Here is an 89933-nt window from a genome sequence, read left to right as displayed (position 1 = left end):
GCCCGCCGACGACGTCAGGGCGCACACCCCAGGACGACACCAGCCGGAACAGGGCCACCTCGACGGCGAACAACGCCGCCTGCGTGAACACCGTCGCATCCAACGCCTCACCGTCGGTGAAGACGACATCGCGCAACGGCCGCTCCAGCAGCCCGTCGAACCCGGCACACACCTCGTCGAACGCCTCGGCGAAGACCGGGAAGGCCTCATACAGCTCCCGGCCCATCCCCACACGCTGACTGCCCTGCCCCGAGAACAACACCGCCAGCCGGCCCGGCACCACCACACCACGCACCACACCAGCAGCCGGCTCACCCGACGCAAGCGCAGCCAGCCCGGCCCGGTCACCCGACAGCACCACAGCCCGGTGCTCGAACACCGACCGCGACGTCGCCAACGACCACCCGACATCCACGGGATCAACATCCGAGGCATCACTCAGGAAGGCGGCCAAGCGCTCCGCCTGACCCCGCAGCGCCGCGTCGGACTGTCCCGACACCACCCACGGCACCACCACCGGCACCACCGGCGACTCGGCGTCCGCAACCGGCTCCTCCTCGACAGCCGGAGCCTCCTCCAGGATCACGTGCGCGTTCGTCCCGCTGATACCGAACGACGACACACCCGCCCGACGCGGCTCAGCGCCCTCGAGCCACGGCGTGGCATCCGTCAGCAGCTCGACAGACCCAGCCGTCCAGTCCACGTGCGGGGACGGCTCATCGACATGCAGCGTGCGCGGCAGCACCCCGTGCCGCATGGCGAGGACCATCTTCATCACACCCGCGACACCGGCCGCGGCCTGCGTGTGCCCGATGTTCGACTTGATGGAACCCAGCCACAGCGGCCGGTCCTCCGGCCGGTCCTGGCCATAGGTCGCCAGCAGCGCCTGCGCCTCGATCGGGTCACCCAACTTCGTGCCCGTACCGTGCGCCTCCACCACATCCACCCCGGCAGCCGACACCCCGGCATTCGCCAACGCCGCCCGGATCACCCGCTGCTGCGACGGACCGTTCGGCGCGGACAGACCATTGCTCGCCCCGTCCTGGTTGACCGCCGAGCCACGGACCACGGCCAGCACCCGATGCCCATTGCGCCGCGCATCCGACAACCGCTCCAGCAACAGCATCCCGGCACCCTCGGCCCAGCCGGTGCCGTCCGCCCCCGAGGCGAACGCCTTGCAGCGGCCGTCCGCAGCAACGCCTTGCTGCCGGCTGAACTCCACGAAGATGCCGGGACTCGCCATCACGGTGACGCCGCCCGCCAGCGCAAGCGAGCACTCCCCCTGCCGCAGCGACTGCACCGCCAGATGCAACGCCACCAGCGACGACGAACACGCCGTGTCCACCGTCACCGCAGGGCCCTCGAACCCGAACGTGTAGGAGATCCGACCTGAAGCAGCACTGACGCTGCTTCCGGTGAGCAGGTATCCCTGAAGGCCGGCCGAGGCATCGTGCATACGCGGGCCGTAGTCCTGAGCCATCGCACCGACGAAGACGCCGGTCTCACTCTTCGTCCGACCACCGGGAGCGATACCGGCCCGCTCGAACGCCTCCCAGGAGGTCTCCAGCAGCAACCGCTGCTGCGGATCCATCGCCAGCGCCTCTCGCGGCGAGATACCGAAGAACTCGGGGTCGAAGTCGCCGGCGTCATAGAGGAAGCCGCCCTCGCGGGTGTACGTGCTGCCCGGCTGGCCTCGATCCGGTGAATAGAGGGCGGACAGGTCCCATCCCCGGTCCCGGGGGAACTCGCCGATCGCGTCCCCGTCGGACGCGATCAACTGCCACAGTTCTTCCGGCGATTGCACACCGCCTGGGAATCGGCAGCCCATTCCGACGATCGCTATGGGTTCGTCATGGGACACGGTGGCCCGCGCCGAGACGGTGCTTCCCCGCTCCGCGCCGAGGAGGGTGGTCCTCAGGTGACGCGCGAGGACTGCCGGGGTGGGGTAGTCGAACAGCAGGGTGGTCTGCAGCCGCAGCCCGGTCGTCGCGTTCAGACGGTTACGGAACTCGACTGCTCCCAGCGAGTCGAAGCCCAGTTCCTTGAACGTCCGCCCGGGGTCTACCTCCTCGGAGCCCTCGTATCCCAGTGTCGTGGCGACCTGGGTACGGATCAGTTCCAGGAGCAGGTCCGTCTGCTCGTCCTCACTCAGTCCCGCCAGGCGTCGCCTGAGCGCCGAGGTGCTGTCCCCCACGGGCTCAGGCTCGGCAGTGTGCCCAGCCGTCCGCTCAGTGACGTGCACGGCCCCACGGTCAGCCGCCGCGTCCAGCCAGTAGCGACGGCGTTGAAAGGCGTAGGTGGGCAGGTCGACGCGTCGGGCGCCCGTACCCGTGAACACTCCGACCCAGTCGACGGTCGCGCCGCCGACGAACGCCTCTGCGGCCGAGGTCAGGAAGCGCCCCAGACCGCCCTCGTCGCGGCGCAGCGAACCCACCGCCGTGACGGGCGTGTCGGTGTGCTCTTCAGCCGTCTGCTCGACGCCCATCGTCAGCACCGGATGCGCACTGGACTCGATGAACAGCCGGAAGCCGTCGTCGAGGAGCACACGCAGGGTGTCGGCGAAACGGACCGTCTGGCGCAGATTGCGATACCAGTACCCCGCATCGAGGCCGCTGGTGTCCAGGACACCGCCCGTCACCGTCGAGTAGAACGGCACGCTCGACGCCTGCGGGGCGATGCCCGCCAGGTCCCGCAGGAGAACGTCCTCGATCTCCTCGACATGCGCGCAGTGCGACGCGTAGTCCACCGCGACACGCCGCGCCCGCACACCGTCCGCCTCGCACGCGGCCAGCAGCTCGTCCAGCGCATCCGCATCCCCGGAGACGACCACGACCGACGGACCATTGACCGCCGCCACCGACAACCGGCCGCCCCAGCCGGCGAGACGCTCGCGCACCGCGTCCACACCCAGCGAGACGGACACCATCCCGCCCCGCCCGGACAGCGCACGGATCGCCTTGCTGCGCAGCGCCACCACCTTCGCCGCGTCCCCGAGCGACAGCGCACCCGCCACACACGCGGCAGCGATCTCACCCTGCGAGTGACCGATCACCGCAGCCGGCTCCACACCGTGGGAACGCCACACCTCGGCCAGCGAGACCATGACCGCCCACAGCACCGGCTGCACCACATCGACCTGCTCCAGCCAGGCATCCGCGCTCGTGTCCCGCAGGATGTCGAGCAGCGACCACTCCACGAACGGCACAAGCGCAGCCGCACACTCGGCCATCCGCTCCGCGAACACCGGCGAGTCGTCGAGCAGTTCGGCCGCCATCCCGGCCCACTGCGAACCCTGCCCCGGGAACACGAACACCGCACGGCCGTCCGCACCGCCGGCCCGCCCGCGCACCACGCCCGGGGCCTCACGACCCTCGGCCAGCGCCCGCAGGCCGTTCAACCCGTCCAGAACCACGGCCCGGTGCTCGAACACCGACCGCGTCGCCGCCAACGACCACCCGACATCCACCGGAGCAAGCTCGGAACGCTCGTTCAGGAAGGACGCCAGTCGCTCGGCCTGCCCCCGCAGCGCCGCCTCGGACTTCCCCGACAGCACCCACGGCACCACCACTGGCGGCACAGCACGCGAGGCCTCCGCGACCGGGTTTTCCTCGACAGCCGGAGCCTCCTCCAGCACCACATGGCAGTTCGTGCCGCCCACGCCGATGGCGCTGACGCCCGCGGTGCGGGGGCCGTCCGTGTTCGGGTCGGTGGGCCAGGGCTGTGTCTCGGTCTGGACGCGCAGGTTGAGCGTGTCCAGCGGGATGTCGGGGTTCGGGGTGCGGTAGTTGAGGCTGGGGAAGAGTTCGCCGTGCTTCAGGCCGAGGGCCGTCTTGATGAAGCCGACGATGCCCGCGGCACCCTCGAGGTGGCCGACGTTGGTCTTGGCGGAGCCGACGCGCAGGGGTGTGCCGGTGCTGCGGCGTGCGCTGCCGAGGACGGCGCCGAGGGCCGCGGCCTCGATCGGGTCGCCGGTCCTCGTGCCGGTGCCGTGGAGTTCGACGTACTGGACGCGGGAGGGGTCCACGCCGGCCTGCTGGTAGGCGCGGCGCAGGACGTCTTCCTGCGCGGGCTGGTGCGGGGTGGTGAGATGGGTGCCGCCGCCGTCGTTGTTGACGGCGCTGCCGCGGATGACGCAGTACACGGGGTCGCCGTCGGCGAGGGCGGCGGCAAGGGGCTTGAGGACGACGGCGCCGCCGCCCTCGCCGCGTACGTAGCCGTTGGCGCGGGCGTCGAAGGTGTAGGTGACGCCGTCGGGGGACAGGCCGCCGAACTTGGCGACGCTGACGCTGCTCTCGGGGGCGAGAATGAGGTTGACGCCGCCGGCGACGGCGATGGTGCTCTCGCCGCGGCGCAGGCTCTCGCAGGCCAGGTGGACGGCGACAAGGGAGGAAGCCTGGCCGGCGTCGAGGGTCAGGCTGGGGCCGCGCAGTCCGAGGTGGTAGGAGACGCGGTTGGCGATGAGGCTGCGGTGCAGGCCGGTGAAGCTGTGGCGGTCGATGGCCTCGACGCCGCGTCGGCGTTGCAGCGTGGCGTAGTCGTCGGCGATCACGCCCAGGTAGACGCCGGTGTCGGTGTCGCGGAGCCGGTCGGGGACGATGCCCGCGTCTTCGAGGGCTTCCCAGGTCAGTTCCAGGACGAGGCGCTGCTGCGGGTCCATCGCGGCGGCTTCGCGGGGCGATATGCCGAAGAAGGCGGCGTCGAAGTGGTCGACGTCGGTCTGGTTGAGGAAGCCGCCGCGTCGGGTGTTGACCGTGCCGGGCCGGTCGGTGTCCTCGTCGTACAGCTCGTCCGCGTCCCAGCGTTCCCGGGGTACGTCCGTGATGGCGTCCGCGCCGGCTCGCAGCAGGTTCCGGAAGGCGGTGGGGTCGGGTGCTCCGGGGAGGCGGCAAGAGACTCCGACGACGGCGATCGGAGTGTCCGCCGGGTGTGCGACGGCGGCCTCAGAACGCTTCATGAGCATGACTCCCTGGACCAGGACGTGGGGTGTCGGGCGCGACGGGTCGTCGTTCCCGGCTCCGGCGGCTGACGGTGGTCGGATGGTGGTCGGGGGGCGCCGTGGGCCGTCCGGGGCCGTCCGGCGGGGGCGGGTCGGCGTCCGTGGGAACGTGGAGGCCGGACACGGCGGTGGCAGCCACTGCGTCCCGGCGGACGTGGACCGGTGGCGCGTGCCCGGCGCACCTGGCCGGGCCGCCCCGCGGCGGTGCCCGCGCGCACGGGCACCGGCGCCCGCCCGGGGCGTGTCGGGTGTGTCGCGGCGTGGCCGTGCGCACCCCGGCGTGGGTCTAGTAGATCCCCTCCGGTGCCGAGCGGACGACCTGCAGGGGTCGTACGTTGGCGACGCCGTCGCAGGGCCAGGCGTCGCCGGTGTCGTAGCGGACGGCCAGGTCGCGCTCGAGGATGTTGGGCAGGAAGAGGTCGTCGTGCAGGACGGTCAGACGGACCTGGCCCTGTTCGCCGTAGGGGACGACCTTCGACCAGTCGTCCTTGTCGACGACCGCCATCGTCACCTGCGGATAGTTGGGCAGGTAGGGCATGAGCGTGCCGTCGTTCTCCACGGGGAGGGCGACGGTGTTGCCGAAGGTGTTGGCGTAGGTGACGACGACGAGTCCGCCGCCGAGCGCCTCGTGGAAGGAGCGGCGCATCGCCGGGGTGGCGTGGGTGCCGCTGAGCCGTACGCCGCTGAGCCGGGCGACGAGTTCGGGCCGGGCCTTGATGAAGGCCTGGAGGAGTGCCGGGGTGGTGACGAGGTAGTCGACGGGCTGGCTCTCCAGCACGGCGGCCATCTGGTCGACGATGTGGGCGGTGTACTCCTGGGCGTCCTTGAGCCGGCCGCCGCGCAGCAGCCGCTTGACCCAGCGGGGGTCGAAGTCGATGCCGTACACGCGGCCGTCGTAGAGCTCGGCGAGGTCCACGGCCCCCTGGCCGATGAGGTGCGGGCCGGTGGGGGTCGCCTGGAGCCAGCCGCGGCCGGGCTCGAAGCCCTCGCGTTCGATGACCCAGCGGCGCCAGGCGGCGCGGTGCACGAGCATCGGTTCGGTGTAGAAGACGCGGCAGGGGCTGCCCGTGGTGCCGCCGGAGTCCCAGATGCGTCCGCCCAGGGGGCGGGGGACGGCCTGGGGCACGAGGTCGGCCGGGTCGAGCGTGCGCAGTTCGCCGAGCGGCATCGGGCCGAAGGCGGTGAGGTCGTCGTACGTCGTGATGTCCGCGGGATCGACGGCGAGTTCGGCGGCGCGCTTGAGCCAGTAGGGGCTGCCGGTGTCGGGGTCGAAGTGGCGGCGGACGACGCGGCGGGTCCAGGCGTCGATGTCCTGGTCCAGCCACTGGGCGACGAGCGCGTTCATGTCGGTCATCGGGGGCTCCCCATCGTTGCGTCGTCCACGGGGGGCAGTTCGATGCCGAAGTCGTAGACCGCGGTCATCGCCTCGAAGACGTGGTCCGGGGACTCGACGTGGACCACGGGGAATTGGGCGTTCTGGAAGGTGCCGAAGGCGGCGGGGCCGAGGACCAGGCCGAGTTCGGTGCCGGCGTCCTCGAGGCCGCCGATCATGTGCGGCACGCTCACCGGGTCGGTCGGGTTGCGGTGGAACAGGTCACGGATCTCCTCGCCCGTGGTGAGCGCCTTGCGCTCCATGCACGAGTGGACGGGGACGCGTGGGTCGCGGAAGGTCATGGACTCCAGCGTGGGTTCGATGAACTCCGTGACGTGCCGCTGCAGGGGTGAGTGGAAGGCGGCCCCGTGGTCGTCGGAGACGTGCAGGGCGCCGGGCGGCAGGGTCGCGCCGAAGCCTTCGAGTGCGGCCCGGTAGCCGCCCAGCAGCACCATCCGTTCGTTGCCGGTGCCGACGCGGCCGAGGTCTGCGGAGAGATGGACGTCGGGAGCGTCCGCCACGAACGCGGCGGGGTCCTCCTCGAGAGGAATGCGGAGCATGGCGACGGCTTGTCGCCGGGATTCCGACGCGGTGGGCGGCGGGACTTCCCGGAATCGCATCAGCAGGGTGAACAGGTCGCGCCTTTCCACCGCTCCGGCGAGAGTCGCGGCGACGAGTGCGCCGAAACTGAGCCCGCATACCGCGGTGGGGGTGATGGCGTATTCCTCGGCGAGCACGTCGGCTATCCCGAGAATGGCCGCCGCCTGTCTGATGGCGCCGACTCCTTGACGATGCTCCTGTCCCGGTTCTCTTTGTTCATGAAAAATTCGCTGAACATCGATGCCGGTCCAGTCCGCTATCTGCGCATAGGTCCGCTGCACGCTCGGAAAGAGTTCGTACAGTTCGGTGCCGGCTCCCGGCCGGTCGTTCATGCCACCATCGAGGACATACGCGAGCGTCACCCAGAACCCCCGTTCCCACCCTTCTCCGTCAGAGAAGGGCATACCGCGAAGCGGCACTTTGCGGCCGGCTCACGCGCGGGAGCCACCACTGCCTTGCAAGCTACTTCTACCAACAGGTCGTTTAGCCGTTCGATAATCTCATCCAACCCCCGCCAGCGATCTCATGTCAAGCAACGCCTGCTCGACGTGATGTGCCTGACAATCGATCAGATACGCGCCGCCGACGGGGGGTTGGGCATGCGGGATCAGCTACGGTCCGGGGCGGCCGACAGGCGGTCGGCGCCCAGTTCCGTCCACACCTGGTCCAGTGCGTCGACGAAGCCCCGGACCTCGTCGGCCGTGTGCACGGCGCCGGGGGCGACCCGCAGGATCTCCTCGCCGAGCCGCACGCTGGGCGCGTTGATGGCCTGGACGTAGATCCCGTGCCGGTCCAGCAGCTGCGTGGACATGCGCTTGCACAGGGCCTCGTCGCGCACCAGGACGGACACGATGTGCGTCTGGTCCGAGATGAACGGGATGCGGCGTTCATCCAGCAGACGGTGCATCAACTGTGCGTTGGACCACAGTTGTTCCCGCTCGGTCTCGGAGGAACGCAGGTGGCGTACGGCGGCCAGGGCGCCGGCGGCCACGGCGGGCGGCAGCGCGGTGGTGAAGATGAAGGAGCGGGAGAACATGCGTACCGCTTCGATCACTTCGGCGGGGCCGGCGATGTAGCCACCGGTGGTGCCGAAGCCCTTGGCCAGGGTGCCCATGATGACGGTGAAGTCGTCGGCGATGCCCTCCCGGGCGGCGATTCCGGCGCCCTGTGGGCCGTACATGCCGACGGCGTGCACCTCGTCGATGTAGGTCATCGCCCCGTAGCGCTTGGCGATGTCGGCGATCTCCGCCAGCGGAGCGATGTCGCCGTTCATCGAGTACACGGACTCGGCGACGATGAGCTTGGGCGCGTCCGGGTCGGCCGCCGATATGAGTTCTTCCAGGTGCGCGGTGTCGTTGTGCCGGAAGATCTGCTTCTGGGCGCGGCTGTGGCGCAGGCCGTCGATGACGGAGGCGTGGTTGAGCGCGTCGGAGAACACGACGCAGCCGTCCAGGCGGCCGGCGATCACGGACAGGGCGCCGTCGTTGGCGGTGTAGCCGGAGGTGAACAGCAGGGCGTCGTCCTTGCCGTGGAGCGCGGCGAGCTCCTCCTCCAGCTGCACGTGGTAGTGGTTGGTGCCGCCGATGTTGCGCGAACCTCCGGCGCCCGCACCGTACTTGTCGACCGCCTCCTTCATGGCCGCCAGCACCGCGGGGTGCTGGCCCATGCCGAGGTAGTCGTTGCTGCACCAGACGTTGATGCTGTCCGCATCCCCGCCGTCGCGCACACTGGCCGCAGGGAACTTCCCGGCGAGCCGTCCGATCTCCAGGAACTCTCTCTTTCCCCCGTCAGCGCCGTCGATGAGGCGTGAAAAGAGGTCCAGGTATGGGGTCACGTCTACTCGCTTCGTTTTCGGGCCCTCTGAGGCCGCGTACAACTACAGGCGACTGCGTGGAGCTGGCTGATCCCTCGCGCCTACGGCGGTTTCTCGGCTCCCCGGCACGGACGCATCACCGGCGGATTCGTGCGGGCAATTGCAGCTGACCACCCTCGATAAAGGAGGTGCGCGAGAGTAACTCTTGTATATCATCAGCCCACGGTCGGCGTCCAACCTACCCGTGATAGTGCGGAGTTGAAACACATACACACGGCAACCCGGACAAGTCGGCAAAGTCGCCGGTAACTCACGACCCGTTGCCATACCTCTGCGCTCATGCAATCCTGACCGACCAAAACGGGTCGACGGAGTGGAGTTTCGGTGTCCTCGAACGAGAATTACGCCCGCCGGGTACTTGAGGCGCTGGCGTCGGATCCGGACCGGATCGCCCTGTGGCGAGAAGGCGAGGAGTGGACCGCGGAGCAGTTCTCCCGGACGGTTCTCGCGGCGGCGGAACTCCTGCGCCGGGACTTCTCCGAGAACCCGGTCCCGACGGCGAATGGTGCCGCGGCGCCGGTCGTGGCGGTTCTCACGGTCACCAACACCCCGGCGACCGTCATCCTGCGCTACGCGGCCAACCTCGCCGGGGCCACCGTGGTGCACCTGCACTCCACGAACGCCGTGGACCCCTCCGACCAGCTCGCCGCCGCGGCCCGGCTCGAGATCCTCGGCAAGTCCGGGGCGGCGTACCTCGCCGTCGACAAGGAGAACCTCGACGCGGCCCGTGAGCTGGCCGGCCGGCTCACCGCACCGCCGCGGCTCGCCGCACTCGGTGCCCTCGGTCCCGACGTCCTGGACCTGTCCTCGGGCGACCCGGACGCCTTCGACCTGGAAGCCGTCGAGGCCGACCCGGAGCAGCCCGCCGTGGTGCTCTTCACCAGCGGCACCAGCGGCCGGCCCAAGGGCGTGACCCTGCCGTACCGGGTGCGCAGCCTCTACCTCATGGCGGGCCTCCAGTCCCCCGAACCCATCGTGTACCTGTCGACGCTGCCGGTGAGCCACTCCAACGGCTCCGGCGTCGACCTCGCCCTCGCCTCCGGGGGAACGGTCGTCCTGCACGACGGGTTCGAGCCGGGCGCGGTGCTGCGCGCGGTGGAACGGCACCGCGTCTCCGCGCTGACGCTCACCCCGCCGCAGCTGTACATGCTGGTCGACCACCCCGACATCGCCACCACCGACCGGTCGAGCATCAGGATCATCTCCTACGGCGGCTGCGCCGCCTCCCCGGCACGGCTGGCCGAGGCGATCGAGGTGTTCGGCCCGGTGCTCCTCCAGTTCTACGGCACCACGGAGACCAGCGGCATCAGCGTGCTGCTGCCCCCGGACCACTTCGATGCCGAACTCCGCCGGACCGTCGGCAAGCTGACCGCCGAGGTGCGCATCCTCGACCCGGACGACCACCGTGACCTGGCACCCGGCGAGGTCGGCGAGGTGTGTGTGCGCACGCCGTTCACCATGCTCGGCTACTGGGGCGAGCCGGAGCTCACCGCCGAGGCCGTCCGGGACGGCTGGGTGCACACCGGCGACCTCGGCTCCGTCGACCAGGGCGGCTATCTGCGTCTGCACGGCCGGCTGGGCGACGTGATGAAGACCAACGGCATCAAGGTCCAGCCCACGGACGTCGAGAACGCGCTGCTGTCCCACCCGGAGGTGAACCAGGCCGCGGTGTACTGCGTGGTCGACGACGACCGGGTGGAGCACATCCACGCCGCCGTCGTGCTCCGGCCGGACGGCACCGCCGACTCCGCCGCCCTGGTGGGCCATGTCGCCGCCGAGCTGTCCCCGAAGCACGTTCCCGCCGCGGTCACCTTCCACGACGTCCTGCCCCTGACCGGCGCGGGCAAGCCGGACAGGCAGGCGCTGGCCGCCCGGCACACGGGTGCGGCGTGACGCTCTCGGCCGCCTCCGTCCTCGCCGAGTCCGCCGAGCGGCGCCCCGGCCATCCGGCGCTCGTCTTCGGCTCCGAGCGGATCAGCTACGCCGACCTGTGGCGCGCCACCCGCCGCTACGCCGCGGTGCTGCGGGAGCACGGAGTACGACCGGGTGACCGGATCGCCCTGCTGCTGCCCAACACGCCGCACTTCCCGATGGTGTACTACGGCGTGCTGGCGCTCGGTGCCGTGGTGGTCCCGGTGCACGGCCTGCTGCGCGCCGACGAGATCGTCCACGTGCTGCGCGACTCCGAGGCGAGGGCTCTGGTGTGCGCGGGCCCGATGCTGACGGAGGGCGCCAGGGCGGCGGAGACGACCGGGACCGCGCTGCTCACCGTCCTGGCGGGGCACGGCACGGACGACGACGGTCCGCCGCGCCTGGACGTCCTCGCCGAACGGGCCGAGCCCCTGGACCGCCTGGTGCCGCGGGCGCCCGACGACCTGGCGCTGGTGCTGTACACCTCGGGCACCACCGGCCGGCCCAAGGGCGCGATGATCACCCATCTCAATCTGGTGATGAACGTCCACACCACGATGCGCTCGCCGTTCGACCTGACCCCCGACGACGTGCTGCTGGGTTGTCTGCCCCTGTTCCACACCTTCGGGCAGACCTGCGGCATGAGTGCCTGTTTCCTGGCCGGCGGCACCCTGGTCCTGATGAGCCGCTTCGACGGTCCGGGTGCGCTCGACCTCATGGTCACCGAGGGCTGCACGGTGTTCATGGGCGTGCCGACCATGTATCTGGCGCTCCTGGACGCCGCCGCCGAGGACCCCCGCCGTCCCGCGCTGGACCGCGCCTTCTCCGGCGGTTCGGCGTTGCCGGTCAAGATCCTGGAGGACTTCCAGGAGGTCTACGGCTGCCCGATCTACGAGGGGTACGGCCTCACCGAGACGTCACCGGTGGTGGCGTACAACCAGAAGGCGTGGCCGCGCAGGCCCGGCACGGTGGGCCGCACCATCTGGGGCGTCGAGGCGGAGATCGCCGCGGCCGACGTCGAGGACCGCGTCGAGCTGCTGCCGTACGGCGAGGTGGGCGAGATCGTCGTCCGAGGCCACAATGTGATGGCCGGGTACCTCAACCGGCCGGAGGCCACCGCGGCCGTCCTGGTCGACGGATGGTTCCGCACGGGCGACCTGGGGACCAAGGACGCCGACGGTTATCTGACGCTCGTCGACCGCAAGAAGGACATGGTGCTGCGCGGCGGCTACAACGTCTATCCCCGCGAGGTGGAGGACGTGCTGATGCGCCACCCGGCCATCGCCCAGGTCGCCGTCATCGGGGTCCCCGACGACAAGTACGGCGAGGAGGTGTGCGCCGTGGTGCGGACCCGGCCGGGCAGCGAGCCCGGTCCGGAGCTCGCCGCGGACATCGTGTCCTGGAGCAGGGAACGGGTCGCCGCGCACAAGTACCCGCGGCTGGTGGAGTTCGTGACGGACTTCCCGCTGGGGCCCAGCGGGAAGGTGCTGAAGCGGGAGCTCGTCGCCCGGTACTCCGGGAGGAGTTGACCCGCCGTCAGCACGTCGGGTGCGCGCGCCGTCGCTCGCGGCGCGCGCACCCTCTCGTGTCCCCGGCGGTTCAGCCCGCGCCGTGGCTCCGGGCCCTCTTGCGGAAGCCGGCCAGATCCTCCCGCAGGGCGGCGATCACCTGCTCGCTCCGCTCGGCGAGGTAGAAGTGCCCGCCGGTGAAGGTCCGGATCCGGAAGTCGGCGCACGTGTGCTCGGCCCAGCCCTTCGCCTCGTCCTCGCGCACCTGCGGGTCTGCGTCGCCGGTGTACACGTACAGCGGGCAGCTCAGCTCCGGCCCGGGCCGGTACACGTACTGCTCCACCGCGGTGTAGTCGGCGCGGAGGGCGGGCAGGATCATCTGCACCACGTCCTCGTCGTCCAGCAGCGCCGCGTCGGTCCCCTGGAGCCTGCGTATCTGGGCGAGCAGCCCCGCGTCGTCCATGAGGTGCACCTTGTCCTCGCGCACGCTGCCGGGTGACCGGCGTCCCGAGACGACCAGCCCCAGCAACCGCCCCGGGGACTCGGCCTCCAGGCGCCGCGCGGTCTCGTAGGCGAGCGTGCCGCCCATGCTGTGCCCGAAGAACACCAGGGGTCGGTCGGCGTGGTCCCGCAGCGCGTCGGTGATGCCGTCCACCAGCGCGTCGACGCTGGTGAGCGCGGGCTCGGAACGCCGGTCCTGACGCCCCGGGTACTGCAGCGCCAGCACCTCGGCGTGGGGTGCCAGCCGGGCCGACACCGGCAGGAAGTAGCTGGCCGATCCGCCCGCGTGCGGGAAGCAGACCACCGTGACCTCGCTGTCCTGCGAAGGGTGGAACCGCCTGATCCAGCGTTGCCTCAACTCGTGCGAGTCAGCCATGTGCTCCGTCCGTTCTGTGTGCCCTGCGAACGCGTTCCGGGGAGGACGCCTCCGAGGCTCCAGCCTTCCCGACCGGCGTCCCGCACTCAAGGTTTACGCTCTGGGAGGAACCGGGGCGCCGGAGCTGTTTCCGCTGGTCAAGCTCCATCCGAGCCGTGTACCAGCCGATCAGTCCCGGATGCCCGAGTTCAACGGAGCGCAGTCAGCACGGGAGTCGGCACCGCACCGTCGAACCACCCTGAACCACGCGTCCCGGACGGCACCCGTTTCGACCTCCCTCGCCCCCCCTGAATCGCTCTTCCACGAGCCGGCATGGTGGCCGCACGCATAGCTGACCCCCGAACTTTGTTGCCCCACCACATGTGCGCCTGACCTGCGGATTCCTACGGTGTGGCGACACGCAAACGTCCCCGTCACAGCCCAGGAAGTGGTGCCGATGTCGTCGCCCGCAGCCGCTCCACCAGCTCCGAACAACCTCAAGCGCATCGTCGCCGCGTCCCTCATCGGCACCACCATCGAGTGGTACGACAACTCATCCGATCAAAGCTGCGACCTGCGGTTTTGGCGCCATTGGCCCTCCGAATCCAGCACCGAACCAGCACCGGGAAATCTCGTGCTCGGTGGAAGACAGAGCCATGCTCGATCGGCCTGGCTGTGGGGCTTGGTGACAGGTACCGAACATCGTCACTCACCGTAGCGCTTCCCGTGCCGTTAGCCTCGCGCTTTCACGAAGTGGGTTGTCCAGCAGGCGGTCGAGCAGCCTACCGGGTCCTGCCCCCGTGTCCGTGTTCAGAATGACGGCCGAGCCGTGGTCTCCCAGGCCGGATCGGTCCTGCTGGTCGAAACGGTCCGCAAAACCGGTCTGGATCAGGCGATATCGCAGGCGCTGGCGCCATGGCGCAAACCGCGGGCCGTCCACCACCCGGGCAAGGTCCTGCTGGACGTCGCCCTGGCGGTCGCGTTGGGCGGGGACTGCCTCGCGGACGTCGCGATGCTGCGGTGTGAGCCGGCCATCTCCGGCCCGGTCGCCTCCGACCCGGCCGTCTCCGCCTGATCGACACCCTCGCCGCCTCCGGGGAGAAGGCTCTGTAGGCCATCCGGTCCGCACGGTCCGAAGTCCGGGAGCGAGTCTGGTTGTTGGCCGGCGAGAACGCCCCGGACGCCGACGGACAGATCACGGTCGACCTCGACGGCGTCCTGGTGATCGCGCACTCCGAGAAACAGGATGCGGCCGCGACCTGGAAGAAAACCCTACGGCCATCACCCCCTGACGGCCTTCGTCGACCACGACCCGGGCGGAACCGGAGAGCCGGTCGTCGCCCTGCTCAGACCAGGGAACGCAGGCTCCAACACGGCAGCCGACCACATCACCACCGCCCGCCTCGCCCTGACCCAGCTGCCGAGGAAGTACCGGCGCGGGCGGCAGACCCTCATCCGCTGTGATCCCGCCGGCGGCACCCACGACTTCGTGTCCTGGCTCGCCGAGCGAGGACGCTGGTTGTCCTACTCGGTCGGCATGGTGATCACCGAGACCCTCCACAGCCACGTCCTGAAGATCCCGCCAACGTCTTGGACCCCGGCCATCGAAACGGACGGCGAGGTCCGCGACGGCACCTGGGTCGCCGAACTCACCGGTGATGTCCTCACCGGCTGGCCGAAGGGCATGCGGCTCGTCATCCGCAAGGAACGACCGCATCCCGGTGCCCAGTTGAGCGTTTTCAGCGTTTCCCCTCCAGGGTGAGGGACGGCGGCGGCGATGACGCTCATGCGGTTGGGGCTGCAGCGGGCTCGACGGAGGACGCGCCAGGACTTCAGTCCCGCGACGCTTCGTCCGACCGGCGCCCGCGCCGCCGACAGGGCCCGGTTGATCGTCTGCCGAGTCGCGGTGAGGCCCTGGTGCGGGAGCCGTCTGACCGGCGTGGTCACCCAGGAGCCGGCGCCGATGTAGGCGCGGTCGGCGCCCTGGTCGGTCTGGGCGCCGGTCTGGCACGGGAATCGCTCCTGCGCGGCGACGCTGAGGGTGTCGCCAACACGTCCGGACCGCCCCGTTCAGGTCACCGGGCCCGGGGTGGGCGGTGCCGGATCGTAGTCGGCCCTTTCGGTGAGGTCGCGCAGGCGCGTTGCGGCGGTGAGCATGTCCCGGTGGCTGGTGTAGAGGGCGTTGACGCCGAAGCGGAGCAGGTCGGGCGCGCGCATGTCCGCGATGACCCCGACCTCCGCGAGGGCGACGGCCAGACCGCGGGCGTGGGCGTGGCGGAGGGTCACCTGACTGCCGCGGCGGCCGGGTTCGGCCGGGGTGACGGGGGTGAAGCCCAGAGGGGCCAGGAGTTCGTCCGTGCAGCGCAGGAAGAAGCCCGTCAGCGACAGGCTCTTGGTACGGAGCCGGGCCGGGTCGACGCCGTCGAAGGCGGTGAGGGCCGCTTCCAGGGCGAGCAGGGAGAGGATCGGCGGGGTGCCGACGCGGGCGCGGGCGATGCCGGGGGCAGGCGTGTAGGAGTCGGCCAGGGCGAAGGGATCGGCGTGACCGGTCCAGCCCGGCAACGGGGTTTCCAGCGTGGTGTGGTGGCGTCGGGCGACGTAGAGGAAGGCGGGAGCGCCGGGGCCGCCGGAGAGGAACTTGTAGCCGCAGCCGACCGCCAGGTCCACGCCCAGGCCGTCGACGTCCAGGGGCAGGGCGCCGGCGGCGTGGCACAGATCCCACAGCGCCAGGGCCCCGGCGCCGTGCGCGGCCCGGGTCAGCGTCCGCATGTCGTACAGCTCGCCGGTGCGGTAGTCGACGGGCGAGTAGCTGACGACGGCGACCCGTTCGCCCTCGGCGGCGAGGAAGTCCGGAAGGTCCCCCGGGCGCACGTGCCGTACCTCCAGGTCGCGGCGGCGGGCGACCGCGTCGGCGAGGTAGCGGTCGGTCGGGAAGTGCCCGGGGTCGGTGACCAGCAGCGGGCGGTCCGGTCGGAGGGCGGCTGCGGCGTCGAGGGCGGTGAAGAGCTGCACGCTGGTGGAGTCGCCCGCGATCGTCTGCCCCGGCGCCGCCCCGATGAGCCTTCCGACGGCATCGCCGACGCGCAGCGGTGCCTCCCACCAGCCGGCCGCGTTCCAGGAGCCGATGAGTCCGGTCGCCCACTGGCGCCGTACGACGTCGTCCAGGGCCGCCGGCACGGCGGCGGGCAGCGGGCCCAGGGAGTTGCCGTCGAGGTACACGACGTCCGGCGGGAGCAGGAAGCGGGCCCGGAGGTCGGCCAGGGTGTCGTCGGCGTCCAGCCGTGCGGCCTGCTCGTGCAGGGTGGCGGTTGCGGGGAGTGCGGTGGTCATCGGTGTGCGGCCTCCTCGTCCGCGCGGCCGGCGTCCGCCGGGAAGTGGGCGGCCGCCATGTCCCGGAGGGTGTCGGCGACCGCGCGGGCGCCGGGTGCCCCGGGTTCGATGAGGGTGTAGTGGCCGGTGCCGGGCAGGACGACCGTCCTGAGGTCCTGGTGCACGGCCGCGTAATCGCTGAACTGCGTGAGGGGGACCTCCTCGTCCGCGGCGCCGTGCAGGAGCACGGTGGGCACGCCCGTGGCCCCTGTGCCGCGTAGCAGGGTGAGGGGGTCGACCTCGGGCAGGCGGGCCGTGAAGTGCTCCTCACCGCCGAGGAGTTGCAAGGCGGCGTCATCGCTGAGGCGGTCGCGGCGGGTGGCGGTCAGGTCGGTGATCGGGGCGAGGGCGAGCACACTCGTCGGCAGGGTGTGGGTGTACCAGCGGGAGGCGGGCGGCAGCAGGCCCCGGGCGGCGCACCACAGGGCCAGGTGGCCGCCGGAGCAGTGACCTGCCAGGACGTAGGGGCGGCCTTCGGGCAGCGTGTCGACGATGCGGGCGATGTCGTCGAAGGTCTCCGGGTAGCCGCCCGCACCGCCGGACCGCCTGAAGCCCGGGAGCAGCACGTTGAACCCCTGCGTGGACAGCCAGTCGGCGAAGGGGGTCAGATGCATCCGGTCGTAGCGCCAGTAGCCGCCGTGCAGGAGGATCACCAGCGGGGCGTCCGGGTCCTCGGACGGCCAGGCGTCATAGGACTGGTGGGGGTGGTCGCCGTAGCGGCCGTGCACCGGGGCCAGGACCGGCTTCAGGCTCAGGACCCGTCGCTCCTCCTCGGCCGCGAAGGCGGAGATCGGCCTAGACGTCACCGCGCACCTCCCACAGTTCGGGGAAGACCGGCCGGGCCGCGCGCTGTTCGAGCCAGGCGAGCCCGGCGGATCCGGCGCTGCCCGGTTTGGCTCCCATGGCGCGGCGGACCACCAGGACGTGGTCGAACCGCCAGCGGGTGACGAGTTCGGCGATGTCCGTGAGCACCTCGCCCAGGGCGAGGTGGGGATGGTGCTGCGGACCGGCGTAGACGTGCCTCCACGCCTCCACCACGCCGGGGTCTGCCTCGTAGGGGCGGATCACGTCCCGTTCGCGGACATGGGCCGGGACCGGCAGGCCCTGGCGGTGGAGGTAGGCCAGCACGTCGTCGTACAGGGACGGTTCGCGGTAGGTCTCGGCGAGCGCCTCGTGAACGGCCGGGTCGCCGCGGTGGGCGCGCAGCAGCCCGGCGGACTTGTCGCCGAGAAGGAACTCCATATGCCGGTACATCGCCGACTGGAAGCCCGAGGCCCGGCCGAACGCGGCCCTGAAGCCGTTGAACTGGGCAGGCGTCAGGGCGGCGATGGGTTCCCAGGCGCCGCTCAGAGCGGTCAGCGCGCGGCGGCTGCGCACCAGCGCGTCCATGGCGGCGGGCAGGTCGTCCTTGGCGAGGGCGACCTTGGCGGTGCGCCACTCGTGCACGATCAGGGTGAACCACAGCTCCATCACCTGGGTGGTGACGAGGAAGCCCATCTCGTCCGGGGCCTCGGTGAGCGGGTGCTGCAGCGTGTTGAGGACCGAGGCGCGGACATACGTGTCGTAGGGGCTGACGCCGTCGAAGGGGCAGGTCAGGGTGTCGTCGGTGGCCGGTGCGTCGAGGGTGGTCGTGCGGTCGTTCATCACATCTCCCAGGAGTGCGTAGGGGTCACACACCGAGGTGGGCGCCGCCGGAAGCGTCGATCCACTGACCGGTCACCCAGCGGGCATCGTCGCTCGCGAGGAAGGAGACGACGTCCGCGATGTCCACCGGATCGCCGAGCCGGCCGAACGTGGAGGCCTCGGAGTAGCGGCGGCGGATCTCCGGGACGGCGAGGGTGGGGTTGATCTCCGTCTCGGTGTAACCGGGTGCGACGGCGTTGACGGTGATGCCCCGCGGGCCGAGCTCCTGGGCCAGGGAGAGGGTGAGGTAGTCGAGGGCGGCCTTGGTCATGGTGTAGGAGACGATCGCCGGGAAGGCGACGCGGGTCGCGACGGAGGAGATGTTGACGATCCTGCCGCCGTCCCGCAGGCGGTCCAATCCTCGCTGGATGATGAAGAACGGCGCCTTGGCGTTGATGGCGAAGACGCGGTCGTAGTCGGCCTCCGTCACCTGGGCGAGGGGGCGGGGTACGGTGATGCCCGCGTTGTTGACGAGGATGTCCAGGTCCGCCGGGGCGTCCTGCTCCGCCAGGGCGTCGTCGAAGGCGGACCACAGGGTGTCGGCATCGCCGGGGACGCCGAGTTCGGCGTGGACGGGGAAGGCGCGGCCGCCGCGAGCCTGGATCTCCTTGACCGTCCGCTCGGCTGCCGTCGGGTCGTGGCCGTAGTGGACCGCGACGAGGGCGCCCTCGCGGGCGAGGCGGTGACTGATGGCTCTGCCGATGCCCCGGCTGCCTCCGGTGACCAGGGCGGTCTTCCCCGTGTGGCGGGCGGTGGCGGTCATCGTGGGTCTCCTTCGCTGAGGGGTGGCGTGGCGCTGACGGATCAGGCGTCGAAGTCGAGGATGATCTCGGGAGTACGGGGCCTGGCGCGGCAGACGAGCGTGTAGCCGGCGGCGCGGTCGCGTTCGTCCAGGGCGTGCTGGCCGTCCGCCGTCACCTGTCCGGATACGACCTTCGCGCGGCAACTGCCGCAGACGCCCTCCCGGCAGGCGTAGGGCACGTCGGGGTGGCTGCGCAGCAGTGCGTCGAGCAGGACCGGGTCGTCCGGCAGGACGGTGGCGGCACGGCGGCGCCCGTCGAGCAGGGCCGTGACCCGGTACTCCCCCGCCCTCGGCGCCTGCCCGGCCGGCTCCGGCTCCGGCTCCGGCTCCGGCTCCGATGGCTGCCTGTCCTCGGCGGTGAACAGCTCCCAGCGGACGAGCGAGGGATCCGCGCCGAGGCCTGCCAGCACGTGCCGGGCGGTGGCGACGAGGCCGGGCGGTCCGCACAGGGCGAACGTGGTGTCCGGGCCCGGCCGGGCGTCCACGGCGGCCAGCAGTCGGCGCACTCCGGACGCGTCCAGCCGCCGTGCGAGCGGACCGCCCCCGCTCCCCCGGTCCTCCCGCGTCAGCACGTACAGGACGGTGAAACGGTCGACGAACTCGTCCTTGACCTGCGCCAGTTCATCGGCCAGCACGGCGTCGGCGGAGGTGCGCGCCGAGTGGACCAGACTGACGCGGCAGATCGGGTCCCGGCGCAGCGCGTGGGCGGCCATCGGGGCCAGGGGGGTGATTCCGGTGCCGCCCGCGAGGAGCACATGATGGGCGCCCGGCAGCCGCGGCAGGGCGAAGGCGCCGGTGGGCGCGGAGAGTTCCAGTCGCGCGCCCGGTACGAGTCGGGTGGTGGCGTACTCGCCGAAGCCGCCCGGGCCGGAGCGCTTTATCACCAGGCGGAGCGCCGAGGGGGCGTGCGGTGGTGGGCAGAGCGAGTAACTGCGGCGCAGTTCGGTGCCGGAGGCCTGCCGGTGCCGGACCATGACGTGCCGACCGGGGTGGTGGGCGAAGACGTCGCGCAGGTCGGTGGGCACGTGCAGGGTGACGGCGACCGTGTCGGCGCTCAGGTGACGGACCTCGCGGACGTCCAGCGGGTGCCAGCCGAAGCGGCCGGGCGGGCCGGCCGGTGCCTCGTCGAGGAGGGCGGGCGGGGCGGTGTTCACGGTGTGCCTCACAACGCGGTCAGGTGGGGGAAGGGCTCGCGGCACGCGGTGCACCACAGCACCGACTGACAGCGGGCCGGGCCGAAGGCGCTGTGCGGCCGGGTGGCCCTCGAGCCGCAGTGCGGGCAAGGCACGGCGCCCAGCGCGACGGGGACCGGGCTGTCGGGTGCCGGGGTCACGGGGGGCGCGATGCCGTGCGCGGCGAGGGCGCGCCGCCCCTCGGGGGTGATGCGGTCCGTCGTCCAGGGGGGCGTCAGGACGTGCCGGACGCGGCCGTCCGGGTGGCCGCAGGAGGTCAGGACCTCCCGCACGGCGGCGGTGATCTCGGGCAGCGCGGGGCAGCCGAGGTAGGTGGGCGTGATCTCCACCTCCAGCACGCCGTCGGCGCCGGGGGCGACACGGCCCACCACGCCGAGGTCGCCGAGGCCGATCACCGGCAGTTCCGGGTCCGGGAGCGCTGCCACCCGCTCGCGCACCTCCTGGGCGGAGCGGCGGACTGTGACCGGTGCGGGCGTGGGCGCGTTCACCAGGTACCCCCGGGGAACTGACGTCTCACGTACTGCAGTTCGGCGATCAGTGACCCGAACTCCTTGGTGTGCAGGCCCGCGCGGCCGCCGGTGGCCGACCAGGTGGGAGCGGGCACGGCGAGGCCCGCCTCGGTGACGACGCCGGTGACCCGCCCGAGCCACGTGTCACGCAGGGGTGCCGGGGAGGGCACGGTGCCGGACGCGGCCAGGCGGCGCAGGAGGTCGTCCTCCTCGAAGAGTTCGCCGGTGTAGGGCCACACCCGCTCCAGGGCGTGTCGCATGCGGCGCGCGCTCTCGGCGGTGCCGCGTCCCAGGGTCTCCGTCCAGCGGTCGGCGTGCAGCCGGTGGAAGGCGACCTCCTTGGCGGCCCGGACCCCGAACGCGGCGAGCTCGGGGTCGGCGCAGTGCGCGAGGTTCTCGTAGTGGAGGACGGCGTAGTGGGTGTAGACGAGTTGCCGGGCCACCGTCACGGCGAAGTCGCCGTTGGGCAGCTCGGTCAGCAGGGCGTTGGTGAACTCGCGCTCCGAGCGGGTGTAGGCGAAGTCGTCCTCGGTGCGGCCGGTTCCGTCGAGGCGGCCGGCGCGGGTGAGCAGCGCGCGAGCGTGGCCGATCAGGTCGAGGGCGATGTTGGACAGGGCAAGGTCCTCGTCGATGGTCGGCGCACGGGTGATCCACTGGCACAGCCGCTGCCCGAGGATGAGCGCGTCGTCGCCGAGGCGCGTCGCGTACCGGGCCAGATCGGGGTGGGCGGCGGACGGCGGCACGTCCGGCAGGGTGCCGGGGCGCACTGCCACAACGTCACTCGTCGTGCTCACCTTCGGGGCCTTTCTCGGTCAGCGGCGCGTAGTGCTCGGGGTAGCGGTACGGCTTGTGGCGGGCGCCCGCGAAGTACGGGTCGCGTTCGTCCGGGGACACCGTGTGCACGGCGTCGGAGCGGACCACCCACAGCGACAGGGGTTCGCCCCGGCGCGTGTACAGGTCGCGGGCGGCGGCCAGTGCCGCGTCCGGACCGGCGGCACGCACCGACCCCACGTGCTGGTGCGCCAGGCTTCTGCGGGCGCGCAGGAACACCTCCCAGGACGCCGGCGCGCCCTCTCGTGCCGCGCTCATGCGGCCGCTCCCCGCGGCTCGTCCGTCCTCGCGACGTACGCGACGGCTGCCTCCCTGACCCAGGCGCCGTCCTCGTGCGCGGCCAGGCGGCTCGCGATGCGCTGCCGCGCCCAGTGGGTGTCGTCGCCCAGGGCCGTGCGGTAGGTGTCCCAGTCGACGGGCGTGAAGTCGTAGTGCCCGCGCTCCTCGTTCCAGCGGATCGCCGGGTCGGGCAGCGTCAGGCCGAGGCGTTCGGCCTGCGGGACGCAGGTGTCGACGAAACGCTGGCGCAGCTCGTCGTTGGTGTGGCGCTTGATGCCCCAGGCCATCGCACGGCGGGAGACCGCGGCCCCCAGCGCAGCGGTCCGCGCGTCGGCGCCGCCCGCCTCCGTGTCGGGCGGTCCGAACATCAGCGCCACCGCCGGCAGCCACCAGCGGTTCACCGCGTCCTGCGCCATCTCCTTCTGCTCCTGGGTCCCCTCGCACAGGGTGCGCATCAGGTCGTAGCCCTGACGCACGTGGAAGGCCTCCTCCTGGCAGACGCGGCGCATCGCCCGGGCATAGGGCCCGTAGGACGTACGGCACAGGGGAGCCTGGTTGATGACGGCGGCGCCGTCCGTCAGCCAGGCGATGGCGCCGGTGTCCGCCCAGGTCAGCGCGGGATGGTTGAAGGTGGCCGAGGCGCGCTGCCGGCCGTGGTGCAGGGCGTCCAGCAGGTCGGCGCGGTCCACGCCGAGTGTCTCGGCCGCGGAGTACAGGTACAGGCCGTGGCCCGCCTCGTCCTGCACCTTGGCGAGCAGGACCGACTTGCGATGCAGGGACGGGGCCCGGGTGAGCCAGGCGCCCTCGGGCTGCATGCCGATGATCTCGGAGTGGGCGTGCTGGGCGATTTGACGGACCAGCATGCGGCGGTAGCCGTCGGGCATCCAGTCGCGCGGTTCGATCGTCTGGCCGTCGGCGATGAGCGCGTCGAAGTGGGCGAGCAGGTCGGCCTCGTCCGCGGTGGCGGAGGCCGTGGTGGCGGCGGTGGTCGACGCGGTCACCGGACACCGCCCGGACGTGCGGCGACCGTCGCGGCGGTGCCGTGCTCCCGGACATCCGCGGGACGTGCGGCGGCCATCGTCACGGTGCCGTGCTCCCGGTCACCGCCCGGGCGTGCGATGACCGTCGCGGCGGTGTCGTGCTGCGGGCACCGTCGCGGGGACCGGACCCGTACCGGCTGCCTGGGCACGCACATCACTCCTTCGATTCGACGACCGCCCGCGCGGGGCGCCGGGCGGAGCGGGTTGCTTCGTTGCGATAAGAGGCCGGGCGTACGGCCCGGCTATCCCCGGCCCGTGAGGTTCGGGCGCGTGACAAAGGTCACGGTGCGGTCCGGGGAGTGCGGCCGGGCGCGGCGACCTCTTGAGGAGATGACAGTCGTGGACCGCGGCGGCCGGCACGCCGAGGCGAAAGGGGAAACCATGAGCACCATCAGGGAGTTGCTGGTCGAACTCACCGGCACCGTCGAATACGCCGACCGGATCGGCGACGACGCCGACCTGGCCGCCAGCGGCATCGACTCCGGGGACCTGGTGCGCCTGGTCCTGCTGGTCGAGCAGCGGCTCGGGGTCGAGATCACCGCCGAGGACATGGAGGAGCTGCGCACGATCGGTGACTACGAGCGTTTCGTGGCCGAGCGCGCGGGCGCCGGCGCGAGCGGCGGTGCGTGATGTGGCTGACGCAGCTGCTGGAGCGCAACCGCCAGTGCCGGCCCGGCCGGATCGCGCTGGTGGACGACGAACGCAGCGTCACCTGGGCCGAGCTGCACGACCGTACGCGACAACTGGCCCACGGCCTTGCGGAGTCGGGTATCGGGCGGGGTGACCGGGTGGCCGTGCTCTCCAAGGACCGGATCGAGGTCCTGGAGAGCTACTTCGCGCTGGCCCGCCTCGGCGCGCTGTTCGTACCGCTCAATCACAGCCTGGCCGAGCCCGAGGTCGCCGGGATCGTCGAGCGCGTCGGCGCGGTGGCCGTCCTCGGCGAGTCCGAACTGCTCGACCGCCACGCCGATCTGCCGAAGTCGGTGCGTCTCCGGGTCGCCTTCGACAAGCCCGCCTTCGCGGCGCTGGGCACCCTGGCCGAAGAGCGGGAGCTGCCGGACGTCGCCGACAGCGAACCCATCGCCGTACTGCACACCTCGGCGACCACCGGACAGGCCAAGGGGGTGACGGTCGACAGCGCGTCCTTCCGCGCGATCGCCCTCGGCTGGCTGGTGATGGCCCGCCCCACCGACGACATCGTCATGGTCAACTGCTGCCCGCTGTACCACGGCAGCATGGTCGTCTCCCTCACCTACCTGGCGGCCGGAGCGACGGTCGTGCTGATGCCCGGATTCACTCCGCAGCGGGCGCTGTCGGCGGTGGAGCGGCACCGCGCCACGCACATGTGGCTGGTGCCTCAGATGCTGCGCTTCATGCTCCAGGCGAAGGCGTCCGGGCACACCGACCTGTCCTCCCTGCGGGAGGTGCTGTACGGGGCCGCCCCCATGCCGCTCGACGTCTACGCCGACGCGGTCGAACGGCTCGGGTGCGGCTTCCGGCAGGTGTACGGCATGACCGAGGTGGGGGGCCCGTTCGTCACGCTCGGTCCCGACGAGCACCCCGCGCCCGGGGACGTGACCGCCCGCATCCCGTGCGGACGGGTCGTGCCGGGCATGTCCGCCCGCGCTGTCGACGAGGCAGGCCGGGAACTGCCGCCCGGCGAGATCGGCGAGATCGTGGTGCGCGGGCCGGGCGTCATGCAGGGGTACTGGAACGACCCGGAGGCCACCCGCGAGATCACCCGCGACGGCTGGACCAGGACAGGTGACCTCGGCTTCATGGACGACGAGGGCCGCATCAGCCTGGTGGACCGCACCAAGGACGTGATCATCCGCGCGGGTCAGAACGTCTACCCCTCCGAGATCGAGCGCGCCCTGATGACCCACCCGGCGGTCCGGGACGCGGCGGTCGTCGGCGTGCCCGACGAGGACTACGGCGAGGTGCCGCTGGCCTACGTGGCGCTGGAGGCGGGCGCGGAGCCGAGCACCGCGGAGTTGCTCGCACACGTGACGGGGCTGCTCGCGCCGTACAAGCGGCCGCGACGGGTGGAGTTCATCGAACAGGTGCCGCGCAATCCCGCCGGCAAGATCATCAAGAAGCTGCTGCGGGTATGAGGGCGCGCGAGGGCGGACGGCGATGAGCGAACGCCCGGCACGCCCCGGGCCGGCCACGGCACGGACGCCGTGGCCGGCCCGAGCTGGTGCGGAGCTTGTGCCGGCGGTTCGGGGCTGCGGGAGGCCCCTGTGGGGCCGGGCTGACGAGGGGCCGCGCCGCGGCAAGCCGTTGCCGTGGGTGCGCGATGACCTGGCCGCGCTGCGTCCGCTCCTTCTCGCCGCCGGACTCGGGCTCGGTGTCGCGGCCGCCTCCGAACCGGGCGCGGAACCGGCCGGGCCCGCCGAGGCGGCTGCCGCGGCGTCGATGCCGGAGCAGCGGCGGCGGGAGTTCCTGGCCGGCCGACGGGCCGCCCGCCGGGCCCTGTGGGCGGTGGGACTGGACTGCGGTGAGATCCCCCGGTCGGGGCGCCTGCCGGTGTTCCCGCCGGGCCGGGCCGCGTCGATCTCGCACAGTGCGGGGATCGCCGTCGCCGTGACGCGCGGTGCCGGCGGGGAATTGCCTCTCGGCTGTGACCTGGAGCTGCGGTCCCTCCCCCGCGCAGCGGCCCGTCTGGTGCTGCGTGCGGACGAGGAGCCGCTGCTCGTGGTCTGGTCGGTGACCGCTTTGTTCTCCGCCAAGGAATCTGCGTGGAAGGCCCTCGCCGTGGCGAACGGGGGCCTGCGGGACTTGCGGGCCTCGTCCTGCGGGGACGAACTGCGTGTCTGCCTTCGCGTGGATCCCGCGCGCGCCGTGCGGGTGCGGGTCGTACACGTCGGGGCGGCGGGAGTCTTCAGCTACGTGACCGGCTGGGACGCCGTTCCCGGCTGACGGAAGCCGCCCGTCCCCGGGTGCGCCGGGGACGGGCGGGGCGACGGGTCAGCGTTCCGGCGTCGTGCCGCCGTCCCGGTAGGAACGCCGCACCGCGCCGGCCGCCTTGTCGGTCTGGGCGTCGTACTTGTTGCCCGTGCGCTCGTCGACCATGCGCTCGGCGCCCGAGACACCCTTGTCCGCCTGGTCGGGGTGGCCCTTGGCCATCTCCTTGGCCTTGTTCATCATGTCGCCCAGCTTGCCCATGGGGGTACCTCCAGGAGGTGCGCGTGCGTCGTACCCCGCCGCAGGTACCCCTCAGGCCGCGGGCGAATCACCCCGGGTCGCCCACCCGGGCCGCCATGTTGCCCGCCGGGTGCCGGTTGTCGTGGATGAGCTGGTGGGCGAGTCCGATCTCGTCGAAGTCGAAGGTCCGGGACAGGCACGGATCGATGATCCCCTGGTCGATCAGCCGGGTGACCTCACGTGCTTCTCGTGCCGTGGCGACGTGCGAGCCCTGCAGCCGCTTCTGCCGCATCCACAGGAACCGCAGGTCGACGTCTCCGTTGTAGCCGGTGGTGCCGCCGCACAGCACGACCATGCCGCCGTTGTCGCACAGGTACAGGGAGGTGGGGATGGTGTCGGCGCCGGAGTGTTCCAGCACGATGCGCGGGCTGCGGCGCTCGCCCAGCACCTCCCAGAAAGCCCGTCCGAAGGCCCTGGCTCCCGACAGCCAGCGTGCCGTCGCCGCTTCGTCGGAGGTGTCCGGGAGCCTCCCCCAGTGGTCGAACCTCCGCCGGTCGATGAAGCCCTCGGCGCCCAGCTTGAGGCAGAACTCGCCCCGTTCCTCGCTGGAGACGACCGCGACGGGGATGCCGCCGACGTGCCGGACGAGCTGGATGGCGATGCAGCCCAGTCCGCCCGCGCCACCCCAGATCAGTACTGGGTCGCCGGGGCGGACCGTGTGCGGCGGCCAGCCGAAGAGCTGGCGGTAGGCGGTGGCGGCGGTCGCCATGTAGCAGGCGGCTTCCGCCCAGGGCAGCCGTGCGGGCTTGGGGTGGCACATGTAGTCGTCGACGACGGCGAACTGGGCGAACGAGCCGTAGTTCTCCTCGTAGCCCCACACCCGCTGGGTGGCGGACCACGTGGGGTCGCCGCCGAGGCGGATGTCCTCGGCCTTCTCGTCCCAGCGGTTGGCGAGGACGACGACCTCGTCGCCGAGCTCCACCCCGCGTACGTCCTCGCCGACCGCCCACACGATCCCGGACAGGTCGGAGCCGCCGATGTGGAAGTCCTCCGTGGCGCCCGCCTTCCGCCGTGCGGCGATCACGTCGAGCGGCGAGCCGAGCGCCGCCCAGACGTTGTTGTAGTTGATGCCGGCCGCCATCACCTTCACCAGGACCTGGCCGCGCCCCACGGGCGGCACGTCGACCACCTCGGTACGGAAGGCGTCGACGGGCTGCCCGTAGCGCTCACGGCGGATGAGCGAGGCGTACATCTTCTTCGGGACGGTGCCCATCTCGGGGGCGTCACCGAGTTCGTAGAGGTCCTGGGTCGCTTGCACGCTGGTTCTCCTCTTCGCGGGTCTCACGGGGAAGGGGTGTACGGGCGCGGTCGCCGAGGGCGCGCAGTGCCTTCGTCACCGCTTCGCCGATGCGGGCGATGGGTTCGGGTTCGGTCATCTCGTAGTGGCCGCAGGGCACGCGGTGGTCGTGGAGGGTTCCGTCGACGTGCGGCCGCCAGCTGTCGGCCTTGCCGGGCAGCACCGCCAAATCCGCCGGGTGTTCGGTGTGCTGCTCCTCCGCGGCGCTGAAGAACAGGACGTCACCGCGGTAGGTGCCAGGAGTGAATTGGGGCGCTATGCGCAGGTTGTTGCGCATGACGGCGGCGATGGCGGCGGCCTCGGCGCCGCTGACGGGGACGCTCGCCGGGTCGGCCGCGACGCGGGCGTCGATCTGGTCCAGGACCGCCTCCACGGAGGCCTGTGCGTCGACGGGGAGGCCGGCCACCCTGGACAGCAGAGCGGCGACCTGACGTTCTGTGGCGTCGGCATCGTGTGCCGTGCCGTGCGGCTGGGGCGCGTCGAGCATGGCGAGGAGTTCGACCTGCTCGCCGTCGCGTTGCAGGGCGCAGGCCATGGCGTGGGCGACGAATCCGCCGTAGGACCAGCCCAGCAGCCGGTAGGGGCCGCGGGGTTGCACCCGGCGTATCAGCTCGAGGTAGTGGGCGACCATGGCGGCGGCGTCCGGGGCGGGCGGCCGGGTGCCGTCGAGGCCGGCGGCCTGGATGCCGTAGACGGGCTGATCGCCGCCGAGGTGGGGCAGCAGGCCCGTGTAGCGCCAGGCGACGCCCGCGCCGGGGTGGACGCAGAACAGGGGGGCGGCGCTGCCCTCGGCACGCAGCGGCAGCAGCGGGCCGAGGGCGGAAGAGGTGATCTCCGGGGTCGGCCCGTCCGGCCGGTCGGCCGCGGCGAGGACTCCGGCCACGGTGGGCGCGGCCAGCAGGGTCGCCGCCGGGACGTGGAGGACGCCGGTCTGGCGCAGCCGTCCCGCCAGCAGCACGGCGCGCATCGAGTCGCCACCGAGGTCGAAGAAGTTGTCGTGCACCCCGATGCCGCCGATGCCGAGGGTCTCCTCCCAGAGCCGGGTGACCTCCCGTTCGCGGTCGTCGCGGGGCGGTACGTGTTCGGTCGTCAGCCGGGGCCGGGGGGCGAGGCCGGGGCCTGCCGCTGTCGTGGTGTCGTCGGAGGGGGCGGGCTCCGTCCGGGCGCCGGGCGCGTCGATCCAGTGACGGTGGCGCTCGAAGGCGTACGGGGGCAGCGGCACCCGCCGGGGCGCGCCCGGCACCGGGGGCAGCGCGCGGTCCACGCCCGCGCTCCACAGCCGTCCCAGCGCTTCGGCGAGGACGAAACCGTCGGACGCCTCGGCCTTGGCGTGGCGCATGGTGGCCACCGTCACCGGCGTCCGGTCGGTGAGGCGGCCGGCGGCGAGCTTGCTCAGGGTGTCGCCCGGCCCGATCTCCACGAGGACGGGGTGCAGCCGGTCCCACAGGGCGGTGATGCCGTCGGCGAACCGCACGGTGTCGCGGGTGTGGGCGAGCCAGTGCCGGACGGAGGTGGCCTGGGCGTCGGTGACCCAGGTGCCGGTGACGTTGGTGACGTACGGGATGCGCGGCGGGCGCAGGGTGACCTGGCGCAGGTGGATCTCGTAGGCCGGCAGGACCGGGTCCAGGACGTGCGAGTGGGCCGCGACGGGGATGCGCAGGCGGCGGAACGGGATGCCGCGCCGGGTGAGTTCGGCCTCGAAGCGGGTGACGGCGCCGAGGTGACCGGCGACCGTGCAGGCGGTGGGGCCGTTGACAGCGGCGAGGGACAGGTCGGCGTCGAGCAGCGGCCGGATCCGTTCGGCCGGAGCGGCGACGCCGACGGTGGCTCCGCCGGCGGAGCTGATGAGCCGGATGCGTTCGGTGACCAGGGGCAGCATGTCGGCGAGGTCGATGACGCCGGCCAGGCAGGCGGCCGTGTACTCGCCGAGCGAGTGGCCGATCAGCGCGTCGGGGCGCACGCCCGACTCCATGAGCGTACGGGCCAGGGCGTACTCGGTGACGACGAGCCCGAGGAAGGCGGAGGTGTCGTCGGGCCGTTGCTCCTCGAAGAGGGCGGTGCGCAGGTCGGCGTCGAGGACGGGCCGCAGGATGCGGGCGCACTCGTCGACGGTGTCGCGGTAGACGGCCTGGTCGCGGTACAGCTCCTTGCCCATGCCCGGGTACTGGGTGCCGCCGCCGGGCAGCAGGAACGCCACGCGGGCCGGGTCGTCGGCGGGCGGAGGGATGGCCGGGGTCGCGGAGCGCAGTGCGTCCAGGGCCTCCTCGCGGGTGGCCGCCGTGACGGTGAGCCGGTGGCGCAGTGCGGGCCGGTCGGTGCGCAGGGAGTGGGCCACGTCGTCCAGGCGCAGGTCGGGCCGGCGTTCGAGGTGCCGGGCGAGTGCGGTGGCCTGGCCGCGCAGGGCGCCGGCGGTGCGCGCCGACAGCGGCAGCACCAGGCGGCGGCCGTCGTGGGGCGGGCGGGCCGGGGCGGGGGGCGTGCGGGGGGCTTCCTCCAGGATGACGTGGGCGTTGGTGCCGCCGATGCCGAAGGCGCTGACGGCCGCCCGGCGGGGGTGGTCGCCCTCGGGCCACTCCTCCAGCGCGGTCGGCACGCGGAAGGGGCTCGCGTCGAAGTCGATGAGCGGGTTGGGCCGGTCGAAGTGCAGGCTCGGCGGGATCTGCCGGTGCTCCAGGGCCAGGACCGCCTTGATGAGTCCGGCGATGCCGGCGGCGGCTCCGAGGTGGCCGATGTTGGTCTTGACCGAGCCGAGCGCGCAGAACCCGGTGCGATCCGTGCTGTGCCGGAAGGCTTCCGTCAGGGCGGCCACCTCGATGGGGTCGCCGAGTTTGGTGGCGGTGCCGTGCGCCTCGATCAGGCCGATGGTGGCGGCGTCGACCTCGGCCTGGGCCTGCGCGGCGAGGATGACCTCGGTCTGTCCGGCGGCGCTGGGCGCGCTGAAGCCCACCTTGCGCCGGCCGTCGTTGTTGACGGCGCTGCCGCGGATGACGGCGCGGATGCGGTCGCCGTCGGCGAGGGCGTCCTCGAGCCGCTTGAGCACGACGGCGCCCACACCGTCGCCGGAGGAGGTGCCGGCGGCGTCCGCGGCGAAGGCGCGGCAGTGCCCGTCGGGCGAGAAGGGCCCGTCGGGTACGTGGCGGTAGCCCAGTACTGCGGAGGGGTTGAGGGAGACGGCGGCGGCGAGCGCGGTGTCGCAGCGGTGGTCGAGCAGGTCCTGGCAGGCGGTGTGCACGGCGACCAGCGCGGTGGAGCAGGCGGTCTGCAGGGACACGCTGGGCCCGGTGAGGCCCAGTTCGTAGGACACGCGGGTGGCGAGCGTGCCGAGGGAGTTGGCGGTGGCGGCGTGGACGAGCGCCACCGAGCCGGGCTGTCCGGCGTAGCGGGGGTGGACGTGGGCGGGGTAGTAGCGGCTGTCGCCGGCCCCCGCGTACACGCCGAACGCCTCCCCCGCACGGTCGCCGCCGAGGCAGCCGGCGTCCTCCAGGGCGTGGTAGGCCGTCTCCAGCAGCAGCCGCTGCTGGGGGTCGACGACGGCGGCCTCGGCGGGGCTGTAGCCGAAGAAGCCGGAGTCGAAGCGGTCGATGCCCTCGACCACCGACGCCATGCGGATCAGGGCCGGGTCGTCGAGGTCTCGCGCGTCGCCGCCGGCGGCGAGGAACTCCTCGTCGGTGACGGGCCGTACGGACTCCCGGCCGGCCGCGAGGTTGTCCCAGAAGGCGTCGAGGTCGTCGGCGCCGGGGAAGCGGCCCGCCAGGCCGATGACGGCGACGGCGGGCGGGTCGTCGTCGTGGGGTGCGGTGGTGTCGTGCACGGCCTGTGCCTCGTCCTTTCCCGGTTCGGTGGTGTACGCGGTGCGGTCGGTCCGCTCAGACATGGCCGCGGTCCTTGCCCTGGCGGGCGGAGCGGCGGGCGCGGGCCGCGCGTTGCCGGCGGGCCTGTTCCCTGGCGCGGTCCAGGCCGTCGCCGTTCTCCGGCCGGGAGGCCGCTTCGACGTCGGCCACCGGGCCCGCACCGGTGGCCGACAGGTGGCGGGCCAGGTCCCGGACGGTGGGGTGCGCGAAGAGGTCGACGACGGACAGCTCGCTGCCGACGGCGCGGTTGACGGCGCTCTGCGCGGTGACCAGGAGCAGCGAGTTGCCGCCCAGGTCGAAGAAGTTGTCGTCCAGGCCCACCCGGTCGCGGTCCAGGACCTCGCGCCACACCTGGGCCAGCCGGCCCTCCAGGCGCCGCAGGTCTTCTTCCGTCTCGGGCTCGTCCGGGCGGGCGCCGGTGCCCGCCGAGGCAAGCGTCCACGCGTCGTCGGGCAGGCCGGCCGCCTGGGCGCCGGCTGCCGCGGCGCGGTACAGGGCTCCCAGGTCGGTGCCGTCCTCCAGGCCGACGCGGGCGGCCAGGCGCCGGGTCTGGCGCACGGGTGCCACGACGTGGCTGCCCACCCAGGGGGCGGTGCGGTCGGCGCCGATCAGCAGGTGCGGTTCGTCCAGGGTGCGGGCGAAGTCGAACGAGCGCAGCGCGGCGGGCGGGTCGAGCAGCCGGTAGCCCCGGGCCTCGGTGAGGGCGGTGAGACCGTAGCCGCGGCTCAGGCCGCGGTCGCGCCACATGCTCCAGGCCAGCGACTGCGCGGGCAGGTCGAGGCTGCGGCGGTACTCGGCGAGGGCGTCCAGGTAGGCGTTGGCGGCGGCGTAGGCGGCGTTCATGGCGCCGCCGAAGAAGCCGTTGACCGTGGAGAAGGTGACGAACGAGACGTGCGGGTGGTCGGCGGTGAGCCGGTGCAGCGTCCACGCGCCGCGCACCTTCGCCTCCAGCGCCCGGCGCCAGGTGGTGGTGTCCAGGTCGCCCACGGGGCGTTCCACGAGCGTGCCCGCCAGATGCAGCACTGACGTCAAGGGCACGCCCCAGGTCTCGGCGGCGGCCTGGACGGCGGCCCGCACCTGGTGTTCGTCGGTGACGTCGGCGCGGGCGTAGCGGACCTCTCCCCGCTCGCGCAGCCCCGGCAGGGCGCGGGCCTCGTCTTCGGGGGTGCGGCCGAGGACGAGCAGCCGGGTGCCGGGGGTGCGCAGCAGGTGGGCGGCGATCTCGGCCCCGACACCACCGAGGCCGCCGGTGATCAGGGTGAAGCCGCCGTGCGCGGGGGGTTCGGCGCGGGAGGGGGTTTCGGGCAGGGGGACGAGGCGGCGTACGTAGCGGCGCCCGTCGCGGTGGGCGACGTCCGCGCCGTCGCCGGTGTGCGCCGCCTCGGCCACGAGGACGGTCAACGGGTCCGCGGTGTCGTCGGCGGGCAGGTCGAGGTGGCGGACCCGCAGCGCGGCGGACTCCTCGGCCAGCGACTTCAGCAGGGCCGCGGCCATGGCGTGCGCCGGTGAGGGCCGGTCACCGGGGCGCACGGCCTGGGCGCCCGCCGAGACGTACACCAGGTCCAGGGGACGCTGCGGGCCGGGCCGGCCGGCGAGGGCCCGGGCAAACGCCAGCAGCCGCTCCACGCCCGTCGTGTCGTCCGGCGCCACCGGCGGCTCTCCCGTGCCGCGGAGCCCGTCGAGGTACAGGACGGCGTCGACGGCCCGCTCGTCGTCCGCCGACTGGCCCAGCAATGCGGCGTAGTCGGCGGTCTCCAAGGGCCGGACCCGGTAGTGGGCGGCGTCCACCCGCTCGTACGCGGCCGCATCCTCGACCACCGTGCACAGGCCGCCCGCCGAGCGCAGCGCGTCGGCCAGCCGCTTGGCGAGTGCGCCGACCCGAGGGTCGCCGCCCGCCAGGACGAGGGTGTGCCGGCCCGGCGTCACGGCGGGGGCGTCGGGACGTCGCGTCCGCTGCCACACCGGGCGCAGGAACCAGTCGGGGACGGTGGCCGCGCCGCCCAGCAGCACCTGGCTGCGGCGCACCTCGTCGTCGAAGTCGCCCGCCTCGAAGCTCTTGCGCAGCTTGGTGCGCTGGATCTTGCCGATCTCCGTCTTGGGGACGGCGTCCCGCGCCACCGGGATGAGGAAGGCCGGGCTGACGCCGATCTCCCGGGTGACCTTGCCGGCGATCTCACGCAGGGCGCGGGCCGGGTCGGCGCCGGCCTCGGGGGTGAGGTGCAGGAACAGGGCGAGTTCGTCGGTGGGCGAGACGGGGTCGGTGCGTACCGCGACCGCGGCGGTGAAACTCCGCTCCGCGTAAGGGAGTTCCTCTACACAGGCTTCGATCTCGTGGCTGTAGTGGTTGACGCCGTTGACGATGATGACGTCCTTGGCGCGGCCGGTGATGTAGAGCTCGCCGTCACGCAGGAACGCCAGGTCGCCGGTGTCGAACCAGCCGTCGTCGGTGAACGCCTCCGCGTTCGCGGCCGGATTGTCGTGGTAGCCGCCGGTCACCGAGGTGCCGCGGACCTGGAAGCGGCCCGCCTCGCCCTCGGGCAGGACAGTGCCCTGTTCGTCGACGACCCGCATGGCGAAGCCCGGGTAGGGGCGGCCGCAGCTCACGAACGTGCCCTCGCCCGGGACCGGTTCGGCGGGCAGGACGGCGTCGGTGACCACCGAGCAGGTCTCGGACATGCCCCAGCCGGGATGCATCACGTCCTGCGGCAGGCCGAAGGGCCTCAGCGCGTGCAGGAAGCCCCGGGCCGCGGACGCGACGACGACCTCGCCTGCGTTCATCACCAGCCGCATCGGCGACAGGTCCCAGTCACGGCCGGTGAAACGGTGGGACTGTTCGGCCAGGAGCCCGAAGGCGAAGTTGGGCGCCCAGGTGACGGTGACCCCGTGCCGGTCGGCGAGGTCCATCCAGCGCAGCGGGTCCTGCAGGATCCAGGGGGTGGGGGCGTGGATCTGGCGGCAGCCCAGGTACACGTCGCGCAGGTGGAACATGACGACGCCGGTGACGTGGTCGAGCGGGATCCAGTTCAGGGAGACGTCGTCGGCGCCGAGGCCGTTGAGCTGCTCGGTGGCGGCCGAGCGGGTCAGCACGTTGCGGTGGGTGAGCCGTACCGCCTTGGGCAGGCCGGTGCTGCCGGACGTCATCAGCATCAGCATCACGTCGTCGGGCCGGGCGGGGTACCAGTCGTGGTCCTCGGGCGCGGCGCGCAGGGCGTCGGCCGTGGTGATGCGCGGTCCGGGCCAGTCCTGCCGGGCGACGACCGCACGCAGCCCGGCCTCACGCCCGGCGGAGCAGACGATCCAGGGCCGGCCGAGCATCCGCCAGATGCCCTCCAGCTTGGTCAGCGCCGCGGAGGGGGTCTCGTAGGAGGCGGGGACGGTCAGCGGGACGGCGACGAAGCCGCCGAGGACGCAGCCCCACAGCACGGCGAGGAAGTCCTCGGTGGCGTCGCACTGGAGGATGACCCGGTCGCCCGGGCGCAGACCGGCCCGGCGCAGCCCGGCCAGGACGCGGGATGCCTCGGGGATCAGGGATGCGTAGGTGTGCCGGTACTCGCCGCCGTCGTCGTGGACGTGGACGATGTCGCCCTTCTCGAGTGCGGCGGCGCGGCGCAGGGCCTCGGCCCAGCTCGGCACGGACGGTTCGGTCAGGGCGGGGCCCTCGCTGACGGCGGGGACGGCGCGGGCCGGCCCGGGGCGGGTGGTGGGGGCGGCCCGGGCGTGGCGGTCGGGCAGGCCGGTGTGGCGGCGTTCCAGTTCCTCGGGGGCGTTCTCCACCGCCACGTCGACGGCTGTGACGCCGGGCAGCTCGGCCAGCCGCTGCCGCCAGGTCCTGGCCGCGGTCGTGTCGACGGCGGGCAGGGCCCGCAGTGCCGCGCCGTCGACGCCGCCGTCCTCGGTTCGGGGCAGGGTGTTCACCGCCGTGACACGGACCGTGCCGTTGCCCGCGCGGGCCAGGAGTTCCTCGACGCGTTCGGCGGCGTCGGTCCGCCCGGGCACCACGTACAGGCGGGCCGGGGCGTCGCCGTGGCCGGGCAGCGCGTGGGCCTCGCGGATGCCGGGCACGGACCGGGCCGCGTCCGCGAGCTCGGCCGTGTCGATCGTGGCCGGGACGGCGGTGCGCTCGGGAAGCGCGGGCAGCTGCCCGAGGTGGACGGCGGGGTCGGTGCTCACCGTGCGCAGGACGTCGTGCAGGGCGCGGGCGAACGCATCGGCGGTCCGGGCGTCGTAGAGGTCGGTGGCGTACTCGACTTGCAGGGTCAGGCCGTCGGGGGCGCCCGCGGCATCGTGGCGCTGAAGGACGTCGACGAACAGGTCGAACTTGGCGGTGCCGGTGGCGGTGGGCCGCAACCGGGTGCGGGTGCCGTCGAGTTCGAGGACGGCGGGTGCGTTGTTCTGCAGGGCCAGCATCACCTGGAACAGGGGGTGCCGGCCGGGCGTGCGGGGCGGGTTGAGGTCCTCCACCAGCCGGTCGAAGGGCAGGTCCTGGTGGTCCAGGGCGGCCAGATCGGCGGTGCGCAGCCGGGCGAGGAGGTCGAGGAAGGCGGGGTCGCCGGAGGTGTCGGCGCGCAGTACGAGGGTGTTGGTGATCAGGCCGATCAGCGGGTCGAGGCCGGGTTCCGTGCGACCGGCGACGGGGGTGCCGATGACGATGTCCTCGCCGGCGCCGCAGCGGGTGAGCAGGGCGCTGACGGCGGCGTGCAGCACCATGAACAGGCTGGCGCCCTCGCGGTCGGCCAGACGCAGCAGCGCACGGTGCAGGTCGGCGTCGACGGCGACTTCGACGTGCGCGCCCGTGCCCCGCGGTGCGGTGGGCCGGGGCCGGTCGCCGGGCAGGGTGCACTCCTCGGGCAGACCGTCCAGCGCGCCGCGCCAGTGGGTGGTGAGCCGCTCCAGGCGGCCGGGGCCGTCCGGACCGGGCGCGAGCAGGGCGCGCTGCCACAGCGCGTAGTCGGCGTACTGCACCGTCAGCGGGGGCCACTTTGGTGCCCGGCCCGCCCGGCGGGCGGCGTAGGCGGCGGACAGGTCGGCGGCGAAGGGGGCGAGCGACCAGCCATCGGCGGCGCTGTGGTGCAGTACGAACAGCAGGACCCGGTCGCTGCCGGTGCCCAATAGCCAGGCTGTCAGGGGGCTTTCCGCCGTCAGGTCGAAGGGGCGGCGCGAGGCGGCGTGGACGTGGGCGGCGATCTCCGCGGCAGGGCAGTCGACGCGCCGCAGCACCGTGCGCAGCTCTCCGGGCGCCAGGATGCGCTGGAAGGCCGTCCCGTCCTGTTCGGCGATCACCGTGCGCAGGCTCTCGTGCCGGTCGGCCAGGTCCCCGAGCGCGGCCTGGAGCGCCCCGGTGTCCAGGCCGGACCCGACGGGAACCAGGAGCGGGATGTGGTAGGTGGCCGCGCCCTCGTCGAGCCGGTTCAGGAACCACATGCGTTCCTGGGCGAAGGACAGCGGCACCCGCTGCGGGCGAACGACGGCGCCGAGGACGGGCCGGGGCGGGGCGCCCTGCGTGCCCGCGGCGAGCCGTTCGGCGAGCGCCGCCGGGGTCGGCGCCTCGAACAGGGCGGTGATGGGAATCTCCGCACCGGTCCGCTGCCGCAGCCGGGCCAGCAGCCGGGTGGCGAGCAGGGAGTCGCCGCCCAGGTCGAAGAAGCGGGCGTCCACGCCCACGGACTCGCCCGGCAGGTCCAGCACGTCCTCGAACAGGGCGCACACCAGGCGCTGGTGCGCAGTCGCCGGCCGGGTGCCGGACGCGGCGGCGGTGAAGTCGGGATCGGGCAGGGCCTGCACGTCGAGTTTGCCGTTCGCGGTCAGCGGCAGGGCGTCCACGGGGACGCAGGCGGCCGGGACCATGTGCTCGGGCAGGTGCGTGGCCGCGTGGGTGCGCAGGTCGGCGGGGTCCGCAGGGGTGTCACCGGAGGGGACGGTGTAGGCGATGAGGTGCAGGGCGCCGTTGCCGGTGCGACGGGGCACGACGGCGGCGCGGGCGACGCCCGGGTGGGCGGTGAGGACGGCCTCGATCTCGCCGGGCTCGACGCGGAAGCCGCGCAGCTGTATCTGGGCGTCGGCGCGGCCGATGTAGTCGAGGGTGCCGTCGGGGCGGCGCCGGGCCAGGTCGCCCGAGCGGTACATGCGGGTGCCGGGCGGGCCGTAGGGGTCGTCGAGGAAACGTTCCGCGGTCTGCTCGGGGCGGTTGAGGTAGCCGGGGGCGACGCCGGCGCCGGAGACGTACATCTCCCCTGTCGCGCCGGGCGGTACCGGCCGTCCCTCGGGGTCCAGCAGGTGCACCCGCAGGTCGGCGAGCGGTCGGCCGATGACGCTGACGCGGCGCGGGTCGTCCAGGTCGGCTTCGGTGAGGCGGTGGTGGGTGACGTGCACGGTGGTCTCGGTGATGCCGTACATGTTCACCAGCGCCGGTCGGTCGAGGCCGTGCCGGTCGGCCCAGGGGCGCAGCCGCGCCGGGCGCAGGGCCTCCCCGCCGAAGATGACATAGCGCAACGCCCCACTGCCACGACCGTGTTCGAGGTCGGCGTCGATGAGCTGCTCGAACGCGGACGGTGTCTGGTTGAGGACGGTCACGCCCTCGCGGTGCAGCAGGTCGAGGAAGTCGCGCGGCGAGCGGCTGACGGCGTAGGGCACGACGACGATCCGGCCACCGTGCAGCAGGGCGCCCCAGATCTCCCACACGGAGAAGTCGAAGGCGTAGGAGTGGAACAGCGTCCACACGTCGTCGGCCCGGAAGTCGAAGTGCTCGGCCGCGGCGGCGAAGAGGCGTACGACGTTGGCGTGCGGCACGGGCACGCCCTTGGGACGGCCGGTGGAGCCGGAGGTGTGGATGATGTACGCGGTGTCGGACGGGCTGAGCGGGCCGTGCCGTTCGGCGTCGGTCAGGTCGGTGCCGGAGCGGCGGGCGAGATCTGCGGCCACCTGGGGGTCGTCCAGCAGCAGGGTGGGGACGGCGTCCTGGGCGAGGTGGGCGTGGGCGTGCTCGGTGACGAGGACGACGGGGGCCGCGTCCTCGACGACCAGCCGCAGCCGCCCGGCCGGCTGACCCGGGTCCAGGGGCAGGTAGGCGGCGCCGGTCTTCAGGACGGCCAGCAGGGCGGGCAGCAGCCGGATGCCGCGCTCCAGGGCGAGCGCCACGACCCGGCCGGGGCCCGCGCCGTGCTCGGTCAGCAGCCGGGCGATCCGGTTCGCCTCGGCGTTGAGACCGGCGTAGGTGAGCCGCTCGTCCCCGTGGCTGACGGCCGTGCGCTCGGGTCCGGCCGCGGCCCGCTCCTCGAACAGCTGCGTCAGGGTCCACCCGACCGGATACGTGTGCGCGGTGGTGTCGCGGGGGTGTTCGCCCGGCAGCAGGATGTCCAGATCACCCAGCGGCGTCGCCGGGCCGGCCTCGGCCAGCAGGCGCAGCAGCGTGCGGAACCGGTCGCGGTGCAGGGCGAGTTCGTCCTCACCGTACAGGGCGGGGTTGGCGTCGAGGGCCAGCCACAGTCCGCCGCCGCGCTGTCCGGGACGCACCGAGATCTGCAAGTCGTCGACGGCTCCGCCGGACAGGTGGTGCCAGGTGGTGGGGTGACCGCCGAAGACCGGGGACTCGTCGAACGGGACGATGTTCAGCACCGGCCCGTACAGTCGGCGTCCGGTGCCCAGCAGGCCCAGGTCGCGGCGGAGGAACTCGCCGCGGCAGCGCTGGTGGCGGCGCAGGGCCTGCAGTTCGTCGGCGACGGCCCGGGCGAGTTCCGCGACGCTCGTCGCGGGGGCGGCGGCCACGCGCAGCGGCAGGACGTCCGAGGCGGTGCCGGGGGTGCGCAGGGCGGCGCTGCCCAGCCGGCTCATCGTGGCCATGCCCAGCACCAGGTCGTGGGCGCCGGTCATCCGGTGCAGGTAGATGGCGGTCGCGGCGGTCAGCAGGTCGGTGCGCCGGACACCGAGGCGGGCGGCCGCGGTGTCCAGGGCATCGGTCTCGGCGGGCGTCAGTTCGGCGGTGCGGCGCAGGAAGGGCACGGTGGGCGGCGCCGTGCGGGCAGTGAGCCGGGCGGGTTCGGGCAGACCGGCCAGACGCTGCGCCCAGTGGTCACGGTCGCGGGCAAAGCGCTCGGAGGCGAGGTAGGCCGCCTCCTCCTCCTGGAGCCGGCGCACCGGCGCGAAGGCGCACGGCTCCGGTTCGCGGTCCTCGGCCAGCGCGTTGTACGTCTCGGCCAGGCGGCGCCCGAGGAGCTTGTAGCTGTAGCCGTCCAGGAGCAGGTGATGGGCCCTCAGCAGCCACAGGTGCCGGTCCTCGGCGAGGGTGAGCAGGGTGTGCGCGAACAGGGGGCCCTTCTCCGGGTCCACCGGGGTCGCGAGGTCGGCGCGGACGTACTCCCATGCGGTGGCCTCCGGATCGGCGGCGCCGCTGACGTCGGCCCGGTTCAGACTCCAGTCGTCCGCGTCCGGAGCCGGGTGGCAGCGCGGACCCTCGTCGGTGTCGGCGAACCGCAGGGCGAAGGTGTCGGCCTCGGCCACGACGCGCCGCAACGCGGTCTCGAACAGGGCGCTGTCGAGGGGTCCGTGGATCTCCACGGCCTCCGCGGTGTTGTACGCGGCGCTGTCCGGTGCGAGCCGTCCGGCGTACCAGAGGCCCTCCTGGGCTCCGGACAGCGGTCGACGTGCGTCGTCCTGGAGTGACATAGCGCAAACCTCACGTGGCAAACCGAAGATGTCCCGGACGGCGAGGCCCGGCCGGATCGGACGGGTGCGGCCGCCCCGTGCCGCCCACGCGCGGCGTACGGCCGCACACCGGGCACGGCCCACGGGGGATGCAGAGGCCGCACACCGGGGTCAGGGCGATCACGCCGTCTGCCCCGGTTTCACGTCACAGCACGTTGAGGCACCCGCACGGGCCGGGTCAAGGCGAGCCGGTCCACCGGCCGGCGATTCAGGGATTTCCCTGGAATCCGCCGGGCCGGGGAGTACGAACTGCTGCTCAACTTCTAGGGAAATCACGCGACTTACTCGCCCGGGGGCCTCTGGGCTGGATTCCGCCGTGCTCCCCCGTGCACCCTCGAAAAGCCCCCGACCTCCCCGCGGACCACCGCGGTGGCAGACCCGTCCCGGGGCCGTGGACTTCCGGAACGAACGACGGAAAGAAGGCTGACGGCATGCACCGTGCGCTGTGTCCGGTCGAGACGCTCTACGTGGGCCAGAGAAGCAGGGCCGTGCTGTCCTGCACCCTGCGTGGACCGGTGGACGTCACGGCACTGTCGGCCGCGTTCGACGCCACGACCGAGGCGAACCCGCCGCTGCGCTCCCGCATCGAACAGGACAGGGCGGGGCACCTGTTGCGCGTCCTCGACGCCGACGAGCGGCCCCGGCTGATCACCCGGACCGGCGACGAGGCCGAGGCCTACGCGACGGAGCTGAACAGGCCACTGCCGCTCGGAGGTCCCCTCAGCCGCGCCGTCCTGGTCAGCGCACCGGGCGGGGACCGCCACCTCTTCGTGCTGGTTGTCGACCACACCATCACCGACGGCCACAGCAGCATCGCGCTGCACAACGCCCTGTGGGACCGCTACCGGCAGTTGGTCGAGGGGGGCACCGGCGAGAGCGCCGATCCGGAGGGCCCCCGCTGGCCGGAGCCGGTGAGCCGGCTGCTGCCTGCCGTCGACGACGCCGACACGGCGAAGTACCTGGAAGGCCGCCTGGAGGAGATACGGCGCCACCCGGTCGAACTGGTCCCCTACGACGCCGCCCCCGGCGAGGGGACCGACGCCGGCGGGCACATCGAGGTCCGCAGAATGACCCTGGACACGGGTCTCACCTCACGGCTGCGCCGGACGGCGCGCGCCTCAGGCGTCTCGGTGCACGCTCTGATCTCCGCGGCCCTTCTGGTGACGGCGAGACGGCGGCTGCCGGGGGACGAAGGAGCCCGCACGCTCGGCTGTCTCTCCCCCGTCGACCTGCGCTCACGGCTGTCCCCACCGCTGCCCGCCTCCGCCCCGGTCCCCGCGGTCACCACCCACCTGCAGACCCTTCAGGTGTCCACGGAATCCGAGCCGTTGGAGGTGGCCCGTGCCGTGCACGCCCGTCTCGGCGACTTCCTCTCCCGAGGCGACCACGTGCACGAGATGCGCATCACGCCGGAGGTCCGCCGCAACCCCGCCCTGCAACTGGCCACGGTGATCGCCACCAACATGGGCGTGGTCCCGGGCCCGCGCCTGCCCGGCGGGCTGCGGGCCGTCGACGTACGGCTGGTCCCGGGCCGCGAGCACTACTTCCCGCAGGCCGGCCGCAGCCCCGTCATGGCCTGCGTCGTCTCCTTCGAGGGCCGGCTCAGCATCGAGTTCCCGCACTTCACCGCCTGCTACAGCCCTGACTTCATGAGGGCGTTCCGCGACGACGTGCGCGCCGGACTCCTGTCCTTCACGGATGCGTCCGAGCCCGGGCATGCCCCGGCCGCCACCGGCTGAGTACGTCCGCGCGTTCGCCCCTTCCGACCCCGCCCGCCCGGCCGTAAGGAACCTCTGTCCGTCATGACGACCGTCAGCGAACTCCCCTCCCCCCTCACGCTGCTCCCCCGAGCCCAGGCGGGCGACGAGCACGCGATGAACCACCTGCTGACCGCCATCACGCCCTTCGTGGCGCGTGTCTGCCGGTCCATCACCCATGACGACGGCGCCGACGCCACGCAGGAGGCGCTGCTCGCCGTCTACCGCGGCCTGGGATCCCTGCGCGAACCGGCGGCGTTCTACGGCTGGGTGCGCTCCGTGTCGGCCCGGGAGGCCGTCCGCACCGCCAAGCGCTACGGCACGGAGAGCTGGTGCTCCGAGGCGGAAGCTCAGCAGGAGACCAATCCCATGGACGCGGTGTACATCAGCGACGTACTGGAACGCCTGTCGCAGGCGCACCGGCAGGTCCTCACCCTGCGTGTCTACGGGCTCAACGAGGAGGAGATGGCCGAGGTGCTCGCCCTGCCCGTGGGCACCGTCCGTTCCCGTCTCTTCCGTGCCCGCCGCCGGTTCCAGGAAGCCTGGCAGCCCTCGGCAGCGTGAGGCCGGTCCGGCCACTGCGGGGGCCGGACCGTTACGACGGCGGCCGTGGCGGTGTTTCCGCCACGGCCGCCGTGCGGGGCCCGGCAGGCCCCGTTCCGCACTACCGCACGCATTCCGGGAGGACACGCGGGGGCCACTGCCCCGCGGCGAACATACCGAGGGCGTGTGCCCGCGCCACGAGGGCGGGCCGGTTGGGTGCGTCGAAACGACGCAGCATCTGTCCGACGCGGTACTCGACGCCCTGGCGGCTCAGATACAGACGGGAGGCCAACTGCACCGTGGAATCGCCGCTCGCCACACCTTCCAGAACCTGCGCGTCGAGGGCGCTGAGCACGGGCCCGCCGGTGGCCGCTTCCGCCGTCCGGCGCAGGAGGACGACGACACTGGCCATCTCACCCGAGGGCTGCCTGACGGCGATGGCGGTGATATCGGCATGGAAACCACGGCCGTCGCCGTCCCGGCCCGTCACCTTCTGCTTGAATCTCCGGCTACGCCCCGAGGAAAGCGCGGCACATTGTTCCCGCAAATGGCCCGGGGTCGGGGAACGGAGCAGTTCGAGGAGTCCGCGTCCGCAGATCTCTTCGGCACTCAGGCCGAATTGGCGGGCGAATTCGGGTTCCGCGGCCATGACCGCGAGGTCCCGCGGGGAGAGGTGGGCCGTACAGGTGGCCGCCGGGGTCACGTGGTCCTGCGCGGCGATCAGGTCGCGGCGGGCGGGAACAGCTGTGGCTGCGGTCTTCTTCTTGCTGGGCGAGGCGTCGGGGAAACTCGTGGTGGCCACGGACGTACCGTCCTTCTTCCTGCGCGTGGGGGGGCTGGGAAGGGTGTCACGGACGCGGAACGGACCGATGCGCTGTACCTGGGTGTCGACGAGCGCCCGGTGACGGCATGCGCCACCTCGCCGGTGGCCGGAGCCGGAGTTCCGCGTCGTTCCCGGCCGGCAGCGGGCCATGGGAGCCGGGAACTGGTCAGGTGAGCGGAGAGAACGGCGCCGAGGCGACCGTCATCCGGGTCTGCCGGGCAACGTTGTCATCACTGCTGTCCGAGCCCGAGGTGCGGTCCCGTCCACGGGCCGCCCGAGGACCGGGCGGGCGACACGTAAGCCCTGCCGAGATGAGAAGTGCGTTCGGCCATGGGGAGCACGAAAACCTCCACGGGACAAAGAGGGGATCGCTCGGGGGAAACCTCCTTCGAGATTAAAGGGAGACAACCCTTGAGACAAGAGTTTGCCAGGTGACCTGAGCAACGCGTCAACTCATCTGCGAGCGGGCCGAATTCGGGCTCTGCGAACCCCGTCGCCAACGATCCCGCCGGCCCGGGACGCTGCCCGCTGGAATGCACTCGCCCGCCACGCCAAACGGCTTGTCGCCCCTTGTCGCGCTCCTTAAAGTGCTGACAACCCACATGCCCGATCGGGCAAGCGGAACCACGGATACCGCACCGACCGGGCCACCTGACCCGAGGAGGGAGATGCTCGACCAGCCGCAGTTCGGCCGTCGGCTCAGAAGACTCCGGACCGCACGCGGCCTGAGCCAGGCCGACGTCGTCGGCGACGGCATGTCGACGGGACACCTGTCACGCCTGGAGTCCGGCGACCGGCGACCCACCGAGCGCACCGTGGCCTACCTCGCCCAGCGACTCGGCGTCGACGCTTCGGCCCTGACCGGCCCGCAGGACGACAGGTCCCTGAGCGGAGTGCTGGCCGCCGTGGTCTCGGCGCCGCCCGGGACGGACAGCACCGCGGCGCTCAGCCGCGCGGTCGAGGACGACCCCGGTGAGGACCCCGGCGCCCGCTGGCAGGCCCTGTGGCTGCTCAGCCAAGCCGCCGATCGCGACGGCGACCGCCAACTGGAGCGCACACACCTGCTGGCACTCCTGGCGCTGAGCCGCTCGTTGGACGCCCCCGACCTCCACACCCGCTCACTCGTCCGCTACGCGCGCTGCACACGGGCCATCGGCGACCTGGACACGGCGGAATCGGCGGCGACGGAGGCGCTCTCCCTCGCCCGCACCGCGCACCTGTGCGTGCCCGACACCCTGGCCGCCATGCTGGAGCTGATCAACAGTGAGACGGAACTCGGCCGCTGGGAGGCGGCCTCGCGGCACGTCGACGAGTTGGACCGCGATCTGCTGCCCCGGGCCTCTGCCGTACAAGCGGCCGAGGCCCTGTGGACGGCCGCCGTGGTCAGCAGCTGCAAGGGCGACGACGCGGCCGCCATGGCCCGGCTGAACAAGGCCCTGGGTCTGCTCGAGGGCAGACGGGAGGACCTGACCGCGTGGGCCCGGCTGCGGACCGCCGCCGCCGCCGCGGCCCTGCAGATGTCACCGCCTCGGGTGGCCGCCGCGGAGGAGTGGCTGGCAGAGGCCGCCTCCGTCCTCGATCTGACCGGCACGCCTGCGCAGCTTCAGGAACTGCACGCCCTCCAGGCTCATCTCGCCTTCGCACAGGACCGGTTGGAGGACGCCGCCCTGCTCAGTCGGACCGTGCTGTCCGAGGAGGACCTGCGTCTCCCCTACCGTGACCGGGTACGGCTGTCGGTCCTCGACGGTCGGCTGGCGATCCACGCGGGCCGGGTCGAGGAGGGCGTCGCCGCGCTCCAACAGCTCGCACGACAGGCCACCCAGTCCAGGTACGCCGGCCTCGCCGCCCACGTATGGCAAGCGCTGGCCACCGCCCTGGCTGCCCGCGTCCACCCCTCCGGGGCGGCCCCCTGCCGAACTCGCCCCGGCCGGTCGGGGGGACCGCGGTCCGTCCGCCGGCCGGGCACTCGCGCCGACGGGGCGGACGGCCTCGCAGAGAGCAGAGGGAAGCCGTGACGACGGCGCGATGGCCCACCGGCGCGAAGGGCCCGGGCCTCGCGCCGAGCGGGCACCGACCGGCCGGAGAGCCGCCCACGCGCGGGCGCGGGCACGACGGGACCGCGGGCGTGCGGGTGAGCGCTCAGCCTCCAGTAGATCGCGCGGAGCGGATCCGGAAGCACTTCGGTCGAACCGGACCGCCACGGTGCGGTCGGCGACTCGTCCTGCCGTCCGCACAGGCCCTCCGGCACACCGGATCGCGTGGAAGAGACGGACCGGCAGCTCGGTCAACGGCTGGAGAAGGCCATCATGAGCCTGCTGGAGCGCCGTGCCGACATCGCGTCGATCTGTCCCGTCCGACGCGGCGCGCGCGGCCTACGGGGGTGATGACGACGGCTGGCGGGCCCTGCTGGAACCGGTCCGCCGCGCGGCATGGCAGCTGGTGAACGACGGCGAGGTCGAGGTGACGCAGGGCGGCCGGCCCGTCGTGGAGACGGAGACGCGCGGGCCCGTACGCGTTCGGCGCGCGCGTCGGTAGCGGCAGCTGGGCACCTCCAGGGGCGGACACGGCTGAGGCGCGATTCCCGGACCGCCCCCCGATGTGGCCGTGGACGGTCGAGGAACGCGTCACCTGCCCCGAAGACCGACCGCCAGCGTCAGTTCGAGGAGCCGGTGCGGTGATGCGAGATCCGGGAACAACTCCCGCACCTGCGACATCCGGTACCGGACGGTCTGGGGATGGACGAACAACGCCGCCGCCACCTCGTCCCGCCTGCCCTGGTGCAGCAGCCACGCCCGCAACGTCTCCTCCAGCCGCCGCGCGGTCGTGTCGGGCAAGGTCCGCAACGGTGCGAGGGCTCGGGCACGCAGGTCCACAAAAGCGTCCATGTCGGCGCTCAGCACCAGCTCGGGCAGGTGCTCCTCGGTGTCGCGAATGCCGGGGGAGAGGGAGCGCGCGCGTACGGCTCGTGCGTACGAGGCCGACACACGTGTCCACGGCCGGGCCGGGCCCACCACGGCGGTGCGGTCGGCCAGCTGCCGCACGAGACGTGATCGGTCGGCATCGGGGACGAGCAGCACACCGGTGGCGTCCGGCAGATCGTCGAGGACGAGGGTGCTCGGGTCGAGCACGCGGTAGGCAGGCCGGGCCTGGGCGGCGGGCAGCAGGACCGCGGTCAGCGAAACCGGAGGCTGCCACCCGGCCCGTTGAGCAGAGGCCAGCAGCACGTCCGGGCTCGCGCCGGCGAGGAGGTCGCGGGCCAGTTGTTCCAGGTGGCGCTCGTGGGCCCTGCCCCGGGCGGCCAGTTCGTCGGCGTGGCCCGCGGCGCTCGCGGCGGAGAGCTCGTCGATGTAGGCGAAGGTCAGCTCGGCGAACTTGGCGACCTCGGCGGCGGGCAGCCCTGCGGACACGGCGCCCGCTGCCAGGCATCGCCAGGCCACGCGGGCGCCGACGCGGTAGGCGCTGAGCAGGGCGTCCATCGAACGGCCGTCGCGCACTTCGCCGCGGCCCAGCTCGTAGGCCGCGTCACCGCCGTCGCCGCCCGTGGCGTTCCCGCTCGCGAGGTCCAGGTAGTTCCCGAGGGCGGTGCGAACGGCTCGGCGGATGGTGCCGCCCATGCTGCCCGAAAGGGCGCCTGCGTAGGGAGGGACCTCGTCGATGATCGCCTGGACGACCTCGTCGGCGGTGGTCCTCAGCGCGGCCCGCAGTGCGGTGACCGTTCTCTCGTCCAGGGCCAGTTCGCTGGCCCTCTGGACTGCATGGCTCATTTTTGTTTCCTGCGAACAATCTAGGCGACCAGATTCACATCGTACGGTCAGGACTTTGCGCCCTGAGGCGCAGCAAGCTGGAGTCATGAGTAGTGCAGCCCTCCGCAGCAGGGCGTGGAAAATGCTGGAGATGGTCACGACGCCGCTGCTGCCGTCGGACTACCTCGACCTGGTCAGCCCGCTGCGTGCGGGCGCTGACCTGCGGGGGCGCATCGAGGCCGTGCACCCCGAGACGCCTGACGCCGCGACCATCGTGATCAGACCGGGACGGGGCTGGCGCGGCCACACGGCCGGTCAGTACGTGCGGATCGGAGTCGACGTCGACGGGGTGCGCCTGTGGCGCGCCTACTCCCTCACCTCACCGACACACCGCCAGGACGGCCGCGTCACGATCACCGTGAAGGCGATCCCGGGCGGCAAGGTCAGCAACCACCTGGTCCGCAGGGCGAAACCGGGCACGCTGATCCAGCTCGACCAGCCGACAGGTGAGTTCGTGCTGCCCGAGACCAAGCCCGCCAAGGTGCTCTACCTGACGGCCGGCAGCGGCATCACGCCCGTGATGGGCATGCTGCGCGACACCGAGTTCGACGACGTCGTCATGGTCCACTGCGCGCCACGGCCGCAGGACGTGATCTTCCGCTCCGAACTGCACGACCTGGTCGCGAAGAAGAAGCTGCGGCTCACCGAGGTGCACACCGACACGGACGGCGTGCTCGACATCGCCCGTCTCGACGAACTCGTGCCCGACTGGGCAGAGCGCGAGACCTGGGCCTGCGGGCCCGCGGGCCTGCTCGACGCCGCCGAAAAGCACTGGAGCGAGCACGGCGTACCGGAGCGCCTGCACACCGAACGCTTCCGCCCCGGCATCGTCGTCACCGGCGACGGCGGCGAGGTCACGTTCAGCGCCAGCGGCAAGACCGTCGACGCGGGCGGCGCCACGCCGTTGCTGGACGTCGGCGAGGAGGCCGGCGTGCTCATGCCCTCCGGGTGCCGCATGGGCATCTGCTTCGGCTGCGTCACGCCGCTCAAGGCGGGTGCCGTCCGCGACCTGCGCACCGGCGAGATCACCGAGGCCGAGCCGGGCGTCCTCATCCAGACCTGTGTGTCCGCCGCGGCGGGCCCCTGCGACATCGAACGGTAGGAGCAGCTTGACCGCCATCGACCCCACCGCCCACCTGACCGCGGAGCAGATCGAGGAGCTCGGGCGCGAGCTGGACGCGATCCGCGACGAGGTGATCGCCAGCCGCGGCGAGAAGGACGCCGCCTACATCCGCAAGGTCATCTCGGCGCAGCGCAAGCTCGAGCTGGTCAGCAGGGGCGTGCTGCTGTTCTCGATCTTCCCGCCCGCGTGGCTGCTCGGCACCGCCGGTCTGTCCGTGGCGAAGATCATGGACAACATGGAGATCGGCCACAACATCCTGCACGGCCAGTGGGACTGGATGCGGGACCCGAAGATCCACTCCACCACCTGGGAATGGGATCACGTCTCGCCGGCCGACCAGTGGAAGCACTCGCACAACGAGCTGCACCACACGTACACCAACGTGATCGGCAAGGACAACGACCTCGGCTACGGCATCATGCGCGTCGACGAGGACCAGAAGTGGCATCCCTTCCACCTCGGCCAGCCGCTGTGGAACTTCATCAACGCCTGCTTCTTCGAGTACGGCATCGCGGCGTACGACCTGGAGCTCGGCAGGAACCTGAGCAAGCGCCGCCGCAAGAACCCGGAGTTCCGCGCGCGGGCCAAGGCCGTGGGCCGCAAGATCCGCAAGCAGGTGCTCAAGGACTACGTGATCCACCCGCTGCTGTCGGGCCCGTCGTTCCTCCCCACGCTCGCCGCCACGTTCACCGCCAACCTGGTCCGCAACCTCTGGTCCCACTCGGTGATCATGTGCGGGCACTTCCCCGAGGGCGTGCAGGTCTTCGAGCGCCGGTCGATCAAGGGCGAGACGCGCGGCCAGTGGTACCTGCGCCAGATGATGGGCTCGGCGAACATCAGCGGCAGCAAGGCCATGCACTTCATGACCGGCAACCTGTCCCACCAGATCGAGCACCACCTGTTCCCGGACCTGCCGAGCAACCGCTACGCCGAGGTCGCGGTGAAGGTGCGCGCGCTGTTCGAGAAGTACGAGCTGGAGTACGTCACCGGGCCGCTGCCCCAACAGGTGTTCTCCGCATGGCGCAAGGTCTTCCGGCTCTCGCTGCCGAACAAGAAGAAGCCCACGGTCCAGACGCCGGCCCGCGAGCAGGAGCTCGTCGCGGCCTGATACCCGGTTGGTCGAGTACCGGTAGTTCTTGCTGGATACGGCGACGCTGCGATCGCGGGCGGGCACCAGGGCACCGTCGACGAGGCGGACCCACGCGTCCCGGACGGTGGCCACGGATCCCGACCGGGGCGTGGGCTTCCCGGCCGGGTTCGTGACGGCGAGCGAACCGGCAGACCAAGCTCTACACCGGAGTGAAGTTCCGCCAGGGCTCCGCGTGGGAGTGGCCGTACCTGTACCTGGCCTGCGTGCTGCCCAATGGCCTCTCCCGCCTGCCGCGCCAGCGCCCCGGGTTCACCCCGCACTTCGGGTGGGGCTCCATGGCCGCCCTCGACGGCGGATCGCTCGCGTACCTGACCATCCGCGAGGGCGAGGACGATAAGGGCCGGTACTGGGAGGTCGGCGTGATCGGCCACGGCGAAAACGGCGACGACCTCGCCGAGCGCGTCGTGAGCGAGATCCGCGCCTGGGACGCGACCGGGGGCGGGCGTGACGGCGCTCCAAGGCAGCGTAAAGGGCTCCCCGTCAGAGGCGATGAGCCCGGGCGGGTGCGGACGGGGCGGATGTGCCTCGACCATGCGTGCCGATGGACGAGCTGCCCATCCCTCGGATCATCCGCGTTTCCGATGGATCCGATCCATGGGGTGGACGCGAGTCGGTCGAGGCGCCCCCGCCTCGTCGGTGGTCTCCAGGGGCGAAGGATGGACCTCAGGCGGGCATATCGACCATGCGGCGACCTACCCCGGCCGCGATGTCCCTGAGCCAGGTGTGGGCGACGTCGTGGGTGTGGACCGGGTGCCACCAGAGGGCCTCGCGCAGGGGAACGGCCTCGTAGGGCGGTTCGAGAACGCGTACGCCGCCGAAGGGCGCGAGGCGGTGGGCGAGGCGGGCCTGGACGAGGGCGATGCGGCGGGTGCCGGCGACGAGGGCGGGCAGGGCGTGGAAGCTGTCGACGGAGACCTCGACGCGCGGTTCGATGCCGAGCATGCCGAGCTGACGGACTGCAGGGGCGTCGTAGGTGCGCTGGTAGGTGACCCAGGGCAGACGGGCGAGGTCCTGGCGGGTCAGGCGGTCCCCGAGGTCGGGGTGGTCGTCGGCGACGACGAAGACCCAGCGGTCGTCGTAGAGGTCGGTGGCGGGGAAGCCGCTGATGACACCGTGGGGCATCAGCAGGCCGTCGGTGGCGCTGAGCAGGCTCTCGGTGTCGTCGACGACGGTGGCGGGGGTGCGGGTGAGGCGCAGGCGGATGCCCGGCGCCTCCTGGTGCACGGGGCGGGCGAGTTCGACACCGAAGACGTCGACGGCGTAGTCGGAGGAGACGAGGCGGAACTCCCGGGTCTCGGTGGCCGGGTCGAAGGCGGCCTGGCTGGTGAAGAGCCGTTCGAGGACGTCGTAGGCGGTGGCGGTGCGGTCGAGGAGGACCTGGCCGAGCGCGGTGAGTTCGTACTGGCTCCCCGCCCGGGAAAGAAGCTCGTCGTCGAAGTGCCTGCGCAGCCGCGCCAGGGCAGCGCTCATCGCGGGCTGACTGAGGCCGACGCGTCGCCCTGCCTTGGTGACGTTGCGTTCCTCGAGCAGGGCACGCAGGGCAACGACGAGGTTGAGATCCAAGCGGGCCAGATTCAAGACGCTGAGCCTTTTCCATCTTGATCAGGCGGCGAGTTCGAGGGCGACGGCGGCTCGGACGACTGCTGTGATCTGGGTGGTGCTGCAGCGGAGCTTCCGCAGGAGCCGCCAGGACTTGAGGATCGCCATGGCGCGTTCACCGAGGCTGCGGATCTTCGCGTGGTCCCGGTTGTGACGTCGGCGCCAGCCGCGCAGGTTCTTGCCCCGGATCGGAACACGGATCGCAGGGTCTGCGCCCTGATACGCCTTGTCGGCCCAGCACTTGATGTCCTCCGCGGCGAGGGTGGCGGGAATGCCGTGGGCCCGCGCCGCGGTCAGGTCGTGGGTGGCTCCCGGCAGTGCGTCCGAGGCCCAGATCAGGCGTCCGGCGGGGTCGGTGAGGACCTGCACGTTCATCCCGTGGTGCTTCTTCTTCCCGGAGTAGTACGGCCGGTCTGCGGCGATGCTGTCGATCGGCAGCAGGGTGCCGTCGAGGATCACGTACGCCTTCTTCCGGACAGTCGTCATGACCTGTTCCAGCGTGGGCGCGAGGGCGGCCAGGAGGTCGACGGCCTCGCGTATATAGCGGTAAGCCGTGGCGATCCCGATACGGAAGCCCGCGGCGAGGCGTGCGTATGTGTCGCCGCAGCGCAGATGTGCCAGGACGAGCAGGGCCTGCCGGCCGCAGGTCAGACGACGCCACCGGGAGCCGATCCGACGGCGATGACCTGCGAGAAGACCGGAGAGGTATTGCAGGGTGCGGCTGGACAGATCGACGCCGGACGGGTAGACAAGCACGCGAAAGCTCCTGGCGGACTGGTGATCTTGGTCGTGAACCCGTCTACCAAGAGCTTTCTTCATGCCCGCCGCCGGGGCTGCCGGCCCAACCACCCGTCAGGTTGGAAACGGCTCACTGCACCGGCTCGGCACAAGCGGCTGTCGCAGAAGGCGGCCCGCGCCACCGCGGGCAGCGCCCGTCTGGTCAAGGCGGCGGACCACCGCGACACCCACCGGTGGAACCTGGTCACCGAGGACGGCACTGTACTGGGGCACGTGGAGCCCTCGTACGGCGGTACCGGCCGGACCGGGCGCAACGGCTGGAACCACCGCCTCGTTGGATCGTTCACGGCCGGCGGCGGCCCGGTCAGGACGCGTGAGGAGGCCGCCCTGCAGTGCGCACTGGCCTGGATCCGCGTCGCCACCGCCCGGTACGGCGTACTCTCACCGTCGACTGAGCCCCGGCCCCCGACCCACGACCGGCGGCCGTCGTGGGCGTCCAGCAGGATGCGCACGACGCTCGCCGACGCCGGGATGCCCACGCCCCCGGATGCACAGCCGGACAAGGCTTCCCGGAACCCGTGATGGTCATCAGACTTGGAAGCGGCTTCCTCGGGAAGGCATCACGGATGCGTGGAACCGCCGCCACGGCGCGCTGTTCCCAGGAGCCGTCGGCCCTGTCCGTGGGCGTGAAGCGTGCCGTACCGAACTCGGCATCCTCGTAGCCCGGGTGGGCGTAAGGCCCCTGGGGGAAGCGATCCTGTGTCAGAAAGATCCGCCCGAGGGGCCTCATGCGCCGACCGCAGATGTCAGCCTCTGTGACTCAGGCGCGCGTACCAGGCCTGGACGCGTGCCCGGACCAGGGAGGCGACGACGAGCACGTAGAGCCGGACACCCTTGTCCAGCAGGAGGTCCGTCACCAGCTTGGCAACGGGGTGAGTCCACAGCTCGGCGAAAGCCGGAGCGTTGTCCAGCAAGCGGCGCAGAGCGGACGGCAGCGGCGAGCCGCAGCCGGTGAGTCGACGGAGGCACCCCGCGCATGCGGAGAGGACGGAACGGAACGGACGGAACATGAGTACCTCACCAGGTGTCGATCGGCGAGGCGTGGCCACACCCCGGTGGAAGCCGGCGTGTGACCGATGCTGCTGAGGGCGTCGCAGGGGGCGAAGCGTTCCGGGGTGAGCTTCTGGGGAGAAGGAAAACCCGCTGGTCAGAGCGGAGAGGACCAAATGAAATCCAGGTCCGGCGCAGACAAGGTGTCGCCGCGCGGCCGTTACGCTGCTCTACCCTGGCGTTCCGTATGGCATGGGGGGTCTCGATGGCATCAGGGAGCACACGGCGTACACCGCGGTCGACCGGCCGGGACAGCAGCCCCGGCACCGCACCCGGCGTCAGGGCGGCACGGCTGCTGAAGGAGCTGATCGACCACCAGCTGGGCCTGTTGCGCGCCAAGCAGCAACTGGACGAGCAACAGGCGTCGGACGCTTGGCGGGAACTGCTTCGCCGACAGCTCAGGAAGGATCGCGAGGCCCGCGAACGAAACGGCCAACCCCGTCTGCCCGGCCGGATGACGGTCGTGCACCCCGTGACGTTCCAGAGGCTGTACGCGGACCTCGGACAACCGGACGCGGAACTGGGCAGTGACCGCCAGGCACTCGTGGAAGCCGTGGCCCATCTGTGCGCGGAACCCCCCTTCCGCGGCTACATCCTGGGCCCCCAGCCCGGTGAGCTGAAGAAGGCCGGCCAGCTACTGCCGCCGTCCCGCACCGCAGGTGGCGGCGGCTGGGCAGGCAAAAAGGAGCTGGAGGCGGCCACTTCGGCCGCGCTGAGAGCGGCCGACCGGCTCAGTGACGAAGCCGACGTCAGCTTGAGCCAGGTCTACATCACCCGGGGCTGCGAGGAGCGTCTCGCCCGTAGGCTGCTGACCGGCCTGGCCCGATCCAACCGGGCGCCCCGTGTGGAACTCGTACTGGGCGAACCCGGCACCGGTAAGACGAGCCTGCTGTGGAACCTCACCACGCGGCTCACCGGACGCTCTTCCCTCCCGGGCCCTCGGAGCGGAGAGGACGGAGAGCCCCAGGACGGCGAACGGCGCGTGCACTGCCAGCCGCTGCTGCTCCGCGCCGACGACCTGCTGCTGCCCCGCGAGACGACGGACCTGCTGACTCTCTTCGACGGACTGCTGCACCAGCCGATGTACCGCGCATCAGTGGTCGTCCTCCTCGACAGCGCGGACGTGCTGCTGGCCGACGATCACGGGCGGGCCGTGTGCCGCGAGCTGGTCGACTGCTGCGCGGAGTACGGGGTGCCGCTGGTGATCTCCTGCCGCACTCGTGACCAGGACCTCTTGTACGACGTCCTCGGCACGACACCGTCCGCCGTACAGGAGCTGGGCGACTTCCGTTTCGGCGGAGAGGCCGAACACGCCGTCGACGCGTATTGCGCGCACTACTACCGCGGTCAGACAGCATCACGTCGCCGCGAGGCGTACGACGCGGTCATCGGTGCCGCCGTCCGTGGTCTGCCGATGCGGGAGGTCGTGGCCCGGCCACTGACCCTGCGCATGCTGTTCGAGGTCTACGCCCCTCAGGTGCCCACCACGGAGATCGACGCCGCGGGCCTGTACGACGCCTACTGGACGAAGCGCGTGGTCGGCGACCGCCGCCACGGCAGCGCTGGCATCGTTGACGCCGACGATCTGTCACCGGCGGCCGAGGGCGTGGCGAGGATCATGCTCCATGACGGCGGTGTCGCTGTCGCCTCGGCGCAAGCCGTCCGGCTGCTCGGTACCGCGGCTCCGCGTCCGCTGTCCGTCACCGCCCCTGCCGCTCTGGCCGCCCTGCATCGCCGCAACGTCCTGACCGGCAGCGGCGGCCACGACGGTTCGAGCACCCGGTTCTTCCACCAGACGCTGTACGAGTACGCGGCCGGGCGCTGCCTGGTGTCTTTGGTGAACACCCGACAGCAGCCTGACATTTTTGAACGGCTGGGTCAGCGGCTGGAGGCCACCCCGGACGACTTCCTGCGTTCCGTGATCGCGGAGCAGGCGATCGTGCAAGGTGTCCGGGACGAACAGGCGGCCCGTCCTGCGGCCGCCGATCTCATGAAACGGCTCGTCACCAGCGACAACCACTACCTCCAGGTCACCGCTCTGAGGGCCTACGCCTTGCTGCCCTCCGTACCGCACGCGGTCAAGGTGATGGTGCACCGTTTCCTGCCCGAGGCGCCGCTCGCCCTCGTCACCACCATGATGGAGCTGCTGCCCACTCACCATCACACCGACCCCCGGCGCGTCACCGAGGACCTCTTCGTCGTCCTCCAGCAGCAACAGCTTCCAAAGGTTCGGCGCAAGGCCCTTGACCTGCTGTGCCGATTCGCGGGCATGGACGGGCAGGATGACGGAAGAGGAGCAGCCACAGCGGTCAGGGATCTGTTGCGGGACCTGTGCATCCGTCCCCAGGACTGCATCGACCGCGCACCCGGCGCGGGCGCGTCACGAGGCTGTTGCCCTGCGCAGACCTGCCTGTGGTCCTGGCTGCTGGGCCTGTCCGTGCAGGAGGCCACCAGCCACGGCAACCACGCCGTGCGCCTCGTCACGGCGATGGCTTCGGCCGAGCCGGACTGGGCTGCCGCGCGTATGGCCCAGCTGCTGGATCTCGCCGAGCACCACCGTTCCGCGCGCTGGCTGTGGCAGTGCATCCCGCCCATCAGCGCCCACCGCCACCTCAGCGGCTGGGATGCGCTCATCGAGCGCGCCGCCGCACTGGCGGAGAAGCTCGGCAATCCGGACCGGATCCGCCGCCAGAACCGCCCCGCGGCGTTCGTCCGCAAGGCCGGGACCGCCTTCGGTACCGTGCTGGCGGGCCCCGGTCAGGACGCCGACGGCGAGAGCTACGAGAACGAGGAGCGCGAGCAGCAGGAGGCCCATCTCCTGCTCGCCGCCCATTGGGCCGAGACCCTCGCTGATGCGCCGCACGTCACCGTGTTCGACCAACTCGTGGGCGTCGGCGGCGTCTTCAACGGCCCGCAGATGCGGATCCGGGCGCGCGTCGCCGCTCTCGGCACCCGCCTGCGCACCGCCGAGAGCGGTGTGCCCGAGTTCCTGGACCATGCCGTGGCACGCTGCGGGGTCAGTGACCAGATCGACGACATCGCGGAGACCCTGCTGCCCGAACTGCTCCGCTCACCGGGCGACGAGCCCGGAACCCGTTCCGCTCGGAGCTGGTGCGCGCGGCAGCTGAAGGAAATGTGCGATCGGGCACCAGGCACGCGCCCGCACCGCGCGGCCCGTTTCGCCGCCAGCGGCCTGCATCCCCTGCCCGCCGCCGAGATTCGGGAAGTCGTCAAGGACGCGTGGGACGGAGGTGCAGGCTGGCAATCGGCCCGTCTCGACCGCGTGTTCCTCGTGCGTGACAGTGCCACCCGCCTCCTCGCACCGATGGCGGCCACCGACACCACCGGTCGCGGGCGAGAGTCGAAGGCCCTACGACGATGGAGGGCCCTGGAACAGGAACGCACCCAACAGCTGTCCCGCGGGGCCAACGACTGGCCGTCCTACGCCGACGGCGGCACCTGGGAAAAGCCGGAGCGCAACGCGGTCAACACCATCCTGCACGCCTCTCTGCGCGACCATGCCCCGGCCCACCCCGACCTCGTGGCGCACGCCCTGGACGAGGAGGTCGCACTGGCCGACATTCCCTGGCTGGCCAAGCTGGTCAGCCAAGCCGCCGACCACCCCCACGTCGACATCGCCCACACCCTGCTGATGCGTCATGGCCCCGAACTCGCCGACTGGTGCGAACGGCTGTGGACCGGGCAACAGGCCTTCCCCGACGACAAGACCAAGAAGGCAGCGCTTCGGCTATGGGGTGACCTGGTCTGGATGCGCGCCGCCGAGCGGCCCTCCCTCACCGCACAGGCCGACCTGCTGACCGAGTACCTCAACCCGACGCAGTGGAGGTCCGGCCTGGAGACCCTGGCCCGCTGGAACGCCCATGGCGTCAGCGAACTCGCCGGCCCGGCGGGCGAGGAGGGCTGGGACAAACTGGACACTGCGCTGGCGTCGATCGCCCAGCTCCCCGCCGGCCACCCCCAGGCCGGCCGCGCACCCACCGCCGCCGCACTGCGCTTCCACTGCCTGTGCCGCTTCGCACCCATCAGCGAGACGGCCGAACGCGCACACACGATCGAGATGGCCACGGAAGCTGTCCGCGCCGCCGACACCACGACCGTGATCTCCACCACCGGCTTCCTCGTGGAACGCCTGTGCCTGGTGGAGCCCTCCGCCGCGGTCACTCTGACCACCCTAGTCGCCGCTAGGACGGCACAGCAGGGCAAGCACGAAGGCCACCACGTCAGGAGCATGGTGCATCGCTGGCCGCACCCCCTCAGACACCTGGTCCGCACCACCGGCTACGCCGACCTCGAGCGGCTCGTGCGGGGACTGTCGGGGGGGCCGGAGCGCATGCTTCTCAACGTCCTCGACCTGGCCGTGGCTCTGCGCCGCCACGACCCCGTACGCGACGACGCGCTCCGGTGGCTCGCGGACACCCCCTACCTCGCCCAGGCGACCATGCAGCTCCGTAACTCGGCCGTACGACACCGCCGGACCCCGCTGGCCGACCCCGCCTGGCCCGAAGCCTTGCCCGGCGCCGGCCACGCGGAGCACGCGGATGCCATCCTCGGCCGGTGAGGTCGCCCGAAGGTGCCGGGTACTCACTCCGGCGGCGCTGTGGCAGGGAAGATCGTCACCACACGTTCGAGGTAGCCGAGCGCGGCGTCAGCGCCAACCTGGACGACCAGCCAGACCGTGCTTCCGGCGAAGAACAATGGCGATGGGCGCAACCTGACGGCGTTTCACCAGTGCAGTTGAGGGGCATGTTCGCGTCGGGGGTGCACGGGGGAGTGAGACGTCTTGGGTATAGGACTGGACTGGCAGTTGCTGCTCGAGGGGACGGCACCGTGGGACCCGAACGAGGTACTGCGTGGTGACCGGGCCTCCGAGGCGGAGCAGGAGCAGGCTCTTCAACAGCTCGCCGAGGCCGCGGGGAGCACGGATCCCGAGGCCCGCAACCGGTACGCGGCCGCACTGCTGACCCTGGGGCGTACGGACGAGGCCGAGCGGGTGTGGCATGCGCTGCTGGCCGAGCGGCCCCGCTTGGCCGTGGCATGGCTGAACCTCGCCACCTGTCACCTGACGCGCGGCCGGCTCGACGAGTGCGCGCAGGCACTGCAGGCATGCCGCAACCGTACGCGCCGCGGCACCGTAGAGCGGCAGCTGGCCGAGCGTCGGACGGCCGAACTGGGCAAGGCGCGGGATGCCGCGTCCCGGCAGACCAGACTGCTGGAGTTGCGTGCCGCCGCGCTGCGTGAGCGGGTCGGACTGGGACTGTCCCGTCCGGGTGACCACAAACAGCTGGCACGGACGCTGTACGCGCTGACACACGTACCGGGCAGCGACGTCACCGGCCGCGACGTGCTCGACGCGGCACGCCGGGCCCACGAGGAGGCCCCGGAGGATCCCGAGACGCTCGAGACGTTCATCCTGGGACTGCTGCACGGCGGCTCGGACGACGAGCTGAGCGACGCCTTACGCGCGCTGGAGCGCGTGGCGCCGCATTCACAGGTGCTGACGATGACCCGGGACCTCAGTGTGGATCCCCGAACGCGCGCCGACGCCGACGCCTATCACACACACATGCGGGATGTGGCCCGCAGAGCATTGGCCGGCGACCGCGCCGCCGAGGACGAGCTACGCCTGACGATTCAGAAGTTCCCGCAGAACTTCCAGTACCGCGTCGATCTGCTCTTCGCCGTCCACAACCGGGGCGACCGCGTGGAGACGCGCCGACTGGTGGACGAACTCGCCGCCGAGCCGTCCGCCGACCACTTCGTCCACTTCCACATCGCACAGTTCTACTGGTTCCTCGGCGAACATGAGCGCGGCAGACGGCACTTCGCCCTCGCCTACGAAACCGCCGCCACAGAGGAGGACCGCGAGGATGTCCGAGAAGCGGTACGTACGGTGGGCGCGGGCGATCCGGCGGAAATCATCCGCTGGTGACGGCCCCCAGCACGCGGAGACCGCACCGTGGGACGGCACCGAGCGCCACCTGGCCAAGGCTCTGTTGGAGGTGGAGTCGGTCCAGCACGCCGACGGGCTGCTCACCTCGGCGGCCGGAGGGTACGACCCCGACGTACTGCTAACCGAACTCACCCGTCTGGGCGAAGAGTTGGCGGTCGCGAGACGTCCCGCGGAGGCCGCGCTGGCAGACTTCCACCGGGAGACCGTGGCACGCAGCCGCCCCTTCCTGCAGAGTGCCCGAGCCCTGCGCGAGCGCGTCGACGGGCCCGCGGGCCGCACCTGGCCACTCGGCTTCCCGGAACCGGTCGCAGCGCCGCGCCAGCGGCTGGAGAGGGAGGCGTCGGAGCTGATGGGGCGTGGTGAGCTGGACGCCGCGCTGGCCTTGCTTCGGCGCGCGGAGCAGATTCCCCCGTATGAGCCGGAGGAGTCCGTGGGATTCGCCGGACTCCGCATGCACCTGGCCCTTAAGCTGCGCTCCGCGGGACGGTCGAGGGAGGCCCTCGAGCTGCTCGGCACTGTCGAGTTCGGCCCCCGCACGGGCGGATCCCTGGCCGGAGAGCCGCTCACCGAGCAATTGCGCAGCCGGTTCCAGCGGCTGCGCGGGCTGCTGTGCGACGACAACGGCGCATACGACGATGGCCAGCGCTCCTTTCGGCAGGCCATGGAGGCCGCCCGGGCCTGTGGTGACCTCGAAGCCCAATACCAGGCGCATACCGACCTCGCCGCGTCCTGTCTCAAGGCGGGACGCTCCCGGGAGGGCCTGCGTGAGTTCCGCCGCGTGCTCGCTTTCGTCGAGGCTCGGGGAGGCCGCAGAGTCGGCGTGCTGAACAACCTGGGCCTCGCCTATCGCGACGTCGGAGAGACCGAGGCCGCGCGCGGCTGCTTCCGACAGGCCCTCGACCTGCTGGAGCAGGAGGGCGGCGAGGGTCTCAGTGTGGTCAACGCGCTTCTCGGCCTCGGGGACATCGCCGCCGCCGAGGGCGACAAGAAAGCGGCCGCCGAATCCTACTTCCAGGCTCTGCTGAAGAGCGTCAGCCCCGTCCCCGGCGACTTCGACCAGGCCATGCCGTTGGTGGTGTCCCGGTTCGCCCGCATGGGGGAGGAGGGTGACCTGCTCCTGAACGTGGTGGAGGTGTTCCGCGACGCGCTCGGTGGTGTCCTCGACTCATGGCTGGGACAGGCGCACCTCCGCCTGGCGTACGCCAACCGCGAGCTGAGGGCCGGTCGGCACGCCGAGGCGGTGGCCAGCCTGCGTGAGCTGGACGCCCTGGCCGAACAGCAGGCACCGGACGTGCAGCTGCGGCTGACCATCACCGAGCGGCTGGCCGACGCCCTGGCGAGCCGGCCGGGGCGGGGTTCCGAGGCTTGGCAGGAGGCATTCGACGTCCTGTGGGCGGCCCGCCGACGACTGTTGAGCAGCCTGGAGGAGGGGCGCGTCCAGGACCGACCCGCCCTCGTCGCGCTCCACCATCGTGTCTACGACAGGCTGATCGAGATCCTGGTGGACTACGGCTCCGGTCTGCGCCCGCCGGACGGCGGACCCGCGTTGGAATGCGCCTTCGACCTGCACGAGGAGTACAAGACGTGGACCGGCGGCACCGGTCGGGAGCCGGTCACGCCCGCCCGCTTCCACGCCCTGCGGGACTGGCTGGGTGCCCACCCGGACGCGGGAGTGTGCGCCTTCCTGTCGTACTTCTGCGGCCCGGGCGCCGTCACCGTCTTCGTGTACGTGCCCGGCACCGGCCGCCTCACCGCCGTCCGTACGCCGCTGGCCCTGGACACCCTGCGGCAGACCGCCGAGCGGCTGCGTCGCACGTTCGACGGCGACCCGGACGCCTTCCCGCCCCTGGGACCGTTGCCGGCCCGCCGTCCGTGGCGGCGCGGTCTGGGCTTCTTCGAGGAACTGGCACCCGGACTGCTCGCCGCGCTGCCCCAGGTGTCCGACCGCGAGCTGCTCTGCGTGGCGGCTGACGGACCCGTTCACGACCTGCCCCTGCACGCACTGCCGCTGCCCGGCGACGGTCGGCCCCTGATCGAGCGGCACGCCGTCGTCCAGGTCACCAGCGCCACGATGCTGCTCAGACTGGCCGGCCTGCCTCCCGCACACGCCGGTCCCGCGGTGTACGTCGGTGCGGTCGCCGCCCACGACGACCCGGTGCACGAACGGCTGGAGCAGGACAGAGATCTCGTCACCGGCGCGGGCCGCCCAGTCATCGGTGCGGCTGGCACCGATGCCACGCCCGATGCGGTGGCAGCGGGGCTGCGCAAGGCATCCGTGGCACACCTGGCGGCGCACGGCTGGTTCGACGTGGCTGAGCCGATGGACTCCGGTGTCTTCCTTTCCCACGGCGGACGAAGGCCCCCCAGGGATCCGTACGCGATCGACATACGTGCCAGGCTCGACCATCTGCTGACGGCCCGGCGGCTGGCACGCGAGGGGCTGCGGCTCGATGTGCTGACGCTTCGGGCGTGTTCGACCGCGCGCCGGGACGCGCACAGCACGGGCTACCTGGAGGGCATCGTGCAGGCGCTGCTGCACTCCGGGGTGCGCACGGTCGTGGCCACGCTCTGGGACGTGGACGACACGAGTTCGCGTCGGCTCTTCGCCGACTTCTACCGGTACTACCTGGGCGACTGCGACGGCACGCCGGCGCGAGAGCCCTGGCGAGCGCTGTGGGAGGCGCAGCGAGCCATGCTGCGGCATCCCGACGGGCCCTGGCAGTCCCATCCCTTCCACTGGGCCGCACCGGCCCTGTTCGGTCTTTGGAGGCACACATGACGGCGGACCGGGTCGCCGGACTCGATGACCGCTCGCTGATCCTGGCCCTTCAGGAGGTGACCGAGGAACTCACCGCCGAGGCACCGCCCGAGGCCCTGCCGATGGATCGGGACGAGGCCCAGGCCATGCTGGCTGAGCTGTTGCGGGCCGGGGGGTACGACGTCACGGAGCTGCCCCGGCTCGACGAATCCGGTCAGTACGCGGCCGCTCGGCGAGTCCTCACCGAACTCGCCGAAAATCCCACGACTCAGGAGGCAGCGGCCCCCGTGCTCGCCGAGCCGCCAGCCGACACCCGGCTGGGCGCCGAGATCGCGGTTCCTGCTCTGGTGGCGGTGGCCGGAGTGGTGACCTGGCTGCAGACGAAGGTGGACGTACGGATCAAACACAAGGACGGCAAAACCGAGTTCGAGTTCCGGGTGGGGAAGGAGGCGGCGTCCGCTGCTGTGCTGAAGGAGTTGGCGGCGGCGGTGATGCGGTTGTGGAACGGTCCGCCGCAGCAGTGACGTACGGTCCTCGCCTGGGCGCCTGGTCGGGCGACGCGTCTTCTCGGCCAGTCGGTGATGCGGGCGAAGCGGACGGCGGGCAGGGAGTCATGCGCGAGGGCTCCTTCTACAGGGAGCCGAGAGGCTCGGCGGCGAAGGTGCCGTCGCCCAGCGGGACGTCGGTCAGCTCGAAGTACTGCGGTTGACCGTCCACCTGTCGCGTGATGACGGTGCCGGCGGGCCGGGTCGTCTCGTACTGGCCTGGGGTGCGCAGCAGGGTGTAGCGGCGGAGCATGCGGGGGCCGTCCAGCGCCGTACCCGTGGCCGCCCTATGGGCGGTCCGTGGTCGGCGGGACGACAGGCGGCGCCATGCGGCCGAAGCGAGCGCGATCACGCCGGCGGCGCCGGTGGCGCTGAGCAGACCGGGCAGGGGCCAGTTCCGCCTCGTCGTTGTCGATAAGTTCGAGCACCGAGGTCAGGGCCGGGACCGGAGTGTTGCGCTGGGTCAGACGCCGGGCGAGGGCCTCCGTGGTGGAGCGTAGGAGAGCTTCGGGGGAGTCCGGTGGCTGCTGCATGTCGGGAGACCTTCCGTGCGGGAGGCCGCAGTGGCGGAGAGCACCAGTCCCCCTGCCACCGCGGCCCATGGCGTGTCAGCCGGTTCTGCTGATGTAGGCGATGGTCACGCCGAGCGGCTTCCCGCCAGGCGCCGCCGTGGTGCGGTGGCCCCAAGGACGGAAGCTCTTCGGGCATCCGGACATCGCGAGGGACGAGAAGGCCACCCGAGCCAAGACCCAGCGCGCGCTGATCCCTGCCCGCCTGATCCCTGCGCCGGCTACCTCGGCAGGATCTGACCCTGATCCGTCACGTAGTAGCTCTGCAAGCACTCCAGGTACGCGGCCTCCGACACGTTGTACGGGCCGCCGGCTTGTTGATTGCAGTATTTGCTCAGGATCTGGCTCTTCTGCGCGGCGGAGATCCCAGCAGGTTGGTTGTTCTGCTGCTGGTCATCCAGCTGATCCTGCACCCATGGACTGGGGGAAGAGGGGCCGATCCGTCGTCGGAGCCCAGGACCGCACCGCCGAGGAAGAACGAACCCACGGCAACGGAGACGACGCCACTCCACGAAGCCATCGGCCGTTTCCACCAGGGGCTCTCCATCGCCACCAGGATGCGCTGGTACTCCGGGTCGGCCTCGTACTCGTCCCGCCAGCCGTAAGGCTCTCCTGTCGGGCCAGCTGCCGTCGGAGTGCTGGACGGCCGCGGAGGGACGTCCGGGGGAAGTGCCGACGTGTTCTCCACCGCAAGCTCCTCAAGCCCTGACCGGCAGCCACATCGCGCACAGAGAGTCGGGCGGCACAGGCTAACCACCAGGTGCCCACGGTTTCCACACGAACGGCTCAACCGTTCTGCACCTGAGCACCTGGCGGCCTGTTGCTCAGACCCGCCTCACGTCCAAGGAGATGCGCTCCGACGGCATTCCGGCGTGGATCACCGACAATCCGCTGTATGGGTCGGCCGTCGCCCAGTCCGCGTCGTAGAAGCCGTCCTGTGTAGCAAACTTTCTCGGTCAATCCCTGACCGTTCGTTTCCGTTCGGCCTCTCCGGCCCAGGAACGCGGCTATGCTCCCCCACACCGATGTCGTTGCTGCGTGGCTCGCTCCCGTCTGAGTGCCCCGTTGCATGATCACTGGAGGTGGGTCGTTGAGTAAAGAGTCATTCGATGGCGCCAATAGGGTGACGATCAAGTCAGCATTGTTCGTGGACTTCGACAACATTTACTTGGGACTTCGCGATATGGATCCGGAGGCGGCTGAATCGTTTGCAACCCATCCGGACAGATGGATGAGTTGGCTCGAAGGCGAGAGCGACACGGGTGGAGCTACTCAGGTTGACCCCTCTCGCCGCTTCCTCGTGCGAAATTTCTATATCAACCCAGGAGCTTTCGGCAGGTATCGCGCCTTCTTCACGCGCAGTGGGTTTCGATCGATCGACTGTCCGCCCTTGACTTCCCGAGGCAAGAACAGTGCCGACATCTACATGGTGCTAGACATCATGGATGCGCTCGCTGACGAGACCCGGTACGACGAGTTTGTGATCATGTCGGCGGACGCCGATTTCACCCCCGTGTTGCAGAGGCTCCGGGCCAAGGATCGGTGGACGACGGTGGTGGCGGCCGGCCTGAGCGCCGCTGCCTTCCGAGCGACGTGCGATGTGTTCGTGACGCCTGAGCAGCTCGCCGCGGCCTCACGCTGGGACGAGTTCCAAGCGACTGAGGTGCCGCTCGATAGCGACGCCGAGCAGGTCGCAGTCGTTCTTCCGCAACAAGCAGGTGGCGACCAGTGCGAAGCAGTCGTCAAGGAGATTCACCGCGTCGTACGGGCGGCTCCCAGTCCGCTCGCCTCAGCTGCCGCAGCACAGGCGGCGCTCAACATTGATCCCTCGATAAAGGATTCCGCATGGTACGGTGCCGGAAGCTTCCGTGGGTTTGTGACGACTCATTGCAACGAACTTGAATATGTTGCTACGCCACCCGGATACATTCTCGATCCAACACTGCACTCTTTTGAGGACAAGGGCGGTCGAGCGCAGCTTCCTCATCTCCTTGCTCAGGTGAGTGCCCTGACAGGTGTTCCGGCGCTGCAGCCGGATTCCTATGCTCTACTGTTCGAGGTCCTCGCCCAGGACTTGCAGAGTTCTGCGTTTCAGCTGTACCCGACGTCGAAGAGAGTCCGAGACGAAACAGAGGCGCGTGGAAAACCCGTAACTCGCAACGCCGTCAACTTCGTACTCAAGGGGCTCGTCTACGTGGGACAGCGCATGGGCGAAGGTGTTACAGCGGAGGCCCTTGCCGACGCGTGGGTGGAAAACGTCTACACGTTGTGCGCGAACGCACGGATGTCGCTGTCCGAGGAGGACCGGGAAATGATCCGTAGGTGGATCACCGGGGGCGACATCAGCGGATTCGAGGTGGGGTCGGTAGCCGGCAGTCTTGAGGAGACAGCCTCTCCAGCCATCTAGGGTCCGTCTTCAAACGGATCTTGCCCAGAGCAGGAGCGACGCGAGACTGACCGCTGCCTCGTATGAGGTGGCGGCCTTGTCGTATCTGGTCGCGATGCCGCGGAAGCCCTTGAGCCGGTTGAAGCAGCGTTCGACGAGGTTGCGCCGACGGTAGGTCTCCCGGTCGAACCCTGGCGGTCGACCGCCGCGGTTCCCGCGCCGCAGCCGGTGTCGCCGCTGGTCGGCCTTCTCGGGAATGGTGTGCGCGATGCCGCGTCGCCGCAGGTAGGCGCGGAAACCGCGGGAGCTGTAAGCCTTGTCCGCGATGACCTGGTCGGGTCGGCAGCGTGGCCGGCCGAGGCCGCTGCGGGGAACGCGGATACGTTCGAGCAGGATGCGTGCACAGACACTGTCATGGCGCTGGCCCGGCGTGATGAGGAAGGCTAGAGGACGGCCCTTGCCGTCGCAGGCGAGGTGGACCTTGGTGGTCAGTCCGCCTCGGGATCGGCCGAGGGCGTGATCGTCCGGTTCGTCCTGCCGGTGTCTCCCCCTTTTCGGCCGGTGGCGGCGGCGTGCTGGTGGGCGCCGACGATGGTGGAGTCGATCTGGACCAGCCAGTCGATGTCCCCGGCGGCGTCGGCCCGGGCCTGGATCTGCTGCAGGGCCCGGGTGAACACCCCGTCGATCGCGTAGCGGCGGAAGCGGGTATAGACCGTCTGCCACGGTCCGTAGCGTTCGGGCAGGTCACACCAGGAGATCCCGGTGCGGATCTTGTAGACCATCCCGTTGATGACCTGCCGGTCCGACACCCGCGGCCGACCCGTCGCGGCCCGCGGTATCAGCGGAGCGAGCAACTCCCACTCCCGGTCAGTGAGTTCATGACGACGTACCACCCCACCATGATCCACGACCTGGTGATCTTTGAAGACGGACCCTAGTGCTGGGCATGCCCGGGGACGCGGCGGACGCCGATGAGTGCCAGGACGGCTCCGGTTACGCAGAGTACTCCTGCGGTCAGGACGGCGGTGTGGACGCCGTTCATGAAGGCGTGGTGGCTGCCCTCGACGATCGCCGACTTGAGCTGCGCGGGCGTGTCGGTGGCGACGGGCGCGACGCCCATGGCCACCGCGTCCTTGGCCTCCAGCAGCGCGGCGGCCGCGGGGGCGGGGACGCCCGCCGAGGTGAGTTCGCCGGTGAGGGTGGTGCCGACGCGGCCGGTGATGAGGGAGACGAGGACGGAGGTGCCGAGGGCGCCTCCGACCTGGAGGGCGGTGGCCTGCAGTCCGCCGGCGACGCCGGCGTCCTTGACGGGGGCGTTGCCGACGATGGCGTCGGAGGAGGAGGCCATGACCATGCCGACGCCGAGGCCGAGGGCGATGAACGGCGGCCACATGAGGCCGTAGGCGCTGTCCGCCTCCCAGGCGAGCATGGCGAAGCACGCGACGGCCTGGAGGACCATGCCGAGGGGCATGGTCAGGCGCGGTCCGAACCTGTCCGTGAGCGCGGCGCCGAGCGGGGAGGCGACGACGGAGGCGAGGCTGAGCGGCAGGGTCCGGACGCCGGCCTCCACCGGGGTGAACCCACGGACGTTCTGCAGGTAGATCATGACGAAGAAGATCACGCCGAGCAGGACGAAGAAGTTCAGCGCGGTGATGACCGTACCGATGGTCAGGGCCGGGTTGCGGAACAGGCGCATCGGCAGCAGAGGTGCGGCGATCCGGGTCTGCCACCGGCCGAAGAGCACCAGAACCAGCAGGCCGGAGCCGATGGCGCCGAGCGTGCCGGCGGAGGCCCAGCCCCAGGTCTCTCCCTTGACCACGCCGAAGACGAGCGTGAGCAGTCCCAGGGCGAGCAGGACGACGCCGAGGACGTCGAACTTCTCCTTCGCGACGTGTTCGTTCTTGCTCTGCGGGAGGACGGCCGCGCTGAAGGCGAGGGCGATGACGCCGATGGGGGCGTTGATGTAGAAGACGGACTCCCAGCTGACGTGCTGGACGAGGAAGCCGCCGACGATGGGGCCGAGGGCGGTGGAGACCGAGGAGACCATGGCCCAGATGCCGACGGCCATGCCGAACTTCTTCGGCGGGAAGACCGCGCGGAGCAGGCCGAGTGTGTTGGGCATCAGCAGGGCGCCGAAGAAGCCCTGGAGGGCACGGAAGGCTATGACGCCCTCGATGGAACCTGCCAGGCCGATGGCGACGGAGGCGAGGGTGAAGCCCGCGACGCCCACCAGGTAGAAGGTGCGGCGGCCGAAGCGGTCACCAAGCTTGCCGCCGAGGATGAGGGCCGCGGCGAGGGCGAGCAGGTAGGAGTTGGTGACCCACTGCAGGTCGGAGGTGGACGCCTGGAGGTCCCGGCCGATCTCGGGGTTGGCGATCGAGACGACGGAGCCGTCGAGACCGACCATGAACAGGCCGAAAGCCACGGCGACCAGGGTCAGCCACGGGTTGGACCGGTGGTCGCGCGCTGGGTGGGCGGGCGGGGAGTGGGACGGTTCGGCCAGGGTGCCGGCGGAGGCCATGTGTGTGTTCTTTCGTCGGGAGGAAACGCCGAGCCGGCGCACGGCGTCGTCGGACGCTCGGCTGCGACGGGCGGAGAGGAAGGGGTACGAAGGCCCGGCGGGCTCGTGGGGCACACCGAGGTGTGCCCCACGAGCCCGCCCGGAACGCCGAAGGGCTTCAGCGTGCGGTGTGCAGGTGCTCCGTGAGTGACTGGAGGGAGCCCAGGGCGGAGCCGAGGGCGTCGAGTTCGCCGTCGGTCATCGTCCGCAGGAAGTGCGCGGCGTGCTCTCCCATGAGCTGCGTGACCTCGCCGACGCGCTGCCGCGCGGCCGGGGTGAGGTACAGGTGGGCGATCCGCTTGTCCGCGCCGTCCCGACGGCGTTCGAGGAGCCCTTGCTCGGTGAGCTGGGTGACCAGGGCGCTGACGTTGTTCGGCTTCATCCGCACCGCTTCGGCGGCCTCACGAACCGTGGTGCCGCCGTGGGTCTCGACGTACCGCAGCAGGGTGAGCTGGGCGTCGGAGGGCCTGGGGTGCGGGTAGTGCCGGTCGACGTGCCGTTCGAAGGCCCGGGCCAGCGCGGGCAGGCACCCCGCGAGGCCGAGGGCCAGGCGGGCGATGTCCTGTTCGGGCGCGGCGGGCGACGGCACACCCCGACTTTAGATATACTGAGATACCTATGTCAAAAGATGCTGCTTCAGGTGGCCGCTTGGTCGTTGAACCGCAGCATGAACAGCAGACTCCGGTGACAGTCGGCCGAGACGCCCTGTGCGGCCGCGACCATGTGCTCCGCCAGCGCCGGTCGGGCGTGGACAACCTCCACGGAGTCTGCCCGCTGCCGGGTGGTCAGGACCGCTTTCAGCAGCTCAGCACAAAGGTCGGGGTGACCGGAGGCCAACAGTTCTCCAGCGAGTTCGGCGACCGATGCAGGTGGAAGGACCACTGCCAGACGCAGGGCGTGTCCGGCCTGGGAATCGCACCCCCACTTCTCGAGCGCCACCTCGGTCCGCGCCTGCTCAGCCGGAGGCAATGAGGCGACCTCCCACAGAAGGCTAGCGATCTCGGCATCCTGGCCGCTTTCCTCCAGAGCGGTGACGAATGCGACCACACTGTCGGGGGACGTGACCCCAGCGAGCCGCATCAACTGCCGTTTCCCCTGGTCAGCTTGGGTGCAACTGCTGTACCACCAGCAGACGAAGAACCTTCTGGGACCAGGATGTACCGCGCCCGGACACAGCGCCTTGCCCACGCCGACGGCGGCTGAGCGGCAAGGCCGGACTCGGTCTCTCAGTCCGGTCACCTGCCACGCAACGACTCTGAGTCGATCAATCCCAGATGCCCGAGTTCAACGGAGCGTAGTCAGCACCAAGTCAGCACGGGAGTCAGCACGGCACCGTCAAACCGTGCTGAACTACGCGTCCCGGACGGCACTCGTTTCGACCACCACCGGTCCCCTGAACCGCCTTTCCATGAGTCGGCATGGTGGCCGCACGCATAGCCGACCCTCGAACTATGTTGCCCCGCCACATGTGCGCCTGACCTGCGGATTCCTACGGTGTGGCGACACGCAAACGTCCCCGTCACAGCCCAGGAAGTGGTGCCGATGTCGTCGCCCGCAGCCGCTCCACCAGCTCCGAACAACCTCAAGCGCATCGTCGCCGCGTCCCTCATCGGCACCACCATCGAGTGGTACGACTTCTTCCTCTACGGCTCCGCCGCCGCCCTGGTCTTCAACAAGCTGTTCTTCCCGGACTCCGATCCGCTGGTCGGCACCCTGCTGTCGTTCCTGACCTACGCCGTCGGGTTCGCCGCCCGTCCGCTCGGCGCGCTGGTCTTCGGGCACTACGGTGACCGGCTCGGGCGCAAGAAGCTGCTGGTGCTGAGCCTGCTGATGATGGGCGGGGCCACCTTCGCGATCGGGCTGCTGCCGACGCACGCGACCGTCGGCACGGCCGCTCCCGTGCTGCTGACCGTGCTGCGGCTGGTGCAGGGGTTCGCGCTCGGCGGCGAGTGGGGCGGTGCCGTGCTGCTGGTGTCCGAGCACGGGGACGCCCGGCGCCGCGGGTTCTGGGCCTCGTGGCCGCAGACCGGAGCGCCGGCCGGGCAGTTGCTGGCCACCGGTGTGCTGTCGGCGCTGACGGCGCTGCTGTCGGACGCCGCGTTCGACAGCTGGGGCTGGCGGATACCGTTCCTGCTCTCCGGCGTTCTGGTCGTGGTGGGGCTGTGGATCCGCCTGTCCGTCGACGAGTCCCCCGTCTTCAAGCAGGCGCTGGCGCACGCGGAGGCGCGCAAGGCGGACGCCGAGCCGCTTCCGCTGGTCGCCGTGCTGCGGCACCACTGGCGTGACGTGCTGATCGCGATGGGCGCGCGGATGGCGGAGAACATCAGCTACTACGTCGTCACGGCCTTCATCCTCGTCTACGCCACCACCGCGGCCGACGTCTCCAAGCAGACGGCGCTCAACGCGGTGCTGATCGCCTCGGCCGTGCACTTCGCGGTCATCCCGGCGTGGGGCGCGCTGTCGGACCGGATCGGCCGTCGTCCCGTGTATCTGCTGGGGGCGGCCGGGGTCGGGCTGTGGATGTTCCCGTTCTTCATGCTCATCGACTCCGGGCACTTCGGCAGCCTCCTCCTCGCGGTGACCGTGGGCCTGGTGCTGCACGGCGCGATGTACGCGCCCCAGGCGGCCTTCTTCTCCGAGATGTTCGCGACCCGGATGCGCTACTCCGGCGCCTCCATCGGCGCGCAGTTCGCGTCGGTCGCGGCAGGCGCCCCGGCGCCGCTGATCGCCACCGCGCTGCTGAACGAGTACGACAACTCGACGTTCATCTCCCTCTACGTCATCGCCGCGGTGCTGATCACACTGGTCGCCGTGGGGGTGGCCAAGGAGACCCGTCACCGGGATCTCACCGACGTCGCGTCCGCGCAGGAGGGGTCCGAGGAGCCGGCCGACTCCCGCCCCGCCGGTGCGCGTACCGCCTGACCGCCGCGGCGCTGACCCCCGTACGCCCGGGCGTACGGGGGTCAGCGCCGTTCCGGGGCCGACAACCGGTGCAGCCTCAGGGCCAGTTGTATCTCCAGAGTGCGGGCGGGGCTCTGCCAGTCGTCGCCGAGGAGGCGGCCGACGCGTTCCAGGCGCTGGGCGACCGTGTTCACGTGGACGTGGAGCTCGTCCTTGGTGCGCGCGGGGCTCATGCCGCAGGCGAAGTACGCGTCGAGGGTGCGCAGCAGTTCGGTGCCGCGCCGCTCGTCGTAGGCCACGACCTGGCCGATGGTGCGGTCGACGAAGCCCGCGACGTCCCGGTCGCCGGCCAGGAGCAGTCCCAGGAATCCGAAGTCCTCGGCGGCGGCGCCGTCCCCGGAGCGGTTCAGCAGCCGCAGGGCGTCCTGGCAGCGTCTGGCCTCGGTGTAGGCGGCGGCCACGGTCTCGGGGCGGGCGGCGAGGTCCTCGACGGGTGCGGAGGCGCCGACGGTGACGGCCTCGTGGACGGCGGCCCCGAGGTCGCGCGCGGTGCGGCGGGCCAGTTCCGTGGCGCCGTCCCGGCCGTCGAGGGGAAGCAGCAGGACGGTGCCTCCGTCGCGGGCGGCGGCCAGGCCGTGCCGGGTCGCGGCGAGGTGGGAGGCCGCGGCCCACAGGCGTCGGCGGGCGTCCGCCTCCTGGTCGGCGTCGGGGGCGACGGTGTCGAGGCGGGCGGCGAGGACGACGTGCGTGGCGTCGAGGTCGGCGTGCAGCCTCCGGGCGCGTTCGCGCAGCAGGCGCGGGTCGCGGTCGCGGGCGTCGAGCAGGTCGTCCAGCAGCTCGCCGCGCACCCGTTGTTCGGCCTCGGCGGCGGAGCGCCGGGCGAGCAGCAGCAGGGAGGTGACCATCGCGGCCCGCTCCAGGGTGAGCTGGTCCACGGGGTCGAGTCCGGGGTGGCCCCGCAGGACGAGGGCGCCGAGCAGTTCGCCTCCGGCGGCGACGGCGGCGATCCAGTCGTCGTCGTGCCGCACCGCGTGCCCTTCCGCGCGGGACGCCTCCAGGGCCCGGGCGGGTGCCGCGGTGGCCTCGGTGAACTCGACGGTGCCGGCCAGGACCTGGGAGACCGCGGCGGCCACGTCGTGGACGCCGCCGCCGCGCAGGACCAGTTCGGCGAGCCGGTCGTGGACGTCGGAGGCGCGTTCGATGACGCCGCTGCGGTCCTTGATGATCGCGTTGGCCCGCTCCAGCTCGGCGAGGGCCGAGCGGGTCTCCGCGAGCAGGTTCGCGGTGTCGATGGCCGCCGCCGCGAGGGCCGCGAAGGAACCGAGCAGGGCGATCTGCTCCCGTTCGAAGACCCGGGCGCGCCGGTCCGCCGCGAACAGCACGCCGATGACGTGGTGCCCGAGCATCAGGGGGACGCCCAGGATCGCGACGAGTCCCTCGTCCCGTACGCCCGTGTCGATGGTGCGGGTGTGCTGGAAGCGGGCGTCCTTGAAGTAGTCGTCGGTGACGTAGGGCCGGGCGGTCTGGGCGACCAGGCCGCCGAGCCCCTCCCCCATGCCGAGCCTCAGCTGCTGGAAGCGGGCCGCGACCGAGCCCTCGGTGACGCGCATGTAGGTGTCGCCGCGTGCCGGGTCGTTGAGGCTGAGGTAGGCCACGTCCGTGCCGAGCAGCGAGCGGGCCCGCTGCACGATCGCGCGCAGTACGGCGTCCAGGTCGCGCAGCCCGGCGAGGTCGTGGGCCGTCTCGAACAGTGCCGACAGTTCGGCCTCGCGCCTGCGCCGGCCCTCCAGCTCGGAGCGCACGCGCAGCGCGAGGAGCTTGGCCCGCTCCAGCGCGGCCACCCGCTCGGCCGGTCCGCCCTCCGCGCGGGCGAGGAGCACCGGCTGCTCGTAGGCGTCGGCGGAGGCCCCCCTGGCCAGCAGTTCCAGGAAGGGCGTCTCGGCGTCGGCGGGCGCCGCGGGGTGTGCCGGCGCCGCGGCGTCGTGGGCGGGACGCTCGGCGGGCTGCGCGTGATCGCGGGACATGGTCACAGGATTCCCCATCGCACGGTCGTCCCGGCAGCCCTGTGGAGAACCCGGGCCGCCGGGAGCATCGCGCTGCTCGGAACGTGCGTCGTCGCCCCGGTCAGTGCGCGGTCCAGCCGCCGTCCAGGACGAGGGAGGTGCCGGTGACGAAGGACGCCTGCGGGCCGCACAGGTACGCCACGGCCTCGGCGACCTCCTCCGGTTCGATGAGCCGCCGCAGCGCGCTGTCGCGCAGCAGCACGTCGGACAGCACCTGTTCCTCGGGGATGCCGTGCGCCCGGGCCTGGTCGGTGATCTGCTTCTCCACCAGCGGGGTGCGTACGTAGGCGGGGTTCACGCAGTTGGAGGTGACGCCGTGGGCGGCCCCCTCCAGGGCGGCGGTCTTGGACAGGCCCTCCAGTCCGTGCTTGGCGGACACGTAGGCCGCCTTGTAGGCGGAGGCGCGCAGTCCGTGCACGGAGGAGATGTTCACGATGCGGCCCCAGCCCTGCCCGTACATGTGGGGCAGGGCGCCGCGGATCAGCCGGAAGGGAGCCTCCAGCATGACGGTGAGCACCGTGTGGAAGACGTCCGGCGGGAATTCCTCCAGGGGTCGCACCATCTGCAGCCCGGCGTTGTTGACGAGGACGTCGGTGCCGGCGGCCGCGTGCTCGGCGGCGTCCAGATCGGTCAGGTCCAGGACGTGCGGTTCGACCGTGCCCGTGAGGTCCACGGCCAGCTCGGTGAGCGCTTCCAGTCCCGTGGCGTCCCGGTCGACCGCTCTGACCTTGGCCCCGGCGGCGGCGAGTCGCAGCGCGCAGGCGCGGCCGATGCCGCCGGCGGCGCCGGTGACGAGGGCGGTGCGGCCGCCGAGGTCGAGCGGGGAGGCGTGGGGGGCCGGGGGGACACTGGGCGAGGTCATGTCCCGACCCTAGGCAGGGCCTCTCCCCCACCCCATGTGGGCACGCCCCATAGTTCAGACAGAACCAGTGGGGTCGAACCATGTGGGTGCGTCGGACAGTGCCTGCTTGATCCGGAACCGCCCGAACTCCCCGAGGTCCGGCAGGGCGTCCACCGCGAACCAGCCCACGTCCAGCGACTCGTCGTCGTTGACGCGGGCCTCGCCCGCGACGGCCCGGCAGCGGAAGGTGACGTCCATGAACTGACAGACGTCGCCGTTCTGGTAGGTGACCGGGTCGAGCGCCTGGACGAGGACCAGCCGCTCGACGACGCACCGGACGGCGGTCTCCTCCTCCACCTCGCGCACGGCGCAGGCGGCGGGCTGCTCACCGGGCTCAGGGATGCCGCCGATCAGCGACCAGCGCCGGTTGTCGGCCCGCCGGCCCAGCAGCACCCTCCCCTCCTCGTCGAGGACGACGGCGGTGACTCCGGGGAGCCACAGCAGCTGGTGTCCGGCCGAGGCGCGCAGGTCGCGGATGAAGTCGGGAGTAGGCATGCGCCCGACCCTAACGGGCCGGGCGGGCCGTTCTCGGGGGTGTACCGGGGCAAGGGGCGGGCGGACGGTCACACGCCACGGGCGCGCCGCCCGCGCACACCGGCGCCGACGACCCGGCCGAGCCCGCCGGCCGCGACGAGCACGAGGGCGATCTCCGGCCACACGCCCCACCGGGTGGCGGGGGTCTCGGAGGAGCGCAGCGGCACCTCCTGGACCAGGGAGTCCGCCACGAACATGCCGGTCTTCTGGGTGATCCGGCCGTCCGGCATGATGATGGCGCTGACGCCGCTGGTCACCGGCACGGTGACGGTCCGGCTGTGCTCGACGGCGCGGATGCGGGACATGGCGAGCTGCTGGTAGGTCATCTCGCTGCGGTCGAACGTCGCGTTGTTGCTGGGCACGGAGATCATCTGGGCGCCGTCGGTGACCTCGGAGCGCACGGCCCAGTCGAAGGCGGCCTCGTAGCAGGTGACGAGGCCGACCCGGGTGCCGGCCATGGTGAAGACGCCGGGCTCGGTGCCGCGGCTGAAGTCCCGGCTGACCATGGAGGTCCACTCGTCGTTGATCGCCCCGATCATCGAGCGCAGCGGCAGGTACTCGCCGAAGGGCTGGATCTGCCGTTTGTCGTAGGTGTCGACGGGGCCCTTCTCCGGGTCCCACAGGATCTGCTCGTTGAGCAGCCTGCCGTCGCGTTCGACGACGCCGCCGACCGAGACGGGCACCCCGATCGCCTTGGCGGCCCGGTCGATGACGTAGCGCGCGTCGGCGTTGGCGAAGGGGTCGATGTCGGAGGAGTTCTCCGGCCAGAGCACGAAGTCGGGGCGGTCGACCTCGCCGGCCTCGACCTGCGCGGCCAGGCGTTCCGTCTCGCGCGCGTGGTGGTCGAGCACGGCCCGGCGCTGGGCGTTGAAGTCGAGCCCGGCGCGGGGCACGTTGCCCTGGACGACGGCGACGGTCGCGGTGCCGTCCTCCGCCTCGTCGGTGACCAGCGGCCGGGCGGCCAAGGCGCCCACGACGGGGACGACCACGCCGAGCAGGGCCGCTGCCGCCGCGCCCCGTCGTACCGTGCCGGTGCGGCGTGCCCCGACGGCCAGACGGGCGGTCTCGGCGAGGCCGAAGCCGCACAGGACGACCGCGAAGCCGAGCACCGGTGTGCCGCCGACCGCGGCGAGCGGCAGGAAGACGCCGTCCGCCTGTCCGAAAGCGATCTTCCCCCAGGGGAAGCCGTGGAAGGGCACGCGCGCGCGTGCGGCCTCTCCGGCGATCCACACCGCCGCCGCCCACACCGGCCAGGCCGGGAGCCTCGACACCGCGGCGACGCCCGCACCGACCAGTGCGACGAAGACCGCCTCGATCACGACCAGGGCGAGCCAGGGGCCGGGGCCGACCTCCACACCGGTCCACACCAGCAGGGGCAGCAGGAAACCGAGACCGAACAGGTAACCGAGGCCGAGGCCCGCCTTCCAGCTCCGGCCGCGCAGCACCGCGCCGAGGACGGCGAAGGCGGGCAGGGCCAGCCACCACAGGGTGCGCGGCGGGAAGCTGACGTAGAGCAGTACTCCGGAGAGCGCGGCTGCGGCGGCCGGGAACGGGCGCGTGAGCCGCGCGGCGAGGCGCGAGGCGGGTGCGTCCTGCGGCTTCAGCCGGTCCGGCTCGCCGACGGTGGTTGCGGTGACGGTCACCCCCCGGAGTGTACGGCGCGTGACTTCGCCGCCGACAGCACGGTTCGAGGGGCGGTGGGGTCCGCGGCCGCGGAGCGCGCCGTCGTGCAGGGGTACCGGCGGGAACCGGGTGTGCCGCGGCCGCCGGGGCGGGTGCGGCGGTCTCAGTGCGCCGGGCCCGGGGCCTTCGGACGGAGGCGGTCCTTGATGACCTGGACGGCCGCTTCCGCGTCGTCCACGGTGATGGTGAAGGTGTGGCCGTCCCCCAGCCGCAGGACCAGGCCCTCGCCGCGCCGTACGACGACGGCGGTGCCCTTCTCCGGCCGCCAGCGGTAGCCCCAGCCGCCCCAGTGCCGCGGGGTGACGTGCGGGGTGAACTCGGCGCCCACGACGTGCGAGAGGGGGATGCGCCGGCGGGGCACGCCGATATGGCCGCAGCGCACCTCGAGGCACTCCTCGTCGACCCTCAGCGCGACGTGCACGAACGCCAGCGTGCCGAAGAGCACGAGCAGTCCGGCCGCGATGCAGCCGACGACGGCCATGGTCAACGGGGCGATGCCGGACTCCCAGGCCGAGTCGACGGCCAGCGCGATGCCGAGCGCCACGCAGGCGACGCCGATGAGCGCCAGGAACCACTGGACGCGGTTGGTGGCGCGTCCGGTCCAGACGGCGGCTGCGGGGGTGCTCTCGCCGGGGCGATGCCTCATGGATACGAGGTTACTCATGTTTCGCTGCGCGGGTACTTCGTCGCGCAGGGTGACTGGGCCGAGCGGGCGTGCGGCCCCCGGTCAGCGGGCGGGCGCGGCCGTGCGCAGCAGCCGGCCCTCCTCGTAGGCCGCCGCGGCCGCGGGCAGGGCGCCCTCGCGTCCGCTCAGCAGCACGGTGAGGGTGCCGGCGGCGGGTGCCCCGGGGTCGGGCCGGGCGCCGATCCGGCGCAGCGCCTGCGCGGCGACCGCGCCGGCGGAGCCGTGCAGGACGAGGTGCGGGGAGCCGGGGCGCTGCACGGCGGCACGGATGCGTTCGGCGACCAGTTCGTAGTGGGTGCAGCCCAGGACGACGGTCGTCACGTCCGCGGGCGTCAGCGCGGCGGCGGCGGCCACGGCGGCGGTGATCGCCGTCTCGTCCGCGTGCTCCACGGCTTCGGCGAGACCGTGGCACGGCACCTCGGTGACGGGCGTGCCGACGGCGAACTCCTCGATGAGTCCGCGCTGGTAGGGGCTGCCGGTGGTGGCGGGTGTCGCCCAGATCGCCACGCGTCCGCCGCCGGCCGCGGCGGGCTTGATCGCCGGAACGGTGCCGATGACCGGCAGGCCGGGTTCGAAGCGGGCCCGCAGCGCGGGCAGCGCGTGCACGGTGGCGGTGTTGCAGCCGACGATCAGGGCCTCCGGCCGGTGCGCGGCGGCGGCCTCGGCGACGGCCAGGGCCCGGCCGGTGAGGTCCTCCGGGGTCCGCGGGCCCCAGGGCATGCCGTCGGGGTCCAGGGAGAGGATGAGATCGGCGTCCGGCCGCAGGCGCCGTACCGCTGCGGTGGCCGCCAGCAGACCGATTCCGGAGTCCATGAGCGCGATCTTCACCAGGCCACGATAGACGATGGGCCTCCGCGCGCCGCGTCGTGGGGCAGACTGCGCACGTGAGCGCCGATGCGTGGACTTCCGTCGTGACCGTCGTATCCGCCCTGTCCCTCGCCGCCTGGCTGTGGCTGCTGCTCGCCCAGGGCTTCTTCTGGCGCACGGACGTCAGACTGCCCGACCGCGAGGAACCGGACGCGTGGCCGCCCGTGTGTGTCGTCGTGCCGGCGCGCGACGAGGCGGCGGTCCTGCCGGCGAGCCTGCCGTCGCTGCTCGCCCAGGACTATCCGGGGCGGGCGGAGGTCTTCCTGATCGACGACGGCAGCACGGACGGCACCGGTGGCCTGGCACGCGACCTGGCCCGGCGCCAGGAGGGCCTGCCGCTCACCGTGGCCTCGCCCGGGGAGCCGCCGGCGGGCTGGACGGGCAAGCTCTGGGCGGTGCGGCACGGCATCGCCCTGGCACGCGCGCGTGACCCCGAGTACCTGCTGCTGACGGACGCCGACATCGCCCACGCGCCGGACAGCCTGCGGCAGCTGGTGGCCGCGGCCCGCACCGGCGGGTTCGACGTCGTCTCCCAGATGGCCCGCCTGCGGGTCGAGAGCGCGTGGGAGCGGCTCGTGGTGCCGGCCTTCGTCTACTTCTTCGCGCAGCTGTACCCGTTCCGGCGCATCGGCAAGGTCCGTGCCGGGAAGAAGGGGACGCGGACCGCGGCGGCGGCGGGCGGCTGCGTGCTGCTGCGCACCGGCGCCGCCGAGCGGGCGCGGATCCCGGACGCCATCCGGCACGCGGTGATCGACGACGTGGCCCTCGCCCGGGCGGTCAAGGGCAGTGGTGGCCGGGTGTGGCTGGGGCTGGCCGACGGGGTGGACAGCGTGCGCCCCTACCCGCGGCTGCACGATCTGTGGCGGATGGTCTCGCGCAGCGCCTACGCCCAGTTGCGGCACAACCCGCTGCTGCTCGCCGGCACGGTCGCCGGCCTGGCGCTGGTGTACCTGGTGCCGCCGGCGGCGGCGGTCTCGGGCGCGGTGGCCGGCAGTACGGCGGCGGCGGTGTGCGGAGCCGCCGCATGGCTGGTGATGGCGGGGACGTACGTGCCGATGCTGCGGTACTACCGGCAGCCGCCGTGGCTCGCCCCGCTGCTGCCGTTCACCGCGTTCCTGTACCTCCTGATGACGGTCGACTCCGCGGTGCAGCACTACCGGGGGCGCGGCGCGGCCTGGAAGGGCCGCACCTACACCCGTCCGGGCGCCCTGCCCGACGAGGGCTGAGCGCCCGTGCCGGGAGGGTTCACTTGCGGCCCGGGGTCCAGTTCATCCCCCACCCGTAGGCGTGGTCGACCGTCCGCTGCGGGCTCACACCGCGCTCGGGCACCAGGTAGCGGGCCTCGCGCTGGACGACGAGGTCGTCGCCGGTGTTGGTGATCAGGGCGAGGGCGCACACCGTCGAGGGCACCGTGCACTCGTCGAGCGAGAAGTCGATCGGCGCTCCGTGCTGCGGCTGGAGGGTGACCGTGGCGTGCAGGTCGGCGAAGGAGCGCGCCCCCTCGTAGATGGTGACGAAGACGAGGATGCGCCGGAAGTGCTTCTGGTGGTCGAGGCTGATGGTGAGGTTCTCGCCGGTCGACACGGCACCGGTGCGGTCGTCGCCGTCGAGGAGGATGAACGGCGGCTGGTGCAGCGCGCCGAAGGCGTTGCCGAGGGCCTGGACGACGCCCTTGCGGCCGTCGCCGAGTTCGTACAGGCAGCACAGGTCGAGGTCGAGGTCGTCGTGCATGGCGACCGGGCGGCCCAGCTTGCGGGCCCAGCCGGAGAACTGCTTGCGCACCTGCCAGTTGAGGTTCACGCGCATGGCGCCCGAGGTGCCGCCCTGTTTGGTGAGGGAGACGGAGGGCGCGGCCTTGGTGAGCGTGACCTTGGTCAGGCGGACCGGTTCGGCGGAGGGCGCCGTCGCGGGGGGCGGCGGGGTGCCCGCGGGCCGCGTCGTGGGCGGGGGCGGCACGGTGGCCGGGGCGGGGGGCGGCACGGTGGCCGGGGACGGTGGCGTGAGGGCCGCCGGGGCCTGTTGCGGCTCGTCCACCGTGATGCCGTAGTCGGTGGCCAGGCCCTCGAGACCGCTGTCGTAGCCCTGACCGACGGCCCGGAACTTCCAGGCGCCCTGCCGGCGGTAGAACTCGCCGAGCACGAACGCCGTCTCGACCGTGGCGCCGGGGTTGTCGAAGCGGGCGACGACGGTGTTCCGCGCCGCGTCCCGCACCTCGATGTACAGGTCGGGGACCCGGCCGAACGACCCGCCGTCCGAGGAGGCGGCGACGATCACCGTCTCGATGGCGGGCTCCACGCGCGCGAGGTCGACCAGCAGGCTGTCGGTCACCCTGCCGCCGGCGTCCCGCTTGCCCTCGTGCCGGACCGCGCCGGAGGAGTGCGCCGGCTGGTTGTAGAAGACGAAGTCCGCGTCGGAACGGACCTTTCCCGCCACCAGGAGCAGCGCCGAGGCGTCCGCGTCGGGCACGCCGGGGCCGGACCGCCAGCCCAGTTCGACCCGCAGCGCCGTGGCCGGCACCGGAGTGTTCGAGCCCTTCGGCATGGACATGCCTGCCCCCATCACGTGTCACCGCGCCGGGCCGTGTCCCGGCGGTGCGCCAAGTCTTCCGTGCCCAACCTATTCCCCTTCCCACGCACCGCCCACGAGGAGTGCGCGGAGGCCACCGGCCAACCGCCGGTAACCCGCCCGGAACTCGGCCTTTACACCAAGATCGCGTCCCGCGCCGCCCCTTTTTGTCGCTTTCACTCTGATTGGGGATCTCAGGTCACCGCGAGCACGGAAAACAACCCTCTTATCGGTCTCCCCAACCAGCACATCGTGGGCTTAACTTATGTGCCATGACCTCCCCCCGCTCCACTTATGGTGGCGGCTACTATTCCGCCTCCTTCCCGGACACCCCGATCTACGACTCGCTCGTCGCCGAGCGCGGTACCCCGCAGATCGCCCCGATCCGGGTTCCGGCCGAGTACGACGCGCCGGGCAGCCACCTGCCGGCGCTCCCGTCGGCCCTGCCCGCCCTCCCGGCGGCCCCTTCCCAGCCCTCCTACGGTTATCCGCAGCAGATGCAGCAGCCCGCGCCGCTGCAGCAGGCGAGCGCCGCGTACGTCCCGCAGCAGGCGCCCACCGCGTACATCCCGCAGCAGGCGAGCGCCCCGCGCGGATACCCCGGCCCCCAGCAGCCTCAGCAGCCCCGCCCGGTCGCGCCCGGCCCCGCGGGGTACGAGGCGATGCGCCCAGCGGCGCCGCGGCCCGCCCCGGCTCCCTATCAGGACCCGTACAACAACCAGCAGTACCGCGGCTACTGAGCCGTCTCCCCCGGGTGCCGACGCCGCCTGGCACCATGACTCCATGGGGAACGCGCGACTGCAGTCGATTCACGTCCATCCGGTCAAGGCGTTCCGGGGCCTCGCGCCCCGGGAGGCCGTCGTGGAGCCCTGGGGGCTGGCCGGAGACCGCCGCTGGATGCTGGTCGACGACGGGGGAAGGGTCGTCACGCAGCGCGAGCAGCCGCGCCTCGCCCTGGCCGCCGCCGAGCTCCTGCCCGGCGGCGGCATCCGGCTGTCCGCGCCCGGCCGCCGTCCGCTGACGGTCCCGGTACCGCACGCGGTGGACACGATCCCGGTGCGGCTCTTCGGCGACAAGGTCGAGGCGGTCCCGGCGCAGGGGGACGCCGCGCACGCCTGGTGCAGCGCCCATCTCGGGGCGGGCGTACGGCTGGTGCACCTGGACGATCCCGCCACCCGCCGGCCCGTCGACCCCGCGTACGCGCTGCCGGGCGAGACCGTCTCCTTCGCCGACGGCTTCCCGCTGCTGCTCACGACGACGGCGTCCCTCGACGCCCTCAACTCCCTGATCGCACAGGGGGAGCACGCGGCGGAGGGCCCGCTGCCCATGAACCGCTTCCGGCCGAACCTGGTCGTCACCGGCACCGACGCGTGGGCGGAGGACGGCTGGTCGCGCATCGCCGTCGGCGAGGTCGGCTTCCGCGTCGCCAAACCGTCCGGACGCTGCGTGGTGACGACCACCGACCAGGACACCGCCCTGCGCGGCAGGGAGCCCCTGCACAGCCTCGGGCGGCACCGCCGCATCGGCCGCAAGCTGGTCTTCGGGCAGAACCTCGTGCCCCTCGGTCCCGGCACGGTCCGGGTCGGCGACCCGGTGCGGATCGTCGGGTGACGCACGCGACGCGCCCACGTTCCGGTGACCGGGAACCCGGTCACCGGAACGTGCGTTGGCTCGTATGAGAGACAGGTGGGAAGAGACGGCCGAGGACGCCGGCGCGAGACGCGCCGCCCGCCCGGACCGGCTCGGGGACGGACGGATCGACCGGGGGCGGCAGGAGCGGGAAGGGGGCCGGGCAGTGCGGGCGATCAGGGGACTCTGGCGCTGGCGGCACAATCCGCTGCGCCGCACCACCGACCTGGTCGAGGCCTGGGTCGCCCTGGCGGGCCTGCTGCTGATCCTCTCCGTCGCGCCCCTGGTCGGCGTGCTCGTCGGAGGGGCGGCGCAGGACACCCTCCAGCGGTCGGTCCGCGCCCAGCGCGAGTCCCGCCACCAGGTGACCGCCTCCGTCGTCCGCGAGCTGAAGCGCTCCCCGCTGGACGTCGATCCGGAGGGCGTCTCGGCCGGGAACCTGCGCAGTCGTGTCCTCGCCCGGTGGGAAGCGCCGGACGGCTCCGAGCACCGCGGTCCCGTCCTCACGGGCCTGCGGGACCCGCACAGCGGCGACCACTTCCGGATATGGACCGACGGGCGGGGCCGGCCGGTGGCCCGCCCGCTGGACTCCTCCACCGCCACGACGCACGCCGCGCTCGCCGGCATCGGCGCCGCCCTGGCCACCGCGGTCCTGACCGAGGTGATCCGGCGGATCGTCGTGTGGCGCATGGTCCGCCGCCGCTACGACCGCTGGGAGCAGGAGTGGGGCCGGGTGGGCCCGGACTGGGGCCTGACCGGCACGGGCAGCTGACGGGCTTCCGCCTCTGGTCAACCCACCGTCCGCGCGCACGCTACGGTGGACCGGCCGAACCGATCGGCGACAACCCGCGCGTGAGGAAGCCACAGGTGCGCGCCGGTGCCGGGAGCGCGTGCGCGTCCGGACCCGGGCACGGCCGCGGTCCCGCCCCGGCCGGGGCGTCCAGGGCGGCGAACGAGCCATCAGTACGACGAGGTGGGGGCACAGCAACACCATGGCACAGGGCACGGTCCAGGTGACGCACACCGGCACCTCGCGGTGGCGGCGCCGCACGGGGGAGTACGCATCGCTCGCCGCCGCCCTGGAGGCCGCGACCGACGGTGACGTCCTCACCGTCGCCCCCGGGACCTACCGGGAGAATCTCGTCGTCCAGCGTGCGGTGACCCTGCGCGGGCCCGAGGGGGCCCAGGGTTCGGTGCGCATCGCGCCCGTCGACGGGGTGCCGCTGACGGTGCGCGCCTCGGCCGTCGTCCAGGACCTGCACGTCGAGGGCCAGGACGCGGCGGCACCCGCGGTGCTCGTCGAGGAGGGCACCCCGGAGCTGCTGGACGTCCGCGTGGTCACGCGGTCCGCGTCCGGCATCGAGGTGCGCGGCAGCGCCCGGCCCACGGTCCGGCGTTGCACCGTCGACAACCCCGCCGGCATCGGCATCGCCGTCCTCGACGGCGGGGGCGGGGTGTTCGAGGAGTGCGAGGTCGTCTCGGCCGGCCAGGCGGGTGTCACCGTGCGCTCCGGCGCACGCCCCCGGCTGGAGCGCTGCCGGATCCACCACGCCGCCGGTTCGGGGCTGACGGCGACCGGTGAGCACTCCGCGCTGGAGGCGCTGGGGTGCGAGATCTACGAGGTGCGGGGCAGCGGCGTCCAGGTCTCCGGGCGGGCCACCGCGCACCTGACCGACTGCGACGTACACCGCACCACCGGCGACGGCGTCACGCTCGACACCGACGCCGTGCTCACGCTCGCCGACTGCCGCATCCACGACATCCCGGAGAACGCGGTCGACCTGCGCTCCCGTTCCGTGCTCACCCTGACCCGCACCAGCGTGCGGCAGTTCGGGCGCAACGGCCTGTCGGTGTGGGACCCGGGCACGCGCGTGGACGCCAACCAGTGCGAGATCTTCGACAGCACGGGCGACTACCCGGCGGTCTGGGTCAGCGACGGCGCCACCGCGGTGCTCGACTCCTGCCGGGTGCACGACGTGCCGGACGCGCTGTTCGTGCTGGACCGCGGCTCGCGCGTGGACGTCGTCGACAGCGATCTGTCCCAGGTGCGGAACACGGCGGTGTCGGTGAGCGACGGCGCCACCGCACAGCTCGACGACTGCCGCATCCGGGACGCGGCGACGGGCGCGTGGTTCCGCGACCACGGCAGCGGCGGCACCCTGAACAACTGCACCCTGGACGGCAACCGCACCGGCGTGATCGTCACCAAGGGCGCCGACCCCACCATCGAGCGCTGCACGGTCGACTCCCCCTCCGAGGCCGGCGTCTACGTGTCGGCGGGCGGGCGCGGCAGCTTCCTGAACTGCCGGGTGACAGGCAGCGCCGGCTACGGCTTCCACGTGATCGACGGCTGCCGCACGACGCTGCGCAAGTGCCGCACGGAGCGGTGCGCGCGCGGCGGATTCGAGTTCGCGGACGCCGGCCCCGGCGCGTCGTCCGACTCGGGGCCGCTCGTCGAGGACTGCGCCAGTGACGAGAGCGGCGGCGGTCTGGCGCCTCCCCCGGCGCGGGAGACGGCCGTGGAGACGGTGGGCCACTCCTCCGGCGGTCTGCTCGGCTCGGTCCCGGGGCAGCGCAGCACCGAGCAGGAACCGCTCGTCCCGGCCGCCGGCCCCGCGGAACCCGCCCGGACGTCGAAGGCCGTGCTCGGCGAACTGGACGCGCTGGTCGGCCTGGAGAGCGTCAAGCGGGAGGTCCGTGCCCTGACCGACATGATCGAGGTGGGCCGGCGCCGGCAGCAGGCGGGGCTGAAGGCCGCGTCGGTCAAGCGGCACCTGGTCTTCACCGGCTCCCCCGGCACCGGCAAGACGACGGTCGCCCGGCTGTACGGCGAGATCCTCGCCTCCCTGGGCGTACTGGAGAAGGGCCATCTCGTCGAGGTGTCCCGCGTCGACCTGGTCGGCGAGCACATCGGTTCCACGGCGATCCGCACCCAGGAGGCGTTCCAGCGGGCGCGCGGCGGCGTGCTGTTCATCGACGAGGCGTACGCGCTGTCCCCCGAGGACGCGGGCCGGGACTTCGGCAAGGAGGCCATCGACACGCTGGTGAAGCTGATGGAGGACGAGCGGGACTCGGTCGTGGTGATCGTCGCGGGCTACACGGCGGAGATGGAGCGGTTCCTCTCGGTCAATCCCGGGGTGGCGTCCCGCTTCTCACGGACCATCACCTTCGGCGACTACGGGCCCGAGGAGTTGCTGCGGATCGTGGAGCAGCAGGCCGAGGAGCACGAGTACCGGCTGGCGCCGGGTGTGCCGGAGGCGCTGACGCGGTACTTCGCGGCGCTCCCCAAGGGTCCGGCCTTCGGCAACGGCCGCACCGCGCGCCAGACCTTCGAGGCGATGGTGGAGCGGCACGCGAGCCGCGTCGCCCAGCTGGCGGACCCGAGCACGGACGACCTGAGCCTGCTCTACGAGGAGGACCTGCCGGAGCCGCCCCGGTAGGAGCGCACCGGGGTGGCGGGCGTCAGGCCGGGTCCGCGTCCGGCGCGGGCGGTGTCCGGCCGGTGTGGCGCGGTGCCGGCACCTCCGGGCGCAGCCGGGCCAGCAGCCGTCGCCGTTCCTCGGCGAAGACCGGGTCGGCCTGGTAGTCGGAGTGGCCCAGGATCGGTGCGGGCAGCGGGTGCAGATCGGTGCGGCCGTAGGTCAGCGGGTCCTGGAGGGGTGCGCGGTCCACGGCCGGTCCGCAGTCGCCGGGCAGCCGCATCGGACCGCCGATGGGGTCGGTGCGCCGGTAGAGGTTGCGCCAGCAGTCGACGTCCCGGTGCAGGGAGCCGAGCGCGTCGGGTCCGAAGTGGGCGGGGAACCAACGGCCGTAGAGGCGCTCCAGCGGTGAGCCGTAGGTCAGCAGCGCGACCCTCTTGCGGGCGGCGGGCGCCAGTTGCCAGGCCGCGGCGGCGGCGAGGACGCTGCCCTGCGAATGTCCGGAGATGACGAGGCGCCCTCCGGTGGCGCGGGTCCAGGTCGCCATGCGCCAGGTCAGGTCGGGCACCGCGCGCTCGGCGTAGCAGGGGGGTGCGAAGGGGTGGGCGGCGCGCGGCCAGAAGGTGCCGACGTCCCACAGGATGCCGATGGTGCGCCGGGCGGAGGCGTCCTTGTAGGCGCGCCTGCCCCAGGTGACGAACAGTATGAAGCCGAGACCGATGAGCCAGGAGCCCAGCGCCTGCGCGGTCTGCGCGGCTCCGTGCACCACGGCGTACGTCCCGCGGGAGGCGTCGGCCGGCACCTGGTCGGTCGTCAGGGCGCCCACGAGGGCCGCCGCGCCGAGCAGCAGGGTGGCGACGGAGGTGATGCCGACGACGAGCGGGCCCCGGTCGGTGAGGCCGGCCACGGCGCGCGCGGTCGCGATGCCGCGGGTGCGGGCCGGGTCGTCGGCCTCTTCGGGGTGCTCGCCCTCGACGGCGGCCCGCTCCGACCGGGCGATGCGCCAGGTGCGCCGGGCGAGGGCGGCGCACAGCAGCAGCACGACGAGGAGCAGCGGCGGGATGGCCGACGCCTGCCAGGTCAGCAGGACCGGCGGCCCGTCGATGGAGGCGCCGGTGCCGTCCAGCCAGTCCGAGACCCGCTGCGCCACCCCACCGGACATCACGCTCCCCAGCGCGCAGGCCAGCATGGCGACGGCGGGGCCGCCGAGGCCGCGGATCGCGGCGCGCGGGTCGGGGGATGCGCGGTGCAGCGTGTGGGCGACCGCACCGAGGACGATCACCAGCAGTCCCTGCACCAGGGCGATGCCGCCGAAGGTCATGTCCCCGGGCAGCCGGCCGGCCGACGTCCAGCCCGGGCGGGCCCAGCCGCCGTAGACCAGGGCGCTCACGAGCAGGGCGAGGGCGGCGAGCGGCAGGCATCGCACGACGCGCCGGTCGATTTCCCGGTCGAGGCGGTTCTCGCTGCGGCCCCGGCGACAGGAGACGCCCACCGCCGCGACCGCGGCGGCGGCCAGTGCGCCCTGCAGCAGCCATCCGAGCGTGTCGAGCAGCGCCGGCCCGCCGGACGCGCGGTCGAAGCGGGCCGCCGGCACGCAGACCGCGGCGGCGACCGTCAGCAGGCCCGCCGCGGTGTGCGCAGCGCGCAGCCGGGCCACCAGGCGCCGCCCGTACCAGAATCCCGGCCGGTTCAGGGCGGTGTGACCGGGGCTCTCCTCGAGGTCGGCGGCGCGGTCCATCGGCTGCCGGGACTCGTACGCCCGCCAGGTGCGCAGGGACAGGTACCACAGGAGACCGGTGAGCGCGGCGGGCACGGCGGCCGCGAGGGCGAGCCTGCGGCCGGGTGGGCTCCACCACCCGGCGCCCGGGCCCTCCGGCGACAGGAAGCCCAGCCAGGAGTGCCGCCGGGCGCACGCGCGCGTGCCCGCGCACTGCCAGGCGACGAGGTCGATGGCGACCTCGCAGGCCGCGGCGACCAGCAGCACGGTCAGGGTCAGTCCGGCGAGCCGCACGAGCAGCCCGTAGAGCCGGACCGTCCGGATCCGGCCGTGCGCGGTGGGCCGCATCCAGTGGGCGAGGTTGACCACCATGAACGGCAGGAGCAGCAGCCACAGGGCGCGGGTGCCGTTGCCGGAGGTGAGGTTGCACCAGACGTAGGCCTCGGGCACCGGCCGGCCCCGGTAGTCCTCGGGCCGGGACTCGGCGTCGGCGTCCTCGGTGCGCCGGAAGACGGCCGCGGTGTGGTCGCCGGTGACCCGCACGGTGCGCGGGTCGTCCAGCATCTCGGCGGGTGTCGTGCCGCCCACTCCGTGCACCAGGAGTTCCAGGGCGGTGCCGGTCTCCCGGTTCTGCGGGCCGGGGGCGGCGGGGTCGCCCCCGCCGTCGGCTCCGGCACGTTCCTGCGCCTGTTCCACTGTCCGCACTCCCCCGTGACGTGCCGTCGGCCGTGTCCGTGTCCGTGCGGGCACAAGGATCTCCGCTTCCCGGACGTCGCACACCCCTCGGCACGGAATCTCCTCGAACCGTGTGACGGACGAGGCGTCAGTGGCGGGTGTACTCCCACAGCCGGTGGCGCGGCCCGCCGTGGGGCGTGCGAGGATGGGACGTCCGCGCACCGGAGCGAGAGGGCCTCCTCACGGGAGCGGCTGGGCTGGGCGTGTCGGACGGTTTTGCGGCGAAAGGACCGAAGCGTACGTGAGTGAGAATCCGAACCTCCTCGCGGAGCAGCGGCGCGCCCTGATCCTCGACGAGGTGCGCCGCCGCGGTGGTGTCCGGGTCAACGAACTGACCCGCAAGCTCGGCGTGTCGGACATGACGGTCCGCCGCGACCTCGACGCGCTGGCGCGGCAGGGCGTGCTGGAGAAGGTGCACGGCGGTGCGGTGCCGGTGGTCGAGGCGAGCACGCACGAGCCGGGGTTCGAGGCCAAGTCGGGTCTGGAGCCGACGGCCAAGGAGGACATCGCGCGGGCGGCGGCCGAGCTGGTCGCGCCGGGTGCCGCGATCGCGCTGTCGGGCGGTACGACGACGTACGCGCTGGCGCACCGGCTGGTGGACGTGCCGGATCTCACCGTGGTGACCAACTCGGTGCGGGTGGCCGACGTGTTCCACGTGGCGCAGCGCACCTCGGGTGCCCGGCAGGGCACGGCCACGGTGGTGCTGACCGGTGGTGTGCGCACGCCCTCCGACTCACTGGTGGGGCCCGTCGCCGACCAGGCGATCGCGGCGCTCCACTTCGACGTGCTGTTCCTGGGCGTGCACGGGATATCGGCCGAGGCCGGTCTGTCGACGCCGAATCTCGCGGAGGCGGAGACCAACCGGCGGCTGGTGCAGTCGGCGCGACGGGTCGTGGTGGTCGCCGATCACACCAAGTGGGGCGTGGTGGGCCTGAGTTCGTTCGCGGCGCTGGACCAGGTCGACACACTGGTGACCGACGTCGGTCTGCCGGCGGACGCGCGGGCGGAGATCGCGGAACATCTGCGGCTGGTCGTGGCGGGCGAGCCGGACGGCGACTGACCCGCCGGCCCGGCGAGCGCCGTCGGTGCCCCGCTGACAGCGGCCGCGTCCGCCGCTAGGGTGACGGCCGCTTCACCGGCCGCCCGCTTCGCGGCTCGTCACCAGGAGGTCGTCGTCCATGGTTCGCCGTCTGCGTCCGGTGGGACTCGACTTCGTCGAGTCGGCCCCCGTACGACTGGTCTTCGTCGCGGAGATCTCCGCCGCCCCCGAGCCGGTCTTCCGCGCGCTCGCCGAGGACGTGCCGGGCTGGACCGCGTGGTTCTCCGCGGTGACGTCCGCACGGCCGATCGGCGAGGGAGCAGGACGCGAGATCCGGCTCCGGGGCGGTACGCGCTTCGTGGAGACGGTGCTCGCGGCGGAGCGTCCCGAGGTGTACGCCTATCGCGTGGACGTCACCGACGCGCCGGGCGCCCGGGCGCTGCTGGAGGAGTGGCGGCTGGCGCCGGCCGGCACCGGGACGCGCGTGCGGTGGACGTTCGCCGCCGACGGCACGGCCCCCTTCCGCTTCGCCCTGAAGCTGGCCCGCCCCGCGCTGGGACGGGCGTTCCGGGGCGCGGTCACGTCGCTCGACCGGCGTCTGGCCGGGCGGTAGCGGCGGTCACGCGGGCCAGGAGCCGGTGCGCAGGAGGGACTCGATCGCGGCGGCGTACGGACGGATGTCCATGCCCTGTTCGGCGAGCCACGCGTCCGAGTAGTACTTGTCGAGGTACCGGTCGCCCGGGTCGCACAGCAGCGTAACCACGCTGCCCCGGCGTCCCTCGGCGACCATCTCGGCGACGATCTTCAGCGCGCTCCACAGTCCGGTGCCCGTCGACCCGCCGGCCTTGCGGCCGATGGCCCGCTCCAGGGCGCGTACGGCGGCGACGCTCGCCGCGTCGGGCACCTTCATCATGCGGTCGATCGCACCGGTCACGAAGCTCGGTTCCATGCGGGGCCGGCCGATGCCCTCGATGCGGGAACCGCAGTCGCAGGTGACGTCCGGGTCGCCGGTGGTCCAGCCGTCGAAGAAGCAGGAGTTCTCCGGGTCGGCGACGCAGACGCGGGTGTCGTACTGCATGTAGTGCACGTAGCGCGCGAGGGTCGCGGAGGTGCCGCCGGTGCCCGCCGTGGCGACGATCCAGGCCGGCTCGGGGAAGCGCTCCAGCCGCAACTGCCGGAAGATCGACTCGGCGATGTTGTTGTTGCCGCGCCAGTCGGTGGCCCGTTCCGCGTAGGTGAACTGGTCCATGTAGTGGCCGCCGGTCTCGGCCGCCAGGCGGGCGGACTCCTCGTACATCCTGCGCGGGTCGTCCACGAAGTGGCACCGTCCGCCCTGGAACTCGATCAGGCGGATCTTCTCGGCGCTGGTCGTGCGCGGCATCACCGCGATGAAGGGGACGCCGATCAGCGAGGCGAAGTACGCCTCGGAGACGGCCGTCGAGCCGCTGGACGCCTCGATCACGGGCCGGTCAGGCCGGATCCAGCCGTTGCACAGGCCGTACAGGAAGAGCGAGCGGGCGAGCCGGTGCTTGAGGCTGCCCGTCGGGTGGGTCGACTCGTCCTTCAGGTAGAGGTCGATGCCCCACCGTTCCGGCAGCGGGAACAGGAGCAGGTGGGTGTCGGCCGACCGGTTGGCGTCGGCCTGGACCTTGCGCACGGCTTCTTTCAGCCAGGCGCGGTAGTCGGCGTCGCTGTGGTCGACATCGAGGGTGGCGCCGGTCCGGGACTGCTGGGGGGTGCTCACGACGGGGCTCCTTAGGCTGCGCTCCGACGGCGCCTCGCGCGGCCGGCACACCGATCATAGGCACCTTCCACACGCTTCTCACCTGCATAAACACACCTTTGGGGGCCCCAAAGGCGCCCTGGGGCAAGGGCTGTGGCCGCGT

Annotated in this window: 63 protein-coding genes and 4 pseudogenes; 26 read left to right on the top strand and 41 right to left on the bottom strand. The window is 72.2% G+C overall.

Annotated elements, in window-relative coordinates; genetic code table 11:
- The 4 genes from JHAT_RS19580 to hemA all read right to left on the bottom strand — a co-directional run.
- Positions 1-4954: type I polyketide synthase (locus tag JHAT_RS19580; RefSeq protein WP_143660465.1), on the bottom strand; the 4954-nt coding region annotated here is incomplete at its 3' end.
- Between the two features lie 328 nt (positions 4955-5282).
- Entirely contained in the window at positions 5283-6350 is a 1068-nt protein-coding gene (locus tag JHAT_RS19575) for an arylcarboxylate reductase (RefSeq protein WP_077799505.1), read from the bottom strand.
- A complete protein-coding gene (locus tag JHAT_RS19570; protein ID WP_143660464.1) occupies positions 6347-7330 on the bottom strand; it encodes an ACP S-malonyltransferase in 984 nt (327 codons plus the stop codon). The genes JHAT_RS19575 and JHAT_RS19570 overlap by 4 nt, the downstream gene beginning before the upstream one ends.
- 245 nt (positions 7331-7575) lie before the next feature.
- The gene (gene hemA / locus JHAT_RS19565; RefSeq protein WP_077799503.1) at positions 7576-8802 is read right to left on the bottom strand and encodes a 5-aminolevulinate synthase; all 1227 of its coding nucleotides are present in this window, start codon (positions 8800-8802) and stop codon (positions 7576-7578) included.
- 363 nt (positions 8803-9165) lie between these two features.
- On the opposite strand from hemA, the gene JHAT_RS19560 reads away from it, so the two are divergent.
- Both JHAT_RS19560 and JHAT_RS19555 read left to right on the top strand, forming a co-directional pair.
- A complete protein-coding gene (locus tag JHAT_RS19560) occupies positions 9166-10734 on the top strand; it encodes an AMP-binding protein (protein ID WP_077799502.1) in 1569 nt (522 codons plus the stop codon).
- Positions 10731-12281: a long-chain fatty acid--CoA ligase gene (locus tag JHAT_RS19555; RefSeq protein ID WP_077799501.1), complete on the top strand. Its 1551-nt coding sequence runs from the start codon at positions 10731-10733 to the stop codon at positions 12279-12281. Before JHAT_RS19560 ends, JHAT_RS19555 begins: the two co-directional genes overlap by 4 nt.
- Before the next feature lie 70 nt (positions 12282-12351).
- Here JHAT_RS19555 and JHAT_RS19550 read toward each other — a convergent pair whose 3' ends face one another.
- Positions 12352-13137, bottom strand: a complete 786-nt coding sequence (locus JHAT_RS19550) for a thioesterase II family protein (protein ID WP_077799500.1) — start codon at positions 13135-13137, stop codon at positions 12352-12354.
- An 808-nt stretch (positions 13138-13945) separates the two neighbouring features.
- On the opposite strand from JHAT_RS19550, the pseudogene JHAT_RS19540 reads away from it, so the two are divergent.
- Positions 13946-14854 (top strand): annotated as a pseudogene (locus tag JHAT_RS19540) (IS1380 family transposase); the annotation flags it as partial.
- Positions 14855-14880: 26 nt separating this feature from the next.
- Here the strand turns inward: JHAT_RS19540 and JHAT_RS35340 are convergent.
- The 11 genes and pseudogenes from JHAT_RS35340 to JHAT_RS34700 form a co-directional block, all read right to left on the bottom strand.
- Positions 14881-15096 (bottom strand): annotated as a pseudogene (locus tag JHAT_RS35340) (transposase family protein); the annotation flags it as partial.
- A gap of 90 nt (positions 15097-15186) precedes the next feature.
- A complete protein-coding gene (locus JHAT_RS19530) occupies positions 15187-16446 on the bottom strand; it encodes a kynureninase (RefSeq protein WP_077799498.1) in 1260 nt (419 codons plus the stop codon).
- Positions 16443-17291, bottom strand: coding sequence for a S9 family peptidase (locus JHAT_RS19525; protein WP_077799497.1), 849 nt, complete (start codon positions 17289-17291; stop codon positions 16443-16445). The genes JHAT_RS19530 and JHAT_RS19525 overlap by 4 nt, the downstream gene beginning before the upstream one ends.
- The gene (locus tag JHAT_RS19520) at positions 17281-18129 is read right to left on the bottom strand and encodes a tryptophan 2,3-dioxygenase (protein WP_077799496.1); all 849 of its coding nucleotides are present in this window, start codon (positions 18127-18129) and stop codon (positions 17281-17283) included. Before JHAT_RS19520 ends, JHAT_RS19525 begins: the two co-directional genes overlap by 11 nt.
- A gap of 25 nt (positions 18130-18154) precedes the next feature.
- Entirely contained in the window at positions 18155-18931 is a 777-nt protein-coding gene (locus JHAT_RS19515) for an SDR family oxidoreductase (RefSeq protein WP_077799495.1), read from the bottom strand.
- 41 nt (positions 18932-18972) lie between these two features.
- On the bottom strand, positions 18973-20124 hold the full coding sequence (locus tag JHAT_RS19510; protein ID WP_077799513.1) for a 2Fe-2S iron-sulfur cluster-binding protein: 1152 nt from the start codon (positions 20122-20124) through the stop codon (positions 18973-18975).
- A gap of 8 nt (positions 20125-20132) precedes the next feature.
- Complete coding sequence (gene paaD / locus JHAT_RS19505) at positions 20133-20654, bottom strand: 1,2-phenylacetyl-CoA epoxidase subunit PaaD (protein WP_375603575.1); 522 nt, start codon at positions 20652-20654, stop codon at positions 20133-20135.
- A complete protein-coding gene (gene paaC / locus JHAT_RS19500; protein ID WP_171990983.1) occupies positions 20648-21439 on the bottom strand; it encodes a 1,2-phenylacetyl-CoA epoxidase subunit PaaC in 792 nt (263 codons plus the stop codon). Before paaC ends, paaD begins: the two co-directional genes overlap by 7 nt.
- Positions 21440-21449: 10 nt before the next feature.
- Complete coding sequence (gene paaB, locus JHAT_RS19495) at positions 21450-21761, bottom strand: 1,2-phenylacetyl-CoA epoxidase subunit PaaB (protein WP_077799493.1); 312 nt, start codon at positions 21759-21761, stop codon at positions 21450-21452.
- Positions 21758-22783, bottom strand: coding sequence for a 1,2-phenylacetyl-CoA epoxidase subunit PaaA (gene paaA / locus JHAT_RS19490; RefSeq protein WP_077799492.1), 1026 nt, complete (start codon positions 22781-22783; stop codon positions 21758-21760). Before paaA ends, paaB begins: the two co-directional genes overlap by 4 nt.
- Positions 22780-22971: a hypothetical protein gene (locus tag JHAT_RS34700; protein ID WP_171990981.1), complete on the bottom strand. Its 192-nt coding sequence runs from the start codon at positions 22969-22971 to the stop codon at positions 22780-22782. Before JHAT_RS34700 ends, paaA begins: the two co-directional genes overlap by 4 nt.
- A gap of 232 nt (positions 22972-23203) precedes the next feature.
- Here JHAT_RS34700 and JHAT_RS19480 point away from each other — a divergent pair, with 232 nt between their 5' ends.
- The 3 genes from JHAT_RS19480 (at position 23204) to JHAT_RS19470 (ending at position 25744) form a co-directional block, all read left to right on the top strand.
- Entirely contained in the window at positions 23204-23452 is a 249-nt protein-coding gene (locus JHAT_RS19480) for an acyl carrier protein (RefSeq protein WP_077799511.1), read from the top strand.
- Positions 23452-24936 carry a class I adenylate-forming enzyme family protein gene (locus JHAT_RS19475; protein WP_077799490.1) on the top strand — a complete coding sequence of 495 codons (1485 nt, stop codon included), beginning with the start codon at positions 23452-23454 and terminating at the stop codon, positions 24934-24936. Before JHAT_RS19480 ends, JHAT_RS19475 begins: the two co-directional genes overlap by 1 nt.
- Positions 24937-25114: 178 nt before the next feature.
- The gene (locus JHAT_RS19470) at positions 25115-25744 is read left to right on the top strand and encodes an enterobactin synthetase (RefSeq protein ID WP_077799489.1); all 630 of its coding nucleotides are present in this window, start codon (positions 25115-25117) and stop codon (positions 25742-25744) included.
- A 48-nt stretch (positions 25745-25792) separates the two neighbouring features.
- On the opposite strand, the gene JHAT_RS19465 is transcribed toward JHAT_RS19470, so the two are convergent.
- The 4 genes from JHAT_RS19465 to JHAT_RS19450 form a co-directional block, all read right to left on the bottom strand.
- Entirely contained in the window at positions 25793-25990 is a 198-nt protein-coding gene (locus tag JHAT_RS19465) for an antitoxin (RefSeq protein WP_077799488.1), read from the bottom strand.
- A 67-nt stretch (positions 25991-26057) separates the two neighbouring features.
- A complete protein-coding gene (gene ccrA / locus JHAT_RS19460) occupies positions 26058-27287 on the bottom strand; it encodes a crotonyl-CoA carboxylase/reductase (RefSeq protein WP_107481962.1) in 1230 nt (409 codons plus the stop codon).
- Positions 27253-31200 carry a type I polyketide synthase gene (locus JHAT_RS19455; RefSeq protein ID WP_171990979.1) on the bottom strand — a complete coding sequence of 1316 codons (3948 nt, stop codon included), beginning with the start codon at positions 31198-31200 and terminating at the stop codon, positions 27253-27255. The genes ccrA and JHAT_RS19455 overlap by 35 nt, the downstream gene beginning before the upstream one ends.
- On the bottom strand, positions 31193-39835 hold the full coding sequence (locus tag JHAT_RS19450; RefSeq protein WP_077799487.1) for a non-ribosomal peptide synthetase: 8643 nt from the start codon (positions 39833-39835) through the stop codon (positions 31193-31195). The genes JHAT_RS19455 and JHAT_RS19450 overlap by 8 nt, the downstream gene beginning before the upstream one ends.
- Before the next feature lie 470 nt (positions 39836-40305).
- On the opposite strand from JHAT_RS19450, the gene JHAT_RS19445 reads away from it, so the two are divergent.
- Both JHAT_RS19445 and JHAT_RS19440 read left to right on the top strand, forming a co-directional pair.
- A complete protein-coding gene (locus JHAT_RS19445) occupies positions 40306-41613 on the top strand; it encodes a condensation domain-containing protein (protein WP_077799486.1) in 1308 nt (435 codons plus the stop codon).
- Positions 41614-41676: 63 nt separating this feature from the next.
- Positions 41677-42195, top strand: a complete 519-nt coding sequence (locus tag JHAT_RS19440) for an RNA polymerase sigma factor (RefSeq protein WP_077799485.1) — start codon at positions 41677-41679, stop codon at positions 42193-42195.
- Positions 42196-42295: 100 nt separating this feature from the next.
- Here JHAT_RS19440 and JHAT_RS19435 read toward each other — a convergent pair whose 3' ends face one another.
- Positions 42296-42976 (bottom strand): PAS domain-containing protein, encoded by a 681-nt coding sequence (locus JHAT_RS19435; RefSeq protein ID WP_077799484.1) that lies wholly within the window; start codon positions 42974-42976, stop codon positions 42296-42298.
- 689 nt (positions 42977-43665) lie between these two features.
- Here JHAT_RS19435 and JHAT_RS19430 point away from each other — a divergent pair.
- Entirely contained in the window at positions 43666-45012 is a 1347-nt protein-coding gene (locus JHAT_RS19430; protein WP_077799483.1) for a helix-turn-helix domain-containing protein, read from the top strand.
- Positions 45013-45303: 291 nt separating this feature from the next.
- Positions 45304-45532, top strand: a pseudogene (locus tag JHAT_RS19425) (DUF3253 domain-containing protein).
- 89 nt (positions 45533-45621) lie between these two features.
- Here the strand turns inward: JHAT_RS19425 and JHAT_RS19420 are convergent.
- Positions 45622-46761, bottom strand: a complete 1140-nt coding sequence (locus JHAT_RS19420) for a CdaR family transcriptional regulator (RefSeq protein WP_077799482.1) — start codon at positions 46759-46761, stop codon at positions 45622-45624.
- A gap of 130 nt (positions 46762-46891) precedes the next feature.
- Between JHAT_RS19420 and JHAT_RS19415 the strand changes: the two genes are divergently transcribed.
- Positions 46892-47902, top strand: coding sequence for a ferredoxin reductase (locus JHAT_RS19415; RefSeq protein ID WP_107481966.1), 1011 nt, complete (start codon positions 46892-46894; stop codon positions 47900-47902).
- 7 nt (positions 47903-47909) lie between these two features.
- Entirely contained in the window at positions 47910-49031 is a 1122-nt protein-coding gene (locus JHAT_RS19410) for an acyl-CoA desaturase (protein WP_077799480.1), read from the top strand.
- Positions 49032-49037: 6 nt separating this feature from the next.
- Here JHAT_RS19410 and JHAT_RS33935 read toward each other — a convergent pair.
- From JHAT_RS33935 to JHAT_RS19395, 3 genes and pseudogenes are all read right to left on the bottom strand, one after another.
- Positions 49038-49121: pseudogene (locus JHAT_RS33935) on the bottom strand (IS5/IS1182 family transposase); the annotation flags it as partial.
- Between the two features lie 615 nt (positions 49122-49736).
- Positions 49737-50651: a LysR family transcriptional regulator gene (locus JHAT_RS19400; RefSeq protein WP_077799479.1), complete on the bottom strand. Its 915-nt coding sequence runs from the start codon at positions 50649-50651 to the stop codon at positions 49737-49739.
- A gap of 24 nt (positions 50652-50675) precedes the next feature.
- The gene (locus JHAT_RS19395; RefSeq protein ID WP_077799478.1) at positions 50676-51428 is read right to left on the bottom strand and encodes a transposase family protein; all 753 of its coding nucleotides are present in this window, start codon (positions 51426-51428) and stop codon (positions 50676-50678) included.
- A gap of 33 nt (positions 51429-51461) precedes the next feature.
- Between JHAT_RS19395 and JHAT_RS34385 the strand changes: the two genes are divergently transcribed.
- Positions 51462-51992 carry a hypothetical protein gene (locus tag JHAT_RS34385; RefSeq protein WP_143660462.1) on the top strand — a complete coding sequence of 177 codons (531 nt, stop codon included), beginning with the start codon at positions 51462-51464 and terminating at the stop codon, positions 51990-51992.
- Positions 51993-52216: 224 nt separating this feature from the next.
- Here the strand turns inward: JHAT_RS34385 and JHAT_RS34695 are convergent, their stop codons facing one another.
- Entirely contained in the window at positions 52217-52384 is a 168-nt protein-coding gene (locus JHAT_RS34695) for a hypothetical protein (RefSeq protein ID WP_171990978.1), read from the bottom strand.
- Positions 52385-52725: 341 nt separating this feature from the next.
- Here JHAT_RS34695 and JHAT_RS19380 point away from each other — a divergent pair, with 341 nt between their 5' ends.
- The 4 genes from JHAT_RS19380 to JHAT_RS19365 all read left to right on the top strand — a co-directional run bounded on the left by JHAT_RS19380 (position 52726) and on the right by JHAT_RS19365 (position 61773).
- On the top strand, positions 52726-57099 hold the full coding sequence (locus JHAT_RS19380; protein WP_143660460.1) for an NACHT domain-containing NTPase: 4374 nt from the start codon (positions 52726-52728) through the stop codon (positions 57097-57099).
- 222 nt (positions 57100-57321) lie between these two features.
- Complete coding sequence (locus JHAT_RS19375) at positions 57322-58470, top strand: tetratricopeptide repeat protein (protein ID WP_107481961.1); 1149 nt, start codon at positions 57322-57324, stop codon at positions 58468-58470.
- Positions 58409-61270 (top strand): CHAT domain-containing protein, encoded by a 2862-nt coding sequence (locus JHAT_RS19370; protein WP_077799473.1) that lies wholly within the window; start codon positions 58409-58411, stop codon positions 61268-61270. The genes JHAT_RS19375 and JHAT_RS19370 overlap by 62 nt, the downstream gene beginning before the upstream one ends.
- The gene (locus JHAT_RS19365; protein ID WP_077799472.1) at positions 61267-61773 is read left to right on the top strand and encodes a hypothetical protein; all 507 of its coding nucleotides are present in this window, start codon (positions 61267-61269) and stop codon (positions 61771-61773) included. Before JHAT_RS19370 ends, JHAT_RS19365 begins: the two co-directional genes overlap by 4 nt.
- A 106-nt stretch (positions 61774-61879) precedes the next feature.
- Here the strand turns inward: JHAT_RS19365 and JHAT_RS34990 are convergent, their stop codons facing one another.
- Together JHAT_RS34990 and JHAT_RS35335 are read right to left on the bottom strand one after the other, a co-directional pair.
- The gene (locus JHAT_RS34990; RefSeq protein ID WP_216353435.1) at positions 61880-62047 is read right to left on the bottom strand and encodes a hypothetical protein; all 168 of its coding nucleotides are present in this window, start codon (positions 62045-62047) and stop codon (positions 61880-61882) included.
- A gap of 537 nt (positions 62048-62584) precedes the next feature.
- Positions 62585-62776, bottom strand: coding sequence for a hypothetical protein (locus tag JHAT_RS35335; protein ID WP_253195546.1), 192 nt, complete (start codon positions 62774-62776; stop codon positions 62585-62587).
- 710 nt (positions 62777-63486) lie between these two features.
- On the opposite strand from JHAT_RS35335, the gene JHAT_RS19355 reads away from it, so the two are divergent.
- Positions 63487-64770 carry an NYN domain-containing protein gene (locus JHAT_RS19355; protein WP_171990976.1) on the top strand — a complete coding sequence of 428 codons (1284 nt, stop codon included), beginning with the start codon at positions 63487-63489 and terminating at the stop codon, positions 64768-64770.
- Positions 64771-64779: 9 nt separating this feature from the next.
- Here the strand turns inward: JHAT_RS19355 and JHAT_RS19350 are convergent.
- From JHAT_RS19350 to JHAT_RS19335, 4 genes are all read right to left on the bottom strand, one after another.
- A protein-coding gene (locus JHAT_RS19350) for an IS5 family transposase (RefSeq protein ID WP_375603574.1) occupies positions 64780-65642 on the bottom strand; the annotation gives its coding sequence in 2 pieces (ribosomal slippage) (positions 64780-65273 and positions 65273-65642; 864 coding nt in all).
- A gap of 41 nt (positions 65643-65683) precedes the next feature.
- Positions 65684-67270: an MFS transporter gene (locus JHAT_RS19345; RefSeq protein ID WP_077799470.1), complete on the bottom strand. Its 1587-nt coding sequence runs from the start codon at positions 67268-67270 to the stop codon at positions 65684-65686.
- Positions 67271-67427: 157 nt separating this feature from the next.
- Positions 67428-67898: a MarR family winged helix-turn-helix transcriptional regulator gene (locus tag JHAT_RS19340; RefSeq protein ID WP_077799469.1), complete on the bottom strand. Its 471-nt coding sequence runs from the start codon at positions 67896-67898 to the stop codon at positions 67428-67430.
- 47 nt (positions 67899-67945) lie between these two features.
- A complete protein-coding gene (locus JHAT_RS19335) occupies positions 67946-68356 on the bottom strand; it encodes a hypothetical protein (RefSeq protein ID WP_143660458.1) in 411 nt (136 codons plus the stop codon).
- Positions 68357-68851: 495 nt separating this feature from the next.
- On the opposite strand from JHAT_RS19335, the gene JHAT_RS19330 reads away from it, so the two are divergent.
- Complete coding sequence (locus tag JHAT_RS19330) at positions 68852-70231, top strand: MFS transporter (RefSeq protein WP_171990975.1); 1380 nt, start codon at positions 68852-68854, stop codon at positions 70229-70231.
- Positions 70232-70272: 41 nt separating this feature from the next.
- Here the strand turns inward: JHAT_RS19330 and JHAT_RS19325 are convergent, their stop codons facing one another.
- The 6 genes from JHAT_RS19325 to JHAT_RS19300 all read right to left on the bottom strand — a co-directional run bounded on the left by JHAT_RS19325 (position 70273) and on the right by JHAT_RS19300 (position 76904).
- Positions 70273-72234, bottom strand: coding sequence for a GAF domain-containing protein (locus JHAT_RS19325; RefSeq protein ID WP_171990974.1), 1962 nt, complete (start codon positions 72232-72234; stop codon positions 70273-70275).
- Positions 72235-72334: 100 nt separating this feature from the next.
- Positions 72335-73135, bottom strand: a complete 801-nt coding sequence (locus tag JHAT_RS19320) for a 3-hydroxybutyrate dehydrogenase (protein WP_077799466.1) — start codon at positions 73133-73135, stop codon at positions 72335-72337.
- Positions 73136-73189: 54 nt separating this feature from the next.
- A complete protein-coding gene (locus JHAT_RS19315; protein WP_077799465.1) occupies positions 73190-73669 on the bottom strand; it encodes an NUDIX domain-containing protein in 480 nt (159 codons plus the stop codon).
- 68 nt (positions 73670-73737) lie between these two features.
- Entirely contained in the window at positions 73738-75351 is a 1614-nt protein-coding gene (gene lnt / locus JHAT_RS19310) for an apolipoprotein N-acyltransferase (RefSeq protein WP_077799464.1), read from the bottom strand.
- A gap of 143 nt (positions 75352-75494) precedes the next feature.
- The gene (locus JHAT_RS19305) at positions 75495-76037 is read right to left on the bottom strand and encodes a hypothetical protein (protein ID WP_077799463.1); all 543 of its coding nucleotides are present in this window, start codon (positions 76035-76037) and stop codon (positions 75495-75497) included.
- An 81-nt stretch (positions 76038-76118) separates the two neighbouring features.
- Positions 76119-76904, bottom strand: coding sequence for a glutamate racemase (locus tag JHAT_RS19300; RefSeq protein WP_077799462.1), 786 nt, complete (start codon positions 76902-76904; stop codon positions 76119-76121).
- Between the two features lie 38 nt (positions 76905-76942).
- On the opposite strand from JHAT_RS19300, the gene JHAT_RS19295 reads away from it, so the two are divergent.
- Positions 76943-78169, top strand: a complete 1227-nt coding sequence (locus JHAT_RS19295; RefSeq protein ID WP_171990973.1) for a glycosyltransferase — start codon at positions 76943-76945, stop codon at positions 78167-78169.
- Positions 78170-78188: 19 nt separating this feature from the next.
- Here the strand turns inward: JHAT_RS19295 and JHAT_RS19290 are convergent, their stop codons facing one another.
- On the bottom strand, positions 78189-79484 hold the full coding sequence (locus JHAT_RS19290; protein WP_077799507.1) for a TerD family protein: 1296 nt from the start codon (positions 79482-79484) through the stop codon (positions 78189-78191).
- Positions 79485-79780: 296 nt separating this feature from the next.
- Here JHAT_RS19290 and JHAT_RS19285 point away from each other — a divergent pair, with 296 nt between their 5' ends.
- The 4 genes from JHAT_RS19285 (at position 79781) to JHAT_RS19270 (ending at position 84577) form a co-directional block, all read left to right on the top strand.
- Entirely contained in the window at positions 79781-80248 is a 468-nt protein-coding gene (locus tag JHAT_RS19285) for a DUF6643 family protein (RefSeq protein WP_077799460.1), read from the top strand.
- A gap of 43 nt (positions 80249-80291) precedes the next feature.
- Complete coding sequence (locus tag JHAT_RS19280; protein ID WP_077799459.1) at positions 80292-81119, top strand: MOSC domain-containing protein; 828 nt, start codon at positions 80292-80294, stop codon at positions 81117-81119.
- Positions 81120-81303: 184 nt separating this feature from the next.
- Positions 81304-81909, top strand: coding sequence for a hypothetical protein (locus tag JHAT_RS19275; RefSeq protein ID WP_077799458.1), 606 nt, complete (start codon positions 81304-81306; stop codon positions 81907-81909).
- A gap of 220 nt (positions 81910-82129) precedes the next feature.
- Positions 82130-84577, top strand: a complete 2448-nt coding sequence (locus JHAT_RS19270) for a right-handed parallel beta-helix repeat-containing protein (protein ID WP_171990972.1) — start codon at positions 82130-82132, stop codon at positions 84575-84577.
- A gap of 22 nt (positions 84578-84599) precedes the next feature.
- On the opposite strand, the gene JHAT_RS19265 is transcribed toward JHAT_RS19270, so the two are convergent.
- Positions 84600-86969, bottom strand: coding sequence for a hypothetical protein (locus JHAT_RS19265; protein ID WP_077799457.1), 2370 nt, complete (start codon positions 86967-86969; stop codon positions 84600-84602).
- A 280-nt stretch (positions 86970-87249) separates the two neighbouring features.
- On the opposite strand from JHAT_RS19265, the gene JHAT_RS19260 reads away from it, so the two are divergent.
- Both JHAT_RS19260 and JHAT_RS19255 read left to right on the top strand, forming a co-directional pair.
- Positions 87250-88068 carry a DeoR/GlpR family DNA-binding transcription regulator gene (locus JHAT_RS19260; protein ID WP_077799456.1) on the top strand — a complete coding sequence of 273 codons (819 nt, stop codon included), beginning with the start codon at positions 87250-87252 and terminating at the stop codon, positions 88066-88068.
- Between the two features lie 118 nt (positions 88069-88186).
- A complete protein-coding gene (locus JHAT_RS19255) occupies positions 88187-88660 on the top strand; it encodes an SRPBCC family protein (RefSeq protein ID WP_077799455.1) in 474 nt (157 codons plus the stop codon).
- Positions 88661-88666: 6 nt separating this feature from the next.
- Here the strand turns inward: JHAT_RS19255 and JHAT_RS19250 are convergent, their stop codons facing one another.
- On the bottom strand, positions 88667-89791 hold the full coding sequence (locus tag JHAT_RS19250) for a PLP-dependent cysteine synthase family protein (protein WP_077799454.1): 1125 nt from the start codon (positions 89789-89791) through the stop codon (positions 88667-88669).
- Positions 89792-89933 lie beyond the last annotated feature (142 nt).

It is taken from the genome of Streptomyces sp. JHA26 (genome assembly GCF_002005565.1).
GTDB lineage: Bacteria > Actinomycetota > Actinomycetes > Streptomycetales > Streptomycetaceae > Streptomyces.
This window is presented reverse-complemented; position numbering and strand designations above follow the sequence as displayed.

Coding starts and splice junctions, on each gene's coding strand:
- JHAT_RS19575 (WP_077799505.1), bottom strand. CDS start 6,350: ATGACCGACATGAACGCGCTCGTCGCCCAGTGGCTGGACCAGGACATC.
- JHAT_RS19550 (WP_077799500.1), bottom strand. CDS start 13,137: ATGGCTGACTCGCACGAGTTGAGGCAACGCTGGATCAGGCGGTTCCAC.
- JHAT_RS19530 (WP_077799498.1), bottom strand. CDS start 16,446: ATGACCACCGCACTCCCCGCAACCGCCACCCTGCACGAGCAGGCCGCA.
- JHAT_RS19520 (WP_077799496.1), bottom strand. CDS start 18,129: ATGAACGACCGCACGACCACCCTCGACGCACCGGCCACCGACGACACC.
- JHAT_RS19515 (WP_077799495.1), bottom strand. CDS start 18,931: ATGACCGCCACCGCCCGCCACACGGGGAAGACCGCCCTGGTCACCGGA.
- paaB (WP_077799493.1), bottom strand. CDS start 21,761: ATGAGCGCGGCACGAGAGGGCGCGCCGGCGTCCTGGGAGGTGTTCCTG.
- JHAT_RS19480 (WP_077799511.1), top strand. CDS start 23,204: ATGAGCACCATCAGGGAGTTGCTGGTCGAACTCACCGGCACCGTCGAA.
- JHAT_RS19475 (WP_077799490.1), top strand. CDS start 23,452: ATGTGGCTGACGCAGCTGCTGGAGCGCAACCGCCAGTGCCGGCCCGGC.
- JHAT_RS19465 (WP_077799488.1), bottom strand. CDS start 25,990: ATGGGCAAGCTGGGCGACATGATGAACAAGGCCAAGGAGATGGCCAAG.
- JHAT_RS19455 (WP_171990979.1), bottom strand. CDS start 31,200: ATGTCTGAGCGGACCGACCGCACCGCGTACACCACCGAACCGGGAAAG.
- JHAT_RS19450 (WP_077799487.1), bottom strand. CDS start 39,835: ATGTCACTCCAGGACGACGCACGTCGACCGCTGTCCGGAGCCCAGGAG.
- JHAT_RS19445 (WP_077799486.1), top strand. CDS start 40,306: ATGCACCGTGCGCTGTGTCCGGTCGAGACGCTCTACGTGGGCCAGAGA.
- JHAT_RS19440 (WP_077799485.1), top strand. CDS start 41,677: ATGACGACCGTCAGCGAACTCCCCTCCCCCCTCACGCTGCTCCCCCGA.
- JHAT_RS19430 (WP_077799483.1), top strand. CDS start 43,666: ATGCTCGACCAGCCGCAGTTCGGCCGTCGGCTCAGAAGACTCCGGACC.
- JHAT_RS19420 (WP_077799482.1), bottom strand. CDS start 46,761: ATGAGCCATGCAGTCCAGAGGGCCAGCGAACTGGCCCTGGACGAGAGA.
- JHAT_RS19415 (WP_107481966.1), top strand. CDS start 46,892: ATGGTCACGACGCCGCTGCTGCCGTCGGACTACCTCGACCTGGTCAGC.
- JHAT_RS19380 (WP_143660460.1), top strand. CDS start 52,726: ATGGCATCAGGGAGCACACGGCGTACACCGCGGTCGACCGGCCGGGAC.
- JHAT_RS19370 (WP_077799473.1), top strand. CDS start 58,409: ATGTCCGAGAAGCGGTACGTACGGTGGGCGCGGGCGATCCGGCGGAAA.
- JHAT_RS19365 (WP_077799472.1), top strand. CDS start 61,267: ATGACGGCGGACCGGGTCGCCGGACTCGATGACCGCTCGCTGATCCTG.
- JHAT_RS34990 (WP_216353435.1), bottom strand. CDS start 62,047: ATGCTCCGCCGCTACACCCTGCTGCGCACCCCAGGCCAGTACGAGACG.
- JHAT_RS19345 (WP_077799470.1), bottom strand. CDS start 67,270: ATGGCCTCCGCCGGCACCCTGGCCGAACCGTCCCACTCCCCGCCCGCC.
- JHAT_RS19330 (WP_171990975.1), top strand. CDS start 68,852: ATGTCGTCGCCCGCAGCCGCTCCACCAGCTCCGAACAACCTCAAGCGC.
- JHAT_RS19325 (WP_171990974.1), bottom strand. CDS start 72,234: ATGTCCCGCGATCACGCGCAGCCCGCCGAGCGTCCCGCCCACGACGCC.
- JHAT_RS19320 (WP_077799466.1), bottom strand. CDS start 73,135: ATGACCTCGCCCAGTGTCCCCCCGGCCCCCCACGCCTCCCCGCTCGAC.
- JHAT_RS19315 (WP_077799465.1), bottom strand. CDS start 73,669: ATGCCTACTCCCGACTTCATCCGCGACCTGCGCGCCTCGGCCGGACAC.
- JHAT_RS19305 (WP_077799463.1), bottom strand. CDS start 76,037: ATGAGGCATCGCCCCGGCGAGAGCACCCCCGCAGCCGCCGTCTGGACC.
- JHAT_RS19290 (WP_077799507.1), bottom strand. CDS start 79,484: ATGCCGAAGGGCTCGAACACTCCGGTGCCGGCCACGGCGCTGCGGGTC.
- JHAT_RS19285 (WP_077799460.1), top strand. CDS start 79,781: ATGACCTCCCCCCGCTCCACTTATGGTGGCGGCTACTATTCCGCCTCC.
- JHAT_RS19280 (WP_077799459.1), top strand. CDS start 80,292: ATGGGGAACGCGCGACTGCAGTCGATTCACGTCCATCCGGTCAAGGCG.
- JHAT_RS19270 (WP_171990972.1), top strand. CDS start 82,130: ATGGCACAGGGCACGGTCCAGGTGACGCACACCGGCACCTCGCGGTGG.
- JHAT_RS19255 (WP_077799455.1), top strand. CDS start 88,187: ATGGTTCGCCGTCTGCGTCCGGTGGGACTCGACTTCGTCGAGTCGGCC.